At 37.9% G+C, this 104,192-nt stretch carries 96 protein-coding genes, 1 tRNA gene and 1 riboswitch (1 of these 98 only partly in view); of the genes, 47 read left to right on the top strand and 50 right to left on the bottom strand.

All coding sequences use genetic code 11. The features are described from left to right. Nucleotides 1–417: 417 nt before the first annotated feature. Nucleotides 418–1,251: a CDP-diacylglycerol--serine O-phosphatidyltransferase gene (pssA, locus tag B6A32_RS15085; RefSeq protein WP_085305566.1), complete on the bottom strand. Its 834-nt coding sequence runs from the start codon at nt 1,249–1,251 to the stop codon at nt 418–420. Nucleotides 1,252–1,483: 232 nt separating this feature from the next. On the opposite strand from pssA, the gene B6A32_RS15080 reads away from it, so the two are divergent. After that, nucleotides 1,484–1,927, top strand: a complete 444-nt coding sequence (locus B6A32_RS15080; RefSeq protein ID WP_085305541.1) for a hypothetical protein — start codon at nt 1,484–1,486, stop codon at nt 1,925–1,927. Between the two features lie 56 nt (nt 1,928–1,983). Here the strand turns inward: B6A32_RS15080 and clpB are convergent, their stop codons facing one another. The 3 genes from clpB to rluD all read right to left on the bottom strand — a co-directional run bounded on the left by clpB (nt 1,984) and on the right by rluD (nt 6,519). Next, nucleotides 1,984–4,572: an ATP-dependent chaperone ClpB gene (gene clpB / locus B6A32_RS15075; protein ID WP_085305539.1), complete on the bottom strand. Its 2,589-nt coding sequence runs from the start codon at nt 4,570–4,572 to the stop codon at nt 1,984–1,986. A 146-nt stretch (nt 4,573–4,718) separates the two neighbouring features. Continuing rightward, nucleotides 4,719–5,552, bottom strand: a complete 834-nt coding sequence (gene pgeF / locus B6A32_RS15070; RefSeq protein ID WP_143327916.1) for a peptidoglycan editing factor PgeF — start codon at nt 5,550–5,552, stop codon at nt 4,719–4,721. Then, the gene (gene rluD, locus B6A32_RS15065; RefSeq protein WP_085305537.1) at nt 5,542–6,519 is read right to left on the bottom strand and encodes a 23S rRNA pseudouridine(1911/1915/1917) synthase RluD; all 978 of its coding nucleotides are present in this window, start codon (nt 6,517–6,519) and stop codon (nt 5,542–5,544) included. Before rluD ends, pgeF begins: the two co-directional genes overlap by 11 nt. Before the next feature lie 152 nt (nt 6,520–6,671). Here rluD and B6A32_RS15060 point away from each other — a divergent pair, with 152 nt between their 5' ends. Further along, a complete protein-coding gene (locus tag B6A32_RS15060; protein ID WP_085305536.1) occupies nt 6,672–7,436 on the top strand; it encodes an outer membrane protein assembly factor BamD in 765 nt (254 codons plus the stop codon). Nucleotides 7,437–7,546: 110 nt separating this feature from the next. Here B6A32_RS15060 and glnB read toward each other — a convergent pair whose 3' ends face one another. Further along, entirely contained in the window at nt 7,547–7,885 is a 339-nt protein-coding gene (gene glnB, locus B6A32_RS15055) for a nitrogen regulatory protein P-II (RefSeq protein WP_085305535.1), read from the bottom strand. Between the two features lie 186 nt (nt 7,886–8,071). Between glnB and nadE the strand changes: the two genes are divergently transcribed. The 3 genes from nadE to B6A32_RS15040 all read left to right on the top strand — a co-directional run bounded on the left by nadE (nt 8,072) and on the right by B6A32_RS15040 (nt 10,432). Then, nucleotides 8,072–8,905 (top strand): ammonia-dependent NAD(+) synthetase, encoded by an 834-nt coding sequence (gene nadE, locus B6A32_RS15050; RefSeq protein ID WP_085305534.1) that lies wholly within the window; start codon nt 8,072–8,074, stop codon nt 8,903–8,905. A 78-nt stretch (nt 8,906–8,983) separates the two neighbouring features. Continuing rightward, on the top strand, nt 8,984–9,550 hold the full coding sequence (locus B6A32_RS15045; protein WP_085305533.1) for a GspH/FimT family pseudopilin: 567 nt from the start codon (nt 8,984–8,986) through the stop codon (nt 9,548–9,550). A 288-nt stretch (nt 9,551–9,838) separates the two neighbouring features. Next, nucleotides 9,839–10,432 (top strand): GspH/FimT family protein, encoded by a 594-nt coding sequence (locus B6A32_RS15040; RefSeq protein ID WP_085305532.1) that lies wholly within the window; start codon nt 9,839–9,841, stop codon nt 10,430–10,432. A 124-nt stretch (nt 10,433–10,556) separates the two neighbouring features. Here B6A32_RS15040 and B6A32_RS15035 read toward each other — a convergent pair whose 3' ends face one another. The 12 genes from B6A32_RS15035 to murJ all read right to left on the bottom strand — a co-directional run bounded on the left by B6A32_RS15035 (nt 10,557) and on the right by murJ (nt 24,959). Further along, nucleotides 10,557–10,874: a TapY2 family type IVa secretion system protein gene (locus tag B6A32_RS15035; protein ID WP_085305531.1), complete on the bottom strand. Its 318-nt coding sequence runs from the start codon at nt 10,872–10,874 to the stop codon at nt 10,557–10,559. Between the two features lies 1 nt (nt 10,875). Then, a complete protein-coding gene (locus B6A32_RS15030) occupies nt 10,876–11,283 on the bottom strand; it encodes a type IV pilin protein (RefSeq protein ID WP_332888772.1) in 408 nt (135 codons plus the stop codon). Next, entirely contained in the window at nt 11,283–14,867 is a 3,585-nt protein-coding gene (locus tag B6A32_RS15025; RefSeq protein WP_085305529.1) for a pilus assembly protein, read from the bottom strand. Before B6A32_RS15025 ends, B6A32_RS15030 begins: the two co-directional genes overlap by 1 nt. Before the next feature lie 36 nt (nt 14,868–14,903). Further along, complete coding sequence (locus B6A32_RS15020) at nt 14,904–15,437, bottom strand: pilus assembly PilX family protein (RefSeq protein ID WP_085305527.1); 534 nt, start codon at nt 15,435–15,437, stop codon at nt 14,904–14,906. Further along, entirely contained in the window at nt 15,431–16,387 is a 957-nt protein-coding gene (locus B6A32_RS15015; protein ID WP_085305524.1) for a PilW family protein, read from the bottom strand. Before B6A32_RS15015 ends, B6A32_RS15020 begins: the two co-directional genes overlap by 7 nt. A 1-nt stretch (nt 16,388) precedes the next feature. Beyond that, nucleotides 16,389–16,952 (bottom strand): type IV pilus modification protein PilV, encoded by a 564-nt coding sequence (gene pilV / locus B6A32_RS15010; protein WP_158088498.1) that lies wholly within the window; start codon nt 16,950–16,952, stop codon nt 16,389–16,391. Nucleotides 16,953–17,277: 325 nt separating this feature from the next. After that, entirely contained in the window at nt 17,278–18,207 is a 930-nt protein-coding gene (gene ispH, locus B6A32_RS15000) for a 4-hydroxy-3-methylbut-2-enyl diphosphate reductase (protein WP_085305518.1), read from the bottom strand. Nucleotides 18,208–18,263: 56 nt separating this feature from the next. Continuing rightward, nucleotides 18,264–18,695, bottom strand: a complete 432-nt coding sequence (gene fkpB / locus B6A32_RS14995; protein ID WP_085305516.1) for an FKBP-type peptidyl-prolyl cis-trans isomerase — start codon at nt 18,693–18,695, stop codon at nt 18,264–18,266. Between the two features lie 12 nt (nt 18,696–18,707). Beyond that, nucleotides 18,708–19,220 (bottom strand): signal peptidase II, encoded by a 513-nt coding sequence (lspA, locus tag B6A32_RS14990; RefSeq protein ID WP_085305514.1) that lies wholly within the window; start codon nt 19,218–19,220, stop codon nt 18,708–18,710. A 128-nt stretch (nt 19,221–19,348) separates the two neighbouring features. Continuing rightward, nucleotides 19,349–22,186: an isoleucine--tRNA ligase gene (gene ileS / locus B6A32_RS14985; protein WP_085305512.1), complete on the bottom strand. Its 2,838-nt coding sequence runs from the start codon at nt 22,184–22,186 to the stop codon at nt 19,349–19,351. Nucleotides 22,187–22,295: 109 nt separating this feature from the next. After that, entirely contained in the window at nt 22,296–23,243 is a 948-nt protein-coding gene (ribF, locus tag B6A32_RS14980) for a bifunctional riboflavin kinase/FAD synthetase (RefSeq protein WP_085305509.1), read from the bottom strand. A 138-nt stretch (nt 23,244–23,381) separates the two neighbouring features. After that, nucleotides 23,382–24,959, bottom strand: a complete 1,578-nt coding sequence (murJ, locus tag B6A32_RS14975; RefSeq protein ID WP_085305507.1) for a murein biosynthesis integral membrane protein MurJ — start codon at nt 24,957–24,959, stop codon at nt 23,382–23,384. A 478-nt stretch (nt 24,960–25,437) separates the two neighbouring features. Between murJ and rpsT the strand changes: the two genes are divergently transcribed. The 4 genes from rpsT to B6A32_RS14955 all read left to right on the top strand — a co-directional run bounded on the left by rpsT (nt 25,438) and on the right by B6A32_RS14955 (nt 30,272). Then, entirely contained in the window at nt 25,438–25,698 is a 261-nt protein-coding gene (rpsT, locus tag B6A32_RS14970; protein ID WP_077287120.1) for a 30S ribosomal protein S20, read from the top strand. A gap of 144 nt (nt 25,699–25,842) precedes the next feature. Further along, nucleotides 25,843–27,501: a dipeptidyl-peptidase 3 family protein gene (locus tag B6A32_RS14965; protein ID WP_085305505.1), complete on the top strand. Its 1,659-nt coding sequence runs from the start codon at nt 25,843–25,845 to the stop codon at nt 27,499–27,501. 399 nt (nt 27,502–27,900) lie between these two features. Beyond that, nucleotides 27,901–29,502, top strand: a complete 1,602-nt coding sequence (locus tag B6A32_RS14960) for a GMC family oxidoreductase (RefSeq protein WP_085305504.1) — start codon at nt 27,901–27,903, stop codon at nt 29,500–29,502. Between the two features lie 245 nt (nt 29,503–29,747). After that, entirely contained in the window at nt 29,748–30,272 is a 525-nt protein-coding gene (locus B6A32_RS14955; RefSeq protein ID WP_233131435.1) for a TlpA family protein disulfide reductase, read from the top strand. Nucleotides 30,273–30,334: 62 nt separating this feature from the next. Here the strand turns inward: B6A32_RS14955 and B6A32_RS14950 are convergent, their stop codons facing one another. Continuing rightward, nucleotides 30,335–31,489 carry a tetratricopeptide repeat protein gene (locus B6A32_RS14950; RefSeq protein WP_085305502.1) on the bottom strand — a complete coding sequence of 385 codons (1,155 nt, stop codon included), beginning with the start codon at nt 31,487–31,489 and terminating at the stop codon, nt 30,335–30,337. A 341-nt stretch (nt 31,490–31,830) separates the two neighbouring features. On the opposite strand from B6A32_RS14950, the gene B6A32_RS14945 reads away from it, so the two are divergent. Next, nucleotides 31,831–33,978 (top strand): M3 family metallopeptidase, encoded by a 2,148-nt coding sequence (locus B6A32_RS14945; protein WP_085305500.1) that lies wholly within the window; start codon nt 31,831–31,833, stop codon nt 33,976–33,978. 163 nt (nt 33,979–34,141) lie between these two features. Here B6A32_RS14945 and B6A32_RS14940 read toward each other — a convergent pair whose 3' ends face one another. The 6 genes from B6A32_RS14940 to B6A32_RS14915 form a co-directional block, all read right to left on the bottom strand. Continuing rightward, nucleotides 34,142–34,579 (bottom strand): DUF3010 family protein, encoded by a 438-nt coding sequence (locus B6A32_RS14940; RefSeq protein WP_085305498.1) that lies wholly within the window; start codon nt 34,577–34,579, stop codon nt 34,142–34,144. A 352-nt stretch (nt 34,580–34,931) separates the two neighbouring features. Beyond that, nucleotides 34,932–35,696: a tRNA-uridine aminocarboxypropyltransferase gene (locus B6A32_RS14935; RefSeq protein ID WP_085305496.1), complete on the bottom strand. Its 765-nt coding sequence runs from the start codon at nt 35,694–35,696 to the stop codon at nt 34,932–34,934. Nucleotides 35,697–35,833: 137 nt separating this feature from the next. After that, nucleotides 35,834–36,637, bottom strand: a complete 804-nt coding sequence (locus B6A32_RS14930) for a DUF2884 family protein (RefSeq protein ID WP_085305495.1) — start codon at nt 36,635–36,637, stop codon at nt 35,834–35,836. Between the two features lie 225 nt (nt 36,638–36,862). Further along, nucleotides 36,863–38,017 carry a cell division protein ZapE gene (zapE, locus tag B6A32_RS14925; RefSeq protein ID WP_085305493.1) on the bottom strand — a complete coding sequence of 385 codons (1,155 nt, stop codon included), beginning with the start codon at nt 38,015–38,017 and terminating at the stop codon, nt 36,863–36,865. A gap of 328 nt (nt 38,018–38,345) precedes the next feature. After that, nucleotides 38,346–38,555: a cold-shock protein gene (locus B6A32_RS14920; RefSeq protein WP_077287100.1), complete on the bottom strand. Its 210-nt coding sequence runs from the start codon at nt 38,553–38,555 to the stop codon at nt 38,346–38,348. A gap of 255 nt (nt 38,556–38,810) precedes the next feature. Further along, complete coding sequence (locus B6A32_RS14915) at nt 38,811–39,326, bottom strand: RNA methyltransferase (RefSeq protein ID WP_085305491.1); 516 nt, start codon at nt 39,324–39,326, stop codon at nt 38,811–38,813. Nucleotides 39,327–39,583: 257 nt separating this feature from the next. On the opposite strand from B6A32_RS14915, the gene B6A32_RS14910 reads away from it, so the two are divergent. The 3 genes from B6A32_RS14910 (at nt 39,584) to B6A32_RS14900 (ending at nt 41,997) form a co-directional block, all read left to right on the top strand. Next, entirely contained in the window at nt 39,584–40,138 is a 555-nt protein-coding gene (locus B6A32_RS14910) for a hypothetical protein (protein WP_408607676.1), read from the top strand. A gap of 220 nt (nt 40,139–40,358) precedes the next feature. Continuing rightward, nucleotides 40,359–41,024, top strand: a complete 666-nt coding sequence (lepB, locus tag B6A32_RS14905) for a signal peptidase I (protein ID WP_085305559.1) — start codon at nt 40,359–40,361, stop codon at nt 41,022–41,024. 190 nt (nt 41,025–41,214) lie between these two features. Beyond that, nucleotides 41,215–41,997: a peptidylprolyl isomerase gene (locus B6A32_RS14900; RefSeq protein WP_085305487.1), complete on the top strand. Its 783-nt coding sequence runs from the start codon at nt 41,215–41,217 to the stop codon at nt 41,995–41,997. Nucleotides 41,998–42,057: 60 nt separating this feature from the next. Here B6A32_RS14900 and nudC read toward each other — a convergent pair whose 3' ends face one another. From nudC to hpf, 3 genes are all read right to left on the bottom strand, one after another. Further along, nucleotides 42,058–43,056 carry an NAD(+) diphosphatase gene (nudC, locus tag B6A32_RS14895; protein WP_085305485.1) on the bottom strand — a complete coding sequence of 333 codons (999 nt, stop codon included), beginning with the start codon at nt 43,054–43,056 and terminating at the stop codon, nt 42,058–42,060. A 92-nt stretch (nt 43,057–43,148) separates the two neighbouring features. Continuing rightward, a complete protein-coding gene (arfB, locus tag B6A32_RS14890) occupies nt 43,149–43,562 on the bottom strand; it encodes an alternative ribosome rescue aminoacyl-tRNA hydrolase ArfB (RefSeq protein WP_085305483.1) in 414 nt (137 codons plus the stop codon). Between the two features lie 150 nt (nt 43,563–43,712). Next, complete coding sequence (gene hpf / locus B6A32_RS14885; protein WP_085305481.1) at nt 43,713–44,069, bottom strand: ribosome hibernation-promoting factor, HPF/YfiA family; 357 nt, start codon at nt 44,067–44,069, stop codon at nt 43,713–43,715. 319 nt (nt 44,070–44,388) lie between these two features. Between hpf and B6A32_RS14880 the strand changes: the two genes are divergently transcribed. Continuing rightward, entirely contained in the window at nt 44,389–45,492 is a 1,104-nt protein-coding gene (locus B6A32_RS14880; protein ID WP_085305479.1) for a 1-acyl-sn-glycerol-3-phosphate acyltransferase, read from the top strand. A 147-nt stretch (nt 45,493–45,639) separates the two neighbouring features. Here B6A32_RS14880 and B6A32_RS14875 read toward each other — a convergent pair whose 3' ends face one another. From B6A32_RS14875 to B6A32_RS14845, 7 genes are all read right to left on the bottom strand, one after another. Continuing rightward, nucleotides 45,640–45,957 (bottom strand): AzlD domain-containing protein, encoded by a 318-nt coding sequence (locus tag B6A32_RS14875; RefSeq protein ID WP_085305477.1) that lies wholly within the window; start codon nt 45,955–45,957, stop codon nt 45,640–45,642. Beyond that, a complete protein-coding gene (locus B6A32_RS14870) occupies nt 45,954–46,775 on the bottom strand; it encodes an AzlC family ABC transporter permease (RefSeq protein WP_233131434.1) in 822 nt (273 codons plus the stop codon). The genes B6A32_RS14875 and B6A32_RS14870 overlap by 4 nt, the downstream gene beginning before the upstream one ends. Nucleotides 46,776–46,926: 151 nt before the next feature. Beyond that, nucleotides 46,927–47,691, bottom strand: coding sequence for a 3-deoxy-manno-octulosonate cytidylyltransferase (gene kdsB, locus B6A32_RS14865; protein ID WP_085305475.1), 765 nt, complete (start codon nt 47,689–47,691; stop codon nt 46,927–46,929). Nucleotides 47,692–47,776: 85 nt separating this feature from the next. Further along, nucleotides 47,777–47,959 (bottom strand): Trm112 family protein, encoded by a 183-nt coding sequence (locus tag B6A32_RS14860; RefSeq protein WP_085305473.1) that lies wholly within the window; start codon nt 47,957–47,959, stop codon nt 47,777–47,779. A gap of 170 nt (nt 47,960–48,129) precedes the next feature. Then, nucleotides 48,130–49,182 (bottom strand): tetraacyldisaccharide 4'-kinase, encoded by a 1,053-nt coding sequence (gene lpxK, locus B6A32_RS14855; protein WP_085305471.1) that lies wholly within the window; start codon nt 49,180–49,182, stop codon nt 48,130–48,132. Between the two features lie 38 nt (nt 49,183–49,220). Beyond that, nucleotides 49,221–50,984, bottom strand: a complete 1,764-nt coding sequence (gene msbA, locus B6A32_RS14850) for a lipid A export permease/ATP-binding protein MsbA (protein WP_085305469.1) — start codon at nt 50,982–50,984, stop codon at nt 49,221–49,223. A 166-nt stretch (nt 50,985–51,150) separates the two neighbouring features. Next, nucleotides 51,151–53,610: a DNA internalization-related competence protein ComEC/Rec2 gene (locus tag B6A32_RS14845; RefSeq protein WP_158088497.1), complete on the bottom strand. Its 2,460-nt coding sequence runs from the start codon at nt 53,608–53,610 to the stop codon at nt 51,151–51,153. 42 nt (nt 53,611–53,652) lie between these two features. Here B6A32_RS14845 and B6A32_RS14840 point away from each other — a divergent pair, with 42 nt between their 5' ends. After that, nucleotides 53,653–54,168 (top strand): DUF2062 domain-containing protein, encoded by a 516-nt coding sequence (locus B6A32_RS14840; RefSeq protein ID WP_085305465.1) that lies wholly within the window; start codon nt 53,653–53,655, stop codon nt 54,166–54,168. A 151-nt stretch (nt 54,169–54,319) separates the two neighbouring features. Here B6A32_RS14840 and lolE read toward each other — a convergent pair whose 3' ends face one another. The 3 genes from lolE to B6A32_RS14825 form a co-directional block, all read right to left on the bottom strand. Next, on the bottom strand, nt 54,320–55,585 hold the full coding sequence (gene lolE / locus B6A32_RS14835) for a lipoprotein-releasing ABC transporter permease subunit LolE (protein ID WP_085305463.1): 1,266 nt from the start codon (nt 55,583–55,585) through the stop codon (nt 54,320–54,322). Continuing rightward, complete coding sequence (gene lolD / locus B6A32_RS14830) at nt 55,586–56,344, bottom strand: lipoprotein-releasing ABC transporter ATP-binding protein LolD (RefSeq protein WP_085305555.1); 759 nt, start codon at nt 56,342–56,344, stop codon at nt 55,586–55,588. It abuts the gene before it with no gap. Between the two features lie 76 nt (nt 56,345–56,420). Beyond that, nucleotides 56,421–57,641 (bottom strand): lipoprotein-releasing ABC transporter permease subunit, encoded by a 1,221-nt coding sequence (locus tag B6A32_RS14825; protein WP_085305461.1) that lies wholly within the window; start codon nt 57,639–57,641, stop codon nt 56,421–56,423. 385 nt (nt 57,642–58,026) lie between these two features. Between B6A32_RS14825 and B6A32_RS14820 the strand changes: the two genes are divergently transcribed. From B6A32_RS14820 to B6A32_RS14800, 5 genes are all read left to right on the top strand, one after another. Next, nucleotides 58,027–60,093: a M13 family metallopeptidase gene (locus B6A32_RS14820; RefSeq protein ID WP_085305459.1), complete on the top strand. Its 2,067-nt coding sequence runs from the start codon at nt 58,027–58,029 to the stop codon at nt 60,091–60,093. Nucleotides 60,094–60,229: 136 nt separating this feature from the next. Continuing rightward, nucleotides 60,230–60,379: riboswitch (cobalamin riboswitch) on the top strand. A 217-nt stretch (nt 60,380–60,596) separates the two neighbouring features. Next, on the top strand, nt 60,597–61,439 hold the full coding sequence (locus B6A32_RS14815) for an ABC transporter ATP-binding protein (RefSeq protein ID WP_085305457.1): 843 nt from the start codon (nt 60,597–60,599) through the stop codon (nt 61,437–61,439). After that, nucleotides 61,436–62,467: a FecCD family ABC transporter permease gene (locus B6A32_RS14810; RefSeq protein ID WP_408607675.1), complete on the top strand. Its 1,032-nt coding sequence runs from the start codon at nt 61,436–61,438 to the stop codon at nt 62,465–62,467. The genes B6A32_RS14815 and B6A32_RS14810 overlap by 4 nt, the downstream gene beginning before the upstream one ends. A gap of 5 nt (nt 62,468–62,472) precedes the next feature. After that, entirely contained in the window at nt 62,473–63,078 is a 606-nt protein-coding gene (cobO, locus tag B6A32_RS14805) for a cob(I)yrinic acid a,c-diamide adenosyltransferase (RefSeq protein ID WP_085305455.1), read from the top strand. A 41-nt stretch (nt 63,079–63,119) separates the two neighbouring features. After that, nucleotides 63,120–64,016 (top strand): cobalamin-binding protein, encoded by an 897-nt coding sequence (locus B6A32_RS14800; protein ID WP_085305453.1) that lies wholly within the window; start codon nt 63,120–63,122, stop codon nt 64,014–64,016. Between the two features lie 86 nt (nt 64,017–64,102). Here B6A32_RS14800 and B6A32_RS14795 read toward each other — a convergent pair whose 3' ends face one another. Continuing rightward, nucleotides 64,103–65,269 (bottom strand): methyl-accepting chemotaxis protein, encoded by a 1,167-nt coding sequence (locus B6A32_RS14795; RefSeq protein WP_085305451.1) that lies wholly within the window; start codon nt 65,267–65,269, stop codon nt 64,103–64,105. 196 nt (nt 65,270–65,465) lie between these two features. Here B6A32_RS14795 and B6A32_RS14790 point away from each other — a divergent pair, with 196 nt between their 5' ends. The 8 genes from B6A32_RS14790 (at nt 65,466) to B6A32_RS14755 (ending at nt 71,153) form a co-directional block, all read left to right on the top strand. After that, nucleotides 65,466–65,633, top strand: coding sequence for a DUF2897 family protein (locus tag B6A32_RS14790; protein ID WP_085305449.1), 168 nt, complete (start codon nt 65,466–65,468; stop codon nt 65,631–65,633). A gap of 405 nt (nt 65,634–66,038) precedes the next feature. Next, complete coding sequence (can, locus tag B6A32_RS14785) at nt 66,039–66,641, top strand: carbonate dehydratase (protein WP_085305447.1); 603 nt, start codon at nt 66,039–66,041, stop codon at nt 66,639–66,641. A gap of 216 nt (nt 66,642–66,857) precedes the next feature. Continuing rightward, entirely contained in the window at nt 66,858–67,493 is a 636-nt protein-coding gene (locus B6A32_RS14780) for a sulfotransferase (RefSeq protein WP_085305445.1), read from the top strand. A gap of 495 nt (nt 67,494–67,988) precedes the next feature. After that, the gene (locus B6A32_RS14775) at nt 67,989–68,183 is read left to right on the top strand and encodes a bacterioferritin-associated ferredoxin (RefSeq protein ID WP_085305443.1); all 195 of its coding nucleotides are present in this window, start codon (nt 67,989–67,991) and stop codon (nt 68,181–68,183) included. 153 nt (nt 68,184–68,336) lie between these two features. Continuing rightward, nucleotides 68,337–68,801: a bacterioferritin gene (gene bfr / locus B6A32_RS14770; protein WP_085305441.1), complete on the top strand. Its 465-nt coding sequence runs from the start codon at nt 68,337–68,339 to the stop codon at nt 68,799–68,801. Between the two features lie 37 nt (nt 68,802–68,838). Then, nucleotides 68,839–69,306 carry a bacterioferritin gene (gene bfr / locus B6A32_RS14765; protein WP_085305439.1) on the top strand — a complete coding sequence of 156 codons (468 nt, stop codon included), beginning with the start codon at nt 68,839–68,841 and terminating at the stop codon, nt 69,304–69,306. A 177-nt stretch (nt 69,307–69,483) separates the two neighbouring features. Continuing rightward, entirely contained in the window at nt 69,484–69,885 is a 402-nt protein-coding gene (locus B6A32_RS14760) for a hypothetical protein (RefSeq protein WP_143327915.1), read from the top strand. A 245-nt stretch (nt 69,886–70,130) separates the two neighbouring features. Beyond that, complete coding sequence (locus B6A32_RS14755) at nt 70,131–71,153, top strand: tetratricopeptide repeat protein (RefSeq protein ID WP_143327914.1); 1,023 nt, start codon at nt 70,131–70,133, stop codon at nt 71,151–71,153. Between the two features lie 114 nt (nt 71,154–71,267). Here the strand turns inward: B6A32_RS14755 and secF are convergent, their stop codons facing one another. The 5 genes from secF to queA form a co-directional block, all read right to left on the bottom strand. After that, complete coding sequence (gene secF / locus B6A32_RS14750) at nt 71,268–72,215, bottom strand: protein translocase subunit SecF (RefSeq protein ID WP_085305433.1); 948 nt, start codon at nt 72,213–72,215, stop codon at nt 71,268–71,270. 12 nt (nt 72,216–72,227) lie between these two features. After that, a complete protein-coding gene (gene secD / locus B6A32_RS14745) occupies nt 72,228–74,075 on the bottom strand; it encodes a protein translocase subunit SecD (protein WP_085305431.1) in 1,848 nt (615 codons plus the stop codon). A gap of 169 nt (nt 74,076–74,244) precedes the next feature. Then, the gene (yajC, locus tag B6A32_RS14740; protein WP_085305429.1) at nt 74,245–74,580 is read right to left on the bottom strand and encodes a preprotein translocase subunit YajC; all 336 of its coding nucleotides are present in this window, start codon (nt 74,578–74,580) and stop codon (nt 74,245–74,247) included. Between the two features lie 61 nt (nt 74,581–74,641). Continuing rightward, a complete protein-coding gene (gene tgt / locus B6A32_RS14735; RefSeq protein ID WP_085305551.1) occupies nt 74,642–75,784 on the bottom strand; it encodes a tRNA guanosine(34) transglycosylase Tgt in 1,143 nt (380 codons plus the stop codon). A 120-nt stretch (nt 75,785–75,904) separates the two neighbouring features. Then, a complete protein-coding gene (gene queA / locus B6A32_RS14730) occupies nt 75,905–76,963 on the bottom strand; it encodes a tRNA preQ1(34) S-adenosylmethionine ribosyltransferase-isomerase QueA (RefSeq protein ID WP_085305427.1) in 1,059 nt (352 codons plus the stop codon). Between the two features lie 246 nt (nt 76,964–77,209). Between queA and aceK the strand changes: the two genes are divergently transcribed. The 4 genes from aceK (at nt 77,210) to rimI (ending at nt 80,475) form a co-directional block, all read left to right on the top strand. Further along, nucleotides 77,210–78,940 (top strand): bifunctional isocitrate dehydrogenase kinase/phosphatase, encoded by a 1,731-nt coding sequence (gene aceK, locus B6A32_RS14725; RefSeq protein ID WP_408607674.1) that lies wholly within the window; start codon nt 77,210–77,212, stop codon nt 78,938–78,940. 128 nt (nt 78,941–79,068) lie between these two features. Then, nucleotides 79,069–79,145: transfer RNA gene (locus B6A32_RS14720), tRNA-Trp, on the top strand. Between the two features lie 383 nt (nt 79,146–79,528). After that, complete coding sequence (locus B6A32_RS14715; protein ID WP_085305423.1) at nt 79,529–80,017, top strand: hypothetical protein; 489 nt, start codon at nt 79,529–79,531, stop codon at nt 80,015–80,017. Next, complete coding sequence (gene rimI, locus B6A32_RS14710; RefSeq protein WP_085305421.1) at nt 80,014–80,475, top strand: ribosomal protein S18-alanine N-acetyltransferase; 462 nt, start codon at nt 80,014–80,016, stop codon at nt 80,473–80,475. Before B6A32_RS14715 ends, rimI begins: the two co-directional genes overlap by 4 nt. An 86-nt stretch (nt 80,476–80,561) precedes the next feature. Here the strand turns inward: rimI and B6A32_RS14705 are convergent, their stop codons facing one another. The 3 genes from B6A32_RS14705 to gcvA form a co-directional block, all read right to left on the bottom strand. Further along, nucleotides 80,562–81,791 carry an MFS transporter gene (locus B6A32_RS14705; protein ID WP_085305419.1) on the bottom strand — a complete coding sequence of 410 codons (1,230 nt, stop codon included), beginning with the start codon at nt 81,789–81,791 and terminating at the stop codon, nt 80,562–80,564. A 57-nt stretch (nt 81,792–81,848) separates the two neighbouring features. After that, nucleotides 81,849–82,370: a carboxymuconolactone decarboxylase family protein gene (locus tag B6A32_RS14700; RefSeq protein ID WP_085305417.1), complete on the bottom strand. Its 522-nt coding sequence runs from the start codon at nt 82,368–82,370 to the stop codon at nt 81,849–81,851. Nucleotides 82,371–82,524: 154 nt separating this feature from the next. Beyond that, on the bottom strand, nt 82,525–83,454 hold the full coding sequence (gene gcvA / locus B6A32_RS14695) for a transcriptional regulator GcvA (RefSeq protein ID WP_085305415.1): 930 nt from the start codon (nt 83,452–83,454) through the stop codon (nt 82,525–82,527). A gap of 167 nt (nt 83,455–83,621) precedes the next feature. Between gcvA and B6A32_RS14690 the strand changes: the two genes are divergently transcribed. The 3 genes from B6A32_RS14690 to B6A32_RS14680 all read left to right on the top strand — a co-directional run bounded on the left by B6A32_RS14690 (nt 83,622) and on the right by B6A32_RS14680 (nt 86,489). After that, entirely contained in the window at nt 83,622–84,395 is a 774-nt protein-coding gene (locus B6A32_RS14690; RefSeq protein WP_085305413.1) for an SDR family NAD(P)-dependent oxidoreductase, read from the top strand. Nucleotides 84,396–84,689: 294 nt separating this feature from the next. Then, nucleotides 84,690–85,364, top strand: coding sequence for a cupin domain-containing protein (locus B6A32_RS14685; RefSeq protein ID WP_085305411.1), 675 nt, complete (start codon nt 84,690–84,692; stop codon nt 85,362–85,364). A 3-nt stretch (nt 85,365–85,367) separates the two neighbouring features. Further along, nucleotides 85,368–86,489: a flavin monoamine oxidase family protein gene (locus tag B6A32_RS14680; protein WP_085305409.1), complete on the top strand. Its 1,122-nt coding sequence runs from the start codon at nt 85,368–85,370 to the stop codon at nt 86,487–86,489. A gap of 300 nt (nt 86,490–86,789) precedes the next feature. Here B6A32_RS14680 and B6A32_RS14675 read toward each other — a convergent pair whose 3' ends face one another. Then, complete coding sequence (locus B6A32_RS14675) at nt 86,790–87,692, bottom strand: LysR family transcriptional regulator (RefSeq protein ID WP_085305407.1); 903 nt, start codon at nt 87,690–87,692, stop codon at nt 86,790–86,792. 237 nt (nt 87,693–87,929) lie between these two features. Here B6A32_RS14675 and B6A32_RS14670 point away from each other — a divergent pair, with 237 nt between their 5' ends. Together B6A32_RS14670 and B6A32_RS14665 are read left to right on the top strand one after the other, a co-directional pair. Beyond that, a complete protein-coding gene (locus B6A32_RS14670) occupies nt 87,930–88,571 on the top strand; it encodes a DsbA family oxidoreductase (RefSeq protein WP_085305405.1) in 642 nt (213 codons plus the stop codon). Nucleotides 88,572–88,634: 63 nt separating this feature from the next. Next, nucleotides 88,635–89,192 (top strand): carboxymuconolactone decarboxylase family protein, encoded by a 558-nt coding sequence (locus tag B6A32_RS14665; protein ID WP_085305403.1) that lies wholly within the window; start codon nt 88,635–88,637, stop codon nt 89,190–89,192. A gap of 452 nt (nt 89,193–89,644) precedes the next feature. Here the strand turns inward: B6A32_RS14665 and B6A32_RS14660 are convergent, their stop codons facing one another. Next, nucleotides 89,645–89,851, bottom strand: coding sequence for a type 2 periplasmic-binding domain-containing protein (locus B6A32_RS14660; RefSeq protein WP_085305401.1), 207 nt, complete (start codon nt 89,849–89,851; stop codon nt 89,645–89,647). 79 nt (nt 89,852–89,930) lie between these two features. Between B6A32_RS14660 and B6A32_RS14655 the strand changes: the two genes are divergently transcribed. From B6A32_RS14655 to B6A32_RS14640, 4 genes are all read left to right on the top strand, one after another. After that, nucleotides 89,931–90,686 (top strand): TetR/AcrR family transcriptional regulator, encoded by a 756-nt coding sequence (locus B6A32_RS14655; RefSeq protein ID WP_085305399.1) that lies wholly within the window; start codon nt 89,931–89,933, stop codon nt 90,684–90,686. Nucleotides 90,687–90,879: 193 nt separating this feature from the next. Further along, nucleotides 90,880–93,204, top strand: coding sequence for an efflux RND transporter permease subunit (locus B6A32_RS14650; RefSeq protein WP_085305397.1), 2,325 nt, complete (start codon nt 90,880–90,882; stop codon nt 93,202–93,204). Between the two features lie 38 nt (nt 93,205–93,242). After that, entirely contained in the window at nt 93,243–94,055 is an 813-nt protein-coding gene (locus B6A32_RS14645) for an outer membrane lipoprotein-sorting protein (RefSeq protein ID WP_085305547.1), read from the top strand. 8 nt (nt 94,056–94,063) lie between these two features. Then, on the top strand, nt 94,064–95,287 hold the full coding sequence (locus B6A32_RS14640; RefSeq protein WP_233131433.1) for a hypothetical protein: 1,224 nt from the start codon (nt 94,064–94,066) through the stop codon (nt 95,285–95,287). A 229-nt stretch (nt 95,288–95,516) separates the two neighbouring features. On the opposite strand, the gene B6A32_RS14635 is transcribed toward B6A32_RS14640, so the two are convergent. Further along, the gene (locus B6A32_RS14635; RefSeq protein WP_085305395.1) at nt 95,517–96,401 is read right to left on the bottom strand and encodes a LysR family transcriptional regulator; all 885 of its coding nucleotides are present in this window, start codon (nt 96,399–96,401) and stop codon (nt 95,517–95,519) included. A 167-nt stretch (nt 96,402–96,568) separates the two neighbouring features. On the opposite strand from B6A32_RS14635, the gene B6A32_RS14630 reads away from it, so the two are divergent. The 6 genes from B6A32_RS14630 to B6A32_RS14600 all read left to right on the top strand — a co-directional run bounded on the left by B6A32_RS14630 (nt 96,569) and on the right by B6A32_RS14600 (nt 103,687). Continuing rightward, entirely contained in the window at nt 96,569–97,051 is a 483-nt protein-coding gene (locus B6A32_RS14630; RefSeq protein ID WP_085305392.1) for a DUF2938 domain-containing protein, read from the top strand. A gap of 33 nt (nt 97,052–97,084) precedes the next feature. Next, nucleotides 97,085–97,495, top strand: a complete 411-nt coding sequence (locus B6A32_RS14625) for a hypothetical protein (protein WP_085305390.1) — start codon at nt 97,085–97,087, stop codon at nt 97,493–97,495. A gap of 463 nt (nt 97,496–97,958) precedes the next feature. Continuing rightward, the gene (gene prfC, locus B6A32_RS14615) at nt 97,959–99,539 is read left to right on the top strand and encodes a peptide chain release factor 3 (protein ID WP_085305386.1); all 1,581 of its coding nucleotides are present in this window, start codon (nt 97,959–97,961) and stop codon (nt 99,537–99,539) included. A 182-nt stretch (nt 99,540–99,721) separates the two neighbouring features. Beyond that, nucleotides 99,722–101,461, top strand: coding sequence for an arginine--tRNA ligase (argS, locus tag B6A32_RS14610; RefSeq protein ID WP_085305384.1), 1,740 nt, complete (start codon nt 99,722–99,724; stop codon nt 101,459–101,461). Between the two features lie 24 nt (nt 101,462–101,485). Then, on the top strand, nt 101,486–102,601 hold the full coding sequence (locus tag B6A32_RS14605; RefSeq protein WP_085305382.1) for an HDOD domain-containing protein: 1,116 nt from the start codon (nt 101,486–101,488) through the stop codon (nt 102,599–102,601). A 273-nt stretch (nt 102,602–102,874) separates the two neighbouring features. Then, nucleotides 102,875–103,687, top strand: coding sequence for a TatD family hydrolase (locus B6A32_RS14600; protein ID WP_085305380.1), 813 nt, complete (start codon nt 102,875–102,877; stop codon nt 103,685–103,687). A gap of 78 nt (nt 103,688–103,765) precedes the next feature. Here B6A32_RS14600 and B6A32_RS14595 read toward each other — a convergent pair whose 3' ends face one another. Then, nucleotides 103,766–104,192 carry the 3' portion of an AhpA/YtjB family protein gene (locus B6A32_RS14595; protein ID WP_085305378.1) on the bottom strand. The gene runs 176 nt beyond the window's last position, so 427 of the gene's 603 nt are visible here — the last part of the coding sequence; the start codon falls outside the window, past its right edge — the gene reads right to left on this strand; its stop codon occupies nt 103,766–103,768.

The following is a 104,192-nucleotide window of genomic DNA, read 5'->3' as shown; positions in this document are numbered from 1 at the left end:
GAAGCGAGATGCGCATTCTACGCAACTCTGTTTCAATGTCAACGTTTTATTTGAATTTATTTTAAAAGTTTTTAAAACTTTCGAAACGAACCTTTAAAACGTTAAGTTAACTAATTTAGCCTAAACCGCGCTAGATAACTCATTAAAACAACCTCTTCGACTTGTCCCGAAGAAGTGGAGCGCATTTTAGAGATTTTTGACCTCACGTCAACCGCTAATTGTCATTAAATTGCATAAAAGTGTTTGTTTGCTTTTTAATTGAACATACCGTATGTTTTTCACGCTAAATATGCAAAAGAAGCGCTAAACTAGCGCTTCTTTGAACTTTATCATTTGTACATTTATAAAATTTCAATCTGTAATAAAGTGTTTTAGACCTGCTTTATGAAAGCTTTTAGTTTAAATCATTTATTTAGACTAATTACTTTTTGACTTAGTGTTTTCATCAGTGCTATTCGAATCTTTACTTACATTGGCACTTTTAAAATCAGCATCTTGGTCGTCGCCGACTACATGCTCTAGTTTTAACTTCTTAACAGATCGAATAGTTGTAAACGGACCAGAGCAAGCATATAAACCAAATATTATTAGTAGGATATTTTCTGGGCTAGAAGCAACAACGACAAATGCTAATACTATAAGTAATACAACAACAAAGTTTACTTTACCTTTCCAGTCAACTTCTTTAAAACTGTTATATCTAAAGTTACTGACCATTAGCAGCCCCATTACAATGGTAATTAAACCAATGATATAGCCATAATCCTGCCCATTAATTTGGTATTCGCTTCCAACCCATATAATACTGGCTACAACACCTGCTGCAGCTGGACTAGCTAAACCTTGAAAGTATCGTTTATCTGCTATACCAACTTGGGTATTAAACCTTGCTAGTCGCAATGCTGCACAAGCTACATAGACGAAAGCAGCTAACCAACCAAATTTACCGAAACTTGATAGTGCCCAATTATAAGCAACAATACCTGGCGCAATACCAAAAGATAACATATCAGCCATGCTGTCGTATTCTGCGCCGAACTCACTTTGTGTATTCGTCATTCTAGCAACTCGACCATCTAAGCCATCAAAAATCATGGCAATAAAAATTGCAACAGCAGCACTGATAAAGTGACCATTCATTGATGATACAACAGCATAAAACCCCGAAAATAAACCTGCTGTAGTCAGTAAATTAGGTAAAAGGTAAATTCCGCGAGTTTGTAACGAATCATCATTATTTTTGTCAGGCATAGATAAAACCGTAAATAAGTTAAATAAAATTATAGGGGGATAATCTACCATAAGTTTATTTATATACGTTAGTTGTAGTACAAATGAATGATTAATAAAAAGATAAAAATTTGTAAACTTCTCTTTGTGTTGCTATAAAACACAGTAGATATTACATTTATGTCGTTATTAGTCATTTCAAATGTAATTAAATATTAGCAATATAAGAATTAATTTATGAATAGGTACCGTTATGAATATTAAGGCATTGTCGCTTTTTTCGATGATATTAGTGTATTCCGATGTTTTCGCAGCCGAACAAATCACTATTTATCGTTGGATTGACAAGGAAGATGTAGTCCATTTTAGTCAGAATCAACCTGAACATGACGATTACATTGAAGTTAGTATGGCTAATAATCAGAAATCTTCAGCCACTATAGAAAAAGATAAAACCGCGAATAGTGAACAAGTGAGTGACAATAGTCTTTTGTCAGCTGAAGAAAACAATGAAGCAATTGACAGTATGAATCAGGATAAATGTATTACAGCAAAAGATAATCTCAGCACTTTACAAAATTTTGATAAAATTCAATATAAAGACGAACAAGGTAATGTGAAAGTTTTAGGCGCCTTAGAAAAACAACAACAATTAGAGATGAATAAAAAGCAGGTAGAAGTTTATTGTACTGAGTAATGAACTCTATACTTCTACCTATTAAGCTTTAAACGCCCTTCTTTACAGTGAATAGCTTAATGTTCCAAATTATTAACAGTGAATGTTAAGCTATTGTCATTTAGTTCCACTAAAATATGATCTCCTGCTGAAAACTCATTTGCAAGTAACCGATGTGCTAGTGGATTTTCAATTTCATGTTGTATTGACCTCTTTAAAGGCCTAGCGCCAAAAATAGGGTCAAATCCGGCAGCTGCAACAAACGATAAGGCCTCTTCAGACACTGTCATGCTGATATCTCGTTCTTCTAATCGCTTGATCAAAGCTGATACTTGTATACTCGCAATACTTTTAATTTGTTCAGAAAGTAGCGGATGAAAAACCACTGTTTCATCAACACGGTTTATAAACTCTGGTTTAAAATGTTGACCAAGTTCAGCCATAACACGTGTTTTCATTTGCTGATATTGGCTGTCATCACCGTATTCTTGAATAATGTCAGAGCCAATGTTTGAAGTCATAATGATCACGGTATTTTTAAAATCAACGGTTCTACCTTGGCCGTCAGTCAGCCTACCATCGTCTAGTACTTGCAATAGAATATTAAAAACATCAGGATGCGCTTTTTCAATTTCATCAAGCAATATAACAGAATAAGGTTTACGCCTTACCGCCTCTGTTAAATAGCCACCTTCTTCATAGCCAACATAACCAGGGGGCGCTCCAACTAAACGGGCTACAGAGTGTTTCTCCATAAATTCAGACATATCAACCCGAACCAACGAGTCTTCACTATCAAAAAGAAAATGTGCTAAAGCCTTTGTTAATTCTGTTTTACCAACCCCTGTTGGCCCAAGAAATAAAAATGAACCTATTGGTTGATCAGGGTCAGCTAAACCCGCTCTTGATCTTCGAATAGCGTTTGACACAGACACCACTGCTTCAGATTGTCCTATTACTCGCTTGTGAAGGTTATCTTCCATGTGTAACAATTTATCACTTTCACCTTCAAGCATTTTTGCTACTGGTATTCCGGTTGCGCGACTTAATACGTCAGCGATTTCAACATCAGTGACTTTATTTTTTAATAAGGTCATTTCTTGCATTTCGGCTTGGCTCGCCAGATCAAGCTGTTTTTCAAGATCGGGGATACGGCTATATTGCAGTTCTGCCATGGAGTTTAGATCACCAACACGGCGTGCAGCTTCTAGTTCTATTCGAGCTTTCTCTAAGTCGGTTTTAATCGCCTGTGTACCATGCAGTGCCGCTTTTTCTGTTTTCCATACTTCGTCTAATTCATCATAACTAATTTGGCAAGTCGTTATATCGTCTGAAATTAGCTCTAAACGTTTTTTTGACGCGGTATCAGAATCTTTTAATAATGCTCTTTGTTCCAGTTTTAACTGAATTAAACGGCGCTCTAATCGATCTAAATGCTCTGGCTTTGAATCCATTTGCATACGAATACTTGATGCGGCTTCATCAATAAGGTCAATTGCTTTATCGGGAAGTTGTCTGTCACTAACATATCGATGAGATAAAGTAGCAGCGGCAACAATGGCTGGATCAGTAATTTCTACATTATGATGTAATTCATAACGCTCTTTAAGCCCGCGTAAAATCGCAATAGTGTCTTCTACACTTGGCTCTTCAACCAAAACTTTTTGAAAACGGCGTTCTAAAGCAGCATCTTTTTCAATATATTGACGATATTCATCTAAGGTAGTTGCGCCGACACAATGTAAGTCACCTCTAGCGAGTGCAGGTTTTAGCATATTTCCTGCATCCATAGCACCGTCGCCTTTACCCGCCCCTACCATAGTATGTAGTTCATCGATGAATAATATTACCTGACCTTCGAGTTGATTTAGCTCACTCAGAACAGCTTTAAGGCGTTCTTCAAATTCACCGCGATACTTAGCTCCAGCAACTAGAGCTCCCATATCAAGCGAAAGTACTCGTTTATTTCTAATGCCTTCAGGTACTTCGTGATCAACAATACGCTGTGCTAATCCTTCAACAATGGCAGTTTTACCTACACCAGGTTGACCAATTAATACCGGGTTATTTTTAGTGCGACGTTGTAGTACTTGTATTGTTCTTCTGATTTCATCATCTCGGCCAATTACTGGGTCTAGCCTACCTTGTTCAGCTCGTTCAGTTAAATCAACCGTATATTTGTCGAGTGCTTGACGTACTTCTTCTGCATTAGCATCATCAACATTTTTTCCGCCTCGAATGTGTACTATAGCGTCTTGTACGCGTTGCTCGCTTGCGCCAAGATTTTTGAGAATTTGGCCAAGTTTACCTTTATCTTGCAGTGCCGCCAGAATAAAAATTTCAGAGGAAATAAATTTATCGCCGTGCTTTTGTGCAAATTTATCACAAAGATTTAAAATGTTGCCCATAGCACCAGACAACTGAACTTCACCGCCGGTTCCAGAAACTTGTGCTAATTCATCAATAGCCGTTTCGACTTGAGTTCTTAGCGTGCGTACATTAATACCTGCACTTTTTAATAAGGGGATAATGCTACTGGTGTTTTGATTTAGTAACGCTAGCATTAAATGTATTGGTTCTATAAATTGATGATCTTTACCTAATGCTATTGATTGTGCATCAGATATTGCAACTTGAAATGTTTGAGTAAATCGGTCTAAACGCATTAACGTTCTCCTAATGCCATATTACTGGGCTTACAGTTTAGTTACCTTTGTTATAAGGACAGAATGAGGACTTTTCAAGCAGTGGCATGTAAAATATTTGATGCAGATCAACGAATGATAGATTAAAAGTAAGAGGTAAAACACGCTCATGAATTACTAGATATTATGCTCGCCATTCTTCCTGTTAAACCATCTCTTCGATAAGAGTAATATTTTTGATTCAAGGAAAAAGTACACTCATCAAGCGCAGAAATATTTTTAACGCCTAAATCTAAAAGTTGTAATTGCGCCATCATGTGTAAATTAGCAAGGTACTTTTTCTTATCACCTTTTTCTGATGATACAGGTTTAAAAGCTTGTTTGTACTTTATGGAGTTTTGGCAGAAAGCGTGTTTAACCTCCTCACCAACTTCAAATACATGCTCACCAATACAAGGTCCCAACCAAACATAAAGTTCATTTACTGGGCTATGCATTAATTTTAGTGTACGTTCAATAATATTTGCTGCTAATGGTCGCCAGCCAGCATGAATAGCAGCGATTTCGCTACCATCGCTATTAGAAACTAAAATAGGTAAACAATCTGCCGTCATAATAGCTAATGCTATTTTTTTATTACGCGTTATCGCGGCATCGGCTACCAAAGGTTTATCATGGTGTTGCTCAACTACAACAACATTATTTCCATGAACTTGAGTTAACCATTGAATTTTTGTTGCTACAGGCAAGTATGCTAAAAGTGACTTTCTATTTTGAGTAACGGTATTGGGGCAGTCATCAACATGATCGCCTAAATTAAAGGCATCAAACATTGAAAGTGACGGGCCAATACTGGTTTGAATATTATCAGCAAGTATTGTATTTTTAGCGCTTGTTGGCAAAGGGCTTTTAGTGGCTGATAATCGGTTAGTCGTAAAGGCCAACACCTTTGATGTTGGCCATTCAATAAACGTTATGTTATCAACAGATTTAGTAATCACTATCAACGAGATTATTTTTTGTATCTGTACGTAAGATATCAGCTAGTGCCACCATATCTTCAGGCACATCGGCATGCCATGTCATTTGTACGCCGGTAATTGGGTGGTACAAAGATAACATTGCTGCATGCAAAGCTTGACGTTTAAATTGACGTAGCATATCACGCAACTCTTCCGAGGCATTTTTCGGTGGACGAGGTCGGCCGCCATAAACAGGATCACCAACAAGTGGATGCGTTATATGCGCCATATGTACACGAATTTGGTGTGTGCGTCCTGTTTCAAGACGTAAACGCAAACGGGTATGCAACCTAAACTTTTCCATTACTCGGTAATGTGTCACCGAAGGACGACCTGAAAAGGTTACCGCCATATGTGTGCGTTTTGTTGCATGACGACCAATCGGTTCATCGACCAAGCCACCAGCGGTCATAATGCCATTTGCAATAGCTTCATACTCACGGGTAATTTCGCGCGCTTGCAATGACTCAACTAGGTTAGTTTGAGCTGCAATCGTTTTTGCTACTACCATTAAGCCAGTTGTGTCTTTATCTAAACGGTGCACAATACCTGCACGTGGCACAACATCTAGCTGCGGGCAGTGATGAAGTAAGGCGTTAAGCACTGTACCATCAGGGTTACCCGCACCTGGGTGAACAACAAAACCCGCAGGTTTGTTGATAACTAAAATATCGTCATCTTCGTAAACAATATTTAGTGGTAAATCTTGCGCTTTAAAACGTACTTCTGCTTCAACTTCTGTGTTGATGGCAATTAGCTCACCACCGAACATTTTTTCGCGAGGTACATCGACTACAATGTCGTTAACCGTTACATGACCGGCTAAAATCCACTCTTTTAAACGTGAACGTGAATAATCAGGGAACATTTCCGCCAAAGTCTGGTCGAAACGTTTGCCTAAGCATGATTCGGGAACCGTGTCCCGGTGTTGAATTATCTCAGCCATTAAACTCTCTATTAATTAGCACTGTGCAAGGCAGGATTGCTAGGTTAGAATGCCAGTGCTTATTTTACCTCTTTGCTAAAGCAATTACATTAAGTAATTATAGTGAGGAAGATATTTATTTTAACTAAAACAAAGTAGTGATATTGAAGTCTATGGAAAAAGTGACAATAAAAATAATGTGCCTTGCACTAGTATTAGCAATTACAGGTTGCTCAGGTACAAACGAAAAAGATATACAAAAGGTACCAGATAAATCTGCCCAAGCATTATTTTCTGATGCTAGACAATCACTTGACAATGGATTGTATCAAAAGGCAATTCAAATATTATCGGCGATAGATTCACGATTTCCTTATGGTCCTATCTCTCATCAAGTTCAATTAGATTTAATTTACGCTTATTACAAGAGTGGAAATGCGGCGCAAGGACTAGCCTTAACAGATAGATTTTTAAGATTAAACCCTTCACATGCCAACATAGACTACGTTTATTACATGCGTGCTTTAATAAATGTGGCTACGCAAGAAAATTTATTTCAAAACTTAGCAGGCATCGATCGTTCAGACCGTGATCCAACAGCTGCTCGCGAGGCATTTAAAGATTTAAAAACACTATTAGAGAAATACCCTGAAAGTAAATATGCAGCGGACTCTCGTCAACGTATGATCGCGATAAAATCACGCTTAGCTAAATATGAGCTGTCTGTTGCACGCTATTACTTAAAGCGTGAAGCTTATGTTTCTGCAGCGAATAGAGGGAAATATATTGTAGAATACTTTTCTCCTAGCGCAGAAACAGAAGAAGCATTGGAAATTATGGTTTTCTGTTATGACAAATTAGGATTAACTGATCTACAGGTTAACGCTAAACAAGTATTAGCGGCTAACTATCCTAATAATCCGTTAGTGTCTAAATAGAGTTTTCAACAATACACAATTGTTTATTACGTAAAACATTAACTCTGAAAACAAAAATACCAGCATCTGCTGGTATTTTTTTATGTGTTATTTACGATAATTATCATTGATTAAATAGCTTCGTCGTCTTCTTCTCCAGTACGAATACGTATTACGCGCTCTACATCAGTGATGAAAATTTTACCATCACCGATTTTACCTGTTTGTGCTGTTTCCAAAATAGTATTAACGCATCGTTCAACATTTTCTTTTTTGACAACAATTTCAAGCTTTACTTTCGGTAAAAAGTCCACCATGTATTCGGCACCTCGATAAAGCTCGGTATGCCCTTTTTGACGTCCAAACCCTTTAACTTCGGATACGGTCATGCCCGTAACACCAATTTCACCGAGTGCTTCACGTACATCATCCATTTTAAAGGGTTTAATAATCGCTTCTATTTTTTTCATGTTCATAGCCTATAAGTTGATTTACGCATCGGAATATACTGATAACTATCATTATCTACATAATAGCAAGTATTTGTACAGCTATAGTGCAAAAGTTCTAATCGAAGTTAGACTTTGCTACACTGACCATATAGTGGCTCAAAACAGCTAAAACTTATAATCTACTTACTATCAGAAGGAAATTTTATGGACGCCCAGGCAATAATCAATGAGATGAAGGTATTACCTGAAATTAATCCTACGTTTGAAATTGAACGTCGAGTAGATTTTATCAAAAACAAACTGGTTCAATCTGGCTTGAATACACTTGTTTTGGGCATCAGTGGTGGTGTTGACTCTTCAACTTGTGGACGTTTAGCACAGCTCGCTATTGATGCTATAAACAATGAAAGCACAAAGCGCTATCAGTTTATAGCAGTCAGACTTCCGTTTAATATACAAGCCGATGAAGACGATGCACAATTAGCACTCGATTTTATAAAGCCTTCGCATAGTTTAACTACAAATATCCTAGCGGGTGCCGATGGTATTCACAACGAAACTATTAACGCCCTTAAAAGCGCAGAACTGTTAACCGCATCAGCTGCACAAATAGACTTTTCTAAAGGTAATGTTAAAGCACGATCTCGCATGGTAATGCAGTACCACATTGCAGGAATATTAGGCGGCTTAGTTTTAGGTACAGATCATTCTGCTGAAAATATTACCGGCTTTTTTACTAAATGGGGTGACGGTGCTTGTGATCTTGCTCCATTGTTTGGCTTGTCAAAACGACAAGTAAAGCAAATTGCCAGAACTTTAGGCGCTCCAAGCCAATTAACCGATAAAGCCCCTACGGCTGATTTAGAAGAGTTAGCTCCAAGCAAAACAGATGAAGATGCCTTAGGATTAAGTTACGACCAGTTAGATGATTTCTTAGAAGGTAAAAATACAGATAAATCAGTTGAAGAAAAAATTATTGCTATCTATTTGAAAACTCAACATAAGCGTTCACCAATTCCAACAATATATGAAAATTAGTTAATTTAGCTTGGAAAGTTTCGATATTATTGACTATACCTAGCACTGAAAAGTTTATTCAACTAAGGAATAGTTGTTATGTCAAAGTGCAAAGGATTCACTATTATCGAAACTATGGTTGGGCTTGCCATTATGATGAGCTTAATCTCTATTGGCGTTCCCAGCCTTAATAATTTCATTGTTTTTACCCGCGTTGATAATGAAATTTTTAGCCTACATCGGTTAATTTTAACGGCAAGAAACAGTGCTTTAACTAATAATACCAGCGTAACTTTGTGCCCATTAAGTAATAAAGGTAAATGTAAAAATTTATGGCATCAAGAACTGAGCGTATTTACAGACAGCAACAATAATAAAGTATTTGAACCAGAATTAAACGAACAAATTGTCGCTAATAAGTCCGCAATAAAAGTTGGTGACAAATTACAATATGGCAAAACTCGCATTGGCTTAACTTATGCTTCGACAGGACATTTAGCAGGTTGGGGGCAAAACGCTACATTTAGCTACTGCCCAGAGTTTCATAATGACAAAAATAGAGGCATTGTGGTAGCTAGCTCGGGTAGAGCTTATGTCAGTGCATCTAGCAAAACCAACAATACAAATATTAGGCGTACAGGCGTTAAAATAAAGTGCAATAATTAAGTAATTACCTACGCTTATTCAGAAATAAATAAGTTTATCTAGTTATTACTTGGTACCGACATTAACATATTACTTAACGTATTTGTTGAGTTAACAAAAATTGATATAAAAGCTTTTATGTTGAATAAGAGCTTAAAAACGTGTTAAAAAAACTTACTGAAAAAGTAAGATTATAAAATACATCACCCGATATTCTTACGTTTCCTCCAGACTACGTACAAAATTTGCTAGCTGAGTACCTACAACAATGTTATAAATAAAGTATCAACCTTAACTGTAGCTGTAGTTATGTCTAAGTTATACATTAAAAAATCTATAAAACCTAAGTTTATTAAAGGGTTTACAATAACAGAATTACTTATTGGTATTGCTATTATTGGCATATTAACCGCAGTTGCTGGTCCTAGTTTAAGCCAGTTTATCGTGCAATCAAGAGTCGATAACGAAGTAAGCGAACTGCATAGATTATTGTTGTCAGCTAGAAACAGCGCTATAAATAGTGGGAGAAATGTTACTATTTGTCCATTAAATGGCACTGTTTGTACAACAAATTGGCAAAACGAAATTAGTGTTTTTATTAATAACGACAATACGTTAGCAAACAATAGTAATTTTGTTAGTGCGAATGAAGAGTTAATAAAGGTTAAAGGAAAAATAGCCACTGGCGACACTCTGCAATTTAGCCAGAACATAATTATATTTGCGCCTACTGGCCGTTTAGTAACAGGTGGCAATAGCAACTTTAGCTACTGTCCTAAAGATAATGCAAATTTATCAAGAGGGGTAGAAGTATCGTTATCTGGGCGGGTTTATGCTACATCTGACACAAATAATGATGGCAAAGATAATAATAGAGATGGTACAGCAGTTTCATGTAGTTAATAACTAAGTGCCCAGTATAGTTACTGGGCATATTAATTAACAACAAGCTTGCGGAATTAAATTAATTATATAAATTAATCAAAGCGTTAAAAAATAGGCAGGCAATATTTCTCCATCCCCTACTCTAACGCGGTTGCTTTTCAAATAACTCATTCGCTTTTCTTGAGTTAAACTTTGATTCAAGCAAAACACATTCAAATGCTTTCTGAACCAGTTGCTTCTTTGCAGTATAAGGTGTCGGAACTTCTTTTCCTGCTATAGTATCAACTAATGTATTAATTTGGTGTTCTTTAACCGTAGCCAAATAAATTAATTTTTCGCCATCCTCAAGCTCTACATAGCACTTAGCATCAACACTATAATTCTTACCGGTGATATTCGCCGCAGTAACATCGAAACTAGCATTTATTAAAATGATTAAGGTTATTAAGTATATTTTCATATTACTGCTCCCAACAGGCACTTGCCGGTAGTTTTTTTCCTGTTTCATTAACAGATAAAGTCTGACAACTGCTATCATTAGTGCTTTGTGGCGCTAATGCTGTTGCCGTTAATACAAAGCCACCATTGGCTAAAGCAGCATCTATGCTGTAATAACCATTTTCAGTAATAAATGGGTCATTACTAAGCCCTAGCTTTGTCATATTCGAGGTATAAGCTCTTGTATCGACAAAAAACTGCTCTTGTAAATTAGCTATTCTCAATAACTCACGCTGAGCTTCTGTGCGGTTTGAGCGTGCAACGAAGTCAGTATAAGAAGGAAAGGCTACAGCTGCCAATATAGCAACTATAGCAACGGTTATTAACAACTCAACCAATGTAAAGCCATTAAACACTTTCATTTTTGGCATTACTGTTCCTCTTTAATGTACATATATGTTCTCATTGTTTGTAGGGTAAAAGGTGTATTTACCACTTTTCGTCCCACAATGATATTACCAACCGTTTCACCTGTACCATCTGGAACAACAATTAACGTAGGTGCTCCAAGAAACTGTTCACTAATAATAGTAGTTCTTGTCGCATCATCAGGAGGACCTTCTGAAGTCTCGTCGCCATCGCCGTCTCCATCTCCATCTCCGTCGCCATCCCCAGTATTATTCTTCCAATTATATACTGCAGTACCTAACGCTAAATCAACGCCATATAGTAAACCAGTACCATTAGGTTGTTCACAACGCACAATATTAGGGTCTAAATTAGGGGGAATGAATGTTGTAAAGAAAGCCACGCCATTAATAACAATTGCATCTGCTGTACTTTTTTCACCTGCGCCCTCAAGATCAATATACCAGCCAGACTTATTGCTCACCGCAAGCGATAATGTTTCTCGAGCCTGGGTTGTTAATGTTTGATCAAAAGGGTTATTTGTATAGTTATACAAATCGCTTTTTAAAAGAGCCGCAGGGGCTGCCGGTTCAGCTGAGCTATAAAATGATTTCGTCTTAATATTTTCATCTTTAATCATAAAGAAGGTATCATTTGTGTCTGAACCTAATGGGTTTGACCTATCTCCACTACCAATAAGTATTGCATCGTATGGTTTTTCTTGGTGACTCACGATAGTTTGAGTTTCACCATCTTCATCTGTAACGGTTGTTTCGATAGTTTCACTAATAAAAGTCCGCACAATAGACGGTTCATTGAAAAATCGTAAATCAGTATTATTTGTTGTTCCACCTAAGTTTGCTAATTTAAAAACTGTCCATGGATCTTCAGTGTCGCTGGGATTAGCGCTTGGCATATCTACACGCCAAATATTACCACCTGTATCTCCAGTATACAGGCGATCGGTTAACCCATCTCCATCACTATCTAAAATTCCTATACTAGAGGGAATACTATCAGTACCACTAAAAGCTGTGCTGCCATTTTCTGGTGCTAAGCTCCATAGTAATGTCCCTGATTGAGCATCTATCATATATATAGCACGACCTACTGAGTCAGTCACACCAGGTGTATCTGCATCTTTACTTTCATCATAACCACCGCCGAAAAATAGTACAGGTGCTGCAACAGCGGTTTCTCCGGAACCTGTTATATTTGCTTTAGAGTAACCTAACTTTGGCTGAGACCAAGATTGGCCTAAGTCATCAAACCCTGCTGACGATGCATCAATGTGCCAAAGCTTGTCTGGCGTACTCGGGTCACTAATGTCTAATGCGTAGTATGAAGTGCCACCACGTCGCAGACCAAAAAACACCCATACTTTATCAGTACCATTAATGATCCCATCACCATTTTTATCTTGTGTATATGATGTAATATTGCCATCTACACCATAAACTTTTTCAGCTGTAGAGTAGTTTTGACGTAACGGTTTAATCTTCTTAAAAAACTCTTTTGGCATAAAAGCCCAACTTTCATCAACTGTTCCACCATTATCTTCAAACATGTGAAGTACACCGGCATTAGTCCCTATCAGTATTCGAATACTGTCACCGTAATTTACAACGAGAGGTTTTGAGTGCAGAGGGTCGGCAAAAACATCGGGACGAATACTCGGCACAGTGCCATCTGACAGTTTTACATTATCGACATTTTGCCCTTTTGCCCAGTTTAAATAAGCATCAACATCATCAACATGTACATCCATTTCTGTAGCTAACGCAACATTACCACCAAACGATACTTCCGCTTGCGCTTTAGTTAAAAGCTCTAAGGAGCCGCTTGCACCAATATCACTGTAAATAACACGATTACTTTTATTACGTAACATTTCAGCCACGCCGCCTTCAGGTACTTTATCACCATCTTTAGCGTTATCTGGCGACCAAAAACTTGTTACACTTGAAGAGAAATGTCCATTACTCGAATCAAGCGCTAACTTGTCATGCTTACCCACTTGATTGCCATCAACCACCTTATATTTCTTAAGGTTTCCTTGCCAGCGAGGCCCATTTTCAGGTTGAAACATTGCATAATAAACAGAGTTTAAAGTTTCGGTTCTGTCAAAGTTGTTGGCAGCCACAGAAGCTGAAGTTAAGCTGTCATTACTAGGCTCTAAACTTTCTAAAGCATTTAACAATGCCGAGGTGAGCTGAGCACTATCGGTAGCTGGATAATAATCTCCACCACCTAACTCTGCTGTTCTTTTTAATAATGGTGCGGCATCAAGTGCACCTTCACTAAAGCCAATGGTATAGGTTGAAACTGTTTGTCTGCCAGGTAAAGAAGTGTTGAGATCATTTTCATTCATCCATTCAGCAAGGCCTGCTAGATAATTACCACCAAACTTACTGCCACTAAAATTAACTGTTTCGCCTTCATCAATAGTTGTTAATGCTTCAATTTTACTATCGGCACCATTATCATATGAAGGTACGCCATCGGTAATTAAGATAACAAACGCTTTGCTACTACAATTTGAAAAAGGGCTAATATATTTACCAGATGATTCAATTGAAGTATCTCTTGGGGGGACATTTTTTCTGTAAGTAAGAAATCCAAAGCGATTATATAGATTTACATCATCATTACCAAAATCGACACTTTTTCCCGCAAAATATTGTTGCGCTTCATAAAGTGATTCACATAAAGGTGTCCAAGTTCTGGCCGACACTTCGTTATTTACTATATCTAAAAATTCAGCTTCACTGGCACTTGTCATCGGTTGAATACCAAAAGCAACACGCCCACCGTTGGCATTATTTGCAGCATCGCCATAGTCATAATTAAAAACCTGTAGTCCGAAATCAATCGACGGAGCGGCTTTAACTACATTAGATATACTTTTTTTCGCAATTTCCATGCGAGTTGTCGATTTTTGCGCAATATTCTCGCCATGGTGCCAGCGTAAGTAATTATCAGAGTAAAGCGTAACAAACTGACCTGACCAATCCACATCAGAAGTTAATTTAATTGGGCTATGGTAAATAGGAAGAAGTTCAGTCCCAACATAATTGATTGGGTAACCATCAGGAAGGCTGTCAATATTTGAAGGATCAGACTTTAATACATCATCTTCACAATCAATAACGTTAATATTAGCGCCATTGTTATCTGGAATTTCACTCCAACTACCCGATGCGCCTTTAAAGCTATACTCTCTAATATGACCAGAATAAAAACCGTTTTCAGCTAAAATGTTTTTGGCCGTTTCACAACTATTAATCGACTTTAAAAAACGTCGAGTCTCACTGTTACTGTCAGGAACGGGTAAACCGGAAGTTCCATCAGCTCCACCTTTACTAAAGTAGATATAACGTTCGTTAAGTAAGTTATCACCACCTACAGCGGGGTAAGTTTTTGTAGGATCATAATCTTCTTTCACGGAAAGCGTTGTTCCCATACTGCCTGAATTATCAAAAATTATAAGCACCTGAGTTTTACTGCCAGCAAGCTTTACCGCATTACTTATGTATAATTCTATATCCTCACCAAATGAGATACATGAGACTAAAAGAAGTAGGCTTGTAGATAAAATCTTTTTCATTTTTTTAACTCCAATATTTAGCTAAACACCAAAAAGTTATCGTAAAAGTTGCTGAGCAACGCCTGTATTTACTTCAACTTCATTGCTGTTTTTTCGTCCATACGTACGGACCACTTGAACGCGTATAACATTACAAGTAAATACTTGAGCTGATGAAGCAGATCTGGAGTGGGGGCAATCTGGTTCTAACTCGAGTTCATTATTGGCAATATTTATATTTGCCGTGGTATCAGTACCGGTGTTTGTTATATTTAAACTGCCAGTAACATTTCTAAAATCATCGTCTTTAAAGCGAACGATGGGTAAAGCAAACTTATTATTTCCAACTGCAGCATTTACTTGTCGAAAAATCACTTCATCACTCGCACTTATTGCTTCTTGTGTAGCCACAACCTTTTCTTCACTTGCACCGGACATTTTCATATCAGTGGTTGAGTTTTGCATTAATGCAGCAGCAACAGCCGTTAGTGCAATCAAAAAAACAAGCGCTACAATGAGCACAACTCCGGTTTGATTACGTAAATTACGACGGATTATAAATCCATTACGCTTATAGTTATAAGCTACCATGAGTCGACCCCCGCATTATATAGAGTTACTGTAGAATTAAAGAGTAGACGACGGTAATTATCATTAAACGTAACGGCAACATCACCTAAATTATAAGTGTTGGTATTAGTATATTTACTATCTGGGAGAATACTACGAGACAATACATAAATTCGTACGGCTAAAATCCTATTATTATTCCCGTTATCCCATTGATTGAGTGTCATGTTCTCCGCAGAAACAAAGGCGTCAACAATTCCGTATCCTGCACTACCTGGTATGTCGGTATCTATGCCATACATAAAACGAATCCTTTCAATACCGTCAATAATAGGAGCAAATGTCATATTTGTCGTCAAGCGACCTTGCATTAAAACGGGTACGGTATTGTTTCCTTGCGCCTCATCTCTAATATAGTAAATATGATGTTGATATTCCCAAAGCTGGCTATTCGGTATAACTGGGATAGCGCCGCCAGTGAAAATTTCAGCTTCATTTAAATTTGAAATAATATAATAATTGTTGTTAGAACTAACGGTTAGAGGATTAGATACCGCGCGCTTTAGTTGTAAGATGTCAGAACCTGTTTTTGCATCATCAATACAGCCCATAACAGCGCTAGAAGATACTTCTTGGCCCCATATAGTTCTAAAGTGTCCAATAGGGTTAGGAAAAGTACCGTTATTTAAGCCCTCACCTACACACTCATTACCTGGCAGTCCAGGAACACCATTCAACATTGAATCATCTAATGTTCCGGTATAGTCTCCCCAAAAATTTTGCCTTAGTAAATCATCACTCAAAACAGACAATGCAAAACGACCATTCTCTTGCAATTCGCCATAAGTTGCAGTTTCTTGGGTTGTGGTCTTCATACCAACGAAAACACTTAAAACACCAGCAAAAAGCGCTAATCCAATAGCCAAAGAAATAAAAATCTCAATTAAGGTATAACCAAGTTGATTCTTCATATTAATTTATAAACGCCTCAACGATAACTTGCCGCCTTTTTTTACTCGCCGTGCCACAGCTATCTTTTACAGCATCAGCAATTTCGGTTCGCCCTTCCCAACTCACAACAACCGTAATGGCATTAGCGACTTGGCTTATACAGCCACGAACGCCAGTTAAACCCGCACGGTTATTACCGTCATTCACAACATCAGCCCCCATAAGCGAAACTTCCCACTCGTACCTATCATTAATCACCATTTCAGCTGGAGAACATAATCCAGCGATAGTACTACAGCGTTTATCGGGTGCAGAATCGAGCGCTTCACCGTAGTTAGTTGCGGCATACCCGCCCAGTGCGGTCGCATTATTACTGCGCATTCGCTCGACAATATCTTGCGCTAATGCAGAAGCAACCGATCGTTGCATTGCGTCAAAGCTACCTTTTTTGGCAGATGCTTGCATAGCCACAGCACCTAAAATCCCTGTAACTAAAATAAAAACGGCAACTAACACTTCAATAAATGTTAATCCTTTATTTAAAGAGGGCCTTTGTAATGAGGTAGAAATAGTTGGATTATTCAATATTTAATCTCCCTTCAAATATGAATAAATATAATCGAAATGATGTCATAACTGTTAAGCGCTGAACAAATCTTAAACAACTTGCTTTAGGCGCAAAAAAATATAAGTTAGCTTCAATAGCCTTCTCATTTAACAGTAACTTATATGTGTTAAAAATCACATTTGTGAACGGCATTAACCCATACCTTAATAAATATGGCGAGTAAGTTCCTTTAATTTCTGCCTTTTTACTCGACAACGTTAATTTGCGGTTACAAACGACTTTACGAAGTTAATATTTCACAAAATCAATACAGGCAATAACCACAAATAATATTCCCTTAGACTAGCGCAATTCTATCGGCACCGCAAATACCGTATTTTCTTCTTTGCCAGGATACTCAATAACCTCTTGTCCACCAAAGGATTTTAGCGCTTCTATAACCTGTTGAACTAATATTGCTGGTGCCGAAGCCCCTGCTGTTACTCCTATTTTTTTCACGCCTTCTAACCATGTAACATTAATATCGGCCGCGGTATCAATTAAATAAGACGTGGTACCAATTTTTTCAGCGAGCTCGCGTAAACGGTTAGAGTTTGAGCTATTTTTAGCGCCTACAACGAGGAGTAAATCAACTTGCTCCGCAATAGATCTTACGGCATCTTGACGATTTTGCGTCGCATAGCAAATATCATCTTTACGAGGACCTTGAATTAAAGGGAACTTTTCTCTTAGTGCATCAATAACATCACTTGTATCATCAACAGATAGCGTTGTTTGACTGCAATAATATAGTTTCTCAGGATTTTTTATTTCTAATGTTGCAACATCTTCAGTAGATTCAACCAAATAAATGCCACCTTCTGTGCTTTCGTATTGCCCCATGGTCCCTTCAACTTCAGGGTGCCCTGCATGGCCAATCAAAATACATTCAATATCTTTTCTACTGGTTCTTGATACTTCCATATGTACTTTAGTCACTAGCGGACAAGTGGCATCGAACACCTTTAAGCCACGATTTTTTGCTTCATTACGAACAGATTTAGACACGCCATGAGCACTAAAAATGACGGTACTATCGTCTGGTACTTCATTGAGTTCATCAACAAAAACGGCGCCGCGATCTTTTAAACCATTAACCACAAATTTGTTATGGACAACTTCATGACGAACATAAATTGGTGCTTCAAACAAATCTAAAGCTCGGTCAACGATACTAATCGCTCTATCAACCCCTGCACAAAATCCGCGCGGATTGGCTAAAATAATTTCCATAACATTCTCAATATTGCTTAACTTATTAAATTGTTTTACTCGCGTAAACTCGTTATTTATAGCACTTCGACTACGTCAATGACAAAAGTAACGTCTTGACCTGCTAAAGGGTGATTAAAGTCAATGGTCACTGAACTACCTGAAACGTCTTTTATCATACCGGGTAATTCTCCACCTGGTTGACTAAAAGTAATAATGTTACCTACTACCGCCGGCGCATCATCGCTAAATTTACTAATATCCATATAGTGAATATTTTCAGGTAATGGCTCGCCAAATGCGTCAGCTGCAGCCAAAACAAACTCTTTACTTTCACCAGCCGACATGCCGAGTAATTGTGCTTCAAATGCAGGAGAAATACTGGTATCGCCCATAATAATTTTTGCAGGTTTTTTATTTACTTTTGTACTGTCAGCCGCAGAGCCATCTGATAATTTCATGGTGATGTGGGCAATTATTTCTGAGGCGTTTGTTACTAAATTTGTCATCTAATGTTCTCTTTAAGCGTTAATATCTTGTTTGTTTTCGTTTGACTGACCATTTTTAAATGAATCAAAAATCATTAAAGCGGCACCAATAAAAATCATTGAGTCTGCAACATTAAATGCTGGGAAGTGATAGCCAAAGCCATAGAAATCTAAAAAGTCGATAACATAACCAAATAATACTCGATCAATAAGGTTACCTACCGCACCACTTAGCATGCAAGCAAATGCTACTGATAACAACACTTGCTGTTTTGGCGTTTTTGCAAGCCAAACAATAAAAACAATACTAGCAATAGCGGCTATTGCAGTGAAAAACCACCGTTGCCAGCCCCCTTGGTCAGCCAGAAAGCTAAAAGCTGCGCCTAGGTTATGCACGTAAGTTAAATTAAAAAAAGGCAATATATCAATAGATTGATATAAGTCCATATTACTAACTATTAATTGCTTAGTTACTTGATCAGCAATCAAAAAAATAGCAGTTAACCACCACCAACGTAGGCCTGTTTGGGTAAATAAATTTTTCATAACACAATAACTTCACTTTTATTATTCACGCTTGAAACGCAATACTTCCCGCTATTAAATACTAAAACGTGCAGACTTCTTTAAAGCACTGCACGTTTTAGTTTTAATTAGCATTAACTCGAAAAAATTTAAGCGAATTTACGTACTTCGCCTTCACCATCGACGTTACTAATACATCGTCCACATAGCTCTGGGTGTTGCTCATTTTGACCTATATCTTCAGTAACATGCCAACAACGATCACATTTAACACCTTCTGCTGATGCAACGCTTAACCACAAACCTTCAACTTCAGTGGCTAATGCACCTTCAGGAGCACTTTCAACAACATTAACAGTCGCTTTAGAAGTAATTAATACAAAACGTAGTTCTTCACCTAATTGTTGAAGCTTTTCGGCAAGTTCACTTGTTGCGTATAGTGTTACTGCAGCTTCAAGTGCTTTACCTACTTGTTTTTCTTTACGCGCGTTTTCTAATGCCTTGTTAACTTCTGTGCGCACTAATAATAGCTCGTTCCAGAAATCGTTATTTAACGCACTATTAGTCGAAGTTTTAGGTAAGCCGTCAAACCAAACACCAGTGAATACAAACTCATCGCGTGTTTCACCTGAAGCCGTTGGTAGTGCCTGCCAAATTTCTTGTGCAGTAAAAGATAAAATCGGTGCCATCCAACGTGTCATAGCTTCAGCAATTAAGTACATTGCCGTTTGACATGAACGACGAGCAACACTGTCTTCTTTTGCTGTATATTGTCTGTCTTTAATAATATCTAAATAAAAACCACCAAGCTCTGTCGTACAGAAGTTCATTAACTTATGCACTACTACATGGAATTCATATTCATCGTAAGCGGCAATAATGTCAGCTTGTAGTTGAGCAGCTTTATCAAGCACCCAACGATCAAGGGCAACCATATCTTCTAAAGCAATTGAATCTGTTTTAGGGTCAAAGCCATTTAAGTTAGATAATAAAAAGCGTGAGGTATTACGAATACGACGATAAGCATCAGCTTGGCGCTTAAATATTTCATCGCCAGCAGTGATTTCTTGTGTGTAATTTACCGATGCTGTCCATAAGCGTAAAATATCAGCACCTAAGGTATTAGTAATTTCTTTAGGGGTAATTACATTACCTAAAGATTTAGACATTTTATGACCTTTAGCGTCAACAACAAAGCCATGTGTTAACACTTGTTTGTAAGGCGCTTTACCATTCATGGCAACCGATGAGATCATTGAAGACATAAACCAACCACGATGTTGATCCGAGCCTTCTAGATACAAGTCAGCAATGCCATCGAATTCTTCACGGGCATTAATAACAGAATAATGTGTTGTGCCTGAGTCAAACCAAACATCTAGTGTATCTGGTACTTTCACGTATTCTTCTGCGTCAGCGCCTATAAGCTCTGATGCTTCTAAATCAAACCAGGCTTGAATGCCTTTCTCTTCAACACGCTTGGCAACGATTTCAATCAACTCAATACTGCGAGGATGCAAAGCACCGGTATCTTGATGAATAAACAATGCCATTGGCACACCCCAAGTACGTTGACGTGATATACACCAATCAGGACGACCTTCAACCATAGATTCAATACGACGTTGTCCCCAGTCAGGGATCCACTGTGTTTTTTCAATTTCGTTTAATGAATCTTGACGTAAACCTTTATTATCCATGCTGATAAACCACTGCGGTGTAGCACGGAAAATCAATGGCGTTTTATGGCGCCAGCAATGCGGGTAAGAATGTTCTAGGGCATGATGATGCACCAATGTGCCATGCTCTTTTAACGTTTCAACTACATTAGCATTAGCCTTAAAAACATGTTGTCCGGCAAATAAAGGCGTATCTTCTAAATAAACACCATTTGCGCCAACAGGATTAGCCACTTCTAAGTTATAAAGCTTACCAACAACAAAATCTTCTACACCGTGTCCAGGGGCTGTATGAACACAACCCGTACCTGAATCTGTCGTTACGTGTTCACCTAAAATAACCGGCACAGTAAAGTCATAAAATGGGTGCTTAAGTTCTACAAGCTCTAAATCGCTACCTTTACAAAAACCTAACGCGTGGTATTTGCTAATACCAAAACGGTCCATACACGAAGTTACCAAATCAGAAGCTAAAATAAAGCGCTCTTTGCCTTGTTCGGTTTCACATTGTACTAAGGTATATTCGACATCAGCATGCACTGATACGGCACGGTTAGCCGGTAGTGTCCAAGGTGTAGTTGTCCAAATAACAACAGAAACTAGACCTTCTCCTGCATGATCTTCAGGGTGATTAAATTTATCAGCAACGCTTTGATCTACAACAGTAAATTTTACATCTATAGCCGGTGACTGTTTATCTTTGTACTCTACTTCAGCCTCAGCTAAAGAAGAGCCACAATCTGTACACCAATGCACAGGTTTGAACCCTTGGTGTAAATGGCCATTTTCAGTGATTTTACCTAACGAACGAATAATATTAGCTTCGGTATCAAAATCCATTGTGCGATAAGGGTTATCCCAATCAGCAAAAACGCCTAAGCGTTTAAAGTCTTCACGCTGCGCGCTAACCTGCTTTGCAGCATATTCACGACATTTTTCACGAAAAACGCTAGCAGAAACTTTATGACCAGGTTTACCTACTTTTTTCTCTACCATTAATTCAATCGGTAAACCATGACAATCCCAACCCGGCACGTATGGCGCATTGAAATCTGATAACGTTTTAGACTTAACAATAATGTCTTTTAAAATTTTATTTACTGAGTGACCTATATGAATATCACCATTGGCATACGGAGGGCCGTCATGCAATATAAATGACTTTTTGCCTTTTTTTGCAGCACGAATTTGACCATATAAGTCTTTTTCAGCCCATTCTTTTAGCATGTTAGGTTCACGATTTGCCATGTTACCTTTCATTGCAAAAGATGTAGCGGGCAAATTTAGGGTTTGCTTGTAATCAGTCATTAAAATAAATATCCGTTGTCATAGTCTCACTGAAGCTTAATTCAGTGTGGTGTTATATTTTTTACTTAATATATCGCTAGTTATAAATTCTGCGTTAGCGATTATATCGTTAAGTTGTCGATAAATTTTGCACATAAGTGCGAGCTTGTTCTGTATCGATACCAATTTGCTCAATCAATGCAGGCAACGAACTAAACTTTTGTTCGCTTCGTAGTTTTTTCAACATAACCACTTCAATGATCGCACCGTACAAATTATTATCGAAATTAAATATATGTACTTCTAATTGCTGCCTAATACCAGCAACCGTTGGTCTTGAACCTATATTGGCAACACCAAAGTGTTCACCAAACTGGCTTTTAACTTGCACCACATAAACCCCTGAAACAGGAGAAACACGGCGTTTTAATTTTATGTTAGCGGTTGGAAAACCCATTTCTCGGCCACGTTTATCACCATGAAATACTTTACCAATAATAGAGTAAGGACGCCCTAACATAGCTTTAGCGCCACATAAGTCATCATTTTCTAACAACTGCCTTATAGCGGTACTACTGACTCTACAATCTGCTAATTTGTGACTTGCTGTATCTGAAACCGAAAAATTAAATTTTTCGCCTGCCACTTTAAGCATGGAAAAATCACCTTGACGATATTGCCCAAAATGGAAGTCATCGCCAACAATTAAATGTTTTATCGCTAAGCGTTTTACTAGCAGTTCTTCAATAAATGTTTCGGCAGTTAGACTAGCAAATTTCTTATTAAAATTGATACAAATTAATCTATCTATACCCAAGTTTTTTAATAAGGCATATTTATCACGTAATCGGCATAATCTTGCAGGTGCAGTTTCAGGAGAAAATAGCTCTTGTGGCTGTGGTTCAAAAACCAGTACTGCGGCTTCACAATTTAACTCTTTGGCCTTGGCAACTAGCGCTAGAATAACTTGCTGATGGCCTAAATGTACGCCGTCAAAATTTCCGATCGTTAACACGCAACCTTGACGATCTATATCGTCATTAATTTGCATATTATGAATGCCACGTGTTAATTGCATGAAATTATAAAACCTTACTGCCAAGTGCACTTAGCTACTTACGAAACCATTAAAGAATAAAAACCGCTGAATTATATATTAGTCAGCCATAAGAATCAGCCCTTAGGGGCACTTATTTTAAGTTAAACAGCAAGCTAATTAGTTGTTTTTTTGTGCCACTTTAATATCTGAAAGTCGAACACCTAATAAAATTAAACAAATGACATAACTTACTACCCCGCATGTAATACAAATTAATAGTTGTGTTACTTGCATAATAAAGTCGTATGCAAGCCAAGTATTAAAATTTGGTGACAAATAATTCACAATCAAGGCCATTACAACAGCCGCAATGATAAGGCGAGCAAAAAACCACCAAGTTTTAGCTGATAATTGAAAAACATTGGCTGACTTTAAACCATGGTAAAGCATCATGGCATTAAGCGTTGCAGATAGCGTTGTTGCTATCGCTAAACCAACATAGCCAAAAAACGGCGCTAGCATTAAGTTAAAAGCCATGTTTGCCACCATAGCTTTAATCGCAATTTTCACTGGTGTTTTGGTATCTTGGCGCGCATAAAAACCAGGTGCTAATACTTTAATAAACATAAAACTTAATAAGCCAGAGAGATAAGCAAATAAAGCGTACGACACCTGTAAAACTTCAAACTGTGTAAACTCACCGCGCATAAACAGCACCATAATAATCGGCTGTGCTAATACCATTAACCCCGCTAAAGCTGGCCAACCAAATAGCGATACAATTCTAAGCCCCCAATCTACCGTGTCGTTAAACTCTTGCGTGTCTTTTTTTGTATGCAGCCTAGCTAAACTAGGTAGTATTACTGTTGCTATCCCTATACCAAATAAACCTAATGGAAATTCTAATAGACGATCGGCGTAATACAGCCAACTTATAGAGCCTGTGATTAACATACTAGCGATAATGGTATCGAGCAGAAGGTTTATTTGCGTAACCGATACGCCAAAAAGTGCAGGAATAATTAACTTGCGGATTTTAGTAACACCAGGAGCATTCCAAGACCAAGTAGGTTTAACTAAGGCCCCTGCACGGTAAAGAAAAGGTAATTGAAAAGCGAATTGAATAAAACCACCTAAGAATACTCCCCAAGCCAACGCGAAGGCTGGATCTTCCATACTAGGTGAAAGGTAGATTGCGCACGCTATAATACCAACGTTTAATAATACCGGTGTAAAAGCAGAAACAGCAAAGCGGCCATAAGTGTTTAATATGGCACCTGAAAGAGCGGTAAAGCTAACAAACCATAAATACGGAAAAGTAATTTTTAATAAAGTACTGGCTAAGTCAAACTTATCACTTGCGGGTCCGTCATTCAGCCAATCTAAAAACCAACCAAAGCCAAATAAAGCCACAATTAATGGTGATGCGATCATGCCAAATAAAGTGACTAAAGTGATAATAACACCTAACGTTCCTGACACTTGAGCAATTAGCTTTCGTGTTTCGTTAGTTGTGTGCTCTTCATCTAGCGTGTGATATTCGCTTAATACGGGCACAAAAGCTTGAGCAAAGGCACCCTCAGCGAAGAGTCTACGAAAAAAGTTTGGTATTTTATTTGCAAAAAAGAAAACATCAGCCGATGCTGACGCGCCCATAATATTAGCTATAACAATATCTCTTACTAAGCCAAGAACTCGCGAAATTAATGTCATTGTACTGACAATTAGTCCCGACTTAATTAATTTTTTACTCAAACAGATAACCCCAATATTATTTTTTAAACTTTTTCTTTGCGCTGTTTTTGCAAAAAAATAACGAATTTATCAGCCAGTATAAATATTGTTTAAACAATAAAACCGTAAAATGTCGTATTAATGGCTAATATGCCTCTATTATGCGACTTTTATAAACTGATAGACAATACTTTAATATCTGAATAAATTAGCTCAGCTATTATTATAACCTCCCAGTAGCTATGGCTTAGCTGTCATTTCTTCGCTAAAAAACAGTTTAAAATAAAAAATATATAAAAAAATGTTTAAATCAAAGTACAACAACTCTTCCAACTTTTGACTAAAAACTTTAGAATGCGCCATTGGTTTTATTTATACAAACGGGTAATTATCCGAACGGTCAAATTAAAGCAGTAAATTATTTGACAAACCAGTTAAAAACAGGCATATTTCGTCGCCTTAAATTTAGGCAATATTTATTCAATTTTAGGAGTTCACCTTGGCTAACTCAAAGTCTGCTAAGAAGCGCGCATTACAATCTGAAAAGCGCCGTCAACACAATGCAAGCCGTCGCTCAATGATGCGTACTTTACTTAAAAAAGTAATTTCTGCTATCGAAGCCGGTGACAAAGAAAAAGCATCTACAGAATTTGCTGCTGCTGCACCGATTTTAGATCGTTATGCAAGCAAAGGTCTTATTCATAAAAATAAAGCCGCTCGTAGCAAGAGCCGTTTAAACGCTGCTATTAAAGCGCTTTAATTTTTTGTACAGAATTAAAAAACCGGCTTATGCCGGTTTTTTTATATCTGAAAATCCTCAAACATAATATTTTATTTCCCGTGAAACTTGCGCTTATCAAAGATTTTGTTAATCTCTAGCCGGTATTTATAAAGAGAATCCTACATGAAACTTTCAAAAATAGCTTCAATGCTACTCATCGCTGGTGCAATAACCGCTTGTGGTGGCAGCAACACAGAAACAACAACGTCGACAACGGTTGATCTATTACCTCAATATCAAGATCGCTTAGATATATATAAAACCGTTACCTTAACAGCCGACCTATCGCATTTATCAAGTAATCAGAAAAAAATGCTGTCGTTACTCATTGAAGCTTCCGACATTATTGATGGCTTATTTTGGCAACAAGCTTTCGGACAAGACAAAGAGAGTTTTTTAGCCTCAATAAGTGATGAAAAAGTGAGAGAGTTTGCGCGTATTAATTATGGTCCTTGGGATCGACTCAATGGCGACCAAGCTTTCTTAACTAACACACCTGCTAAAAGCCCGGGTGCAGAATTTTATCCTAGTGATATGACCAAGGCTGAATTTGAGAAAGCCACCTTTGAAGATAAAAACGGTTTATATTCTTTAGTATTAAGAAATACCAATGGCGAACTCAGTAGCATTGCTTTTTCAGAAGCTTACAGTGATGAAATTAATCGCATTGCTGTTATTTTAGAGAAAGCCGCAACTTTTGCTGATAACAAAGAGTTTGCTAACTATCTAAACATGCGCGCAAAAGCGATTCGAAATGACGATTTTCAAGCGTCAGACTTTGCATGGATGGATATGAAAACTAACCCTATTGATATAGTAATAGGTCCAATTGAAACTTATGAAGATCAGCTTTTTGGTTATCGTGCAGCGTTTGAATCTTATGTACTGATCAAAGATATGTCATGGAGTGAAAAACTGGCAAAATACGCTGAGTTCTTGCCTGAATTACAACGAGATTTACCTGTAAGCAAAAAGTATAAGGCTGAAGTACCGGGTTCAGATGCAGATTTAAACGCTTATGACGTTATTTATTATGCGGGTCACTCAAATGCGGGTGGTAAAACCATCGCCATTAATTTGCCAAATGATGAACAAGTTCAGTTAGAAAAAGGCACGCGTCGTTTGCAATTAAAAAATGCTATGCGAGCAAAGTTTGACGCGATTATGGCGCCGATAGCCGAAACCTTGATTGTACCAGAGCAACGTAAAAATGTTACTTTCACGGCATTTTTTGCTAACACTATGTTTCATGAAGTAGCTCATGGTTTAGGGATTAAAAATACCATTAATGATAAAGGCACGGTTCGTCAGTCTTTAAAAGAACATGCTTCAGCTTTAGAAGAAGGTAAAGCCGATATCTTAGGCCTTTACATGATACGTCAACTACTCGCTAAAAATGTCATCACAGAAGGCACTTTAGATGATTACTACACCACGTTTTTAGCCGGTATATTTCGCTCAGTAAGATTTGGCGCAAGTTCTGCTCATGGTAAAGCCAATATGGTGCGATTTAACTACTTTGCTGAACATGAAGCATTTACACGTAATGAACAAGGTTTATATCGTATAAATGTAGAAAAAATGAGTGCTGCAATTGATTCATTATCTGAATTAATTTTAATGCTGCAAGGCAACGGCGATTATGAAGGTGTTGATAAATTAGTTGCGAAGAGTGGCATAATCAATGCCGATTTAGCAACAGACTTAGCCAGTTTAGAAGCAGCAAAAATCCCTGTTGATATAACCTTTAAACAAGGTAAAAAAGTACTCGGTTTAAAATAAAATTGAAATAGGTATGAAATAAAAATCATATGGTTTTATAAAAGCTGAACTTAAGTTCAGCTTTTTTTTATCTAATTTCATGCGACTTGAATAAATAATTATTTTATATCATAGTGATCCGATGTGTTATAACAATTGAAACAATAACTTCGCAAACTAATAGCCTCAATATCGAGTAAAAGCAAACATAAGATATTAAGCATAGCCATTGCATGTTTTATATTTTTTGCGAATGTGAACAATTTACTACTGAGCTTAAGCGTGTTGATTCAATTAATTAGTATTTACAACAATAACAATAACAATAACAATAACAATAACAATAACAATAACAATAACAATAACAATAACAATAACAATAACAATAACTAATGAGCGTAAGCCGATATAGGTGATAGAGTGGAAGCATTTGATTTTATAATAATCGGCGGTGGTTCTGCTGGCTGTGTGTTAGCTGATAAATTGTCTGCCAATGGCGAGCACACTGTTTGCTTATTAGAAGCAGGTAAAGCTGATAAAAATTGGTTAATTCACTTACCTATTGGCATTATCGCCCTGCTACAAAGTCACACCTTAAATTGGCAATTTAACTCTCATCAAGAAAAAAACCTCAATAACAGAAAAGTTTTTACACCGCGCGGAAAAACCTTAGGCGGTAGCAGTTCAATAAATGCCATGCTTTATGTCAGAGGGCAACAACAAGATTATGATCACTGGCAAAACCTAGGCAATGCCGGTTGGAGTTTTAATGATGTTTTACCTTACTTTAAAGCACTTGAACATCAAGAGCGTGGTGCAGACAAGTTTCATGGTGTTAACGGCGCTTTAAATGTGGCTGACTCTGTATCTAAACCGGCAGTTAATGAAGACTTTATTCAATCGGCTGTTGCAGCAGGTTACCCTAAAAATAATGATTTTAATGGATGTTCTCAAGAAGGTGTTGGTTATTACCAAGTTACCCAAAAAGAGGGGTTAAGGCATAGTGCCGCAAAAGCCTTTCTAACACCTAATTTACACCGAAGTAACCTAACCGTAATTACTCAAACACAAGTTGAAAAGGTGCTAGTTGAAGATGGTACTGCTACAGGTGTTATTTACAAGCACCAAGGTAAGGTTAAGCAATTACTCGCCAACCGTGAAGTTATTGTAAGTGCTGGTGCCATAAACTCTCCTCAAATATTGATGCTTTCTGGTATTGGGCCGAAAGCTGAATTAGCGAAACATAATATTGAACTAGTGCATCAACTAGAAGGGGTTGGTAAAAACCTACAAGATCATGTTGATGTGCTTAATGTTGCCAAACATAAAAGAACTGAACTGCTAGCATACCGACCCAAAGCTCTGTGGTGGGGAGCAAAAGAAGCATGGAAGTTTATTGGCCAACGTAAGGGTTTATTAACGACGGTTATTGCCGAAACCGGTGGCTTTATCAAATCTGAGCCAACATTAGCTGAGCCTGATTTGCAACTGCACTTTGTACCTGCTGCAATGGACGATCATGGCAGAAATCATAAGTTACTTTTTACTTATGGGGTCTCATTACATGTTTGTTTACTCAGACCTAAAAGTCGTGGCTCAATAACTCTTAACAGCAATAAAATAACGCAACATCCTCGTATTGATCTCAACATGCTAGACCATCAAGACGATATTGATACCATGATTAAAGGCGTAAAAATCGCGAGAAAAATATTATCTACTCCACCGTTATCATCTACCCATATAAATCATATTTTTCCTCATGAAGGCTGTAAATCGGATCAAGAGATCACGCAGTTTCTTAAAGAAAAATGTAATACTATTTACCACCCAGTGGGCACCTGTAAAATGGGACAAGATGAGCTATCAGTAGTCGACGAGCAATTAAAAGTTAGAGGCATCAAACAATTACGCGTTGTAGATGCGTCAATAATGCCAACACTTATTAGCGGCAATACTAACGCCCCTACCATGATGATTGCAGCGAAAGCAGCAGATATGATACTGGCTGAACAACGTTAATATAGATTTTATATAGAGCTTAGATAAGTAATTTCATGTTAGTAGCTTCATGATACTAACATTAAGTTAATATTGAATAACTTCTGAAGTTCAAGTCGAATTAGGTCAGAATTAACTTTATTTTAATCCTAATGTTAACTTTATTTATCAAGCCAAACGTTAAAATAAAATAAATTATTTGAAACCATAATCGAGTTTATAAGGTCAATTTAGATAAGTAATCATTTATTCACTGAGTAACTCAATTGATTTATCTAAAAACATTATACAAAAATTTGCTCTCTAGCGCGTTTATCGTCCTTACTTTACTGTCTGTTAATGCCAACGCAAGCGAAGCAGCTATTGCGCCACAAGCTCCAAGCTGGCAACTTAGTACTCAATCTGGCGAGGCTATTTCGTCTACACAATTGGCTGGCAAAGCAACAATACTTCATTTTTGGGCAACTTGGTGCCCTTATTGTAAGGTGTTGCAACCAAAGTTAGTTGAGCTTGCAAAGAAGTATCAGGCGCAAGGTGTGGAGCTAGTCGCTATAAGCTTTAATGAAGACGAAGGTGCGCTTCCCCAGGATGAATTAGCTGCTCGGGGTTATACCTTCCCTACAGCAGTAAATGGTGATGAAGTTGCAATGCGCTATGGCGTAAGAGGTACACCAACTACCTACTTTATCAATAAAAATAACCAGGTAATTTTCAAATATACCAGTTCTGATACCACCGACCCACGTCTTGAGTTAGCGGTTAAAGAGATAATCAAAGTTCTTGATAAGTAAATAATAGTTACAACAGTAGATATTCATCCTAAGAAATACTAGGCAGCTAGCCATAACATAAATTAAATAGCTGCACTGAGTTGATATAACTGTTTTTTATATTTTTGTTTTTGTTTCGGCTCATGTACCCAAGGAAGAGATGCTTCTAAAATTGAAATAGCATATTGTACTTTACCCTGTACAAGATAAATTTCGTGCAGCTCTAAATAAGCTTGCTTAACATATGGTGCTAACTTAATCACTTTACGATAATAACGCTCTGCATCGCTATACTCTTTGTTATAGCTTGCTAACTGAGCTTTTTCTAACCAATGATACGGGTTGGGATCGTAAATATTTTCTATTTGAGATTTAACCTTTTTAGCATCCCTGAATCTACCTTGCTGTTTCAATAAAGTAACATAATTATCGAGTACACTAATATTAACATCATTACTGGCCATCGCGGCTAGGTACAAACGTTCTGCACTTTTTATATCGCCTTTTTTCTTATGTAACAAAGCAAGTAAGTTTAGCGATGAGACATTGTTTACATCTAGATGATAAGCGTGTTTTGCATATGCAAATGCGTTATCAAACTCTTCTTTTATATAAAGTTCAGCCGCTTTATTGACATAATACATAGCTAAAAATTCATTTGGATTAACCGTTTTTGAACGAATATTACTATCTTGTGGAAAATAGTCGATGATAATAGCAGGACGATAAATGTAATACGTGTTCTCTTCAGCAATAAAACTTGGATCGTATAACAAAGATTGAACATGGCTTGAAGACAACAGTACATTACCGTGCTTTTCGTAAACAGGCAGTGAGTTCATTTTCCGATAGTCAATTTCAACCCCTACCAATCGCGAAAATGCTGTGGTTAAAATAGCTAAACTCATACAATTACCGCTACTATTTAACATAGCTTCACTGGCGGTGTAGGTTTGTCCGAAATAAGTAAATTGATCTAAGCTACTTTCTAAGAACAGCTTCACAACTTCATGTGGTAAATAACCTTGAGAAATTTTTTGCTGATAGAATGTTAAAAATAATTGTTGTTGTTGCTCGCTAAGTGCATAGAGGTCATTTTCGGAAATCACCATATTATTTGGCGAGAATAAAGCACTATTTAAGCTAACACTTACTTGCTGTTCCCTATTAGCTTTTACGCTAGAGCAGCCTATGCATAAAATGAGAGTGAAAATAAAAAACCATCTACAATATGCCATTAAACATTCCTTATGAAAAATATAGTATCTTATATGCTTTCTCTTACTTATCTCTTACTCAATTACGAAACCTATCGTAATTAACATTACAAACTAATCAGCGCTTTGTCGAGTAAATTTTAATCACTTCAAGTCACACGAACAATTTAATGACGTTTGAAAACGCATATATTCTTTTTATCGCAGGGTTTTAACGCCAATTCTGAACCACTCACCGAATTTTTAACTCATGCACTTGTACCTAAGGCTTGTGCAACATAGAATCAATGCAACTTCATGGTGATATATCGCCTTGAATAAACCTTATCAGCCCTTGGGCATAAACTAATAAAGGTCATTTAATGAAGATTCGTTATTTAGCACCACTAGCAATTGCCATTGCTTTAGCTGGTTGCCAACAAAATGTAGCAACATCTAACGTTGTAAAAGTAGAACAAGCAGACGTTACAGCCAGTAATCCATTTTTTTCAGAATATGATACACCTCACGGTATTCCTCCTTTTGATAAAATTAAAAAGAGTCACTACTTACCTGCTTTTTATCATGGTATTGAGCAAAATAAACTAGAAATAAATGCTATAACAAGAGCTAAATCTCGTCCGACTTTTGAAAACACTATTGTAGCAATGGAGAAATCTGGCGATTTTCTAACTAAAGTCAGTAACACTTTCTACGGTTTAATCGGCTCAATGTCAGACGATGAAATGCGTGCCATTGCAAAAGAGATATCACCAAAACTTTCTGCTTTAGGCGATGACATTGCACTTAACGATGCTTTATTTATGCGCGTTAAAGAAGTTTATGACAACCAAGATAAATTCAATTTACGTACAGACCAAAAGCTTCTGTTAGAAAAAACCTATAAGAACTTCGTTCGTGGTGGTGCTAACTTAAACGATGCTGACAAGCTAAAACTACGTGAGTTAAATGAAAAACTGAGTGGCTTAAGCTTAAAGTTTGGCGAAAACTTGCTCGCTGAAACTAACGGCTTTGAAATGGTGATTGACAATAAAGCTGATTTAGACGGTTTACCTGAAGATATTATTGCTGCTGCAAGCGAAACAGCAACAGCACGCGGACATGAAGGTAAATGGGTATTCACCACGCATCGTCCAAGTAAAAATCCATTTTTAACTTATTCAAACAATCGTAAGCTGCGTGAAACTATCTACAAAGGTTATACCATGCGTGGTAATAACGATAATGCGAATAACAACCAAGCTATTGCGAGTGAAATGGCAAGCTTGCGTTTTCAAAAGGCACAGTTGTTAGGCTATAAAACTCATGCACACTTCGTGCTTGAAAATGCCACAGCAAAAACCCCTGAAAATGTTTTTGGATTATTAAATAAAGTTTGGCCTGCTGCGTTAGAACGTGCAAAAGAAGAAACTGCTGATATTCAAAAAATGATTGATGCACAAGGTGGCAACTTCAAAGTAGCAGCTTGGGATTGGTGGTACTACTCTGAAAAAATTCGTAAGCAACGCTTTGATATTGACGCTTCAGAAACTAAACCTTATTTTTCACTGGAAGCGACCTTACAAGGTGTTTTCTTCACCGCTGAAAAACTTTGGGGTGTTACTTTTAAAGAGCGTAACGACTTACCTAAATATCACCCAGAAGTACGTACGTTTGAAGTATACGACCGTGACGAAAGTTACATTGGTGTATTCATGACCGATTATTATGTACGTGAAAGCAAACGTGGTGGCGCTTGGATGAGTAGCTTCCGTAAGCAATATCGTATGAATGGTGAAGATGTTACGCCTATTATCTATAATGTTTTAAACTACCCTCGCCCTGTTGGCGACAAACCAACGCTATTAACCTTTGATCAAGCGTCTACCTTATTCCATGAGTTTGGTCATGCGATTCAAGGCTTATTGTCAGATGGCTACTACCGTTCACAAACAGGTACAGCATTGCCTAGAGACTATGTTGAATACCCTTCTCAAGTGATGGAAAACTGGATGACCGAACCAGAAGTATTAGCAAATTTTGCTAAGCACTATCAAACAGGTGAAGTTATTCCTCAAGCACTTGTTGAGAAAATTCAAGCTTCTGGCAAGTTTAATCAAGGTTTTGGCACCACTGAGTATTTATCAGCGGCCCTGCTTGATATGAGCTGGCACTCATTAGAAACAGCTGAACTTCAAGATGCTAACGCTTTTGAAAAAAATGTTATCAAGGAAATAGGCTTAATCGAGCAGATAGCACCTAGATACAAAACAGGCTATTACTCTCATATATTTGCTGGTGGATATTCAGCTGGCTATTACGGCTATATTTGGTCAAATATTTATGATGCTGACACTTGGTTAGCCTTTAAAGAAAATGGCATATTTGATCAAAAAACGGCTGAGCTATACCGCAAGCATGTATTAGAAAGTGGCGGAACAGACGACCCAACAGTTATGTATCGTCGTTTTAGAGGTCAAGACCCTAAAGTAGAACCATTACTTGAGCGTCGCGGCTTAACAAGTAAGTAAAGTTTAACTTACCTGTCAACCAAACGAAAAAAGGGTCGCTAAATAGCGACCCTGTTTAATAAATTTATTATTACACATTTATATTAAACATTTGTATTTAATACAGTAAACTTAATACAATGTTATTTTTAATAAGCGCTTATTAAAGCGTTTATCAAAATCATTACTGCAAATACATACTGCCTTCAAAAAAAGCAAATACCGTTTCAAATGCACTTTCTTGATATTGCTTTAAACCCGTATCACGAAAATCAATATCCACTTGGCTACGAGTTAATGCTTTTTTAATAAAAGTACCGGCTAAAATTTCTACCGGTAAATCTTTAATTAGCTGAATAGCTGCTTCTAATTTAAAGCCAACCGGCCCACCTGAGAACTTTCCTTTTAAGGCACGACCTCTGATAACTACTTTATCAACTTTGTAGTCTTCCATCAGTTTAGCAAAAGCAAATTGAAAGTACTGCACTTGCTCAGCGTCGGCAGCATCAACAAGACTAATTTTTTGTACGCGCGTTTTTGGTATGTCGTACAACCCATTTTCCCGCGACATAATACAAATAATTGCATCGTTACCTTTTAATTCAACACCACATATCTTCATAAATTAACCTCGTTTCTATATTGTTCGTTATTATAACCTGAGCTCTGGATAAGCAGCACTTGCTCAATGCTCCCTTTTAAGCCATTTTCTGCGTTAAAACGTCGATAAATAGCGCGCTATTCATAAACGTTTTGCCTTGGAAATGGCATAAAATGAAGCATTGATGATATCTATTCGTGATGTGCACCTGGCTATAGCATTTACTTTATTACCTAAGCTTTTGGTTCACTTGAGTTTCAAGCACTCATTATCCAGAGTTCAGGTTATTATAAAATAGTTTTGCTTAAGCTGCAGTGTTTTCATGCATTTAAAGTAAGCTTTTAGAGCAAACCTATTTATAGTGAAGTTAGCGCTAAATATCTTTTGCCAATTTAATGTTATTTAGGTCAGCAAACTTAGTGTAATCGGCAACCGCATTTGGGTTTGCTTTATTTACTTGGCATACACCGCGTTGGTATTGATAGCTAAAAACATCGAACCACAGATCAAGTAAGTCGGCATTGGTTTGCTCACCCATTAATGACAATACCTGCGCAGCAACTTCAGCCGTGGCTAATTCCGTATTATTTGCCGCCAAACGTATTTGGTAGCGAGAGCTCAACTCAGCTGAGTCTGATGATGTTTTGGGCGTAAATGACACAACAGGCAAGTCTTGCAAATATGGACTACGCCGAAACATTTTTTTAGCTTCTCGCCAACTGCCGTCTAGCATTATAAATAATGGCCGTTTTCCTGAGCTAAGCGTAATTTTATTATCAAATATCTCACGATTTTCACCCGCATAGTCTTTTGGAAATACGATCATCGGTTGCCACATAGGATCATTTATTATGGCAATAATCTCAGGGTTAACTTCGGTTCTCGACCAAAGAAAAGCAAAACTGTCAGGGATTAAATCTGCAATTAACTTACCGGTATTACTCGGTTTTAATACTTCAGTGTCGTACATTAGCATCAAAAATCCAGCATCAGAGTTCACTTTAGGTGCCAACTCGCAAATACAAAAAGGTACGGCTAAACGACAAAGTTCGCAGCGTATAACGCGCTGACCTCTTGATTTATAGGTAGTGGTACTTAAGCTTTTACGATATTGATGAAGTTGCTGTACAGCGTGCATAAAATATTTGTCAGAACGATTGAGGGCGCTACTTTAACGTGCACCTAATCCGTTGGCAATAAAAAAGCGCAACCTAAGTTAGGTTACGCTTTTAAAAGGGTAAAACTACGATATATTAACCTTTTTAGTACAATGATTTAGATCAAATTGTTATGTTTGCTTGTACTCGCTGTAATAAAGTCATAGTCAGAGATCTCATCAATACTATTTTTTAATTGCGCTTCCATTTCATCGATAACAATAATTGACTGACATAAAGCTTCACCACGCTTTTCTATGTCGGTACTACGATTCTCCATTTCATTACCTATAAGCTCGCCAAAATTTTCCATTTTAGCTTCAAAGGCATCCATGTCTCCACCAGAAAATAACAACTCTTGGCCTACCGCAATCATTACGGTCCCTAAAGAGTTTTTAATCGTGCTTTCTACTGCTGATTCAATTCTTTGTTCGAAATCTTCACCGAAAAAGTCTTTGCCAGAAAAGCCATCTTCATCGATATAAAAGTTATTTTGCTTACCAAATTCAGCTTCTACTTCAGTTCGTATGTAAGTTAATTGCGTGGTTAGATCAGAGCTTACGTTGTTACCTTTACCTAATAATTCATTAAAAGCTAAATTAACTCCGTCAATAGCTAAGTCTATCGCGTCTAAGGCAATATTTTTAACTTCAGGCACAACTTCTCTGATATGACTAGAGTAATCGTTTAACATTGATTTTTGATGAGTTGTTAAAGCAATTTCTTCACCGTTAATCAATAAAGTATTGTTGTTTGTTATGGTATAAAGGGGCGATTTATTTTTAGAGAATACAATTTCATTTGCACTGATATTAATGCCGCCATTTAACTCAACATTACATGAATCACTAGAAAAAGAATTATCGTGAGCATAAGTTAATGTGCTGGTCATTATTAGTGCTGTTGCAATCAATGTTTTCATTTTAATCTTCCTTATAAATTAAAGCTTTCTAAAGCGACTTAAGACTTTTAAAACCGCTAGTTAGTATTCTATTTACAAAACGGATGCCAAAATTAAAAACACATAACTATCAATAGGTAAGAAATAAAAGTACTTTTCATGGCAAATGTAATTAACTAAAATTTAGTGGAATTATTAACTTTGTGGTGAGTTTAACAAGTAGTATATTTTCAATAGTAACTTTACTTAAGAATAAGATAATCGCTGCATTTCAAAAAGACGTGACATGCAACGGGCAAACTCGAAACTCAACTGTGTGCCTTGATAAAGTTCAGCAATATCAACTTCTGCGGTTATAATTAAACGAATACCTCGATCGTAAAATTCATCAACAAGTGCTATAAAGCGTCGGGCTTCATCATCTAAACCTCTTAATTGGCCCATTACAACACCACTTCGTTGATAGCCATCTTCAACGCCCGAAAATACCGCCGGAATTAATTTTCCACTAAATTGAGGGACATTACTTACAAGAATAATCTTAAAGTTATCGGCTAGCTTAATGTAGTCTCTTTGACTTCTAGGTCCAGAGCAGAGCGCCATAAAATCAAACCAAATGGTGTTATCACTGCAGGCTCTAAAGTTAATAGTTCTATTATTAATGACTATATTATCGTTATTACGAATATTACCTTGAGATAGTTTATTAAAATAATCGAGTAAAAAGTTATTCTCAATGTCGTTACCACTATAGTAGTCACGATATTTATATTCTTGAGCTTCTGTAGTTAATAGCCGATGGTCAGTAGGCCCATCAATTGAAATCACCTGGCAATAATGATTAATGACATCGATTGTTGGTAAAAACCTTTCACGTTGTAAGCCATTTTTATAGAGTTCTTTCGGTGGACAGTTTGACGTTGCTACTAAAGTAATACCGTTTGATAACATTGCTTTAAGTAAACCAGCTAATAACATAGCATCGCCAATATCATTAACAAAGAATTCATCGAAGCAAAGTATATCAACTTGTGTAGACCAAACCTTTGCTATCAACATTAACGGGTTATCTTTACCACTAAAGTCTTTTAACTGTTGGTGTACATCTTCCATAAAGTGATGAAAATGAATACGCCTCTTCCGTTTTATCTTTAGCTGTTGATAGAATAAATCCATTAGCATAGTTTTTCCACGGCCTACTCGACCATGAAAATATATCCCTTGAATGGACTCATGTTTAGTGAATAAGTTATTTATTTTGGAAAGGATTGATTTTGGCTTTTGTGCACAAATTAATTTTCTAGAAAGATCATCTAAAGCGAGTGCTGCTTTGTATTGCTCGTTATCGGACTTAAGCTTGTTAAGTTCAATGAGTTGTTGGTATTGTTCAGTTACAGACATACAAGTTATGCCAATTTTATTAATTAAGTATTCTACTTTTTCATCATTAAAAAGAGGTAATTACAAGACCTAAAGCTTAGTCAGTAGCTAGGCACATATATAAACTTTATAACGCCGTACTTATTCATTTTAACCATTAATACCAATTGAAATAAATAATCGATCATTTTAAGGCGGTTTAAATCGTCAATAACTTATTACATTTGCTATAACAATGAATAACTAATTAATCAATTTATTACAGACACAAAAAAGGGCAGACTAATGTCTCCCCTTTTTTTTAACACTGTTAATATTTTAGCTAGTAAAACCAGCTAAGAAATATTAATTAAAGTGCTACGATGTTCTCAGCTTGAGGACCTTTTTGACCTTGAGTAACAGTAAACTGTACTTTTTGGCCTTCAGCAAGAGTTTTGAAACCGTCGCCAGAGATTGCAGAGAAATGTGCGAAAACGTCTGGACCAGACTCTTGCTCGATGAAACCGAAGCCTTTAGACTCGTTGAACCATTTTACTGTACCAGTAGTTGTATTAGACATTTTATTATCCTATTTATTCGTAATTGATGCCTCAAAAATAAGGCGATGTTGCAGAGAGTGTTGCTATTACTTATTAAACAGGACGAGCTACTTACTAATATAACTGCGAAACTTTGTACATAAATATAGGTCTTACTTTCTAGCTGCAGGTATTGTATCTAGTTTCTAACAATAGTCAACCCGTTTAATATAAAAGTATCAAATACTGATAAATAATATTTTAACTGGATAATTAGATCTTCTAGTTACCATTTTTTAGGCTTTCACAAAAACCTTATTATTAGTATCTCGACTACGTTTGATGAGTTCGTCATTAGCGACTAAATGCTTCGATTTTGCTAATCGGTCGTATAGTAATACATTTACGCTCGCGGCTAAATTCATGCAACCAATTGTAGGTACATAAACTACGGCATCTGCAGCATCAATAACATTCTGCGCTATAGTGCCATCCTCAGGGCCAAAGATGTAAAGTGCATTTTCTGGGTGTTCAAATTCAGGCAAAGGTATTGCCCCTTCAACCAAATCAACACAAATAACACGCTGTTCTTCAGGTAAGTCAGTGATTAAGGATTCAACAGCGTTTAATGGAATTTTTCTTAGCACATCTTTTGTGTCGGTATGAAACTTTGCTGCACGCGTATATCTAACACCGGTATAACGAACTTCATCGGCTTGGTAGCATCCAGCAGCACGCATTACGGCACCAACATTTGATGGGCTTTTAGGATCGGTTAAGCCAATAACAACTTGCTCTGCTTTTAAATTCATTTCACATTACTCTATATTTACCTCTGTATTTTTCGCAATTTTGCGCTGCCAATGACAATACTACAAGATAATTTTTAATAACTGAGCATTGAATAACACCTTACTTAGCCTTTTCAATTATCTATTAGCGTATTATCTGATAGCATCGCTATGAAGCTTTTAAAAATAAGTCAATTTAGGTATATAAAATGAAAACTAAAAAAAGCATATTAACCCTCATACTTTCAAGCAGTATTTTCTGCTTTAGCAACGCTGCTATGGCAACTGACGCACCATTAGTGTCTATCGAAACACATGATAATTTTTTTAACAGCATTAAAGCGCTCTGTGACAAAGCCTTTCAAGGTCAAGTAACTATTGATAACGCACCTGGTGACAGCTTTGCCAATAAAGATTTGATTATGCATGTTAGAAAGTGCTCAGATGAAAAACTCGAAATCCCCTTTCACGTTGGTGACGATGCCTCGCGTACTTGGATTATTACTAAAACAGGGTCAGGGTTATCTTTAAAGCATGATCACCGTCACCGTGACGGCAGCCATGATGAAAGCACTATGTATGGAGGTCATACCTTAGATGCCGGTTGGTCACAAGCACAGTCTTTTCCTGCCGATCAATACTCAAAAGAGCTATTTGTTAGTTCAGGGATCCCACAATCTGCGGGAAATACTTGGCAAATGTTTATCTACGCAGACAAATTTACCTATCGATTAATTCGTCAGGGACGAGAATTTCGTGTCGACTTTGATTTAACAGCCCCCGTAACTCCACCGCCAGCGCCTTGGGGATATTCAGACGAAAACAATGAATAAGCAAAGTGTAAAAGGTGAATGGGTGAATAGATAAATAACGTATAAAACGTCAGACATAAATAATTACATTTAACTGTCTTTAGCGCCTTTAAGTGAAGGAACTTTAAAATAACGACTTGGTCAAAAACTAAGTCGTTATTTTTTTAATTGTATTTTAATTCTGCTATTTATTTTATTTAGCATATTACCTATTACTTCAGAGGCTTGCATGAAAAACAACATAAAAAAGAGTATCACCCGAGTATTAAAAGCAAACGCATCATTATTGCTTTTTGTTAGCTTAATGCTAGTTTTTCGCAGTGCCGTCGCTGACTGGAATGATGTTCCTACCGGCTCTATGAAACCAACTATTGTCGAAGGTGACCGAATTTTAATTAATAAGATGGCTTACGATTTAAAGCTGCCGTTTACTCAGTATTCATTGATAAAGTTTTCTGATCCTTTACCGAATGATATTATTATTTTTGAGTCAAAAGTGGCAGAAAAACGTTTAGTTAAGCGTGTTATTGGTGTACCAGGTGATACAGTTTCAATGCATAAAAACCAGTTATTCATTAACCAAGATACAGCGAACTACCAGCTCATTACAGAAAATGCTAATTTTACTTTAAGCGAAGAAAGTATCGGGGGTAATCGCCATTTAATTAGAACTTCAGTAATGCCAGGACACAATAACCCTTACCCATTAGAAAGCTTTAAACCGGTAACTATTCCAGAGGGATATTATTTAGTTATGGGCGACAACCGAGATAACAGTGCCGACTCTCGTGCCATAGGACTTATTCCAAGAGCAGAAATTATAGGTAGATCAAGTACTGTGGTTTTTTCTCTGGATTATGAAAACTACTTATTACCCAGAGCTGAACGATTTTTGAAATCCATTTAGTTAATATCTAAGCTATTTGTCGAGTAATAGCGGGCTATTGGGATTGAAAACAACGCAGTTATTGACGATTTAAACCGCCTTAAAATGAGCGATTATTTATTTCAATTGGTATTAAAGCCTCTTGTTGTTATCCTCAAAGCCCATTACTATTCAGGCACTTCTTACTAAAATGGCTATAAGTAATTAACCTATGAATCGCTCAAAACTTTCGAAACTATCAATTGCTGCATTAATTTTTGCTAGCACCTCAAGCTTTGCTACCGTTGTTGAATTCACGACTTCTCAAGGTAACTTCAAGGTTAACCTTCACGATGAAACAACACCAGAAACGGTCGCTAATTTTTTAAAATATATTAATGATGGTGATTACAACAATACCGTTGTTCATCGTGTTGTACCTGACTTTGTCATGCAAGCAGGCGGGTTTGAGTTTACTGGAGGGTTTCCGTTAACCCCAATAGCTACTGATAGCGCTATTATCAACGAGCCTGTTTTTTCCAATGTACGTGGTACTATTGCGATGGCTAAAGTGGCCAACAACGAAAATAGTGCTACTAGCCAATGGTTTGTTAATTTATCTGATAATAGTGGCGGCACTGCTGAATTAGATACACAAAATGGCGGTTTTACTGTATTCGGTGAAGTAATTGAAGGGTTAGAAAATATCGATAATATGTCAGATATATTTCGTTGTAGCGATGTCCCAATGCCTGGATATAACGCCACACAATGCTCTGATAGTAGCTTTGTACCCGGCGTTGAAAACTTTGTGACCATAGAAACCGTAACGATAGTCGATGCAACAGTTAACACGGCAGCAAGCTTAGCTGGTGTTAGGAACACCTCATTAAACACTACGCCACCAGTATCAGAGCCTTCAGAGCCAACAACGTCAAGTAGTGGTGGCGGCTCAATGACCTGGTTCAGTTTAATTTTTGTTGGCTTAATTACCTTAAAAAGACGCTTTAAATAGCGAGCAATAATAAAACCTAGTTGCCATATTAACAGCAACTAGGTTTAAGTTTACTGACTATTAGCCTGATGATTGACTTAATTGCTTTTGACACCATAAGTCGATTAACAACCTTGATATTGACTCTTTTCTTGGTAATTTAGGTCCGTCACTCTCATCTCCCCATTCACCAAAGTTAACAAGTTCTTGCGCAGTAAACCAGTCCGCGCTGCGAAGCTCTTCCTCTTCAAGGCATAGCTCTGTATTTTGTGCTCTAGCAATAAAACCTATCATTAAAGAGTGTGGAAAAGGCCAAGGTTGCGAGTCAATAAACTCAATATCTGTGGTTTTAACACCTGCTTCTTCGAAAACCTCTCTAGCGACTGCTTCTTGTAAAGACTCGCCTGGGTCAACAAAGCCTGCGAGTGTAGAAAAAACTTTTTCGGGTATTCTATGATGCTCAGCTAATAAACAAACTGCAGGCCCTGATTTTGGTTGATGCTCAACCAACATAATTACTGCAGGATCAGTACGAGGAAAATGCTCTTTTTTACAGCCAGTATTTTGACAAACTAAACGGTGACCGCCATCCATAAGCTTGGTTTTTTCACCACAATGCCCACAAAATGAAGCACTTTTTTGCCAATGTATTAACGCCTTTGCATAACTTAATATAGCGCCTTGATGTTGGTTTAATAGTGTTAGTGAACTTCTAAAATCAATAAACTTTAGCTTTTGTATAGCAAGTTTATCCAACCATTGCTTCATCTCAACATCAGTCAAAAATGAAAGGTCACAAACAAAATATGCTGCATCTTGCTCTGTTCCTAAAAAGGTAACCCGATTATCACTAATTGCTTGATTAAATAATGCCGAACTTGAACAATCAAGCGTTAAATCCGCTGTTGATGCTTTGCTATAAACAAATAGACGTTCTTCAAGATAAAGGTACTTGCCGCGCCAATAAAAATAGAAACAACTTTCAGTTGCTGCTAGTTTTTGCTCCAACCAAGACTGATTTTTTCTTAACGTTGATGCTCTATCAAGCGGCATTTTACAAAACGTTAACTCATTGTCCATATTACTTCCCAATGCTTATTGTTATTCAACAAATGCTACTTTTGAATATATTAAAAATTCATACTACTCACGATATATGGCTAACACATGCGTTAATGATCGACTTTTGCACGTAGTAACTTATTAGAACTGTTCTTCTTTTTAGAGTCCAAACGTCTGAGGTTTGAGCCCTTTGTTGGCTTGGTCGCTCGTCTGACTTTTTTTACTATCATGGCCGCATTTATTAACGCTTTTAAACGTTTCAATGCATCATCTTTATTCATAGATTGCGTGCGAAAAGATTGTGCTTTAATAATGATAACACCGTCACTTGAAATACGACTGTCTGAGAGCTTCAATAATCTATCTTTGTATATAGCTGGTAATGTAGAGCGCTTAATGTCAAAACGTAAATGTATTGCAGTTTCAACTTTATTAACTCTTTGCCCACCGTTTCCTGTAGCTCGTATGCCTGTTAGCTCAATTTCCCAATCAGCAAGCATGACATTGTTGGAAATTTCTAGCATATACCCTCTTTTTTGTATCTTTTAATAAATATAGTAAGGCTATTTCATTGTAATGCCAAACTAAGTGAAACTTTGCAGAATAAGATGAGCATTTCTGAGCATAAAAAAAGGAGGCAATTGCCTCCTCGAGTAAGTTACTAATATCGTCGTTTAACTTAAACTCATTTCTTGTACTTTTTCGTGAGCAATCTCTGGTGCAGTAATTTCAGGCTTACTATGCAGATTGGCTTTTAACAAACCTTTACGGTGTTTTAATGCTGCGTCTAATTTTTTCGCTGCTGCTGCAATGGCAGGATACATAACATTGTCGCTTGCTGAGGCGGAAATACGACCACCTTCATAAGTTGTTCGCAACTCTACACTATGTTGGTTATGTTCGTGCGATAAAATAACATCGAGTGAAATTAAGGTTGGGAAGTGTGTCGCTATTTTTGAAAACTTTTCGTTGATATGTTCTTTAATTGAATCTGAAACTTCAACATGGTGACCAGAAAGATTTATTTTCATATTTTTTCCTTTTATTGTCTACTCAATAATAATACTTGGGTCAAAAGGTTAAAAACGCAAGTTAATTAGTATTTATTTTTTTGATTAATAATTTCAAAAATCAATTTGTAAAATAAAACTTAACAATAAAACTTCGCTATAAGCTTTATAAACATTAGTATTTAATCAGTTCAAACAACATCACCATTTACTTATTTTCGATTAAGTTAATATTTTTATTAAAGCTAATCTATTAAACAAAAAGCACATTTTTTAAGATGATTCGGTTATAATAATTGCTTATAAACTATTTATTTTCGACCAAAGAAGAGAATTTTGAATGTTTGATGATATTCGCCCTTATCGTGATGATGAGGTAGTTGACGTAATCGAAAAATTAATCAATGAAAAAGGCTTACAAGCTTCAATTGCTAGTCTTAAAATGCCGCGCTTATATCAAGTTTTTCCTTCGCTTGCTTGCACTATCGTTAAATGGTCTTTAAAAATTCGCGTGCAAAAGTTTCACAATATTGAGCAAATTCAAATCGAAGTAGCTAAATACCTCCATCATCTGATCAAAAGCAGTACAGCTGGTTTTAGCTTTAGCGGTATGGATAATTTTGACAACACTAAGCCTGCACTTTTCATTAGTAATCATCGTGATATTGTTTTAGATGTTGCTTTAGTAAATTTAGCGTTATACAAAAGTGGTATCAGCACGGTTGAAGCTGCCGTTGGTGATAATTTATTAGATCAGCCTTGGGTCGCCGACCTTATGCGTATCAATAAAAGCTTTATTGTTAAACGCAGTGAAGACACTAAACGTGCAATGCTGACAGCATCGAAGCAACTTTCGGCTTATATTCACGACACAGTATCTAACCGTCAACAAAACATTTGGATTGCACAACGTGAAGGTCGTGCTAAAGACGGTATAGATAAAACAAACTCTGCATTAATTTCGATGTTGTTGCTTAATAAAGATAAACAAACCCCCATAGCAGACTACCTTGCTGAAATTAATATAGTTCCGGTGTCGATTTCTTATGAATTTGACCCCTGCGATACTGACAAAGCCATTGAGCTTGCTGAAAAAGAAGCAACAGGCAGTTATCAGAAGAAAGCAGGTGAAGACTTAAGGAGCATTACGCAAGGTTTAGTTGGGCAAAAAGGTCGCGTACACATAGAGTTTTGCCAGCCAATTCAAGGCGACTATTGCGACAGCAAAGCCATTGCAGCCGCAATAGACAAAGAGATTATAAGCCACTATAAATTATACGACTCTAACCTAGTAGCGCACGCTAAACTCAATAATTTATCGATCAACGATACTGTATTAAAGCTTTTAAATAAGCGTATGGAAAACCTTAGTACAGCACAACAACATTGGTTATTAACTATGTATGCTAACCCTGTTACAGCTAAGCAAAATTTGCAACTATAAATAAGACAACCTTCCAAACAGACGTTTTTCAAGTACTGTATTGCTCGTCTTAAATTGTGTAAACATTTAAGGCGAGAAAATTCTCAGATAACGGCGTAATGTATCCTAAAAGCACAGTTCAATGGTTAGACGTAAACGATTAATAAGCTATACGCTTAACAAATATCGACTTAAAACAAAGGTAATTAAACCAATAAACATGGTGAAATAAATGCTTTTAGTTTTGGCTGCGGTTAATACTGCCAAGGTCGCTGAAATTAAATAAGGGTTTTGTAACGAAACACTTAACTCACCCTGTTGAACAAAAATAATAGGCACCCAAATAGCCGTTAATACTGCGGGTGCACTAAAGCTTAATAGTTTTGCCATTTTTGCGCCTAGGCGCACAGGTAAACGTGGATGAATGAAGAGATAACGGGTAGTAAACGTGATCAGCGCCATCAACACAATCGTCAGTAATGTCATAGCTTATCCTCAACGGATAAAGATGAATGTTTTTTACTTGTTACATTGTCACTGCTGCTCTCATTATGTGTCTCGTCAAGGCTGTCGTTATCGTCAGGCTTATCGACTCTTTTATGTTTATGCTGAAATCTGTCGGTAAGGTAACCGCAATACATGGCAATTAATGCCGCAGCAACTAAATCTAATTCAAATGCCATTAACTTAAATACAACAGACAAAATAGCAGCCACTATTACTGTTACCAAAATAGGCAAATTAATAACCGTAGGAATAACTAGGGCAATAAAAGTCACCGCAATGGCAAAATCTAAACCTAAATGGGTTAAGTCAGGAAGGTAACTGCCAGCAATAACCCCTGCTACATTCCATAACAGCCAAAACACATAGAAACTGCCACCAGCCACTACGGCATAAATCAGCCTTAATTGCCCAACAAACGACTTACTATGACTCGACAGCGCAAATAATTCATCGGTCAATAAAAAGCCAAGTCCATAACGCCACTTCGTTGGTAGAACTTTTAACTTATCTCGTAACGCCAAGCCATATAAAAAATGTCGCGAACTAATAATAAAAGTAGTAAATAAAATAGTCGCCAGCGAAGCGTTATTGGCGATTAATTCAATCGCAACAAGCTGTGCTGAGCCAGCAAAAACTATCAAGGGCATGAGGATAGCTTCGAGAGCCGAAAAATCACGTTGAACAGCTAAAGAGCCACACAGAATTCCCCAAGGCAAAACTGCTAAGTTGAGAGGTAACATGTCAAAAAAGCCTTTTCTTGCCATCAACCAGCGCGCTTTTTTCTTGCTAAGTGCCATTAAACTAAAAACCTTATAGGTACATCTAACTAAACGATAAATTACAATTTATATCTACATAGTAAATTGCTGAAACATACAACTTGGGTTTAACATTTCAAAGAGATAATAAAAAAGAGGCTTATTGCCTCTTCATCATTGTTTTTCAATGCTATAACGCTTGGGCGTAAGCACGTGCTTTTTCTAAGTCTTCTGGTGTGTCTACACCTTCCACTTCCAAACGAGTATTAGCTACCGCAACGTGAATTTTTTCACCTTGCCAAAGTACTCGCAGTTGCTCTAAAGATTCAACTTGCTCTAATTGGCTTGCTGGCCACTGAACATAATCTTTAATAAAACCGGCACGATAAGCATAAATACCAATATGACGGAGATAGTAGTCACCAATGGCATTTATATTGTCATTATTGAGAAAACGTTCACGGTCGTACGGTATAGTCGCACGGCTAAAGTACATTGCATAACCATTTCTATCGCATAACACTTTAACCGCATTAGGGTTAAGTGCTTCTTCGACATTATCAATTTTCATCGCTAACGTTGCCATTCTAGCTTGGTTTTGATTTGATAAGTTTTCTGCAACTTGAGCAATATTTTCAACTGGAATAAATGGCTCATCTCCTTGCACGTTAACAATAACTTGCTGATCTGAAAACTGATAAGTTTGCATAACTTCAGCTAGACGTTCAGTGCCCGACTGATGATCAGCACGGGTTTTACAAACTTCACCGCCAAAGCTTTTAACCACGCGAGCAACTTCATCGTTATCTGTTGCTACAATAACTTGCTCTGCGCCACTCGCTAAGGCCTTTTCCACAACCCATTGGATCATCGGCTTGCCAGCGATATCAGCAAGTACCTTACCCGGTAAACGTGACGATTCAAACCTAGCAGGGATCACTACCACAAATGACATAAAAACCTCTTTAAACTTATATTTTTTATACGACATAACTCAGCATAAATTAACTCAGCATGGCATTTCTAATTTTAGTAAAAAGTTAAACGTCATCCGCGCTAATGCGACGCGCTTCACTTTCAAGTAACACGGGAATATCTTTTTCTATTGCATAAGATAAACGGTCAAACTTACAAATTAACGTTTGTTGCTCTTTGTTGTAATCTAACTTTCCTTTACAAACTGGGCACGCTAGGATTTCCATTAATTTAGTATCAAACGCCATTATTCTCTCTCTTAAGTCTCTTATTACCTAATAAATAGTTATCAGGTGTTAATGTTGATTAAAGCTCATAATTAATACGAATAGCTACTGCATAGCGTTCATGCGTTTAATTTAAGCTCAATTTTATTTATTGTTATGCATAAGGCTTTATTTTTAACATTGGCAATAGCCTATATGCTTTTTGGAACAAGCCTTACAATATTATTAATAACGTTTGAAATTAATTCGTTATTAGTTGAGAAATCTGCATCTACAGGCAAATACCAAAAATTATCTTGAGCAAATCCAGCACATTTAACCGCATCTTTTTCTGTCATTAATAACGGTATATCTTGAGAAAACGCCTGTAAATCATCAGCAGTAAAAGCTTGATGATCAATAAAGCCCTTAGCCAAGGCTAAATTAAAACCGAGATGTTCAAGCGTATTAAAAAACCGCTGAGGATCGCCAATACCTGCTAAGGCATTAATGGTTTTATCACGGGTTAATTGTGTGGTTAAAAAAGTTTCTAGCGCAATTACCACACCACTTTTAACATTAATAACTTGCTTAGCTTTTAACTGCATCGTTAATACAGGTATCGAAAGTTTACTGCCGTTACACGGCCATGAACTCTCGCCATTTACAATCACACAGTTAGCACTATTTATTCGTGAAGTTGTTTCGCGCAATGGTCCTGAAGGTAATAATAAGCCGTTGCCAAACAAGCGCTTGCCATCAACTACAACAAATTCGAAATCTCTTGCTAAGCGATAATGTTGCAAGCCATCATCTGCAATTATTAATTCGCAGCCTAAATCAACCAAGCGCTGACATGCTTGCACTCTATCAGCGCCAATCACCACAGGAACACCCGTTCGCTTAAAGATTAATAAAGGTTCATCGCCAGCCTGTTCTGCATTACTTTCATGACTAACTTGATAAGGGTAGTGCGGCGCTTTTGAACCATAACCACGACTTACCACCCCAACCTTTAACCCTTGTTCAGTAAGCTTTTCAACCAAATATAACGTGGTAGGTGTTTTCCCATTACCGCCAATGCCAATATTGCCAACCACCACAATAGGAACTGAAATCTTAATACGCTTTAGTAGTCCAACTTGGTACGCTATTCGGCGCAAAAAACTGATGATGGCGAACATAACCGTTAATGGAAACAATAGCGGCACGTATAGCCATTTAGCCACATGCCCTTGAAACCATACTTTTTCAATTAATCGCATTATTATTTGCCGCAACCATTCAAGTAATACATAACCTGTTAATCACCAAATTGAAATTTATGTAGTTGAGCATAAGCGCCGTTTAACGCTAATAATGTTGGGTGGTCGCCCTGCTCTTTAATTTTTCCTTGCTCCATAACAATAATTTTATCGGCACTTTCTATGGTGGATAAACGATGGGCAATAACGATACAAGTACGATTCTTCTGTAATATGCTTAAGGCATCTTGAATGTGGCGTTCAGACTCAGTATCAAGTGCGCTGGTAGCTTCATCTAGAATTAAAAATGGTGCATCACATAATAAAGCTCGTGCTATAGCCACGCGTTGACGTTGTCCACCCGATAACATAGCGCCATTGTCACCAATATTTGTCTCTAGCCCTTCAGGTAACGCTTCAACAAACTCCATAACATGCGCTTTACGGGCAGCATCTTCAATTTCTTCACGTGTAGCTTCAGGTTTTCCGTAAGCTATATTATTGGCAATAGAGTCATTAAACAGCACAACTTGTTGCGAAACGTAAGCAAATTGTTTACGTAAATCTTTTAATTTGTAGTCTTTAATATCTTGCCCATCAATTAAAACCTTGCCTGATGTCGCATTATAAAATCGTAACAATAACGAACTAGCCGTAGATTTACCGCTACCTGAACGCCCAACTAAAGCAACCGTTTCGCCAACATTTGCCGTAAAACTTAAATCGGTTAGTGCTTGTTTTTCTTCGTCATCATTATAAAAGAAATTAACATGTTCAAACGCCAATGTACCTTTTGCTCGTTCAATTGATAACGTGCCGGTGTCGTGTTCTGTTTTTTGATCAAGCACGCCAAAAATACTGACACAAGCGGCCATACCCTTTTGAAATTCGCTATTAACCGTTGTTAGTAATTTAAGCGGACGAAGCAGCGTAACCATACACATTAATATTGTCATAAATACACCGGCAGAAATGTCAGCTCGCATCGAGTCTAAATTAGCAACATACAAAACAAATGCTAAAGCAAACGACGCTATAATTTGAATAACCGGAACACTAGCCGCTTGGGTTGCTACCATTTTCATACGTTGTTGACGATTTTGTCTATTAATTTTAGAAAAGCGAGCAAACTCTCGCTCTTGGCCATCAAAGGTTAATACCACTTTATGGCCATTAAAAGTTTGCTCTGCCGCCGTGGTCACTTCGCCCATGGCATTTTGAATACCTTTACTTATTTTGCGAAAACGACCAGAAACCACTGTGACTATGCCGGCAATAACAGGTGTGATCAGTAAAAAAATCGACGCTAACTGCCAACTGTTATAAAACATAACAATAAGCAAACCTAACACAAAAGCCCCTTGCTGAACCAAGGTCAGTAAAGCTTTAGAAACCGCACTAAGCACTTGCTCTGTATCAAAGGTTAATTTTGAGATCAAACTCCCTGTTGATTCTTTATCATGGTAAGCAACCGGCATTGACATAACATGTTCAAATAGCTCTTGGCGTATATTAGCAACAACATTATTCCCCAACCAAGCCAAAGTATAATTACCCGCAAAGTGACAAATACCGCGAAGAATGAACATAATAACAATGACAAAGGGTGCCCACTTCATAAATTCAGGATCTTGGCCGTCTAAGCCTTTATCGATAAGGGGCTGAAGCTGTGAAAAAACAAAACTGTCGATAGCGGCATAACCAAGCATGCCTAGAATAGATACAACAGCAGCCGCTTTGTAAATTTTGGCGTAACCCAAAAGGCGCTTAAAGTTTTTTCGCGTGGTATCTTTTGTAGTCAGTTGTTGGGGTTTTGTCGACATTCATACTCTCAATACGTTATCAAAAAATATCATCCCTAAGGGATTACTTTAATTATAGATATTAAATTATCTGAGTATTTTAACGCTATTTTACCAATCAACCAACCGATAAACTTTCATCAGCGATAAAAACCTATTAATTACGGTAAAACTATTGCCCACCTACCTAATTTACAAACCAGTATGGGCGCATGTTCTCACGATAACTCAACACTTCAATATGTTTCTCATCGTTAGTTTTTTTCGCTTTATCTGGACTAAATTTAAAAGTGACCATGCCGACCTCAGCAGTATTAAAGGTTTGTATATTAAACCTATTATAGCGCTTGGTTATTTCGTCTGTTGGCATATGCCAACGGTTCAAGTAACCGGCACTAAATACCGCAAAACTAGGTGAAACAGCAGTTAAAAATTGGCGACTCGACGATGACTTAGAGCCATGATGGGGAACAATCAATAAATCACTGCTCAAGCTTTTACGAATGCTCTTTATATTTAATAACCGCCTTTCTTGCTTTACCGAAATGTCACCGGGCAATAAAACACTATGTACACCATCACCAACAACAACCACACATGAGTCATCATTTTTATCGCCATCAGGTTTTATAGGCGCTAACATTTCAAAACTTAACCCCTGCCAACTAAAACGTTGCCCCATCAAACAAGACCTATCAGGATTAAGTTTACTGTCATTTGCTATAACGTGATCAATACGCATTTTTGCTCTTAATTGCTCTAAACTGCCCGCATGATCATTATCATTGTGACTAATAATAACGCCATCAATCGATTGATACCCCTGATGGGCTAAGTAAGGTAATAGCGCCGCATCGGCCATATTAAAACCGCTCGGGTAACTCGCACCAGTATCATAAATATAAACATGGTTATTTTTCTCAATAACAATGGCGAGCCCATGTCCAACGTCTAGTACCGATAATTGCCAAGTCTGTTGTTGGCTATTTTTAAATAATTCTAGAGAGACGGCGATTACAAATAAGCCCAAAGTAGCAATAAACTTACCTTTACTGAGACGAAAAAATAACGCTAATGCAATAAAAATAAAAAACATCATCAATAATTGAATTTGCTGATATGAAATAGCAACCATAGCCCACTTTGCATCAGCTAAATAACTCAACCACTGCCAGACAAACGACAAACAAAGCAATGCAAAATCAACAATAAAGCCTGACAATACACTACTAAATGGCGATACCACTACCGCCAGCAGTGTTAAAGGAATAACACTAACACTCATCAAAGGCACAGCGATAATATTGGCAAAAAATGCCGCAAGTGGCAGTTGATAACTTAAGGTGCCGGCAATCGGTAACATAGCCATAGTTAACGCCAATTGCATAATAAGCAGCGTTTTAACCCACAACCAGGCTCGAGCTTTAATTTTCCGAAATTTTCTATTTACCGGGTTTTCTGGTACCTTTTCAAGCAATACATTGGAGGCTTCTTCTAACGGCACTTTAGGTATTGAAAAGCGTGCGAATGTTGAAAAAATAATAACTAATGCTGAAACTGAAAGCCAAAAACTGGCACTAATTAAACTTAACGGCCAAATCAACACAATAATGACAATAGCGAATAAAAACCAACGTATTAAATTAAGCCTAATATGCAAAACCTTAAGCGCCCAAAACAACAGCAACATAACCAATGCACGTAAAGTCGGAATAGAAAATCCAGCTAAATAGGCGTAATACCATGCCATAAAACAACTACACAGCACGGCAATATAACTAAAGTTTTGTTGCATCAATTTTAGCTGCCAACGTTTAGATAACAGTAAATTCAACGGTAACAGTCGAGTAAGTAATCTTATAAGCATCAAACTTGCAATGGCGACAATACCAATATGTAAACCTGAGATAGCGATAAGATGTTGTGTTGCCGTTGCTGACAACACTTGCCAGTGCTCTGTCGTTAATTTACCTCGCTCGCCAAACCCTAACGCTAGAATTAATCCCCCAAGAGGTTCATCTGCCAAAGCAATAGTTAACTTTTGGTATAAGGTTTGACGCCAACTCACTTGTTCATTAAGCAAAACATTGCGCTTAATGTTTATTAACTTAGCTTTAGGTTTTTTATCTGCCTTAACATAGCCCGTAGCAACTATTTGTTGTTGCCTTAGCCATACTTGGTAATTAAACCCACCTATATTTGCTAGCCCATGCGAAGGTTTTAATTTTACCGCCAATTGCCATTGTTGACCTTGTAACAAAGGTTTTTCAGCATTTTTCCATGATAAACGCACCAAAAAGGGAGTAGTTACTGGTTGCCCTGCCCAATGGCTTATAAGAAAGTTAAAGCGACTATTGCCCGACTTTATATGCACAATGTTACGTACTTCACCTTGGATCAGATGAACTTGCTTATGTAACATTATATGGTCAATATTATTGTGACTTAAGGTATGTTTGTATTGGCTGCCGGCAAGTAAAATCCACACTATTGCAATAGCAGAAATAGCCATTAATCTAAACTTGGCTGTAAAAAGAAGTGCTAAAGACATCATCAATATTATCAGTAACAAAGAAAACTCTGGCACTAAGGGTAAGAATAATGACAAAATAGCGCTGATAAAAAATGTTAGTAGCCACCATTCCATAGTGATTAATATCCATTTAACCATATAAAGTTAAGTATATTTATGCCGAAAAAATTGATTCAACGTTTGATGCCTGATCATCAAAAAATCAAAAGTAACAAACATTTAAAAATTTTCGGTGCATTACTGCATAATGCCAACTTGTGGTATTTAAACCGTAACTCCGTTAGTAAAGCATTTGCTGTAGGGTTGTTTTTTGCCTTTATGCCAGTTCCATTTCAAATGATATTAGCGGCAGGCATTGCCATTATAGTACATGCCAACCTACCTTTATCCATTGCGCTTTGTTGGATCACTAACCCTTTGACTATGCCTGCAATTTTTTACTTTTGTTACGTCGTTGGCACATGGATTGTTGGTGTACCAACTCGACAATTTGCTTTTGAAGCAAGCTGGCAATGGTTAGCAGAAAGCATTTCAACTATTGGCCCAGCTTTTATCGTAGGCTGTGTGGTACTTGGCATTATATTTTCTATTTTAGGCTATATCTCAATAAATACCATTTGGCGATATTCAGTAGCAAAAGAGTGGAAAAAGCGTCAAGCACGTAGACGTTAATATCGAGTAACTATGAGCACGTAAACGGATGAAAATGGACTAAAAAATCAGACAACAAGTCTGATTTTTTTGTTTTATAAAACGGATTTTTTAAAAGTATTAATCGTGTTTTAAAAGCTATAAATGTAGTTTTTATAATATCGGCTTAGTTTTAAGCTTGCCCTAACACTTTAGCCGGCTCAACTTTTGTCGCCCGCCATGCTGGGTAAATAGTTGCAAGTAAACTCATCATTAATGCGGTAACAACCGTATTAATTACATCTTGCTCTCGCAGTAATGTCGGTAAAAAATCAATAAAATATACATCAGCCGATAAAAACTCTACAGATAACGTTGCTTCTATCGCACGGATAATATCGGTTAGATTAAGCGAGATTAAAATCCCTAAAGCGGCACCTAGCGCACAACCAACAATGCCATTCATTAACCCCTGAAACATAAAACTAGCCATAATGGTGCTCGATTTTGCCCCCATGGTTTTTAATATAGCAATGTCAGATTTCTTCTCGTTTACAGCCATAATAAGTGTCGACACTATGTTAAAACTGGCTACTGCAATCACCAAAACTAAAACGATAAACATCACTAAACGCACGAGCTGAATATCGTTAAATAAATGCCCGTGGCTACGTGTCCAATCCAACATATAAACATAAAAATCAAAATTGTATGCTACCTGTCGAATAATACTTGGCGCGGCAAAAACATCGTCTACTTTTAAACGTATTCCTTGTACTTCATCTGCTTTATAACCCAGTAACTCACCTGCTTTAGCCAAATTAATAAAGACTTGTGTATCGTCAATAGTACCGCCAAATTTAAACACCCCAACAATAGTCGCTTGCTGAGTAACTGGTACTGGAAATTGCTGATTTTTACTCGTTTGTTGATGACTTAACGTTGCAGGAGGTAATAGTAACTGAACCTTATCACCTACTTCTACTGCAAGTTTACGAGCAACACCTGCGCCAATCACAACGCCATTTTCAAGTGATAAATCTTGCCAACTACCGGCAATTATATAACGAGATATTGCTGAAACTTGTTGTTCTAATGCTACGTCAACACCACGTATTTCTACGCCTTTTAACGCTGCCGACTTTTGCATCATGCCCTGTGTTTTTATAAAAGGCGCGGCGGCAATAACATTAGAGTTTTGCTGAATCAGCGCAACATTTTTAGGCCATTTATTTATTGGTTCATTAACAGTCAACACTTCAGCATGAGGTACAATCGATAATAAATGTGTCGCTAAAGCGCGTTCAAAACCATTCATTGCCGATAACACAACAATCAACACCATTACACCAATAACAATACCTATAGTTGAAGAAGCTGAAATAAAAGAAGAAAAACCCTTGCTATGACGACTTCGCACATAGCGTAAGCCAATAAAAACACTTAATGGTTTTCGCACCTAAGTATCTCCATCTTTTTTACTGTTCGTGTTCTGGGTATTTTCAAGCAGCTTTAAATGACCATGATCTAACGTTAACTGGCGGTCCATTTTGGCAGCCAAAGTTAAGTCATGAGTTACAATAACAAAGCTCGTATTTACTGTGCGGTTTAACGCTTGCAGCAACTGATAAATTTGTTCTGCCGTATCAAAATCTAGATTTCCTGTTGGCTCATCAGCCAGTATAAGTGAAGGTTTTGTCACTAACGCTCTGGCTATAGCAACACGCTGACGTTCGCCCCCTGAAAGCTCAGACGGTCTATGGTGACTACGATGTGCTAAACCAACCTGCTCAAGCATTTCTTTTGCAAGCTGCCTAGCAACTTTTGGTTTATCACCTCGAATTAACAACGGCATTGCCACATTCTCTTCGGCGCTAAACTCCATCATTAAATGATGAAACTGATAAATAAAGCCAATGTGTTGATTTCTAAATTTCGCTCGCTGCTTTTCAGACAACTGATGAATATTAACACCGTTAATAAAAACTTCGCCTGAACTTGGGGTATCTAAAGCGCCAGCTAAATGCAAAAAAGTACTCTTACCACAGCCCGAACTGCCAACAATTGCAACCAACTCTCCGGCTTTAACTGCTAAATTTAGATTGGATAATACTTGGGTCGTTTCAGGACCTTGTTGGTAAGATTTACTGAGTTGGCGACACTCCAGCCCGAGTGCAAGCTCAGATTGTTGTGAAACTTGATTGTGGTTTTTATTCATCTGGTCATTCAACTCACTATTCAATTCACTGTTCAACTCGCTATTCAATTCGCTATTCAATTCATTGTCCATTTTACTATTCATTTCTAAGCACCTCTGCAGGCTGTGTTTGTGCCGCGCGATAAGCAGGATAAAGGGTGGCTAAAAAGCTCATAACCAGCGCAGAGGAAACTATAATTAATATATCCATTGGGTTTATTGCCACAGGTAGTTCTTGTCCTGCACCCAAGAGGTTGACACCCAACAAGCTAAATAAGGTATTTAAATTTAAGGTTAATATTACGCCGAGTGTTACGCCCAAAATAACGCCAAAAATGCCGTTTGTTAATCCTTGGGTGATAAATATTTTAACAATGCCACTTCGGTCTAAGCCTAAGGTTTGTAAAATACTGATCTCGCCTTGTTTATCAATAACCACCATCACAAGGGCAGAAACAATATTAAAAGCAGCAACGGCAATAATAAGACTGAGCATCAGCCACATCATGTTTTTTTCCATACTCACCGCGGCAAATAAAGCGCCCTGACTTTCTTGCCAGCTGACAAATTTAAAGTTCGGATACTTTAGCGATAACTGCGATATTAGATGTTCAGCTTTAAAGGCATCATCTAAATAAAGTCTCAGTTGGTTGACTCCATCACTTTTATTTCGATGCAACTTAGCACCATCTTTAATTTCAATAAAAACCATGGCTTCATCTACTTGCGAGCCGACATTAAAAATACCAACCACGGTAAAAGTACGATGAACAGGTACCCGCCCCATAGGAGTAAATATAGTTTTATTCGGTAAGGTTAGTCGCACAGTATTGCCTAAACTAACATTTAACTTTCGGGCTAATGCTTGCCCCAAAACTATACTAAAGGGCTGCGTATCTAGCTTCGATAGTTGGCCATATTCCATGGAGCTGTTAATAATATTATGCTGTTCAAACTCAGGCATAATGCCATGTACTAAAACACCTTGTAATGCGGTTTTAGACTGAATTAATGCTTCGCTTTCTTGAAAGGGGGTTACTTGAATGACCTCAGGCAAGGTAACTATATCGCGCTGTAAGTCGCGCCAATTATCGATATGCTTTTGATCTGTTGACATTAATACATGCGGCACTAACCCCAACACACGCCTTTTTTGCTCCTGCTCTAAGCCATCCATAACAGAAACCACGGTGATCAAAGAAGCAACACCTAGCACAATGCCAATAATGGAGAAAAATGTAATAAAGGAGACAAATCCTTTTCCTTGGCTGCTACGACTATATTTTAAGCCGATATAAACACTAACTGGCTGAAACATGAACTCTTTCTTAATTGATAATGGCAATAATACCCAAACTATTAGCCTAAAATAATAACACAGCTCTTTAAAATATATCTGCTGACTTTAGTAACTTTCTGTCTTTTAGATAAATACGTCCTAAATAAAAGTTTTTGGCTTTCGCTAGAGATAAAAAACGACGACAAAATAGCAAAGAGCCGACACAAAATAATGAAGTAATAGATCTCAGAGACTCATATTTATTTGTCGCTGTAAATTTAAAACTACATTACAAGTTAACAACTTGTTAAAAAATAACAAATTTAATCTAGCATATCAGCTTAATAGCCTTTAATATCGCCTACTTTACATAAAAGCTCGGCAACATTCTGAGCATTCTTACCAATTAAATAGTGAGTATTGAATGAAGAAAATATTAACAAGTGCCGTTTGCACATCTTTACTGTTCATTGCTGGTTGTAATGAAACCACCTCTCCAAAAGCAGAAGTTGCAGCCCCAGTAATGCAAAAAACGGCATTAGCCTCTGGTATAGATAAAGCTAATATGGACCTTTCTGTTCGTCCACAAGATAACTTTTACCGCTACGTTAATGGTGCCTGGTTAAATAAACATGAAATTCCTGGTGACAAAACTTCAATTGGTTCATTTTACGACTTACGCGATGAAGCCGACGATAGCGTAAAAGCCATTATTGAAGAGTTAGCCGCTACTAAAAACTTGAAAATGGGCAGCGATGAGCAAAAAGTTGCTGACTTATTTCGTTCATTTATGGATGAAGAAGCCCGCAATGCTTTAGGCACTGCGCCAATTCAACCAATATTTGATCAAATCAATAACCTTAAAAATAAAACTGAACTAGCGACATTTTTTGGTGAAAATCAAAAAATTGGTATAAATACCCCTTTAGCATTTTACATCAGTGTAGATGCTAAAGATTCAACTCGCTACGCCACTCATGTCTGGCAGAACGGTCTAGGCTTACCTGATAAAGACTACTATTTCAACGATACAGAGCGCTTTAAACAATTGCGTGCAGGTTATGTTGCTCACATTGAAAACATGTTCAACTTAGCTGGTTTAAAAGATGGTAAAGCAGCGGCACAAACTATTATGGCGCTTGAAACAAAGTTAGCCGGTTTTCACTGGACAAAAGTTGAATCTCGAGATAGCACCAAGCGTTATAACAAATTTAACGTTAGCGAGTTAAACACAGTTACTGATGCCTTTAACTGGACTGCATTTCTTGAAGCACAAGGTGTTCCTGCTCAAAAAGATCTTATTATTAACCAACCTTCGTTTGTTAAAGGTTTTGGTGAAACTTTCGCAGCAACTTCTTTAGCCGATTGGCAAACTTACTTAACTTTTCACACACTAAGTAATTTTGCTAATTCACTTACCACGGCCTTGAATGATGAGAACTTTGACTTTTACTCAAAGCAATTAAGTGGTCGTGAAGAGCAACGTCCAGCATGGAAACGCGGTGTTGCCGTGGTAAATAGCAACTTAGGTGAAGTTATTGGTAAAGTTTATGTTGGCCGCCACTTTAAGCCTGAAGCGAAAGTGCGTATGACAGAGTTAGTTGAAAACTTGCGTGGTGCATACGGCGCTAGTATTGATGATCTTGAGTGGATGTCAGACGCCACTAAAAAAGCAGCTCATGTTAAGTTAGCTAGCTTTGATCCTAAAATAGGTTACCCAGACAAATGGGAAGATTACTCTGCATTAGTTATCAAAAGTGACGACTTAGTCGGCAACAAAATTCGCTCTGGTACTGTGGCTCATAATAAAGAAGTGGCTAAACTAGGCGGCCCAATTGATCGTCAAGAATGGGGCATGACACCACAAACCGTCAATGCATACTACAACCCAACCAAAAATGAAATTGTATTTCCAGCGGCTATTTTACAACCACCATTTTTTAACTTAGCTGCAGATGATGCAGTAAACTACGGCGGTATTGGCGCAGTTATTGGTCATGAAATGGGCCACGGCTTCGACGACCAAGGCAGTAAATATGATGGTGACGGCAATATGCGTAATTGGTGGACTGAAGATGATTTAGCAGCCTTTAAAGTACGCACAGACAACTTAGTAGCTCAATACAATAATTATGCGGTATTTGACGACTTAAACGTTAACGGTGAACTTACTTTAGGCGAAAACATTGGTGATTTATCTGGGGTTTCTATTGCTTATAAAGCCTACAAAGCCTCATTAAATGGCAAACCAGCGCCAGTAATCGATGGTTTAACGGGTGATCAACGTTTCTTTATGGGCTTTGCGCAAGTATGGCGTGGAAAAATGGTTGAAAAGTCTTTACGTAACCGTGTTGCCACCGACCCACACTCTCCTGCTGAGTTCCGTGCTTTAGGTTCTTTATCAAACATGCCTGAGTTCTATCGTGCCTTTGATGTTAAAGAAGGTGACGCTATGTATATTGCACCTGAGAATCGCGTTAAAATTTGGTAATATCGCTTAATTTATACCATAACTTAACACGATAAATTGAAAGGAGCTTCGGCTCCTTTTTTATTAAATTTATCTCAACTCAAGACAGTCACAGGTTTTCATTGTAAAGCGCTGTACTTAACCGTAAAATCTCCCGCTTAACAAACGATACTTTAGCCAAGCATGCTAATTACTTTTGGCTAATTTATAGGGAACACGGTTTAATGCCGTGACTGTACCCGCAACTGTAAGTAACTTTTCTTTAAAAGTTATAAGTCAGGACACCTAGTATCAACATGTTTAAATAACACTATTTGAATAAAACTAATAACACCGTGCGGGAATACACGTGAGTTACACTGTCTACAAGACACTTGTTTCCTATTATTGTCGCGCCTTAATTAATTTAATATTTATTTAAATTCATCAATTTGGTATCACTTTTAGGCAGTAATGAAAATACTCTACTTTTACAGTATGTTAAAAAGCACCGCCTTAGTTATTAACACTCAGGGCTGCTTGTAATGGCAAAATTACTCAGTGTGGCATCATTATCTTGGTCTGTTGATAAACAAGTTATTATCAAGAACATTTCATTTGACGTTAATAGCGGCGATATTATTGGCATTATCGGCCCTAATGGCGCAGGTAAAACAACCTTATTAAAGTGCTTATTAAACCATTACAAGAATTGGCAAGGTACTATCAAGCTAAAAAATAAGGCTCTGTCTCAATACAAGCCTAATGAATTAGCACAAACATTCGCTTTAGTGGTGCAAAATTCCCCACCTATATTTGATTTAAAAGTTTATGACGTGGTTCGCATGGGCTTGTTACCCTATAAAACCCTATTTGCTCGCGACAGCGACACTGATAAAAAAAATATTATTAGCGCGCTTGAAAAAGTGGGTTTAGCCAACAGCCAAGCTAAGTTTTTCAATACCTTATCGGGTGGTGAACAACAACGGGTTTTAATTGCCAAAGCCTTAGTGCAAAAAGCAAAAGTATTAGTTCTAGATGAACCAACTAATCATTTAGATATTTACTATCAACATCAAATATTACAATTAGTTAAGGCGTTAAACATTACGGTTATTATGACAATACATGACCTTAACCTGGCTGCCCATTACTGTAATAGGTTGCTTTTGTTAGATAAAGGCCAATTAGTTAGTGACAACAGCGTAGATAAAGTATTAAAGCCTGAATTACTCACCAAAGTTTTTGGCTTACCTTGCTATCGAGACGACGCGCAACATTGTGGAGTACCTCGAGTATATTTTTATCCAGCTTCACAAACTGCAAGCAATATACCGTTGGCTAATAAACCCGATAACTCGGCTAACCATGAAGGTGAATTGTCTTGAATGCTAATCTAGGTAATATTCTACGTTCTGTTAGTGCAATAAAAAGTAAAAACTCTTGGGTATTTTCAGGCTTAATTATTTTTACTTTCCTCTCAATTATTATGTCAATTACCTTTGGACCGGCAAACATAACTGGTGACGATATACTTCAATGTGTTATGTATGAATGTATGTCACCTATACACGACATGGTAATTTGGCAAATTCGTATTCCACGCGTTTTAGTCGGCTTAGTTGCCGGCATGGGCTTAGCTTGTGCAGGTGCTATTTTGCAAAATGTAACACGCAATCCACTCGCCGATCCCTATTTATTTGGCATAATTTCGGGCGCTGGCTTAGGCGCAACTATTGCTACATTTGCCTTTAATGATCAACAATCTCTTGCCTTACCGCTAGCGGCATTTCTTGGTGCGTTGTTTTCCGTCGTCATTGTTTTTGGTATAGCAACTTTATTACGTAATATGAATCACCTCCTACTTACAGGTGTTGCCGTTTCTTTCATGTTAGGCTCAATCAGTCACTTTATTCTTTATCTTGGCGATCCTTTTGCTACCAATCGTGTTATTTTTTGGCTTATGGGTAGCTTAGCGCGCGTTGAAATGTTTCACTTTTATTTGATTGGCGCTATTGTGCTGATCACCTTGTTAACTATTTTTGCCTTACATCGACAAATTGACGCTTTATTACTTGGCGATGAAAGCGCAGCAAGCCTTGGTGTAAACATTGATAAACTCCGTTTAATATTATTAGCTTTGTGTGCGGCAGTTACCGCAACAATAGTAGCTTACTGCGGCGGCATTGGTTTTGTAGGCTTGATGATCCCACATATTGTTAGACAATTAGTTGGCGTTACAACTATGCCACTCATTATTGGTTCAGCACTGGTTGGCGGCTGTTTTTTAGTTTGGGTTGATGTTGCAGCACGCAGTGCGTTCAGTAATGTTGAAATCCCCATTGGTATCATTACCTCAGCCATCGGCAGTATTTTCTTTTTAGCGATTATGTATCGCACGCGTAAAACAGGATAACTCTCATGACAACAGAAACAGATAAAACACAAAAACACCAAGCTCGTATGCAACGTATTAAAGAAAAAGTTGATGCTCGCATTGATTCAGCTCAAGAAGAGCGTGGTTTATTAATTGTAATTACCGGCAATGGTAAAGGTAAGTCTACCTCAGGATTTGGTACGTTAGCGCGCGCCGTAGGTCATGGTTATAAAGCAGCGGCATTACAGTTTATTAAAGGCGATTGGGCCTGTGGTGAACGTAATCTTTTAGAAAATAATGGTGTTGAATTTCATGTCATGGCAACCGGCTTTACTTGGGACACACAAGATAAATCTAAAGATATTGCCGCCGCCACAAAAGTTTGGCAAGAAGCTAAACGATTGTTACAAGATGAAAGCGTTGATGTGGTTTTGCTTGATGAGTTAACTTATATGCTGTCATACAAATACCTTGATTTAGACGAAGTTATTGAAGCCATAGTAAACCGCCCAGCTATGCAGCATGTCATTATTACCGGTCGCGCATGTCATCGCAGCATTATTGAGCTTGCCGATACCGTTAGCGAGGTTCAACCGCTTAAACATGCCTTTGATAACGGTATAAAAGCACAAAAAGGTATCGACTGGTAAATTAACTAACAGCGACATCAGCAATGATAAGATGGAATTTTATGAAATTAACACATGTGTTCAATTTGGCAATTATCTGTATTTTAGCCCTAGCTAGCGTAGAGGCTTATAGCAGTAATAATGCCGTTAAAGCCAATATAGAAACAACTAAACCTAAAATAATTGCGCTTGCTCCGCATATTGTTGAAATGCTATTTGATATTGGCGCAGGTGAACAAATTATTGCAACCACTGAATATGCCGATTACCCGTTAGCTGCACAGAAAATCCCAAGAATAGGTAGCTCAATGCGCATTCAGTTAGAGCGCGTTATTGAGTTACAACCTGACGTAATTATTGCTTGGGAAAGTGGTAGCCCTAGTGATGATTTAGCACGTTTAAAACAGTTAGGCTTCAAAATAGTGTATTCGCAGCCCGATAGCTTTGCTGAAGTGGCTCAAGAGCTGCGCTTATTTGGCAAGCTATCAGGTCATAGTGAACAAGCAGAACGAGTGGCTAATAAATTTTTAATTGATTTAGCAGAAATAAAAAAGCAATACGGCCAGAAAAAACCGTTAACAGGCTTTTATGAAGTATGGTCAAGGCCATTAACGACCATTGCTCAAGACAGTTGGCCACAACAGTTTTTAGAAATATGCAGTATAAAAAACCCATTTGAAACTGCAAAAACTAGCTACCCGCAAGTAAATATTGAACAAGTTCTACAGCACTCTATTGATATTATTATTCAACCACTGTCAAAAAAACAGCAAGGCGGAGATGAATACAACTGGAAGCAATGGTCAATATTGCCTGCAGTTAAGCACCAACAATACATTATTTTAGATGCTGATATTGTCCATCGCATGACAACACGCAGTTTAGTGGCACTCAACGACTTATGCCAGCAAGCCGAAAAAAGCAGAGCCTATTACCACCAAAACTCAAGCACGCATTAGTGCAAGTTTAATCAGAACAAACAAAGAAGTAATCTCTGCTATTATTACTTCTTTGTACTACTACCGATGTAACTTAACACCTTAGGTTAAACGCAAATTCGATTTAAGGTGGTGTCAACTTGTAATGCCGTTTGTTGTTGCATTTCAGCAAGCTCTGTCACATTAAGCAAATTACTATTAAGCTCTCGACTTAAGTTCACCACTATTGACATATTTTCACTGATTGAGGCTGTGGCCTGTTTTTGTTCGGTTGTGTCTTGCGCCATTTGCGATGTTAACACGTCAACATCGGTGAAAACCTGCCCAATTTTACCTAATGCCTCAGCTACCTCAGCAGAATGTATTAAGCTTTCACGTGATAAGCCTTGGCCACGTTCAATAGCATTAACCGCATTGGTTGACTTATCTTGTAAACCTTCAACCATGGCATGAATTTCTACGGTAGATTCTTGCGTACGGTGGGCTAATGCACGCACTTCATCAGCAACCACCGCAAAACCTCGCCCTTGTTCACCTGCTCTAGCGGCCTCAATAGCAGCATTTAATGCCAATAAGTTGGTTTGGTCTGCAATGCCTTTGATCACTTCTAGCACCGAGCCAATACGAGAACATTCTTCCTGTAATAAAACTAAATCTGAGGCCATTATAGTCACTTCATTATCGAAGTCTTCAATGGTATTTTTACTTGTGGTTGAAGCATGAGCGCCCTGCTTCAATAAAGCAGACACTTGACTAGTTGTTTCACTTACCTTAGTTGCGCTATCAGAAAGAGTGGTCGATGTTAAAGCAACTTGCTCGATTGAACTTGCCATTTGCTCAATTTGATTTACAGATTGATCAACCGCCCCTACCGAGCCATGCATTTGTTCTGTTAGGGAAGATGAACCTTGTTTTAAAGCATCAGACTCCGCTCTAATTTCATTAATTACATCAGCTAAATTAACAATGAATTTCGAGAGTTCATTGGTCACCTTTGCTAATCCATCACGATTATCATCTTTAAGGGCTACACTTGGTGCCTCGTTAATACTTGCTACTTGATCAATATAAAGTTGCAATTTAACAAGCCTTTGACTGAGCTTTTTTTGTGAATAAATATAACTAACGATTATTTGTGTAGCTACCATCGCTATTAAAAATAGCATGGTGGCATTTTGGCTAAAGTCGCCGATAAGAGCAAAAGCAATAATGCTCACAAAGCCAATTGATATAGTAGGTATAAGTAATTTGATACTGAGACGATTAGACATCATTATTTCCGAATATTGTAAAGTAGTAACTTAGTGAACTTTTTTATGGTTTTTGAATTAAGCTGTTCTTGTTCACGTGTTTGAGCTTACAATTAAATTACATGCTATTGTACTCTTTGGCTATTTGTTTTTATTTGAATTTTAATAATGCATAACGTACAAGCTACTTTTTAAAAATATTTTCTTTGAGGTTAACACCATGAGTATTACCACCATTTTTATTATTGTTATTGCTGTTGGCTCTGTAATAGCGGGAATATTATTGATAAAACAATCTGCTCGTAAGTTTGAATTGTCAGAAGAGCAACAGCAAAAAGTAGCACAGCGTAAAGAAGAACAATTACAAAAAGACCAAGAGCAAAAGTAGTTTATCTCTGAACTTGTTATATAAATAATCTGAACTCTGACTCCTCCCTTTTAAGCCATTTTCGGCGTTAAAAGGTCGATAAATAGCGCGCTATACATAAACGTTTTGATTTGAAAGTGGCATAAAATGAAGCATTGATGGTGTAAATTCGCGATGTTCAGCTTGCTATAGCATTTACTTTGCCACCTAAGCTTTTGAATCACTTGTGTATCAAACCCTCATTATCCAGAGTTCAGGTTAACTAATTATATGTCTATTGAACCATGAAACCGATAAACAGTATGCTTTATTTTAATGAGTCTAATGCCCTTAAGTAGCTATTTACAAAGCTTAGACCAGTTTTTTCTTTACTTGTCTGGCTAACCACTTAAAATCACCTTATATTTTCTTTAGTTGATTCTATTTATGAGTTCAATACAACACCTTTTTGACAATAATCAGCAGTGGTCAGATAACATAAAAAAAGATAATCCTGACTTTTTCAAAAATTTATCTGAGCAACAAAACCCTGACTATCTTTGGATAGGTTGCTCTGACTCAAGAGTGCCAGCAAATGAATTACTAGGCATGTTACCTGGCGAAGTCTTTGTTCATCGCAATATTGCCAATCAAGTTATACATACTGATTTAAACTGTCTTTCTGTTATTCAGTTTGCTGTTGACGTACTAAAGGTTAATCATATTATTGTTTGTGGTCATTCTAGCTGTGGCGGTGTAATGGCATCTCTTGAAGATAAAAGCTATGGGCTTATCGATAATTGGTTACATCATATTAAAGACGTGTATCGTTTCAATAAAGAGCAACTAGATGCGGTTAAAGATAAAGAAGAAAAAATATCACTGCTTTGTGAATTAAACGTAATTGAACAAGTCGCCAACGTATGTAACACCACCATCTTAAAAAATGCATGGGCAAATAATCAAGACGTTACCGTACATGGTTTTGTTTATAACTTAAAAGACGGTATTTTGAAGGATTTAAACGTATCGGTTGACGGTAGTAAATAAGCGTTATTTTGCATTTATGCAGACTTCTATCAATTAAAATAACAAATTTTTCAAAGAGATAGTCGTTAATTTTAAAGTAATGAATGCTTCAAGGCTTTAATTTAACGACCTTTAATCTTATAAATTCTCAATGGTTTACTTTACGCTTTCTACTGTAAAGTTCACTTGCTTAGTTTTAAAATAACCGCCCATAAATTTACAAATAAGCCTACTAACATGCAAAAAATATTTATAATTGGCTTACCTAGAACAGGCACAACCAGCGTTTGTGTAGCTATGCTTGAATTGGGCTTTCATGTTGCCCACACCGCCTATACCGACCGTTCTTTTATTGAAGCACAAGTAATTGCTGATACACCTATTTTTTGTGATTATCAGGCATTAGATCTAGCCTACCCTAATGCTAAGTTTATCTATTTAGCACGCAGCTTAGATAACTGGTTACCTTCTATTAAACAACTACTTGCCCGCATGCATAATAACCTTATTCGCGAAGATGGTGGCTTTAACCCCATAATTAAGCGTTGTTATAAATCAATATTTTCACCTTACAATTTAGAAAACATTAATAATGATGAGTTTTTAGCTCTTTGTTATCAACAACATAAAATTGCAGTCGATAATTATTTTCAAAACAGACAGAGCGATTTTTTATCTATTGATATTAGTAAAGTGCACAGTTATGCACAATTGTTAAATTTCTTAGAGTTGGATACAAAAGCTTCGGCAGAACAAGGTTTTAAAAAGCTGAATGTGGGCGGTAAAGTTACCGCTTGGAAAGATATAAAAAACATTTTAAAAGTTGATTCGACCAATAAAGGCCGAGTAACAAAGTTACCTTATTTAAACTAACTTACTTAAGCTAACTTACTTAAGCTAATTTTATCAAAACAGCGATATAAAAATCTTGATATCGCTGCTGCTTTCAGTCCCCCTTCCACTAAGTACTTAGTAAATGCTATTTTAACCTGAACTCTGGATAAGCAGCACTTGCTCAATGCTCCCTTTTAAGCCATTTTCTGCGTTAAAACGTCGATAAATAGCCCGCTATTCATAAACGTTTTGCCTTGGAAATGGCATAAAATGAAGCATTGATGATATCTATTCGTGATGTTCACCTGGCTATAGTATTTACTTTATTACCTAAGCTTTTGGTTCACTTGAGTTTCAAGCACTCATTATCCAGAGTTCAGGTTATTTTAATGATTAAAATTCAACCTGTATAAATTGCAAAATAAATGATGATATTTTTCAGGAAAGTAGTAAAAAAGATCAAATTAATTGTTGAAATGAATCCAAATAAGAACTATTATCAATCGCGTTATCAATCTTGAGCGAAATTTTATTATGTTTGTTTGTATTTGCAAGGGCATTACAGATCATCAAATTAAACAATTAGTCACTGAATCTGGTGTCGGGTCTATTCGTGAGCTAAAGCAGCACTTACCGTTAGGTTCGCAGTGTGGCACTTGCGTTAAAGTTGCTCAAAATATTATTGATACCACCATTATGGATGAAAGCTTATTTAAAGAAGTGGGCTAAACCAATCTCTATTAAAAACCTAATTACAACTGATAACGATTAACATTATCAAACCGTTGTTTTTAAAGGTATTTTACAATTTAACCTTTGCAATTTCTGTGTATCTTTCTATACTTATAGCCAATATTTAAACCGTTTAAATTTGAGGCTATTATGAAAGGCAATTCAACTGTACTGGCAATACTTAATAAAGTGCTTACCAGTGAACTTACATCTATTAATCAATACTTTCTGCATGCCCGTATGTATAAAAACTGGGGGATCAATGCCTTAAACAGTAAGTGCTACAAAAAATCGATCCTCGATATGAAGCAAGCCGACAAAGTTATTGAACGTATATTATTTCTCCAAGGTTTACCTAATTTACAACAATTAGCTCCACTTGCTATTGGTGAACATACCCAAGAAATGATCAACTGTGACAGTGGTTTTCAAACGGCTCAAATTGCCATCGTTCGCAACGCTATTACTGTTTGTGAACAAGAGCAAGATTATGTCAGTCGTGAAATGTTAGACGGCATTTTAAATGACGAAGAAGAGCACTTAGATTGGCTAGAAACTCAGCAATATCAAATTGATGCTATGGGTATTGAAAAATACATTCAAGCGCAGCTTTAATTTTGTTATCGCCAAAACAATTAGAAGGAAAAGTAAAATGAAAGGTAATACACAAATAATTTCTGCGTTAAATGGCCTGCTGTCATATGAACTAGCCGCTATGGATCAATATTTTATACATTCACGTATGTATGAAGACTGGGGCATTAATAAACTGTTCGAACGCATTGATCACGAATTTGACGATGAAAAGTTACATGCGTCTATGCTAATACAACGCATACTCTTTTTAGAAGGCATACCTGACATGCAAACACGCGCAGGTATTACCATTGGTAAAACTGTTCCTGAAATGCTGCAAAGTGATTTAAACGTGGAATATGACGTAGCTAAGGCACTAAGATCTGCAATAGCACTATGTGAACAAGAAAAAGATTACGTTACTCGCGAAATCCTTGAAAAGCTACTTGATGATACCGAAGTTGACCATGCTTTTTGGTTAGAGCAACAACTAGGCCTCATTAAAACTATCGGATTACAGAATTACATCCAGTCTCAGTTGTAGTAAATCTTCAAACACCTTTTATGAAAGCCTAAAAGCCAGCTAATTTATTAGGTGGCTTTTTTATTGCGCCCACCTACGTACAATAAACTGAAATATCACCAAGAGTCGATAATTGCGATTTATATAGGCTTTACTATAGTTATTGATGATGCAGTTAAGGATAAAAAGGTGAAAAACATGGATACTCATATTCCAGCTGAACAATACACACTGTATGCGAAAGCGGCTAATCGTTACATAGATAGCACAAAATCAGGTCTTAGCTTCTATCTGAAGTTTCAAATTACATTATTAATCGCGTCTATTATCTCAATTATTATTATTTTCTACTTACTTGTAACTAGCTCTTTAGTCGATAAAATCACTGAATTACTCGGCACAGGCACCATATTTTCTATTGTGTTAATGTATTCTCTGTACCAAATTCAAAAGTGTTGGTGCTGTAAAAATTCCTGCAATATCGCAATTTTTCATATCGATATAGAACAACCCCAAGTTGCCTTCGAATTTATGCAAAAAAGCGCCTGTTTAAAACAGGGTGGAGAAGAGCTAATTAATAAAATGTGTCAATCTAAATAAACTGAACTCTGGATAAGCAGCACTTGTTCAATGCTCGATTTCAACCCCTTACCTGCGTTAAAACGTCGATAAATAGCGTGCTATTCATAAACGTTTTGCCTAGGAAGTGCCATAAAATTAAGCATTGATGGTGTAAATTCGTGATGTTCACCTTGCTATAGCATTTACTTTACTACCTAAGCTTTTGATTCACTTGAGTATCAAGCACTCATTATCCAGAGTTCAGGTTAATTAAAAAGGATACTATGATGAAAACCACAGGTTCTGAACTTCAAACAGTACAAAAAATAGATGATTTGTACAAAGAAATGAATATAAAAAGTAAACAACAATTCAAAGTTGAAACGCTAATATTCATTGTTGTTTTACTGATACTCATTGGTTTATTTGGTATCTCTATTTCAAGTTTAAACAACCAATTAACACAGCAAATTACTGAAAATAAAAAGTTGGTCGATCGTTTAGATCAAATAGAAGTTGAAATGAGAGCTATTAGACAAAATATTTATGAAAAAAGTGGCATAACCGTTAAAGAAATTCAACAGCAATTAATAACCGATGTTATTGCTAAAAAGGTTAATCGTCGCAGTTCACCTGAGCAACAAAAAGCTTTAGAGTCATATCAAAAAGATAAGAGCTATAGCACCCTTAAAGATAACGTTTACTATTTAACCCAAGCAGCGGAGTTGTCAGCTGCCAACAAGCTAGCCCCTGCCCTGCAGGCTATAAATAGATCGATTGAACTTAAGGGCAATATCTCAACCCCCTACTCAGTAAAGTCAGAAATTTTGGCGAAGCAAGGTAATATTGTCGCTGCCACAGAAGCTCAAACGACCGCGATTAATATTGAAAGTGAACTTCCTTTTAGCGAAGTACTGGCAAACTATTTCAATACCCGAGGTTTTTTATACATTGAGCAGAAAATGTTTGCTAATGCCCTAGATGATTTTCAAAAAGGTAGCAGTATTGCCAATGGTGAAGAGGAATCGTATATTTTAGAAAATGCTGTTTTAGTGGCGTTATATCAAGAGCAATGGCAAAACGCCTTCGATATCTCAACGAGGTTAATTGACTTTAAGGTTGATGGTGGCTGGAAGTGGTTTTTACGGGCGATAGCCGCAGATAAAATTAAGAACAAAAGTGAAAGAAAAAAAGCCAGAGCAAAGTGGCAACAAAGTATTAATGCAGACCCAAATGCTAATACAATAAAATTGCTTAAAGCAGCATTAGAACAAAGTAACCTTAGTGAATATCAGAAGTGGTTATAAAGCTGTAAATATACATTAATGATTGCTAATAAAAAACGGCTCGCATAATGCGAGCCGTTTTTATTTTTAGAACACTGAGTCTTAAAAACCTAGAAAGCTAAACCCTTAAGTTTATTAAGGTCTCATTTCTTCTTGATCAGCGCCTTCTTTTTCAATTACTTCAGGAATTAAGTCTTCTTTCGAAATACCTAATGCTAATGCAACCGAGCTAGCAACATAAACAGATGAATAAGTACCAACAAAAACACCTAAAAGTAATGCCGTAGCAAAACCATGTATTAATGCTCCACCTTTAAAGAATAAAGCAGCAAGTACTAATAGCGTAGTAATTGAGGTAATAACCGTACGTGATAATGTTTGCGTTAACGAGATATTAATAACATCTTCAGGTGTGCCTTCTCGCACTTTTCTGAAGTTTTCTCGAATACGATCCGAGACAACAATAGTATCGTTAAGTGAGTAACCTATTACCGCTAATATTGCCGCTAGTACGGTTAAATCAAATTCAAGTTGCAGAACCGAAAACAAGCCCAGGGTAAGTAAAACATCATGAAATAATGCGATAACCGAGCCTAAAGCAAAACGCCATTCAAAACGAAATGCAACATAAACCAAAATACAGATAAGCGCCGTTAGCATAGCTAAACCGCCCTGCTCTGCTAGTTCATCACCAACACTTGCACCAACAAACTCGATACGACGCATGTCGATAGTTTGCCCGGTACCTGCTTGAAGAATATCAAGTACTTGGTTACCTAGCATTTCAGCTTTTACGTTTTCACGCGTTGCTAAACGAATAACTACATCACGACTTGAACCGTACAATTGCACAACAGCGTCATCGTAGCCGTTTGAGTCCATCATAGCGCGAATTTTGTTCAGGTCTGCCGCTTGTTCAAAACCAACTTCGATTAAGGTACCACCGGTAAAATCTAAACCGAAGTTAAGTTTATTGGTCGCTAATGAAAAAATAGAAGCAGCCATCAGAATAAGACTAAATACCACCGCAACTTTGCGGAAGCGCATAAAGGCAACAGTCTCTTTTAATTGTAAAATTTGCATATTATTGAAGCCTTATATTGACAATTTGTCGAGACGTTTACCACCCCAAACAGCGTTAACAACTGTTCGAGTACCCACTACAGCAGTAAACATTGAGGTAAGAATACCAATTGATAATGTTACCGCAAAACCTTTAATCGGCCCGGTACCAACGGCGAATAAAATCAGCGCAGCAATTAACGTGGTAATGTTGGCGTCAATAATGGTTGAGAAAGCAGCATCGTAACCTTGATGAATTGATTGTTGCACCGATTTACCTGCTCGTATTTCTTCACGAATACGCTCAAAAATAAGTACGTTTGCATCTACGGCCATACCAACAGTTAATACAATACCAGCCATACCTGGTAGGGTTAATGTTGCGCCTGGGATCATCGACATAACACCAACAATAAGTACTAAGTTAGCACCTAGGGCTAAGTTAGCAACAACACCAAATGCACGGTAATAAATCAGCATAAATAAGAAAACTAAACCAAAGCCCATCATAATGGCTTGGAAACCTAGCTGAACGTTTTCTGCACCTAATGTAGGTCCAACTGTACGCTCTTCAACTATTTGAATTGGCGCTATTAACGCACCAGCTCGTAACAATAGCGCTAAATTATGTGCTTCAGCTTGGCTGCCAGCACCGGTAATACGGAAGGTTTTACCAAGTCGAGCTTGAATCGTAGCAACACTGATCACTTCTTCAACTTTTTCGAAAACAGTATTACCTTCAGAATCAACACGATCAGTGGGCTTGTATTCTATAAATACAGTCGCCATTGGCTTGCCAATGCTATTTTTAGTGCCGTTAGACATTTTGCTACCGCCAGCAGAGTCCAAGGTAATATTTACTTGTGGGCGGCTGTATTCGTCAAAGCTAGAACCGGCATCAACAATGTGATCACCCGTTAGCATGACACGTTTTTTCAATAATACCGGTTGGCCGTTACGCTCTTTTAATAACTGAGAACTACCCGGAACACGACCGTTAAGCGCCGCACCTAAGTCACCATCAGTATCAACTAATCGAAACTCAATAGTTGCCGTTGCGTTTAAAATTTCTTTTGCTTTTGCAGTATCTTGAACACCCGGTAATTCAATAACAATATGCTTTTGACCTTGGCGTTGAACTAATGGTTCAGCAACACCTAGCTCATTCACACGATTACGAATAATCGTTATGTTTTGCTGAAGAGCATATTCGCGTGTTTCTTTTAATTTTTGCTCAGTCATTCTAGCCGTTAGCGTTAAAGAATCTTCATCGCTAACAAATAATAAACTTTGATTTTGCTTTTCTAAAAAAGATTCTGCTTGGTCTAAATCTTCGATATTACGAAATTTAACAGCTATAGCGTCATCAACTTGTTTTACTGAACGGTAGCGGATTTTTTCACCACGTAAACCCGTTCTAAAGTCGTCAACTAAACTCTCTTGCGCCTTATTAATGGCTTCTTTCATGTTAACTTCCATTAAGAAGCTAACACCACCACTTAAATCTAAACCTAACTTCATTGGCGTACCGCCAAGAGTAGCTAACCATTCAGGTGTAGCAGGCGTTAAGTTTAAAGCAACAGAATATTCATCACCAATGCTTTCATCTAGTAAATCACGTGCACGTAGTTGTTGTTCCGTATCTTTAAAGCGAGCTAATATTTGACCGCCTTCCATTTCGATACTTGCGTATGAAATTTTACTCTCATCCAATTTCGCTTTAACTACGTCTAAGGTTGCAGCGTTTGTTTCTATACCGCGCAAGCCAGAAATTTGTACCGCAGGATCTTCACCATAAAGGTTAGGAGACGCATACAAAGCACCAATAGCAACTATAAATAGCACCATTAATGTTTTCCATAATGGATATTTGTTTAACACAATATCACCCTATTTTCTTTTTGAATCACGCAACAACACTTAGATAAATGCAAACGCGAAAGTTTATTATAATTTTATTATCGCTAACGCCATAAATTACAAAAGGCACTCTATTGAAATCTATCAATGAGCACCTTTCAAAATTATAGCGAAAAGCCAACAAAACCTCTTATAGAGACTTCATTGTACCTTTAGGTAATACCGCATTAACAGCACCTTTTTGTACTGTTACTTCAGTACCTTCAGCAATGCTAACTACAATAAAGTCTTTTTCGTCAGAAACTTTAACAATTTTACCTACAATGCCACCTTGTGTAAGTACTTCATCACCTTTTGATAACTCAGACATTAAGCTTTTATGCTCTTTCACACGTTTTGCTTGTGGACGATAAATCATAAAGTAAAACACTAAACCAAATACCGCTAGCATGATCAACATTGACATACCATCAGCGCCTTGAGCAGGTGCAGCAGCAGCGTGGGCTTGACTAATAAATAAACTCATAAATACCTCTTGTTATTGTTTCTAATTAAATTTTATAAAGTGATGGTTTAAATTTTTTATTTTACTCTGTTGCTTCAGCAGCTGGAGAACCAGCTAATGGTGGCACAGGTAAATCGCGAAGCGCGTAGAATTCGGCAACAAACTCTTCTAGTTTGCCTTGCTCTATAGCATTACGCAATCCTTGCATAACACGTTGGTAAAAACGTAAATTATGCAACGTATTCAATTGCGAACCTAAAATTTCATTACATTTATCTAAATGATGTAAATAGGCACGCGAGTAATTTTTACAGGTGTAACAGTCACATTCAGCATCTAATGGACCCGGATCTGTTTTATGACGTGCATTTCTGATTTTAATTACGCCATTAGTAACAAATAAATGTCCGTTACGTGCATTACGTGTTGGCATAACACAATCAAACATATCAATACCGCGGCGAACACCTTCAACTAAATCTTCAGGTTTACCTACTCCCATAAGATATCGGGGTTTATTTTCCGGTATCAAGGGTGCGGTATGATCTAATATTCTGATCATATCTTCTTTAGGTTCACCTACCGATAAACCGCCAATGGCATAGCCATCAAAGCCAATACTTGTTAAGCCATTAACCGATACTTCACGTAAATCTTCATACATACCGCCTTGAACAATACCAAACAAAGCGTTTTGATTACCTTCATGGGCATCTTTAGAGCGTTGTGCCCAACGTAATGAAAGCTCCATAGAGACTTTAGATTCTTCATGACTTGCTGGGTAAGGTGTACATTCATCAAATATCATTACAATATCTGAATCTAAACTCTGCTGAACTTCCATTGAACGTTCAGGGGTTAGCATGATTTTCTCACCATTAACTGGCGAGCTAAATTTCACACCCTCTTCAGTAATTTTGCGCATTTTGCCTAAGCTAAATACTTGAAAACCGCCTGAGTCAGTTAAAATAGGTTTATCCCAGTTCATAAAACCATGTAAGCCGCCATGCTGCTCTATAATTTCAGTGCCCGGACGTAACATTAAGTGAAAGGTATTTCCTAAAAGGATTTCTGCACCCGTATCAGCTACTTCTTCAGTTTTCATACCTTTAACTGTGCCGTATGTTCCAACCGGCATAAATGCAGGGGTTTCTACTGTACCGCGATCAAACGTTAGGCGACCACGTCGAGCTTTGCCGTCAGTTTTTAGCAACTCATAACGCATCGGGGTTTTATCTTTCTTTTCTGTCATATTATATCCTTCGCCCACTAGCGAAACAGGCTAGCAGCTTTTTCGTTTAAAGTGTTAGCACGCAAGCTAACTCTACTTGTAATGATTAATTTTTTACTTGTCTGACGTTAGCTCTTTCTTCGTTAACAACATAGCATCGCCGTAACTGAAAAAACGATACTCTTGTTCAACAGCATGTTTATATGCAGCCATTATGTTTTCATAACCCGAAAAAGCACTCACTAACATTAATAACGTTGATTCAGACAAATGAAAATTAGTGATCAACGCATCAACAATCTGAAATTCATAGCCTGGAGTAATAAAAATATCGGTATCACCATAAAACTCACTAAAAGGTCTACCCTTTTCTTTGGCAACTTTTGCCGCGCTTTCTAAAGAACGCACCGACGTTGTGCCTACCGCGATAACGCGCTTGCCATTTGCCTTAGTTTGCTCAATTTGTGTAACAACGCTAGCCGGAACCTCGACGTATTCAGCATGCATAATATGGTCAGCCACTTCATCAACTTTTACTGGTTGAAAAGTTCCCGCGCCAACATGCAAAGTTACAAAAGCAAAATCCACACCTTTCGCTTTTAGTTGCGCCATTAACGCATCATCAAAATGCAAGCCGGCTGTAGGAGCAGCTACCGCGCCTGGCTTTTCGTTATAAACGGTTTGATAACGTTCTCGGTCGCTGTCTTCATCTGGACGGTCAATATAAGGCGGTAATGGCATGTGGCCAACGTCGTCTAATATTGATAAAACGGACTGTTCACCATGAAATTCAAGCTCAAAAAGTGCGTCATGTCGAGCAACCATTGTCGCTTTAACTTTACCTTCTAATAATATTTCACTGCCTGGTTTAGGTGATTTACTACAGCGAATATGCGCTAACACTCGATGCTCGTCGAGTAGCCTCTCGACTAATACTTCTAACTTTCCACCGCTGTCCTTTTGACCAAACATGCGAGCAGGAATAACACGAGTATTGTTAAATACCAATAAATCGCCAGCTTCTAAATGGTTAATCAAATCTGTAAAAGATTCATCTTTACGTTCACCGCTATTACCGTTTAGCGTCATTAAACGACTAGCTGAACGATTGGCTTTTGGGTAACGAGCGATAAGCTCTTCGGGTAATTCAAATGAAAAATCAGCAACGCGCATGAGTAATAAACTAGTTTATAGATAAAAAACGCGTAATTTTAGTGCTGCACGGCACGAATAGCAAGCATTAACTTGAATAACTCAGTCTCATTATTTCACCAAATATCCTTGTTTAGCTCTGTAATATCACACGTTTTTTTTGTTCAAGGTATCACGATAATAAATAGCGACTATAGTTTAAAAATAATCACCTAAATGATTCATTTTAACGTATGCTGAAATCAAACAACTAACGAAGATATGCTTATGAAAAATCTCGCTTTCGCCATCGCAAAAACTATCATCAACGGCTTTGAACGTCATATTTATCTTTATAGTGAAATTACACAAACTGCAAAGCAACGCTTTGAACTTCGCCTATGGCGCGAGATACAAATTGCCGCAAAAGATCGTACCGACTTTTACGACCAGCGCATAGACGAAACACTCGCAACACTTAAAGAAGGCTTTGCCATCGGCGAACTTGATGACCAACTTTGGAAAATCGTTAAAAGTTGTTATATCGAGTTGCTAAGTAAGCACCCACAACCAGAACTAGCCGAAAGCTTTTACAATTCTATTTTTTGTCATTTATTTGATCGCGAGTATTACCACAATGCTTATATTTTTGTGCAGTCAACGGCAACACGCTTAGATGCATTGCCTACGCCAACCATATACACCAGTTATTTCCCTGAAGAACAAGGCTTATTTAAAACCATCAGTAAAATCATGCAAAGCAGAAATTTTTCTGTACCTTTTGCTCACTTAAAAAAAGATATTAATACTCTAATTGCTAAGTTTCGTAAACAAGCGGATAAAACACACTATAAACCTTCAGATTTACAATTCGATATTTTAGATTCTGTTTTTTATCGCAATAAGGGTGCCTATATTATCGGACGAGTAATTTCACCAGCAGGCGAAACACCATTTATTATCTCTTTGCTAAACACCGAAAAAGACGGGCTATTTATCGATGCCTTAATCACAAAAGGTGAGCACATGGCTGTAGTATTTGGTTTTGCTCGAGCTTACTTCTTTGTGAATTGTCAGCACCCGCGAGCCCTAGTTGAGTTTTTAAGTCGCTTGATCCCTCACAAAACTAGTGCTGACTTATATTCTGCCATTGGTTTTCATAAGCAAGGCAAAACACAGTTTTATCGTGAGTTTTTAAATCATCTTGAAAACAGCGACGACAAACTTGAACTAGCACCGGGCATTAAAGGCATGGTCATGTCAGTATTTATGCTGCCTTCTTATCCTTATGTTTTTAAAATTATTAAAGATAAATTCTCACCCAGTAAAAATATGAGTAGAGACGACGTTAAAGGCAAGTATCGCTTAGTTAAGCTACATGATCGAGTAGGCAGAATGGCCGATACCATGGAATATTCAGAAGTTGCCTTTCCTAAAGACCGTTTTTCAGAAGAGCTGCTTGACGAATTAACTACGGTTGCCCCATCGTTGCTCCGATATGAAGATAATTTAGTGATCATTAAACATATGTACATAGAACGTAAAATGACCCCGCTTAATTTATATTTAGCCAAAGCCACTGATGAACAAATTGACAGCGCAATGTATGGCTACGGCAAAGCCATTAAACAATTAATTGCCGCTGATATATTTCCTGGTGATATGTTACTGAAAAATTTTGGTGTTACTCGACACGGACGGGTTATTTTTTATGATTATGATGAAATAACTTACATGAACGAAGTTAACTTTCGCGTTAAGCCAGAACCTGTAACAGAAGAACAAATTTATGCGGCCGAGCCATGGTACTCGGTAGCCCCTGGCGATGTATTCCCAGAAGAAATAGCAACCTTTGCCCTAGCAAACAACCGCTACCGACAAGCCTTTTTAGGTCATCATGCTAATCTATTAGAGGCAAAGTATTGGCAAGACTGCCAAGCCAATGTTGCCAAAGGCGTATTTGCTGATGTTTACCCATATCCTGAGAAGTCGCGCTTTTGTTATTGGCGAGCTGGCTAATAAACCAACAAAACCACTTGATAAAGTGTAAAAATGCGTAAATGTGCTGTTTATTTAGCCGAACGGTCATTTATTTTAAAATTGCGCTTTACCTTTGGCTTGGCATCAGTATAATTCGAATCCGTTGCAGGGGTGTAGTTCCAATTGGTAGAACAGCGGTCTCCAAAACCGACGGTTGGGAGTTCGAATCTCTCCACCCCTGCCATTTTCTTTTCTAGTATTAATTTATACTATTCTCTGTATTACTTTCTATCTTACCGTCTTACATCATCTTTTATACTTTTTTAGGTTACGGTGTTGGGGTCTTAATCTCAAATGACATAATCTGTCGTTTTGTCAGCTAATTGCTCTACTTTTGCAGATTCTAGTTTTTCCCATTTAAAAATTCTGTCATGATAACCGTGATTTTAACCATAGCTAAATTATACCAAATGTAATAAGTTATTGACCAATTTTAAGCGAGGATAATTGTTCAAGAATAAGGCGTTTGATTGAGTAATAGCGGGCTATTGGGATTGAAAACAACACAGTTATTGACGATTTAAACCGCCTTAAAATGATCGATTATTTATTTCAATTGGTATTAATATGAGCATTAACAAACGACAGTTTAATATATTACAAGCCATGGGCATTACTGTTTGGCAAAGACGTGAGTTGACCAACACTAGCTCAACTTCATCAAACGCTGTGCAAAGCAAGAAAAATAGCAATGAAATCGACCAGGCTAGCTCTGCACCTGAAAATACATCAGCTTCATCGGTAGTACATTCTGATTCTAACCCTAGCCAAACTCAACAGACGAGCATCAGCGATAAAGTAGCCATAGACTTAGATGTTTTACTTAAACAGCAACTTTTTAAAGACATTATTCTCAGTATTGGCGCCAGCAGCGCTGATATATCGATTGCTAATGATCAAATAGATCTCGGTATTATTAATTGGCAATTCAGCGAAAATTCAGCGATTGAATTCAAACATAACTGTCTTAAAACCCCTGTTTTAACAACACTTGCTAACTCACCTGCATTAAAAAAAGCCTTATGGCAATCACTAGGATCTTTAAGTTCAACATGACACAAGCAACCAATACCACATTCCACCCTGTAACGCAGGAAATAGTAGAAAAGCTTATGGTAATCGAGCTTGCTTGTCATCCACATCCGTGGAGTGAAAAAACATTTAGAAGCTGTATTGATGGCCGATATTTTGGTGAATACTTAATTGTTGACCAAGTAATTGTCGGCTTTTATGTTGGGGAGCATGTGGCTGGCGAATCTACCTTGATGGACATTTGTGTTGACCCAGAGCAACAAGGTAGCGGCTATGGTAAAGCATTATTACTACAGTTTTTTAAACATTGTAAACAGCTTACTACTTCAACGATTTTCTTAGAAGTGCGAGCAAAAAACATTAGTGCTCAAATGCTTTATATCAATCAAGGTTTTAAAGAAATATCACGAAGAACCGGTTACTACCCAAGTAACAGCGGATTTGGCTATGAAGACGCTATTGTGATGTCGAAAAAGATATAACTTACCCTACGCACTTTCCTAACGTTTGCATAAATTCTAGTGCCGATAACAAAGGGCACTAGCTAGTTTACTTGTAAAACTTGCTTTTACCCTTTTTGAGCAGATCTTATCTGATATTTTTTTGTGAATATCAAAACAATAACCGCCAGTAATAAAGGCACAAAAGATGCCCACAAAACGGTGTGCCAACCGTAAGCACTTAATAACCCACCCGATGAAAAAGAACCCACAGCCATTAAGCCAAATACAATAAAGTCACTAAACGATTGAGCGCGGTTTTTTTCCTCTGGTTTGTGAGTTTCGAGCACCAATGCTGATGCTCCTAAAAAGCCAAAGTTCCAACCTATGCCTAACAAAATTAACAACGCGTAAAAGTGATATACACCTTCGCCTAAAAATCCTATAGCTGCTGATATTGCGGTTAAAATAATACCAAAAATAGAAATACGAGCAGCGCCAAAAAGTGCAATGAGTTTGCCGGTAAAAAAGCTAGGTGCATACATAGCAATAACATGCCACTGCATTCCTAAATTGGCTGACTCTTGGCTATGCCCGTGCATATGCATTGCCAGAGGTGCCGATGTCATCAAAAAATTCATCACCATATACGACGCAGCTCCACAAATAACCGCGCTTATAAAACGTGGTTGCAGGGCAATTGTGCTCAATGGCCTTCCTAAATATGCTTGATTTGCTGCTGGCTTAGTTAATTTAACTCCAAACAAAATAACACCAGCTAGAGCCGCAACAATGGCTTGCGCTATAAATGTGGCAGCAAACATTTTGTCTGACCAAAGGTGCATGGTATGCGTGACTAACTGCGAGCCAATAATACCTGCGGCTACGCCCCCTGCCATTACCATAGAAAGCGCTTGCGGGCGCTTATTTTCGGGCACGCCATCGGTTGCAGCAAACCGAAAAGACAAGGCCACTGCCGCATAAGCGCCGCCCAACAGCGCAGATAAACAGTACAGCCAAAAGCTGTCTATATACAACCCAATAGCAGCTATTAGCCCGGTTAAAACACCAGCGCCAGTTCCTGCCATAAATGCTGCACGTCGCCCATATTTTCGTGCTAATTCACCGGCGGGTAAAACACACAAAGCCATGCCCAAAACAAAAATAGAAACAGGTAATGTGGCTAAAAGTGCAGTAGGAGCAAGCAAGCTCCCCACTACTGCACCTGTTGCATACAGCACAACGCTATTAGCTCCAGAAAGTGCCTGCGCTAACATTAAACGCCATAAGTTAGAGGTTTGAACTTGAGGGTCGCTCGGCTCAAATATATCTGAGTCTATAGCGTTTAATTTTGGCATGGTTTCACTTTCCTAAAAGTATTAAAGGAGCTAAAAAGAGGGTTATGGTTGATATATTTAAATGTCTAACGCCACTAAAAAGCGCGATACCATGTTGTAAGCAGCAACAGTTGCTACAGCTTCTACAGTTTGCGTTTCCCCAAATAGCGCTTTTAAACGCTCAATAACGCCGCCATCAACATTTACTTTAGTGGTTGATTGCTCAGTAAGTTCAAGCAGAGCCAGCTCCTGCTCAGAGAATAATTCAGCATTTACTACCACGCTTTTAAGTGCAGTTGCTTTTTCATCGGTACCGCCAGCTTGTATGTATGCAGGGTAGTGCACATTCCATTCAAAATCGGCTTTGTTTAATACCGCTACACGCAGCATAATAAGTTCGCGGTACTCAAGCGATAAGCCAAAGTTTGCTCTAACGCGCCCTAGCAACTCGTTCCAGCCTTTAGCTAAAGGAAAGCTTTTTAGTAGTACTCTATCTATGCCTATTAGTTCACCGTTTGGACGACGACCTTGCATTTCGGCTAGTAGTTCGGCTGGGGCTTCATCGCCATCTTGCCATGGCGTTACTCTTACTTGTGACATAATGTTTACTCCTAATTAAACGCCACTTAAGTAATTAAAGTGGCTAACTTGGAGCGAAGCTTACGGGGAATGAATGTGGTTAACCACAGAGATTATCTTTTACCATGGTAAATATTTTCTTTACTGCTGTAATTTATAAAAATACTGCTGAGTTTTAATCTCTTTTAGCCTGTGGGTTTTCTACCTCTTTAAACAGCCATTCTTTAAATGCGTGTATTCTTGGCAGCTCAGCACATTCGGGGCGGTAAACAACGTAATACGCCAAAGGTGATTCAAAATAAATATTTGGGAACAACCTGACCAACCGCCCTGCAGCTAGGTCATCTTTAGCCATAACACTGCGCGCTAAAGCTACGCCGTGGCCGTCAATAGCTGACTGCAATACAGCCGCTGAATTATTTATTTGAATGCTTTTAGTGGTTAAAGGCCCTGTTACTCCGGCTTTTTTTAACCACGCTGACCAAGATGGAAAACCCGTATGGTCATCCATTGACTGATCGTGTATCAGGGTTTCGTTCAATAGTTTATCAATGGTATTTAAGCGGTTTGAGTCTTCTAAAAATTTAGGGGAGCATACCGGATATACTTCTTCATCCATTAGTTTTTCTGCGCTCAAGCCTTGCCAATTACCTACGCCAAAGCGTATGCCTACATCTATACGCTGATCTGCAAAATCAACCGGTTTTAAATTAGTATTTAAATTTACATTGGTTTGCGCACATATTTCTTGAAAGTGATGCAACCTAGGTAATAACCATTTCGCAGCAAATGCAGGACTTACTGCAACCGTTAATACACCGCTAATCGCATTGTCTTTTAAAACGTCCAGCCCTTGGGCGAGTTTATCAAACCCTTCGCGTATTAATGGCAAGGCACTTTGTGCGGTTTCAGTGGCTACTAGCCGTGTTTTACCAGAAGTCATTCTATGAAACAGCGGCGTGTCGAGCCACTCTTCCAAAGTTTTAACCAGTTGCCCAACGGCTGCAGGCGTTACGTTTAGCTCATCAGCTGCCGCTGAAAAACTTTGGTGTCGTGCGCTGGCTTCAAACGCTTTTAATGCATTGAGATGTATAGGTGATTTCATGCGATAAACTTTTTCTTTATTGATGATTCAGATTATCTCGTTTGTTAAAGCAAGTAAATAAGTAAAAAATACCTCCCAAGCCAAACAGCAAGCTACTTGTTATAGGCAACTCAATACTTTTATTTATATAACAAATACAGCGCATAGTAGCGCTTGGAGAAATAATCATGACTAAGCAATTTTCAGGTAAAAAATTACTCGTTGTTGGTGGTACTAGCGGCATGGGTTTTGAAACGGCTCGATTAATTTTAGAGCAAGGCGGCCAAGCTGTCATTGTTGGCCACCGTAAAGAAAAAGCCCAAGCAGCAAAAGAACAGCTATCAGCTTTAGGCACTGTTGAGGTGTTAACCGCTGATTTAACCAGTTATGAAGGCGTGCAAAACTTAATTAACACACTTTCACAAGACCACGCAGACGTCGATTTACTGGTAAATGCTGCCGGTGTGTTTTTCCCTAAACCATTTTTAGAGCACGAAGCGGCTGATTACGATCAGTACATGCAAATTAACCGTGCCTTGTTTTTTATTACTCAAAAAGTCGCCGCTAATTTAGTGGCAGCAAAACGCGCCGGCGCCATTGTTAATGTAGGCTCTATGTGGGGTAAGCAAGCTATTGCCGCTACACCATCGTCAGCGTATTCAATGGCTAAAGCAGGTTTACATGCGCTAACTCAACATTTAGCAATGGAATTAGCAGCACACAATATTCGCGTTAATGCAGTATCGCCAGCGGTTGTACAAACGCCAATTTATGAAGGTTTTATCCCTAAAGCCGAAGTAAACGATGCGCTACAAGGTTTTAACAGCTTCCACCCAATTGGTCGTGTAGGTACAAGTGAAGATGTAGCCAATACCATTGCGTTTTTACTCAGCGACAAAGCCGCTTGGGTAACGGGTGCAGTATGGGATATTGACGGCGGTGTAATGGCTGGTCGTAATTAATACGTAATTTTAAAGCCCTCAAAGGGCGTAAATTTATACCAATTCGCTTAATTAAGTGATCTATTTTGAGGTTGGAGAAACGTGTTGATAGTTAGGCAAAAAATTCGCTATTTAGTTGTTCTCGGCAATTGCTCCTGCATTGCTCTACCTTCTGCATCCATGCAGTCGTAAATGAGAATTTTTTAACGCAGGTAGCGACACGTTTAGCCCCGCAAAATGATTAAGTATTAGTGCGGATTGGTATCATAGAGCAATAACATACATTATTGCTCTTATTTTATTTAGGTTGGATAAATGCGAGTCAATTCAGATTTTTCACAACACGCTTTAATGCTGCCAAGTCAATATAGTTGGCAAACATCGCCTCAGGCGGGTGTTGAGCGCGTAATGCTCGACAGAATAGGCGCTGAAAAAGCCAGAGCAACAAGCGTAGTACGCTACGCGCCTGAGTCTACTTTTCCAAGTCATGCTCACCCAGGCGGAGAAGAAATCATGGTACTTTCGGGCACCTTTTCAGATGAGTCGGGCGACTACCCACAAGGCTTTTATTTACGAAATCCGCCAGGGTCTTTACATGCACCTAAGAGTAAAAGTGGCGCAACAATTTTTGTAAAACTGTGGCAAATGTGCGTAACAGAAACCGCCCCAGTGCGCATAAATACACACGATCCGGATACGTGGATAACACAAAACAACCGCACTATATGCCCGCTTTATAAAAATGATAATGAAGTAACTAAACTGGTAAAGTTAGCACCGCAACAGCCCCTATTTGATAATGTAAATGCACATAATGCCTTAGAGTTATTTGTACTGAGCGGCAGCGTAGTACATAACGAGGTAGAATATTCAAAAGGAAGCTGGCTAAGGCTGCCAAGCAATAGCAAAGCGTTAATATCAGCGGGAAGCAATAGCGCTAAAATTTACCTTAAAGTAGGTCATTTTAACAATATAGGTTGTGGAGGCTAAATAATGCGTACAAAAATTGCGATCATAGGCGGTGGGCTTAGCGGCTTGTATGCCGCTTACCAGTTAGAACAACAAGGCATTACCGATTACATATTGCTTGAAGCCAGAGACCAATTAGGTGGGCGCATAATGGACTTTACGCATCATTCGCAAGCTACAACAAATAACTTTGATCTTGGCCCAACTTGGTTTTGGCCAGAGTTTCAGCCGCAATTAAATGCCATTATTAAAACGCTAAACCTAGAAACATTTGCCCAGTACGAGCAAGGCAATACCTTAGTAGAACGCTCACATACGCAAGTGCCAACAGCAATGCCCGGTTATACGCATTCTCCTACGTCTATGCGGTTAAAAGGTGGCATGGGCATACTCATTAATGCCTTACATGCAAAACTTAACAACAAACAAATAGTTATCGGTGCTTTGGTAAAGTCAATTACCCAACAACACGACAATATTGAAGTTAACTTTAGCACCTCAAATACAGCAAATAACCAAGTAAATAATCAGGTAAGTGTGGAGCATGTAATGCTTGCGCTGCCGCCACGCTTAGCCGTAAGCCAAATAACATTTACCCCAGCATTGCCAAGCGACTTACTAACACAGTGGCAGAATACCGCAACCTGGATGGCACCGCACGCTAAGTATATTGCTGTATACAACAAGCCATTTTGGCGCGAGGAAGAATTATCGGGCAGCGCCCGCAGCAGCGTTGGGCCAATGGCTGAAATACACGACGCATCAAACCCAGAAGGCCAAGCCGCATTATTTGGCTTTATTGGTATACCTGCCTATGGTCGAAAACGCATTAGTAATGAAGATTTAATCACACATTGTAGAGCGCAATTGGTCAGGCTTTTTGGCGCACAAGCCGCCACACCAAAAGCCGATATTATTAAAGACTGGGCACAAGACCCACTCACAGCAACGTCGCTAGATACACACGCAGCGAGCGCACATGCGCCAGCACCTGACATAACAGCGCAAAATGGCCCGTGGCATCAAAATTTAGTAGGTATTAGTAGTGAATGGTCGGTGCAATTTCCGGGCTATGTTGCCGGTGCAGTTGATGCAGCAAACATAGGTGTTGAGCATTACTTAAAAATGTTAAAGCGTGATTTGTAATGGCTGATACTTGAGCTTATATTAAGTAGGGTCAGGTACACTTTATTAAAGATCAGGCTACCCATAACAATTGCAATGACCAACTCGAACACTCAAATATCTAGTTACTTGGGTTAAAATCGTCCTTAATATGTTCAGGTATAACAAAGCTTACGCCCTCTTTTGGCTTTCAACTGACGTAAAGAGAAGTCAGTCGTTAACAATCCTGACATTAACTACTTATCACTAACAGTCGCCAAAGTTTTATTTACTCTAGTAATAGCACGCAATTCCTTAATCTATAAACGGCCATTGTACCTACTAAATGTCACCAATCTCATCCTGCATCATTTCAATAAATTTATTGACTAGCAGAGTGGGATTGCGATGAGGATATACGGCATAAATTCCTCCAAAATAATCCGGAAACTGATAGTTCGTTAACAGTGGAACTAAACCTAACTCACTCAGCGGTTTATCCAGCATATAGCGCCCCACCATCGCAAAGCCCAAGCCTGAACGCACGGCATCAATAATCAACTCTGGCTCATTCACCCGATAATGCCCCTGAAATTCCCAAGATTTAGCCTCACCACTGCTCAGGCTTTCAATCATTGGAATGCGATTCACTACCAAACCGTCACTGGCATAAAATACCGCAGGTAGTTGAATCAATTCTTCGGGTGTTTTCGGTTGGCCATGTTCTTTAATAAAGTCTTCTGAAGCTAATATCACAGGATGGTTATCTGCTAGCTTTTTAGCGATTAGGTTAGAATCACCTAGGTTACCGATTCTAAAAGCCAAGTCGTAACGCTCTTCAATGAGTTTTAACTTTTGATTATCCAGCGTGAGATGAATATGCGCTTCGGGGTAAGTACGCATAAACTTTTTAACAACTTTATGCACGTACAACTTGCCAAATAAGGTGGGGCTGGTAATACGTAACAACCCTTTAGGTTCGTTGTTAAAACTTTCCACAATTCGATAGGTATCCGAAACAGTTTGCCTGACCGATTCGGCCTGTTTTAGCACTTCTTTGCCTGCCTCGGTGAGTGATAAAGAGCGCGTAGAACGGTTAAGTAAACGAATGCCCAACTCCTTTTCCAAAATCATAATCTGCTTTGATAAGGCTGAGCGGTCTATCTGTCTTAAATTGGCTGCTTTAGTGTAAGAGCCTTGTTTTACTACATCTAAGAAGAGATCCAATCTTTTGGCAATATCCATTTTAATCGTCCTGCTTGAGTTTATTTGTTTTTGGCTATCTGGAGTGATGCCGCTATTACCGCAATCATTTTCAAGTGCACTTTAGGCTAAGTTTCAAGGTGAGCATATTACACCATAAACTTTCATTGTTTCCTTTTTTACCACAATGATAGGTAAATATCTCTGATTATCTCTTTTCGTAATTACGCCACAATAAGCTCAATGATTAATTACATTCAATATAGAGAGGCGGTTAACATGGAAAAAATTAGAATTGATTTTGTGTCAGATGTGGTTTGCCCGTGGTGCGCCATTGGCTATAAACGACTTAAGCAAGCAATAGCAGAAACAGGCTTGCAAGATAAGGTAGACATTGTTTGGCACCCATACTTTCTAAACCCTGATATGCCACAAGAAGGTGAAAACAATAACGACTATGGTGCGAGAAAATACAATCGTAGTTTGGAAGAGAGTCTCCTTAATCGTGAGCGGATCACTGCAATGGCTAAAGACAATGGCCTGACGTTTAACCTTGATGACAACACACGAGTGATAAATACCTATAAAGCACATGTAACTTTGGAATATGCCAGACAGCTTGGTAAGCAAACAGCATTAAAGGAGCGATTATTTACTGCCTTTTTTACGGAGAAAAAAGACATCTCTAAAACAGAGGTGCTAGAGCAAGAAATGCGAGCTGTTGGCTTAGAATTAAATGACTCGGCAGATGTGTTTAATAACCAAGATATACAAAGTTACATTGAAGCGGAGGTTTCAAAGTGGCAGGCCGTGGGTATTTCCTCTGTACCAACAATGTTTTTTAATCAGAAATTAAGAGTTAACGGTAGCCAAACCATTGAAGGCTATAAACAAATATTAACTGAAGCTATGGCTCATTAGGCCTACTTGGCTCAATGATCGCTACTTCAGCAAACAAACAAACCAATTAAGAGATTATTAAAAATGACTACATTTACTATCCATAACCTTGAAACAGCACCAGAAAAAAGCAAACCACTTCTGGAAGCATCACTTAAACAAAATGGCATGATTGCTAACTTACATGGTGTGTTAGCTGAGTCGCCAGAATTACTTATTGCTTACCGCGAACTTAATGACCTATTTATTGCTTCTTCTTTCGATGCAGAGGAACTAACGGTGGTATGGCAGACAATTAATGTTGAGCATGGTTGTACTTACTGCGTACCTGCGCATACGGTTATTGCAGGTATGATGAAGGTTGATCCGGCGCTGACCGAAGCGCTGAGAGATCAAAAGCCAATGCCAACAGCAAAGCTACAAGCACTACAAGACATGACACTGAATATCGTGCGTAATCGTGGCAATGTGGATGATGCGGCAGTTGCTAAGTTTTTCGAAGCTGGTTATGCGCAACGTCAAATATTGGACATTATTTTGGGACTTTCTCAAAAGGTGATCAGTAACTATGTGAATCACATTGCAAAAACACCCCTTGATACACCATTCCAAAAATTGGCATGGCAGAAGAAAATGTCATAAGTATTTACAGAAAATGGTCTCAGTATCCCTGTTGTACTGAGATCATTAATCAGTGAAGCCAAATAACCTAACCTAACCCAACAAAAATTAAGTATGGTCAGATACACTTTCTTAATTAACAGGCTACCCATAATGACTTCAAGAACCGCAACAAGCTTAGATCAGACCATCAGGTTACCAACTTTCAAGGTACGTTACTCGCCCTCAACGGTCAGTCATGTTTGCTCAATCGGGTGATGGTTTTTGGCTCAATATGGTCTGCCCGTTCGAATTCTCTTCCGTCGACTTTGTGTTGTTAGTTTTCGCTTTAAAAAGAACATAAAAAGGTCTGCAATTTGGCAAATATCCTGTCAAATTTGACTACTCCCTATCAATCAAATCTAACAGCTCAAGTTAATACTTACCCTATTATTACAGCGCTTCCCCCTCACTACATTTAACAACAAAGCCATTTACACATTCGAGCGCGTTGACTCTATAAACCCTTTAACATAATCAAGCCCTAAATCGTCATTCCGCAAACCAACATTGACCCTTTTCTTCAGCCCTTTATTGCTTATGCCAGTGCCTTTTATACCTAAACGACTTTCGTGCGACGAGACTAACCACTCAGGTAACGCTGCATTGGTTAGCACTAATTTCGTTAAATTTACGCACATGTTTTTCAAAGCCAGTTATTGACACTTTTATGTTTAAAATGTAAATTACCGCAATTAATGACGAATCGTCACGAGAGATATGTTCCCTAAAGTACTTGATAAAGCAGACTTACAGGCAAGAGAGCTAGATATAATCGATGCTACGATTGCTCTTATTGGTAAATCCGGTGTTGAAAATATCACCATGGATAAAGTAGTTGCGGCTGTGTCGTATTCAAAAGGTACGGTTTATAAGCACTTTCTGGGTAAAGAAGATCTATTTCTAGCGGTAAGTAATCACGCAACTAATATCATGCTTGATTTATTTATGCGTGCTGCGAAATTTGATGGCTGTTCTCGCGGACGTATGCTTCTATTACATGTCTCATACCTTATTTATGCGGTTTTGCATCCTGCGCTCTTTCAGTCAGTTCAATGTGCCCGCAGCCCATATGTTCATGCTAAAGCTAGCGAAGAACGCATTGCCGAAAAAGATCATTTAGAAGAAAGGTTAATGGGGACCGTGATCAGCATTATTGATGATGCAGTATCTGCAAAAGAATTGGTTATCCCTTCTCATATGACGGCGTTGCAGGTTTCGTTTTCATCTTGGTCGGCGAGTTATGGCGCTATTTCACTATTAGCTACAGAAATTGAACAATGTTCTGGCAGTATCGGGATGATAGTTGAACAAGAGTTATATAATCAAAATAATTTGATTTTTGATGGTTTGCAATGGCTACCATTAACGAAAGATGGCAATTATAAGGCAACATTGGTCAAGGCAATTAAAACCGTATTTCCTAGCGAGTTAGCATTATTGAAGTCGCTTGGCAGAGATTTTAACTTTGGTTAACAGATAATTTTATAACGTGTATGTTGTCTGAATATATACACATAAATAAATAAATAAATAGAACTCGGCAGTTTCAAGCCGTTTTTTTTAAGCACTTAGATGACGTTTCGTCACTTAAGATTGTATGAATTTACTGGTCGTTGGGGCCATTTTTTAACACTATAAAGTGACGTTTCGTCATTATGGAGAAGTTATGAAAGATAAACTGTTTGATTTTATCGGGAAATATCCCTTTGGAGTCATACTACTTACACTATTGATTACACTAGCAGCAGGAGCTGGCGTTAAAAATATAGTTTTTAAAGCTGATTATAGAGTGTTCTTCGGCGAAGATAATCCACAACTAGTGGCCTACGATAAAATGCAAAATGTTTACAATAAAAGTGACAATGTTTCTTTTATTGTTGTACCTAAAGACGGGAATGTATTTAGTAAAAAACACTTAGCAGCAATAAAAACGTTAACTAAGCAAAGTTGGCAAATACCTTACTCTACCCGTGTCGATTCAGTGACTAATTTTCAGTACACCCATGCTGAAGATGACGACATGATTGTTGAAGATTTAGTTATGGACACCGCTAACTTAACGGCAGCAGCTTTAGAAAAAATTAAAACAATCGCGATTAATGAACCTTTATTAGTTAATAAAGTTATATCGCCACAAGGGCATGTATCTGTTGTAAATGTTACCGTTCAATTTCCAGGTATTGATTTAAATACTGAGCAACCTGAAGTTGGGGCATTTGTTAAACCATTAGTTACCGACTTTTTAGCGAAGCACCCTGATATAGAAATACACCTTTCTGGAATGGTCGTCATGAATAACACTTCTGCAGAAGTGGCAATGAGTGACGGCTCTACTCTTGTACCACTAATGTTTTTGGCGGTTATTGTTTTTATCGGTTTAATGTTACGCACAATTTCTGGAACGTTTGCGACAGTTCTTATTATTATGCTAAGTATTGCCGCAACGATGGGAGTTGCAGGCTGGATGGGCGTTTACTTAACCGGTCCATCATCTTCTGCACCAACGATGATTTTAACCCTGGCTGTTGCCGACTGTATTCATATTCTGTCATCAATGTTTTATGAAATGCGCCGAGGCGCTGATAAAAAAACCGCAATAAAGCGCAGTTTGCAACTTAATTTTCAACCCATTTTCTTAACCAGTATCACAACCGCCATTGGTTTTTTAACAATGAACTTTTCTGATTCGCCGCCATTTCACGACTTAGGGAATATGGTTGCACTTGGCGTTATGCTAGCGTTTATTCTATCTATTACTGTTTTTCCTGCCTTACTAACGGTATTACCTATCAAAGTTAAGTCGACCAAAGAAGGTAAAAACACAATGATGATGTCGTTAGCTAACTTTGTTATTGCTAAAAGACGTATATTATTGCCATTAACGAGTATATTGATTATCGGGTCAACCGTATTTATTACACAGAATGAGTTAAATGATGACTTTGTAAAATACTTTGATGAGTCTGTACCCTTTCGTGCAGACACTGATTTTATGCAAGAAAACCTTTCAGGCATGACATTACTAGAAATGTCGATTGAAACAGGTGTTTCTAGCGGAATTAATAATCCAGAGTATCTGAAAAAGCTATCTAATTTCACCGATTGGTTACGATCTCAGCCAGAAACAGACCATGTGAATACGATTACAGATACGCTTAAACGTTTAAATAAAAATATGCATGGTGATGATCCAACTTGGTATAAATTACCTACCGATCAGGAAATGGCAGCACAATACTTATTACTTTATGAAATGTCATTGCCGTACGGTTTAGATTTAAATAATCAATTAAATGTAGATAAATCATCCACTAAAATTGTAGGTACCTTTAAAAACCTGACAAGCAATGAGTTAATTGAATTAGAAACTCGTATTAATGCCTGGTTTGCTAACAATGCTTCGCAATACAACATCATAATTGCAAGCCCAAGTTTAATGTTTGCCCATATTGGTCAACGCAGTATTCACAGTATGTTACTGGGCACAACACTCGCTTTCTTACTTATTTCGGCTATTTTGGGCTTTGCACTTAAAAGCTGGCGTTATGGTTTAATCAGCTTACTACCTAATCTTATCCCTGCTGGTGTGGCATTTGGTACTTGGGGGCTACTTGTTGGACAAGTTGGTTTGAGTATCTCGGTTGTTGTGGGCATGACACTTGGCATTGTAGTCGATGATACGGTTCACTTTTTAAGTAAATACTTACATGCACGTCGAGAAAAAAAAGCCGATCCTAAAGCGGCTGTACGCTACGCATTTGAACATGTTGGAACAGCGTTGTGGACAACTACTTTAGTTTTAGTGGTTGGCTTTAGTGTGCTGGCACAATCAACTTTTAGTCCGAATGCCGATATGGGGCTGCTCACTGCAATTACTATTTTCATTGCGCTTGTGGTTGATTTCTTATTTTTACCCCCGCTTCTTATGTTACTTGAACGCAAAAGCCAAGTTAAAGAAGTGCAATTACCCTTTCAAGAATCTAATACTTAATGGTATTTGATTTAAAAAAATTTACTGGAGAAATTAATATGTTACAAAAATTATTTACGACGAAAGCGGTTGCAATTACCACTTTATTACTTTGCACATTTAATATTAACGCAGCACCACTTTCAAAAGAAGAAGCACAACGTTTGGGGCTTGAGATTTCACAAGAAGCTAAGCTACGTGATACCGGTTGGACAGATAGTACATCAGATATGTTAATGATACTGCGTAATAAACAGGGTCAAGAAAGTATCCGTGAAATTAAAAATAAAACCCTTGAGTTGTTAGATGATGGTGATAAAAGTTTAACCGTTTTTAATAAACCTAGGGATGTAAAAGGAACGTCATTTTTGAGTTTTTCTCATGTTGTTGGAAATGATGACCAATGGTTGTACTTACCTTCGTTAAAGCGCGTTAAGCGTATTTCATCTCGCAATAAGTCAGGTCCTTTTATGGGCTCTGAGTTTTCATTTGAAGATTTAAGTTCATTTGAAGTTGATAAATACCGTTATAACTACTTAGGCGATGAAAAAATTAATGGTCTTGATAGTTTTATGGTTGAGCAATTTCCAGTCGATGAAAATTCAGGTTATACACGTCGTATTGTATGGATTGATAAAGCCGAGTATCGCGTACAAAAGGTTGATTTTTATGATCGAAAAAACGCCTTATTAAAAACACTATCATACACAGACTTCAAGCAGTACTTAGATAAGTATTGGCGCCCGGCGAGTGGTTTAATGACTAATCATCAAAGCGGTAAAAGTACTGAACTTAAGTGGAGTAATTACGCTTTCAAAACAGGTTTAGTTGACGGTGACTTTAATACAAACACATTAAAACGAGCAAGGTAGAGATAAGCGTGAGCATCAACAATAAACAGTTATTATTGTCTGGCATACTCGCGCTCAATGGCGTTTTGTTACCTCAGGTAACAAACGCCGCTGAATTTGAGCTTTCAGGGAGAATAGGCGTTGAGCAACGAGTTTTTTCTGAAAAAGGTAACAGTCCAGAGCAACTAGAACACACACAAATATCAGTATTAGTTGAGCCTGAACTTTATTGGAGCTGGAATAACGGTGATGATAGTGTGTTATTCAAGCCTTTCTATCGCCAAGATGAACGTGATGATGAACGTAGCCATGGCGATATTCGTGAATTTTCTTATATACATGCTGGTGATAACTGGGAATTAAGAGCGGGTATTCGTAAAGAGTTTTGGGGCGTAACAGAGTTTCAACATTTAGTCGATGTTATCAATCAAACAGATAATGTTGAAGATTTCGACGGCGAAGATAAACTTGGACAACTTATGGTTAATTTATCGCTTGTAAAAGAGTGGGGAATTGTCGACTTATATTTATTGCCAGGCTTTAGAGAAAGAACATTTTCGGGTAGTAATGGGCGTTTGCGTGGACCTGTTGTAAGTGACAGAAACGTCACTTATCAATCTTCTGCTGAAGATAAGCATCTTGATGCTGCTGTACGTTGGTCGCATAGCGTTGATGTTTTTGATTTTGGTGTTCATTGGTTCCATGGTACTAATCGAGACCCAATTCTTACTCCGGTTACGGTAGGTAATAAAGTAGAGCTTAAGCAATATTATAACCAAATGGATCAATTTGGTCTCGATGTTCAAGCAACAATTGATGATTGGTTATGGAAATTCGAAACTATTTTCCGCACAACCGATGATGATGATTTTTGGGCATTACAAGGTGGCTTTGAATACACTTATGTTGGCGTGTTTGATACTAATGCTGATCTAGGCCTGTTAGTTGAATATGGTTGGGACTCTCGTGGTGAAGGCAGCGTTAACGAGCCAGGTGCTAATATACAAGACGATGTGTTTTTTGGTAGTCGTATTGCATTTAATGATGTACAAAGTAGTGAGTTTTTAATGGGATTAGGTGCTGATCTACACCACAATGCATTTAGCTTTATTGTAGAGGCTAACCGCCGTTTTGGTGAAAGTGTAAAGGTGAGTTTAGACCTGCGTTTATTTCAAAGTACAAAAACAACTGACGCGTTATATTTTGTTAAAAACGATGACCACATGCAACTAGCTGTAGAGTGGTATTTTTAGACTTTCAGACGGATAAGAGCCTACGAGGATTACTTATCCGTCGAATTCGATACCTGGTGCAGCTAAAAACAACAGCTAATTATTTCGTGATCATTAACCAGCAGAAAGGGATTAATGATAATCAATAATCCCCTTTTTTATCTACACTCGCTCCGAACTTACAACTAAAGTTAATACTTACTCCATTATTACTACGCTTTCACCTCGCAATGATTAACAGTAAAGCCATTTACACATTCGAACGCGTTGATGCGATAAAGCCTTTTACATAATCAAGCTGTAAGTCGTCCTCGCGCACGCCTACATTAACACTTTTCTGCAGCCCTTTATTACCTATGCTGATGCCTTTTATGCCTAAACGGCTTTCGTGTGATGACACTAGCCACTCGGGTAACACTGCCACGCCGCGATTAGCCGACACTAGTTGCAACATCATTTCGGTGGTTTCTATCGGTACTCTGCGTTTAGGTTGCACGTTAGCGGGGTCTAAAAATCGGGTATATACATCTAATCGGTTGTAACCTACGGGCACGGTATACAGTATTTCGTTCTCGAGATCTTGTGCTGTAACAAACGCTTTATTGTAAAGCGGGTTTTGCTCGCTCACTACAATACATAAATTGTAGTTAAACACCGACCTAAAGTGTAAACCGTCTGTATTTAAGGGGTCGGGGGTTATTAGCACATCTATTTCGTTGGCTTTTAGCGCTGCAACGCCATCAAACCTAAAGGCGCTTTTTATTTCTACGTCTACCTCTGGCCATGCTTTTAAAAACTGCTGAATTTTACCCATTAGCCATTGCTCACACGGGTGGCACTCCATTCCTATGCGCATTATTCCTCGGCGGCCTTGGGCAAACTCTTGCAATACTCGCTCGGCATATTCAAATTCAACCAGCATTTTTTCAGCAAGCGAAAGTAAATAAAGCCCCGCCTGAGAATACACCAGTGTATTGCCTTTACGGTGCCACAGTTTAACGCCAAAGCGGCGCTCTAATTTAGCAATAGTATGGCTAACAGCCGACTGGCTTAGGTGTAAACTTTCGGCCGCGGCGGTCACGCTTTTAAGGCGATTAACCTCTTTAATAATGTGTAGATGATTACGCTCAAGCATTATGATTTAAATTCATTCCAAATCCAGCTTTCACCATTAGTGTTCATAATGGTGTTTTGGTAATATTATCACATTACATAGGCAAGTCTACGCGCTTCGCTATTTGTAACATGTATACATAGCTGTAAAACGCCTACCAATTTACCTATCGTCGGGAGACACAACACATGATCAACGACTCTATCTATACTTTTATATTAATAGGTATAGGGGGCACAATAGTGTTAGATATTTACGCGTGCTTACTCACTAAGTTTTTTGCTTTACCCGCCACAAATTGGCGATTAGTCGGTCGCTGGGTAGGCCATATGAAGTCGGGGCAATTTTATCAGCCTGCGCTAACTAAAGCCGAAAAAATAGCTGGTGAGCTTGGTATTGGTTGGGTTGTACATTACCTAATAGGCATAGTGTATGGCTTAATATTAATGGTGTGTGTTAACACCCAATGGCTTGATTTTCCAACCATACTACCTACATTGCTTGTTTCGTGGTTTGGCATAGTTGCCCCCTTTTTTATAATGATGCCAGGCATGGGCGCAGGTATGGCCGGTGCAAAAACACCTAACCCGACTGTAACGCGCATTAAAAGCTTTGTCGGACACACCATATTTGGCCTTGGCATGTTTTTAACCGCCCTTGTGTTAGCATAATTCAAAAAAAATTAACGTAGGAAAGCAATACCCATGAACATTTTAAACTTAACCACCTACTCTACACATATTAAAATAGTCGGTTTAATAGCTATTGTTATTTCAATAGCTGCGTGGAGCACAGACCTATCGGGCATCGTTTATGTCTGCCCCTATTGTAGAGTTCAGCGCTCAGTAATTGGCCTTTTAGGTTTATTATTAATAACGCCCGCGGTTACACATTGGGTAGGCAAATATTTTGCTTTAGTGATTGGTTTTTTTGGCGCAACAGTGGCCGCTAATCAGCACTTTATGGGCTGGAAAAAAATATCAGCAGGTACCTTTGAATTTAAAGATAACTTGCTGATTGACCCATTTATTTTATCGGCCTTTGCATTAACAGGTATTATTGGTTTGACTTACTTGGCTGTTACAGCAACTAAAACATCTGCCAAAGTTATTTAAATCACAGCACTTAATATCAAGACAAGGCGTAGTTTTCATATAAAACATACGCCTTTTTCAAACGTACAGCCACCCAGAAAATAAAGACCCAAGCAATTGATAAATAAAAGTATTACAAATAATAACATCCAACTTAATATTACTTATTACAAACTTAATTAAGCATATTAGCTCTACATCTAAGGTAAAATCAGACAGAAACTCAAACCTAAACTCAGGCATAAACTCAGGCATAAACTCGGACATAAACTCGGACATAAATTTATCTAAAACTAGCTCAACTTTGACTTACCTGAGACTAACAAAGTGATATTTTTACAATAATTAGCGTGTAATCAGCCCGTAATTTAAAAATAAATTTAGTTTGCTCGATATTGTTACTGCCCTTCGCACTCGTTTTCGCTATAATGTTGCGCGCTCAAATTTAAGCTAATTTTTCATCCACTTTAAACAGGTAATTTGCATGTCTGTACAACAGCAGGAAGTCGACCTACGACGCACCTTCGCTATTATTAGTCATCCCGATGCGGGTAAAACAACGATCACTGAAAAAGTTTTACTTTTCGGTCAAGCGTTACAAAAAGCCGGTACCGTAAAAGGTAAAAAATCTGGCCAACATGCAAAATCTGACTGGATGGAAATGGAAAAAGACCGTGGTATTTCAATTACTACCTCGGTTATGCAGTTTCCGTATAATGACTGTTTGGTAAACTTGCTTGATACTCCAGGCCATGAAGACTTCTCGGAAGATACTTACCGAACGCTAACCGCTGTTGACTCTTGTTTAATGGTTATCGATGTAGCAAAAGGTGTTGAAGCCCGAACCATTAAATTAATGGAAGTTACGCGCCTGCGTGATACCCCTATTATTACCTTCATGAACAAAATGGACCGCGACGTGCGCGACCCAATGGAAGTCATGGATGAAGTTGAAGACGTACTAAAGATTAAGTGCGCCCCTATTACTTGGCCAATTGGCATGGGTAAAGAGTTTAAAGGCGTTTATAACCTGTTAACTGATGAGATATTTTTATATCAAACAGGTCAAGGCCACACAATTCAAGAAAAGCGCGTTATTAAAGGTATTGATAACCCTGAGCTTGATAAAGTTATTGGTAACTATGCTGAAGATTTACGTGAAGAGTTAGAGCTTGTTGTTGGAGCTTCACATGAATTTAATCAAGAAGAATTCTTAAAAGGTGAACTAACGCCAGTATTTTTTGGTACCGCATTAGGTAACTTTGGTGTTGACCATATGCTTGACGGTTTAACACAATGGGCACCTAAACCATTACCTCGTGAAACCTCTACTCGCACTGTAAATGCCGAAGAAGAAAAGTTTTCTGGTTTTGTTTTTAAAATTCAAGCCAACATGGACCCGAAACATCGTGACCGTATTGCCTTTATGCGTATTTGTTCAGGCAAGTATGAAAAAGGCATGAAAATGAAACAAGTACGTATTGGCAAAGACGTAAAAATTGCTGATGCGGTAACTTTTATGGCTGGTGATCGCTCTAACGTAGAGCAAGCATACGCTGGCGATATTATTGGTTTACATAACCACGGTAGCATTCAAATTGGTGATACCTTTACCGCTGGTGAAGATATGAAATTCAGTGGTATTCCAAACTTTGCGCCTGAAATGTTCCGCCGTATTCGTTTACGCGATCCTTTAAAAGCTAAGCAATTGCAAAAAGGCTTAATTCAGTTATCTGAAGAAGGTGCAGTACAAGTATTTAGACCATTCAATTCTAACGACATGATCGTTGGTGCGGTTGGTGTATTGCAGTTTGAGGTTGTAGTACAACGCTTAAAAACCGAATACAAAGTAGACGCAATTTACGAACCTATTAGCGTAGCAACCGCACGTTGGTGTAAATGTGATGATGAACGCACATTAGAGCAATTTCAAAAGAAAGCTTATGACAACCTTGCTCTTGATGGCGGCGATAACTTAACTTACATCGCGCCAACTATGGTGAACTTAAGCCTAGCGCAGGAACGTCATCCGGATATTGTGTTTCACAAAACACGTGAGCACTAATTTGCTGCATATTAAGTTAAGCATCAGTGAATAATGTCTGATGCCAAACTTAACGATAAGTAACTGATGACAAAACAAAGTCAATCACGTAATTTACCTATAAGCCTAATGCCTATCATTAGGCTTATTCATTCAAGTTAACACCACTAACTTGAACCTAAATTGAATAAGAGTTAAATAAAATGAATATTAGTAACATCCTAAGTGAAAAAGTTAGTGCAGCAATGACAGCAGCAGGTTTACCTGAAGGCACAAACCCTGCAATAAGTTTATCTAACCGTGCAAATTTTGGTGACTACCAAGCTAACGGTGTTATGGGTGCGGCTAAAAAATTAAAAACTAATCCGCGTGAGTTAGCAACAAAGGTTGTTGAAGCGCTTGATTTAACAGGTATTGCTGAAAAAGTTGAATTAGCAGGCCCTGGCTTTATTAATATTCATTTAGCCAAAGATTGGTTAGCTGAGCAGTTAAATAATATATCAACCGATGCAAACTTAGGTGTTAGCCAAGCAGAAGTGCCACAAAATGTGGTTGTTGATTATTCAGCGCCTAACTTAGCTAAAGAAATGCACGTTGGTCATTTACGCTCAACCATTATTGGCGATGCAGTTGTTCGTGCACTTGAGTTTCGTGGTGAACATGTTATTCGTCAAAATCACATGGGTGATTGGGGCACACAGTTTGGTATGTTGCTTGCGCACTTAAGTGATAAATTAGCGTCAAATGAAGTTGCTGAAACAGCGCTAGCTGATTTAGAAAACTTTTACCGTGAAGCAAAAGTTCGTTTCGACGACGAAGAAGGTTTTGCTGACCGTGCCCGCGACTACGTAGTAAAACTGCAAAGTGGTGAAGCGCAATGTGCGGTACTTTGGCAACAATTTATCGACATCTCTATTGCTCACAGTGAAGACATTTACAAAAAACTTAATGTTACGTTAGCGCGTAAAGACATTATGGGTGAAAGTGCTTACAACGATGACTTATCAAATGTTATTGATGAATTAATGGCACAAAAAATAGCGGTAGAAGATCAAGGTGCTAAAGTTGTTTTCATCAATGAAATGGCGAATAAAGACGGCGACCCTTCGGTATTTATCGTACAAAAATCAGGTGGCGGTTATTTATATGCCACAACCGACCTTTCAGCCTGTCGTTACCGTGTTGGTGAATTAAAAGCAGACCGTATTATTATTTTTACTGATGCTCGCCAAGCTCTACACTTTAAACAAGTCGAAATTGTTGCCCGCAAAGCAGGTTTCTTACCTGAACATGTAGGTTACGACCATTGCCCATTTGGTATGATGATGGGAGACGATGGCAAGCCATTTAAAACCCGTACTGGTGGCACCATTAAACTGGCTGAATTACTTGATGAAGCTGTAGTTAGAGCCAAAGCGGTAATCGCAGAAAAAAATCCAGATTATTCAGAAGCTCATTTAACTGAAATTGCTGAAAAAGTAGGTATTGGCGCAGTTAAGTTTGCTGATTTATCGAAAAACCGCACCAGCGATTATATTTTCAACTGGAAAACCATGCTGAGCTTTGAAGGTGCTACAGCGCCTTACTTACAATATGCTTATTCTCGTATTCAAAGCATTTTCACCAAAGCAAGTTTTGCTATTGCAGATAATATCCCTGCTATTGATATTAACGAACCACAAGAAAAGGCTTTAGCACTAAAACTATTACAATTAGAGAATGTTATCGACTCGGTTATTAGCGAATGTACTCCTAACTTACTTTGTAATTACTTGTATGAACTTGCCAGTCTGTACATGAGTTTTTACGAAGCTTGCCCGATATTAAAAGATGATATTGCACTTGAGGTTAAACAATCACGATTAGCACTGAGTTACATCATTGCGAACACCCTTAAACAAGGTTTAGATATTTTAGGTATCGACGTAATGGAACGTATGTAAATTTCACGGAAATATAAGCTGTAGATGAAAATATTACTCATTGATAACAACGAGAACCAACTGCTCGAACTTAAACAAGAATTCGTTAGATCTCGAGCTAAACTTGCTCATGTAAACGGTTTAAATTCAGCGATTTCAGCCCTTTCAAAATACAATTTTAATGTCGTAATATGTGCCGCCATCGTAGAAAAAAACGATGGCGATACGATACTTGACATGATCGCGAAAAAATTCCCAACGATTGTTCGGATTTTAATTAACGATAATGAACAACAAGCCAATACCAGTGCGCATTATCGTTTCGCTCAGCCAATAGAATGTAAAACAATTATTAGCACTATTGCCAATTTAGCGAATAACAATAAAGCAATCACTAAAGATATTATTGTTAAAACCGTTGCTAATACTAAAACGTTACCTAGCCCACCTAAAGTTTACATGCAACTTAATGCGGTTTTAAAAGAGAATAATACTGACTCACAAAAAATTGCCCAAATTATTCAACAAGACCCTGCGCTAACCGCCAAAGTATTACAGTTTTCGAATAATGCCTTTCCAACTGGCGCAAAACCTATGCTGAATATTACTGAGGCGATAACAAAAATGGGCATTGATACTCTGTGCTGTATCGTGATGACCTCAGAGCTCTTCTCTTATACACCAAAAATTAAAGGTTTTTCGCTTCAAGACGAGCAAATGCATTGTTTAGCTACGGCAAAATTAGCGGCTTCGATGGTAAAACCGCAATTAAAACAAGACACCATGATTGCTGGTTTATTGCACGACATTGGCAAGGTTGTACTGTTTGAGATAAATGAAAGATTAACGGCATCATTTTTCACTCATCGTATTAACCAAGAAAACAACATCGAATTAGAAAATAAAATATTTGCTAGTGATCACTGCCATGTAGGTGGTTATTTACTGCACATGTGGGGGTTTTCATATCAAATTATTGAAGCCACTATTTTGCATCACCGACCAGAAAAGCTATTACACAAAACCTTTGGCGTGGCGCAAGCTGTTTACCTTGCCAATGTACTTGTTCATCAACAAACACCAGATGAAGCCTTTATAAACCATTATAAACTCGCTAGTGTTATTGATGCGCTTACGCTGCGGGCAAAAAAACTAATTTAACCTGAACTCTGGATAATGAGTGCTTGATACTCAAGTGACTGAAAAGCTTAGGCGGTAAAGTAAATACTATAGCAAGGTGAACTGCACAAATAGACACCATCAATGCTTCACTTAATGGCATTTTCAAGGCAAAACGTTTATGAATAGCGAGTTATTTATCGACGTTTTAACGCAGATAATGGGGTAAAAGGGAGCATTGAACAATTGCTGCTTATCCAGAGTTAAGGTTATTTAATCTAATAGTGGCATACTAAAGTAACCAAGGTAATTAACATGACAAACTCTTTACGCTTTACCGACAGTCATTGTCATCTTGACTTTGAACAATTTAATGCCAATTTTCCCAAGCTACTAAAGCAATGCCAGCAAGCCAATATTAACAACATAATAATCCCCAGTATTGGTCCTAAAAACTGGCAAAAAGTGCTTACATTAGCAAATCAACACAGCACACAACAATTAACCTTGTCCCCCTGCTTGGGCATTCATCCTTGGTTTCTTAATGATTTAACAGCAAACAGTTTGGATGATTTAGCACACTTAGTACAAGGCAATATCAACGATATTGTAGCAATTGGTGAAGCAGGCCTTGATGGCGTTATTGATAAAGAGCAAAATAATTTATCATTACAAATTCAAGTGTTTGAACAACAAATTGATATAGCAAAAAAATTCAAATTACCCATCATTGTTCATCACCGGAGAACACATCAAGATATAACCCGCATTCTTAGAGCAAAAAAACTAACTCAAGGAGGCATTGTTCATGCGTTCTCGGGCAGTTATCAGCAAGCTTGCCAGTACATTGATTTAGGCTTTAAATTAGGTATTGGCGGCACTATTACCTACCCCAGAGCAGAAAAAACCATAAAGGCAATTAAGCGATTACCGCTAACGAGTTTAGTGTTAGAAACCGACGCTCCCTCCATGCCATTATACGGTTTTCAGGGCCAAGATAACTCGCCGTTACAAGTGATTAATGTTTTTCAAGCTTTAGCGAATATTCGCACCGAAACTCCTGAAGAACTTGCCTATGCACTGCAAGAGAATATAACCGCCATTTTCCCTAAGCTTAATAAATCATAGGTTATTAATAGTAAATCCCTAAGATATTCTTTAGGGAGTACATAAGGGCTGAGGTAGGAGTCACTAGCTTAACGAATATTACTTCGTTGGAGGTCTGTAACCTTGTCGACTAAAACGATTTAAACCACGAGTTAAGAGAAACCCTATAACACCTGCCACTATCATAAGTATTCGCATAATGTCGAATTGTGAACGGCTATTTTCGGCCAGATCATCGGCTAACAATGAACGATGCAGCGATAACCTAATGTAACCGTATAACTGGTCACTTCTAAGCTCTTGAACAAATGGGAATATATCGTCAGTTTTGTTTATTTTCCTAAGGCTAATACCAAATAAATCATTAATTGATTCTGCCTGCTCTGAACTCGCCATAGCTTGACCTGTAGTATCATAAATGTGCACACTTTTAACTAAAGGTTGTTGCATTAAAGAGTCGGCATATTGTTGTAATTCATTAGGTTTTTGCGCTAAATATGGCATTGCGCTTGTTGCGGCTTGTGCT

Origin of the sequence: Colwellia polaris, from assembly GCF_002104515.1 — a bacterium.
Classification (GTDB): domain Bacteria; phylum Pseudomonadota; class Gammaproteobacteria; order Enterobacterales; family Alteromonadaceae; genus Cognaticolwellia; species Cognaticolwellia polaris.
Note: the sequence above shows the minus strand (reverse complement) of the source record. Positions and strands in the feature narration are given on the sequence as shown.

Bases quoted from the DNA above. Each gene is read 5' to 3' on its own strand.
- B6A32_RS15035 (WP_085305531.1), bottom strand. From the start codon at position 10,874: ATGAAAATATACTTAATAACCTTAATCATTTTAATAAATGCTAGTTTC.
- B6A32_RS14910 (WP_408607676.1), top strand. From the start codon at position 39,584: ATGGCAACTGACGCACCATTAGTGTCTATCGAAACACATGATAATTTT.
- lpxK (WP_085305471.1), bottom strand. From the start codon at position 49,182: ATGCGATTAATTGAAAAAGTATGGTTTCAAGGGCATGTGGCTAAATGG.
- kdsB (WP_085305475.1), bottom strand. From the start codon at position 47,691: ATGTCATTTGTGGTAGTGATCCCTGCTAGGTTTGAATCGTCACGTTTA.
- B6A32_RS14650 (WP_085305397.1), top strand. From the start codon at position 90,880: ATGAAAGATAAACTGTTTGATTTTATCGGGAAATATCCCTTTGGAGTC.
- B6A32_RS14930 (WP_085305495.1), bottom strand. From the start codon at position 36,637: ATGAAAACATTGATTGCAACAGCACTAATAATGACCAGCACATTAACT.
- B6A32_RS14645 (WP_085305547.1), top strand. From the start codon at position 93,243: ATGTTACAAAAATTATTTACGACGAAAGCGGTTGCAATTACCACTTTA.
- B6A32_RS14625 (WP_085305390.1), top strand. From the start codon at position 97,085: ATGAACATTTTAAACTTAACCACCTACTCTACACATATTAAAATAGTC.
- B6A32_RS14700 (WP_085305417.1), bottom strand. From the start codon at position 82,370: ATGTCACAAGTAAGAGTAACGCCATGGCAAGATGGCGATGAAGCCCCA.
- B6A32_RS14935 (WP_085305496.1), bottom strand. From the start codon at position 35,696: ATGCACGCTGTACAGCAACTTCATCAATATCGTAAAAGCTTAAGTACC.
- queA (WP_085305427.1), bottom strand. From the start codon at position 76,963: ATGCGCGTTGCTGATTTTTCATTTGAATTACCCGAAGAGCTTATCGCT.
- nadE (WP_085305534.1), top strand. From the start codon at position 8,072: ATGGACGCCCAGGCAATAATCAATGAGATGAAGGTATTACCTGAAATT.
- clpB (WP_085305539.1), bottom strand. From the start codon at position 4,572: ATGCGTTTAGACCGATTTACTCAAACATTTCAAGTTGCAATATCTGAT.
- aceK (WP_408607674.1), top strand. From the start codon at position 77,210: ATGAAAAATCTCGCTTTCGCCATCGCAAAAACTATCATCAACGGCTTT.
- B6A32_RS14965 (WP_085305505.1), top strand. From the start codon at position 25,843: ATGAAACTTTCAAAAATAGCTTCAATGCTACTCATCGCTGGTGCAATA.
- can (WP_085305447.1), top strand. From the start codon at position 66,039: ATGAGTTCAATACAACACCTTTTTGACAATAATCAGCAGTGGTCAGAT.
- ribF (WP_085305509.1), bottom strand. From the start codon at position 23,243: ATGCAATTAACACGTGGCATTCATAATATGCAAATTAATGACGATATA.
- ispH (WP_085305518.1), bottom strand. From the start codon at position 18,207: ATGGAAATTATTTTAGCCAATCCGCGCGGATTTTGTGCAGGGGTTGAT.
- secF (WP_085305433.1), bottom strand. From the start codon at position 72,215: ATGCAAATTTTACAATTAAAAGAGACTGTTGCCTTTATGCGCTTCCGC.
- B6A32_RS14675 (WP_085305407.1), bottom strand. From the start codon at position 87,692: ATGGATATTGCCAAAAGATTGGATCTCTTCTTAGATGTAGTAAAACAA.
- B6A32_RS14900 (WP_085305487.1), top strand. From the start codon at position 41,215: ATGAATCGCTCAAAACTTTCGAAACTATCAATTGCTGCATTAATTTTT.
- bfr (WP_085305441.1), top strand. From the start codon at position 68,337: ATGAAAGGCAATTCAACTGTACTGGCAATACTTAATAAAGTGCTTACC.
- B6A32_RS14660 (WP_085305401.1), bottom strand. From the start codon at position 89,851: ATGTGCGTAAATTTAACGAAATTAGTGCTAACCAATGCAGCGTTACCT.
- rimI (WP_085305421.1), top strand. From the start codon at position 80,014: ATGACACAAGCAACCAATACCACATTCCACCCTGTAACGCAGGAAATA.
- B6A32_RS14820 (WP_085305459.1), top strand. From the start codon at position 58,027: ATGAAGAAAATATTAACAAGTGCCGTTTGCACATCTTTACTGTTCATT.
- prfC (WP_085305386.1), top strand. From the start codon at position 97,959: ATGTCTGTACAACAGCAGGAAGTCGACCTACGACGCACCTTCGCTATT.
- B6A32_RS15045 (WP_085305533.1), top strand. From the start codon at position 8,984: ATGTCAAAGTGCAAAGGATTCACTATTATCGAAACTATGGTTGGGCTT.
- B6A32_RS15040 (WP_085305532.1), top strand. From the start codon at position 9,839: ATGTCTAAGTTATACATTAAAAAATCTATAAAACCTAAGTTTATTAAA.
- B6A32_RS14655 (WP_085305399.1), top strand. From the start codon at position 89,931: ATGTTCCCTAAAGTACTTGATAAAGCAGACTTACAGGCAAGAGAGCTA.
- B6A32_RS14815 (WP_085305457.1), top strand. From the start codon at position 60,597: ATGGCAAAATTACTCAGTGTGGCATCATTATCTTGGTCTGTTGATAAA.
- tgt (WP_085305551.1), bottom strand. From the start codon at position 75,784: ATGCGTTATGAGTTGCTAAAAACTGACGGCAAAGCTCGACGTGGTCGC.
- B6A32_RS14605 (WP_085305382.1), top strand. From the start codon at position 101,486: ATGAAAATATTACTCATTGATAACAACGAGAACCAACTGCTCGAACTT.
- B6A32_RS14795 (WP_085305451.1), bottom strand. From the start codon at position 65,269: ATGATGTCTAATCGTCTCAGTATCAAATTACTTATACCTACTATATCA.
- nudC (WP_085305485.1), bottom strand. From the start codon at position 43,056: ATGGACAATGAGTTAACGTTTTGTAAAATGCCGCTTGATAGAGCATCA.
- B6A32_RS14630 (WP_085305392.1), top strand. From the start codon at position 96,569: ATGATCAACGACTCTATCTATACTTTTATATTAATAGGTATAGGGGGC.
- B6A32_RS14870 (WP_233131434.1), bottom strand. From the start codon at position 46,775: ATGGCACTTAGCAAGAAAAAAGCGCGCTGGTTGATGGCAAGAAAAGGC.
- B6A32_RS14825 (WP_085305461.1), bottom strand. From the start codon at position 57,641: ATGTTTCAGCCAGTTAGTGTTTATATCGGCTTAAAATATAGTCGTAGC.
- B6A32_RS14665 (WP_085305403.1), top strand. From the start codon at position 88,635: ATGACTACATTTACTATCCATAACCTTGAAACAGCACCAGAAAAAAGC.
- B6A32_RS14680 (WP_085305409.1), top strand. From the start codon at position 85,368: ATGCGTACAAAAATTGCGATCATAGGCGGTGGGCTTAGCGGCTTGTAT.
- B6A32_RS14705 (WP_085305419.1), bottom strand. From the start codon at position 81,791: ATGCCAAAATTAAACGCTATAGACTCAGATATATTTGAGCCGAGCGAC.
- arfB (WP_085305483.1), bottom strand. From the start codon at position 43,562: ATGCTAGAAATTTCCAACAATGTCATGCTTGCTGATTGGGAAATTGAG.
- B6A32_RS14670 (WP_085305405.1), top strand. From the start codon at position 87,930: ATGGAAAAAATTAGAATTGATTTTGTGTCAGATGTGGTTTGCCCGTGG.
- pssA (WP_085305566.1), bottom strand. From the start codon at position 1,251: ATGCCTGACAAAAATAATGATGATTCGTTACAAACTCGCGGAATTTAC.
- B6A32_RS15060 (WP_085305536.1), top strand. From the start codon at position 6,672: ATGGAAAAAGTGACAATAAAAATAATGTGCCTTGCACTAGTATTAGCA.
- B6A32_RS14755 (WP_143327914.1), top strand. From the start codon at position 70,131: ATGATGAAAACCACAGGTTCTGAACTTCAAACAGTACAAAAAATAGAT.
- rluD (WP_085305537.1), bottom strand. From the start codon at position 6,519: ATGGCTGAGATAATTCAACACCGGGACACGGTTCCCGAATCATGCTTA.
- argS (WP_085305384.1), top strand. From the start codon at position 99,722: ATGAATATTAGTAACATCCTAAGTGAAAAAGTTAGTGCAGCAATGACA.
- glnB (WP_085305535.1), bottom strand. From the start codon at position 7,885: ATGAAAAAAATAGAAGCGATTATTAAACCCTTTAAAATGGATGATGTA.
- B6A32_RS14685 (WP_085305411.1), top strand. From the start codon at position 84,690: ATGCGAGTCAATTCAGATTTTTCACAACACGCTTTAATGCTGCCAAGT.
- B6A32_RS14915 (WP_085305491.1), bottom strand. From the start codon at position 39,326: ATGAATTTAAAAGCAGAGCAAGTTGTTATTGGCTTAACCGATCCTAAA.
- B6A32_RS14940 (WP_085305498.1), bottom strand. From the start codon at position 34,579: ATGAAGATATGTGGTGTTGAATTAAAAGGTAACGATGCAATTATTTGT.
- B6A32_RS14840 (WP_085305465.1), top strand. From the start codon at position 53,653: ATGCCGAAAAAATTGATTCAACGTTTGATGCCTGATCATCAAAAAATC.
- B6A32_RS14880 (WP_085305479.1), top strand. From the start codon at position 44,389: ATGTTTGATGATATTCGCCCTTATCGTGATGATGAGGTAGTTGACGTA.
- B6A32_RS14845 (WP_158088497.1), bottom strand. From the start codon at position 53,610: ATGGAATGGTGGCTACTAACATTTTTTATCAGCGCTATTTTGTCATTA.
- B6A32_RS15025 (WP_085305529.1), bottom strand. From the start codon at position 14,867: ATGAAAAAGATTTTATCTACAAGCCTACTTCTTTTAGTCTCATGTATC.
- lspA (WP_085305514.1), bottom strand. From the start codon at position 19,220: ATGAAAAATTTATTTACCCAAACAGGCCTACGTTGGTGGTGGTTAACT.
- B6A32_RS15020 (WP_085305527.1), bottom strand. From the start codon at position 15,437: ATGGTAGCTTATAACTATAAGCGTAATGGATTTATAATCCGTCGTAAT.
- gcvA (WP_085305415.1), bottom strand. From the start codon at position 83,454: ATGAAATCACCTATACATCTCAATGCATTAAAAGCGTTTGAAGCCAGC.
- ileS (WP_085305512.1), bottom strand. From the start codon at position 22,186: ATGACTGATTACAAGCAAACCCTAAATTTGCCCGCTACATCTTTTGCA.
- B6A32_RS14600 (WP_085305380.1), top strand. From the start codon at position 102,875: ATGACAAACTCTTTACGCTTTACCGACAGTCATTGTCATCTTGACTTT.
- B6A32_RS14690 (WP_085305413.1), top strand. From the start codon at position 83,622: ATGACTAAGCAATTTTCAGGTAAAAAATTACTCGTTGTTGGTGGTACT.
- hpf (WP_085305481.1), bottom strand. From the start codon at position 44,069: ATGAAAATAAATCTTTCTGGTCACCATGTTGAAGTTTCAGATTCAATT.
- B6A32_RS14860 (WP_085305473.1), bottom strand. From the start codon at position 47,959: ATGGCGTTTGATACTAAATTAATGGAAATCCTAGCGTGCCCAGTTTGT.
- yajC (WP_085305429.1), bottom strand. From the start codon at position 74,580: ATGAGTTTATTTATTAGTCAAGCCCACGCTGCTGCTGCACCTGCTCAA.
- B6A32_RS15030 (WP_332888772.1), bottom strand. From the start codon at position 11,283: ATGCCAAAAATGAAAGTGTTTAATGGCTTTACATTGGTTGAGTTGTTA.
- B6A32_RS14760 (WP_143327915.1), top strand. From the start codon at position 69,484: ATGGATACTCATATTCCAGCTGAACAATACACACTGTATGCGAAAGCG.
- lolD (WP_085305555.1), bottom strand. From the start codon at position 56,344: ATGAATAAAAACCACAATCAAGTTTCACAACAATCTGAGCTTGCACTC.
- B6A32_RS14945 (WP_085305500.1), top strand. From the start codon at position 31,831: ATGAAGATTCGTTATTTAGCACCACTAGCAATTGCCATTGCTTTAGCT.
- B6A32_RS14780 (WP_085305445.1), top strand. From the start codon at position 66,858: ATGCAAAAAATATTTATAATTGGCTTACCTAGAACAGGCACAACCAGC.
- cobO (WP_085305455.1), top strand. From the start codon at position 62,473: ATGACAACAGAAACAGATAAAACACAAAAACACCAAGCTCGTATGCAA.
- B6A32_RS14790 (WP_085305449.1), top strand. From the start codon at position 65,466: ATGAGTATTACCACCATTTTTATTATTGTTATTGCTGTTGGCTCTGTA.
- fkpB (WP_085305516.1), bottom strand. From the start codon at position 18,695: ATGACAAATTTAGTAACAAACGCCTCAGAAATAATTGCCCACATCACC.
- B6A32_RS14635 (WP_085305395.1), bottom strand. From the start codon at position 96,401: ATGCTTGAGCGTAATCATCTACACATTATTAAAGAGGTTAATCGCCTT.
- zapE (WP_085305493.1), bottom strand. From the start codon at position 38,017: ATGTCTGTAACTGAACAATACCAACAACTCATTGAACTTAACAAGCTT.
- B6A32_RS15080 (WP_085305541.1), top strand. From the start codon at position 1,484: ATGAATATTAAGGCATTGTCGCTTTTTTCGATGATATTAGTGTATTCC.
- B6A32_RS14800 (WP_085305453.1), top strand. From the start codon at position 63,120: ATGAAATTAACACATGTGTTCAATTTGGCAATTATCTGTATTTTAGCC.
- B6A32_RS14715 (WP_085305423.1), top strand. From the start codon at position 79,529: ATGAGCATTAACAAACGACAGTTTAATATATTACAAGCCATGGGCATT.
- msbA (WP_085305469.1), bottom strand. From the start codon at position 50,984: ATGTCGACAAAACCCCAACAACTGACTACAAAAGATACCACGCGAAAA.
- B6A32_RS14920 (WP_077287100.1), bottom strand. From the start codon at position 38,555: ATGTCTAATACAACTACTGGTACAGTAAAATGGTTCAACGAGTCTAAA.
- B6A32_RS14775 (WP_085305443.1), top strand. From the start codon at position 67,989: ATGTTTGTTTGTATTTGCAAGGGCATTACAGATCATCAAATTAAACAA.
- B6A32_RS14875 (WP_085305477.1), bottom strand. From the start codon at position 45,957: ATGACATTACTGACGATTGTGTTGATGGCGCTGATCACGTTTACTACC.
- B6A32_RS14950 (WP_085305502.1), bottom strand. From the start codon at position 31,489: ATGGCATATTGTAGATGGTTTTTTATTTTCACTCTCATTTTATGCATA.
- bfr (WP_085305439.1), top strand. From the start codon at position 68,839: ATGAAAGGTAATACACAAATAATTTCTGCGTTAAATGGCCTGCTGTCA.
- B6A32_RS15015 (WP_085305524.1), bottom strand. From the start codon at position 16,387: ATGAAGAATCAACTTGGTTATACCTTAATTGAGATTTTTATTTCTTTG.